Origin of the sequence: Actinoplanes sp. NPDC049265 (assembly GCF_043197135.1) — a bacterium.
Lineage (GTDB): Bacteria > Actinomycetota > Actinomycetes > Mycobacteriales > Micromonosporaceae > Actinoplanes.
The window spans coordinates 47,841-135,179 of the sequence record NZ_JBICSP010000008.1 but is presented as its reverse complement, the minus strand read 5'-3'; the positions used below and the strand labels follow the sequence as shown (position 1 = coordinate 135,179).

Sequence of the window (87,339 nt, the reverse complement as noted above, 5' to 3'; positions counted from 1 at the left end):
GGAGGTGCCCCTCCACCGCGGGGTTTGGTGGAGGGGCACCGATTCGCCGGGGCCAGCACCACCGGAGGGGGGTCGCGGCGCTTGCGTACGGCCCCGGCACGGCAACCGGCTGGAGCACCGGTGCCGCAGCGAGAAGCGTGCATCGGACTCCACAACGGACCGCCGAGGCGGTGGTTCACCCGGTTCCTTGTTTTTTCGCGGCGTGAATTGATCTGGTCGCCAGTCGGACACCCGCTGTCCGGGAAAGAAGTGTGATAGGCGTGAAAATGTCCGGAGGCGTCGAGTGGGCGCTCCACTGCTGCGTGGTGCTGACCGCCGCCGACCGCCCGGTGCCCGCCGCCCGTCTGGCCGAGTTGCTCGACGTGTCGGCCAGCTATCTGGCCAAGCAGATGCAGGCGCTGTCCCGGGCCGGCCTGATCGAGTCGGTGCAGGGCCACTCCGGCGGCTACGTGCTGACCCGATCGTCGGCCGAGATCACCGTGCTCGACGTGGTCGAGGCCGTGGACGGCGCGACCCCACCGTTCATCTGCACCGAAATCCGCCAGCGCGGTCCGATGGCCACCCCCGCCGCGGAATGCACCACACCCTGCTCGATCAACCGCGCGATGATGAGCGCCGACCGAGCCTGGCGAATGGCGCTGCGCGCGGTGTCGGTGGCCGACCTGGCCCGCTCGGCCACCGTCGAAACCGGACCGGGCAGCCTGACCGACATCCGCGGCTGGCTCGGCGTACCCGCCCGCCTGTAGCCCTGCTCCGGCTCGCGCGCCTTCGGTGGCTGGACCGGTGTCCCCACCCGGCACTGGGTGGGCTGTGGCGGGCTTGCTGGCTGTCCACAGGGTCATATGGCGGCGCGGCGGGACGGGTAGTCCTGGCGGCCTCGGGACGGGTACTGGATCAGGTTGTCGGGGCGGGGCTCCGGCTGCGGCGGCTCCCAGGAGCGGCGGGTGTCGAGCGGGTCGACGTCGTAGGCCGGCGGGCGACGGAACTGGCTGCCGTAGTCCATCATGCCGTCGATCAGGCGGTCGACGTCGCGGCCCGGCCGCACCACCAGCCGCATGAACTGGCTGGTCATGCCCAGTTTGTTGCCGCACTCGCGAGTGTAGACGCCGTGGTTGGCCACCAGGAAGTCGCGCAACGCCACCCCGGACCACTCGGTCGGCAGTTTGACCAGGATGAAGTTGCCCTGTGAGGGGAAGACCGTCAATCCGGGTACGCGGGACAGTTCCCCTGCCATCGCGCGGCGGTCGCGGCTGAGCAGGGCGAGGCTTTCCTCGTACTCGTCGTCGTGCTCCTGAATCATGTAGACGACCTTCTCGGCCAGTGAGTTCAGGTTCCACTTGGGCAGCGCCTTGCCGATCTTCGCGGCGATGGCCGGGTTGGCCAGCAGGTAGCCGAATCGGATCCCGTGCAGGCCGAAGTTCTTGCCCAGGCTCTTCAGGACCACCGTGTTGGGCCGGATGACCGCGTCGGGGCCGACCGACGGGTACTGCTCCTCGTCGGAGAAGTCGATGAACGACTCGTCGATGACGACCAGGTCGAGGTCGCCGAGCAGGTCCATGAACCGGATCACCTCGCGGCGGGGCAGGTAGCCGCCGTCGGGGTTGTTCACGTTGCATACCACGGCCACGCGGGTGCCGCGTTCGCGGATGAACCGTACGTACTCGTCGAGGTTGAGCCGGAAGCCGTCGCGTTCCTGCAGCGGGTACATGTCGACCCGCTTGCCGGTCTCCAGCGGCTGGTCGGTCCACCGCCCGAAGGTGGGGATCGGGATGGCCACGCTCTCTTTGATCAGCAGGTGGTCGATCCAGGTGATCAGCTCGGTCGAACCGTTGGCCATGGCCACGGTCTGCGGGTGCAGGCCGAGCACGCTCGCCAGTTTCTTGGTGATGGTGGCCGAGTCGCTCGGGTAGTACTTCAGGATGTTCTTCAGCTCGCGGGAGAGCTCGTCGAACATCTCCGGGGTCGGGAAGTACGGGTTGCACGGGATGCAGAAGTCGACGATCTCGACACCGTCACCGGCGTTCCGGGCCAGGTCGAAGTACGACGCGCTGTGCGCACCTTTGTGCAGGATCGACGTGTCGATTCCCGTCCCGGCCATCCCGGCTCCCGTCCTCAGCGACATTGGCGTCTTTCAGTACGCACCGGCCGCGACGATCGTTCACCGATTTGGAATCCATCAATTCAACCTTCAATCCTCGCCGCTCGCCCGCGCGGCCGAGCGTCTGACCGGAGTTCAGGCCAGGTCGGCGGTCTTGAAAGTGAAACGGAAACCTCCTGTGATCCGACAATCCGGAGGAAGCTGGCAAAACCGCCTGAAAGGATCCTGTTAACGGCGTGTGGCCTGGGCCGGGAGATATTTTCGCGATGCGAAAGAATGGCGCGTGGTCCCCTCTTGTGGACGCATAGCCGTCCCGTTCGGAGCGGGCGCCGCAGCGGCCGGCGGGCCGCCGAAAAGGGGCAATCGCGCGGAGTGCGTCCTGCTCAGCGCGGTTCCGGAACAGCGGGAGACCAGTTCGGGCAGCAGGATCGGGCCAATCGGGCGATGGTACGCATGTGATGGGGCAAACAGGACCTGTCGCCTCCGGGGCGTGACCAGAGCGTCATCGTGTGTGCACGATGTGCTGATCGAACCCCGCACCCCCGAGGAGAACTTCGGTGACCCGACGCCCGCGCATCGACGACCTGACCTCGTTCGCCGCGCCGGAGGAGCCCGCCCTGTCGCCGGATGGATCGCTTGTCGCATACGTCCTGCGCACCGCCGATGCCACCGCCGACCGCGCCGTGACCTGCCTGTGGCGGGTGAGCGCGACCGGCGGCGAACCGGAGCAGTTGACCCGCGGACCGGCCGACACCGCACCGGCCTGGTCGCCCGACGGTACCCGGCTGGCGTTCCTGCGCGACGACGGCGAGAGCGAGCAGATCTGGCTGCTGCCGGTCGGAGGCGGCGAGCCACAGCGATTGACATCGTTGCCACAGGGCGCGGGGGCCCCGATCTGGAGCCCGTCCGGCGACCGGATCGCCTTTACCGCGGCGGCCGAGGTCAAGCGGCCCAACCAGCCGCTGGTCGCGGACCGGCTCGGGATCCGCGAGGCCGGCCAGGTGCACGTGCTCGACCTGGCCACCGGCACCACCCGGCCGATCACCGACGGCGACTGGCCGACCGGGGACCCGGCCTGGTCGCCGGACGGCACCCGGCTGGCCTACCCGGAGTGCACCGGGCCCGACGGCGACCTGAGCCTGAGCGAACCGGTGTGGGTGATCGACGCCGACGGCAAGGGCGAGCCGCGCCGGTACGGCCCGGCCGGCGGCGTAGCGACCACCGTGATCTGGGACGACGACGTGCTCCTGTCCACCGAGCGGCCGGACGGCCCGGGCGGCCACCAGCACCTGATGCGCATCCCGCTCGACGGCGGCCCGGTCGTCGATCTGGCCGCCGCGCTGGACCGCAACGTCTGGCCCTACCGCGCGCAGGTCCAGGGCCACCGCGTCTACTTCCTGTCCGTCAACCGCGGCTGCTTCCATCTCTTCTCGGCCGACCGGGACCACGGCGAGGCGGCCGTGGTCGTCGGTGGGACCGGGCGGAACGTGATCGGCTTCTCGGTGCGGGACACCACGGTGGCCGTCGCGCTCGAGACGCCGACGTCGCTGCCCGAGATCTACGTGGTCGACCTGGCGACCGGCGAGGAACGGGTCCGCACCGCGCACAACGACCCGGAGATCGAGTTCTTCCCGCGACGGGAACGCGAGTTCACCATCTCGGACGGCGCCGTGGTGCACGGCTGGGTGATCCGCGACGACGACGCCACCGGTCCGCAGCCGATGCTGCTGGACGTGCACGGCGGCCCGCACAACGCGTGGAACGGCGCTGTCGACGGCATCCACATGTACCACCAGGAACTGGCCCGGCACGGCTGGACCGTGCTGCTGCTCAACCCGCGCGGCAGCGACGGGTACGGCGAGGCCTTCTACACCGCGGTCTCCGGCGCCTGGGGCGAGGCCGACGCCAAGGACCTGCTCGAGCCGATCGACCAGTTGGTGGCCGAGGGGATCGCCGACCCGGACCGGCTGACGGTGACCGGCTACAGCTACGGCGGCTTCATGACGTGTTACCTGACCAGCCGGGACAACCGGTTCGCGGCGGCCGTGGCGGGCGCGCCGATCAGCGACGTGACCAGCATGACCGGCACCGCGGACATCGCGCAGTATCTCGGCGTACACGAGATCAGGGTGCTGCCGTGGCAGGACCGTGAGCGCGCCGCCGAGCTCTCCCCGCTGTCCCGCGTCGAACAGGTCGCCGCGCCCACCCTGATCCTGGTCGGCGCGGACGACCGCCGCTGCCCGCCGGACCAGGCCCGGCAGTGGCACACCGCCCTGCGGCAGCGCGGTGTGCCGGCCCGGCTGGTGATGTACCCCGAGGCCGGTCACCTGTTCCTGTTCAACGGGCGGCCGTCGTACCGGATCGACTACTACCGCCGGACCGTTGCCTGGCTGCGCGAACACACCGCGGACAAGCCGGCCACACTGGACCGGGTGCGCTGGGAGCGGCGGCTGCGCGCGCTGGCCGAACGGTACGGCGTGCCCGGCGCGACCCTCGGCATCTCGCAGCTGGACGGCGACACGATCGAGGTGGCGCACGGAGTCCTGAGCACACGCACCCAGGTGCCGGTCACGCCCGACTCGGTCTTCCAGATCGGCTCGATCAGCAAGGTCTGGACCACGACGCTGGTCATGCAGCTGGTCGACGAGGGCAAGCTGAGCCTGGACGCGCCGCTCACCGACGTGCTGCCGGAACTCAAGCTGCCCGACGCCGGCGTGACCATGCGGCACCTCCTCACCCACACCAGCGGGATCGACGGCGACGTGTTCACCGACACCGGCCGCGGCGACGACTGCGTCGAGCGTTACGTCGACCTGCTCGCCGACGTGGCCCAGAACCACCCCCTGGGCGCCACCTGGTCGTACTGCAACGCCGGTTTCGTCCTGGCCGGCCGGGTGGTCGAGCGGCTCACCGGGCTGACCTGGGACGCCGCCGTCCACAAGCGCATCCGCGAACCGCTCGGCCTGACCCACACCGGCACGCTGCCCGAGGAGGCGCTGCTGCACCGGGCCGCGGTCGGCCACCTCAACACCGACGACGAACAGTTCCCGACGCCGGTGTGGATGCTGCCGCGCGGCATCGGCCCGGCCGGCCTGATCCACTCGTCGGCCGGTGACGTGCTGGCCTTCGCCCGGATGCACCTGTCCGGCGGCGTCGCACCGGACGGCACCAGTGTGCTCGGCGAGAAAGCGGTTTCCGCGATGACCGAGCATCAGGCCGACGTCCCCGACGGGAACCCGCTGCACGACTCGTGGGGGCTGGGCTGGATGCGTGCCACCTGGGGCGGGCGGCTGGTGGTGGGCCACGACGGCCGGACCCTGGGGCAGTGCGCGTACCTGCGGATGATCCCCGAGCTGGGTGTGGCCGCGGTGCTGCTGACCAACTCGGACGAGTCCGCCGACCTGGCCGACGAGCTTTTGCGGGAGGTGTTCGCCGAGGTCGCCGGGGTGGCGATGCCGCGGCCGCCGAGCCCGCCGGAGCAGCCGGTCGAGGTCGACATCACGCCGCACGTGGGCGTCTACCGGCGGTCCGGTGCCGAGATCGAGATCCTGGCCGACGGGCCGGTGCTGCGCTACACCGCCACCGGCGAGCTGGCCGCGCTCACCGCCCAGCCGGTCACCGAGTATCCGCTGGTGCCGGTGTCCGACGACGAGTTCCTGGTGCGGGCGCCCAACACAGGGGTCTGGACGCCGGTCCGGTTCTACGCCCTGCCCACCGGCGAGCGCTACGTGCACCTGTCCGTCCGGGCCACGCCGAAGGTGGATCTGCCGTGATCGCCGACGTGCTGCGGCTGATCGAATGCGAGTCACCCTCGCGCGACCTGGCCGCCCTGGCGGAGTGCGCCGAGCTGGTCGCCGGGCTGGGCGAGCGCCTGCTGGGTGCGGCCCCGGAGCGGATTCCGATCGATGGGCGTACGCATCTGCGCTGGCGTTTCCCCGGCGGCGGCCCCCGCGTCCTGCTCCTCGGCCACTACGACACCGTGTGGCCGATCGGCTCGCTGGCCACCCACCCGGCCACCGTCCGGGACGGCGTGCTGCGCGGCCCCGGCTGCGTCGACATGAAGGCCGGCCTGGTGATGGCCATGCACGCGGTCGCCCAGTTGCCCGACCGGGCCGGCGTCGAGCTGCTGATCACGGCCGACGAGGAGATCGGCTCGCCCACCTCCCGGGCGCTCATCGAGCAGGACGCCACCGGATGCGCGGCCGCCCTGGTCCTGGAGGCCGCGGCCGACGATCGGGGTGCGCTCAAGACCGCGCGCAAGGGCATAGCGGGTTACACCGTCGACGTGTACGGGCGGGCCGCGCACGCCGGTCTCGACCCGGAGCGCGGGGTGAACGCCACCGTCGAGGTCGCACACCAGATCCTGGCCATCGCCGGGCTCGGGAACCCGGCGCTGGGCACCACCGTCACACCGACCGTGCTCAGTGGTGGGACAGCGGCCAACACCGTGCCGGCGCGGGCGAAACTCCTGGTCGACGTCCGCGTCCCCGACGAGGCCGAGGCGGCGCGGGTCGACCGGGCGATGACCACCGGAAAGACCGTTCTTTCGGGCGTACGGCTGGAGGTCAGCGGTGGCGTCAACCGCCCGCCGATGTCGCCGTCGGCCTCCGAGTCCCTGCACCGGCGGGCGATCGCGGTGGCCGGGCGGCTCGGTCAACCGGCCCCGGCCGGCGTCGCGGTCGGCGGCGGCTCGGACGGCAACTTCACCGCCGCGCTGGGTGTGCCCACCCTGGACGGACTGGGCGCGATCGGCGGCGGGGCCCACGCCGACGACGAACATGTGCTGACCGCCACGATGCCCGGGCGCGTCTCGCTGGTCGCGGGACTGATCGCGGATCTACGGTCAGACGTGTGACGGAAACCGAAGCCGAGGCGGCCGCCCGGGCCGCCGGGGTGCGCATCCGCGCGCTGGAGAGCATCACCGACCTGCTAGCCGCCGACGCGCTGACCCGGGCCATCTGGCAGCCGGTCGAACCCGGGATGATGCTGCCGGTGGACACCATGCGGGCGTTCGCGCACACCGGCAACTACCTGTCCGGGGCGTACGCCGGCGACGAACTGGTCGGGTGCAGCGTCGGCTTCTTCGAGGCCCCGGCGGCCAACGCGCTGCACAGCCACATCACCGGTGTCTCCGACCGGGCCGCCGGGCGGGGTGTGGGCCGGGCGCTCAAGATGCACCAGCGGCAGTGGTGCCAGGAACGCGGCGTCGCGGCGATCACCTGGACCTACGACCCGCTGGTGGCCCGCAACGCGTACTTCAACCTGGTCCGGCTGGGTGCGACGCCGACCACCTACCTGACCAACTTCTACGGCACCCTGCTGGACGGGCGGAACGGCAAGGACGAGAGCGACCGGCTGATGGCCCGCTGGGACCTGAACCGCTACCCACCCCGGCCGGTCTCCACCGACGGCGCCGAGGTGGTGCTGGGGCGTACGCCGGACGGCGGTCCCGCGTACGAGCCCGGCGGCGGCCCACGGGTGCTGGTGGCGGTGCCGCACGACATCGAGACGCTGCGCGACGCCGACCCGGACACGGCCAACCGGTGGCGGCACGCGGTCCGCGAGGCGCTGACCGGGCTGCTCGCCGACGGCTACTATTTCACTGGCTTCGACCGGGCCGGGTTCTACATCCTCGAGCGGTGATCGTTACACGTTTCCCGGTCGACGACGCCGTCCTCAGTGCCCTGCACGCGCGTGCCTTCGGCGTACCCGTCGCCGTGAAGGCCTGGGCGGCGCAGCTGGAAAGACACGCGCTGACCTGGGTGGGGGCCTTCGACAAGGGCGCGCTCGTGGGCTTCGTGCAGGTGGCCTGGGACGGCGGGGAGCACGCCTTCATCCTCGACACGGCCGTCGACCCGGCCGCCCAGCGCCGCGGGATCGGCATCGCCCTGGTGCGGGCGGCCACCGCCGAGGCCAGGGCGGCCGGGTGCTCGTGGCTGCACGTCGACCACGAACCGCACCTCGACCACTTCTATCGGGCCGGGTGCGGGTTCCGGCCCACTCAGGCCGGGCTCATCAGCCTCGACTCCCACGACACCTGACGCTGGAACACCGTGAACCCGAGGCGCCGGTTGATGGCCAGCATCGGGGCGTTGTCGGAGGCGTTCTGGGTGATGACGTAGCGGATGTCCGGGTGCTCGCGGATCAGCACGCTGACCATCGCGTCCTTGAGCCGGGTGCCCAGGCCCCGGCCCCGCGCGGCCGGCAGTACGCCGGTGAACTCCTGCTCGGCCACGCCCGGCGCCCCCGGCGACAACGTGATCTGGGTGAACGCGGTGATCACCCCGGCCTGGTCGCGGGCGCACAGGGTCAGCCAGCGCTCGCCGGCGAAGGCCGCCCGCTCCTCGATCACGCCGAGCGAGGCGGTCACCGAGGAACTGCCCCGCGGCGGGACCTCGAGCATGCGGTGGGCCTGCGCGAACGACTCCCGCAGCGCCGTCGGGCACGGGCCGACCCAGCCGGCCAGACTGTCGTCGGCCGGGCCGGCGCCCCGGCCGCGCAGGTCGAGCAGGCTCCACTCCTCCGCGCCGCGGGGCCGGTCGAACCGCGCGGCCAGGAAACCGTGGCCGGCCGAGTGCTCGGCGGCCCACGCGTGGACGGTGGCCGGGCCGTCGGCGAGCGCGGCCGCGCGTACCCACTGCAACAGTTCCGAACCGAGTCCCCGTCGCCGCCAGTCCGCACGCACGACGATCCGGAGCTTGCCCGACGGCATGGTCAGAACCGCGTACCCGATGGCGGTGCCGTCCCCGGCCCGCGCGACCCATCGGCGCTGCATCTCGCCATGCCGGGACCGCAGCGACCGCGCGTCCGGTGGCCTGGGGTCATACACCTCCGCGTCGGCGGTCCGGCACAGGTCGGCGAGGTCGTTACCGGCCTCCTCGACGATCTTCCACATCGGCACGGCGGAGAACTTACCCGGTTGACCGTGTTCACCGTGGACCGCCACGATGCCGTTGTGGATGAGTTGCGGGGGAATCGTCAGGCGTGGGAGATCGCGTCGGAGAAGTACGAGCGGGAGTACGACTGGGTGTCCGGTCTGGCCGAGGGCACCTACCCGCTCTTCCCGGCCGAGGTGTCGCTGCTGCGGCCGCTGCTGGCCGACGGCCCCCGGGTGGTGCACCTGCAGAGCGGGTGGGGCCTGGACGACATCGCCCTGGTCCGGGCGGGCGCGTCGTCAGTGGTGTCGGTCGACTTCAGCACGAAGGCCGCCGAGACGTCCCACCGCCGGGCCGCGGCCCTGGGCGTGCCGTGCCGGTACGTGGCCGGCGCCCTGCCCGGAGCCCCGCTGCGCGACGGCTGCGCCGACCTGGTCTACACCGGCAAGGGTGGCCTGATCTGGATGCCCGACATTGACGCCTGGGCCCGCGACATCGCCCGGTTGCTCCGCCCCGGCGGGCATTTCTTCATCTTCGACGGCCACCCGGCCTTCGCCCTGTGGTCGTGGGACACCGACGAGGCCCGCATCCGCCCCGACCGCTCGTACTTCGCCCGCAGCTACGTCAACGACAGCTTCCCGGCCAACGGCGCGGTCGAGTTCCAGTGGACCCTGGGCCAGCTGGTGACCGCGGTGGTCGAGGCCGGGATGCGGATCGTGCACCTGAGCGAGCACCCCGAGCCGTTCTGGAAGATGGACAACGTGGAGTCGGCCGCCTTCGACGGCCGGCTGCCCAACACGTACGCGCTGCTGGCCCAGGCCTGACCCTTCGGCCGTCACCGTTCGTTGTGGCGGCGGCGCAGGGCCACGCAGAAGACGGCGACCACCGCAATCGAGCCTGCTGTGGCCGCCCGGACGACGCGGGCGTCGCGGCGGGCCCGGCCGTCCGGCTGGGCACCGCACTATGGGCCGTGCAGCCGACGCCACGCCACCGGGCCCGCACCGCAACCCGAGAATCGGGCGGCGATGCGAGCCCGGAGGCGAGACCGCTCGTGTGAGACCGGTCAGGCCGGGTTCGAGGGGCCGGGAGCGGCCGCGGTGAGCGGGACGACGTCCGGGGCGCCGAGGCGGGCCGCGTCGGCGGTCTCGTCGTCGGGGGCCTCCTGGGAGGCGCGTTCGGCCTCGACGCGCAGGCGGTAGTTCTCGACCTCCTTGGCGGTCTGCTCCTCGGTCCAGCCCAGAGCCTGGGCCATCAGATCCGCCGCGTGCGGGGCCGCCGCCACGCCCCGGTCGAACGTCTCGATCGAGATGCGGGTACGGCGGGTCAGGACGTCCTCCAGGTGGCGGGCACCCTCGTGGGTGGCGGCGTAGAGGAGCTCGGCCCGCAGGTAGTCCTCGGCGCCCTCGACCGGCTTGGCCAGCGAGGGGTCGTCCTCGATCAGGGCCAGAACCTCGTCGACCAGGGAGCCGTAGCGGCCGAGTAGGTGTTCCAGGCGGGCCACGTGCAGCCCCGACCGGGACGCCAGGACGCGGCGGCGGTTCCAGAGCGCCCGGTAGCCGTCGGCGCCGGCCAGCGGTACGTCGTCGGTGCACGAGGGCGGGACGGCGCGGCCCAGGTTGTGAACGCAGGCGTCGACGGCGTCCTTGGCCATCACCCGGTACGTCGTGTACTTGCCGCCGGCCACCACGACCAGGCCGGGCTGCGGGCTGCCGACGGCGTGCTCGCGGCTCAGCTGGGACGTCGACTCGGACTCGCCGGAGAGCAGGGGCCTCAGGCCGGCGTACACGCCCTGCACGTCGACCGGGGTCAGCGGGGTCGACAGGACCTTGTTGACCTCGTTGAGCAGGTAGTCGATGTCGGTGCTGGAGGCGGCCGGATGCGCCTTGTCGAGGGCCCAGTCGGTGTCCGTGGTGCCGATGATCCAGTGCCGGCCCCACGGGATGACGAACAGGACGCTCTTGTCGGTGCGCAGGATCAGGCCGGTCCGCGACTGGATGCGGTCGCGGGGGACGACCAGGTGGATGCCCTTGGAGGCGCGTACGTGGAACTGGCCCCGCTCCCCCACCAGCTTCTGGGTGTCGTCGGTCCACACGCCGGTCGCGTTGATCACCTGCTGCGCCCGTACCTCGAAGGTCCTGTCGGTCTCGAGGTCTTTGACCCGCACGCCGGTCACCCGCTCGCCCTCGCGCAGGAAGCCGACCACCTCGGCGCGGGAGGCCACATGGGCGCCGTAGGCCGCCGCCGTGCGGGCCAGGAACATCGTGTGCCGGGCGTCGTCGACCTGGGCGTCGTAGTACTGCAGGGCGCCGACCAGGGCGTCCTTCTTGAGCGCGGGGCATTCGCGCAGCGCGCCGCGCCGGGTCAGGTTGCGGTGCCGGGGCAGGCCGCCGCCGAGCGCCATCGTGTCGTAGAGCGTGACGCCGGTCCCGGCGTACGCCCGCTCCCACACGTGATGCTGCAGCGGGTAGAGGAACTTGACCGGGCGCACGAGGTGCGGCGCGAGCCGGGACAGCAGCAGTCCCCGCTCACGCAGCGCCTCCCGGACCAGGGCGAAGTCCAGCATCTCCAGGTATCGGAGGCCGCCGTGGATGAGCTTGCTGGACCGGCTCGACGTGCCCGAGGCGAAGTCCCGGGCCTCGACCAGGCCGGTGGACAGACCGCGGGTGGCGGCGTCGAGCGCTGCGCCCGACCCCACCACGCCGCCGCCGATCACCAGCACGTCCAACTCGGCACCGGCGAGCGACTCCAACGCCTCCTGCCGGTATTCCGGAGACAGTGCGACACTCATGTCAGTCCACATCCACCCAGTTCAGGGTGCGTTCGACCGCCTTCTTCCATTTGCCGTACCCCTCCTCGCGCTGTTCCTCCGACCAGTTCGGCTGCCAGCGCTGGGACTCGTTCCAGTTCTCCCGCAGCTCGTCGGTGTTCTTCCAGAACCCGACGGCCAGGCCCGCGGCGTACGCGGCCCCCAGCGCCGTGGTCTCGGCGACGACCGGCCGGCTGACCGGCACCCCGACCACGTCCGACTGGATCTGCATGCACAGGTTGTTGACCGTGATGCCGCCGTCGACCTTCAACACATCCAGGGTTACCCCGGAATCCTGGGCCATAGCGTCCACGACGTCGCGACTTTGGTAGCAGATCGCCTCGAGGGTGGCCCGGGCGATGTGCGCGTCGGTGTTGAAGCGGGACAACCCGACGATCGCGCCGCGGGCGTCGGAGCGCCAGTACGGTGCGAAGAGCCCGGAGAAAGCCGGTACGAAGTACACGCCGCCGTTGTCCGGAACCGACGCCGCCAGCCGTTCGCTCTGCGCCGCGTCGTTGATGATGTGCAGCTGGTCGCGCAGCCACTGCACGGCCGACCCGGTGACCGCGATCGACCCTTCCAGGGCGAACACCGGCGCCGCGTCGCCGAACTTGTAGCAGACCGTGCTGAGCAGCCCGTTGTTCGAGCGGACGAGCTCGGTGCCGGTGTTGAGCAGCATGAAGTTGCCGGTGCCGTAGGTGTTCTTGGCCTCGCCGGGTGCGAAGCACACCTGCCCGACCATGGCCGCCTGCTGGTCGCCGAGGTCGCCGGTGAGCGGCACGTTGCCGCCCAGCGGCCCGTTGTCCAGGGTGGGACCGTACGTGCTGGGGTCGGAGGAGGGCCGGATCTCGGGCAGCATCTGCCGCGGGATGTTGAAGAACGACAGCAGTTCGTCGTCCCAGTCCAGCGTCTCCAGGTTCATCAGCATGGTCCGGCTGGCGTTGGTCACGTCGGTGACGTGGTTGCCGCCGGTCAGGTTCCAGATCAGCCAGCTGTCGGTGTTGCCGAAGATGGCGTCGCCGCGCTCGGCCGCCTCGCGGACCCCGTCGACGTTCTCCAGGATCCACTGGATCTTGCCGCCGGAGAAGTAGGTCGCCGGTGGCAGCCCGGCCTTCTGCCGGATGGTGTCGCCGCGGCCGTCGCGGTCGAGGGCGGAGGCGATCCGGTCGGTACGGGTGTCCTGCCACACGATGGCGTTGTAGTAGGGCCGCCCGGTGTTCTTGTCCCACACCACGGCCGTCTCGCGCTGGTTGGTGATGCCCAGCGCGGCCAGGTCCTTGGCCCCGATCCCCTGGCGCTGCATCGCGGTCCGGATCACCGAGACCGTACGCTCCCAGATCTCGATCGGGTTGTGCTCGACCCAGCCCGCCTGCGGCAGGATCTGCTCGTGCTCCAGCTGGTGGCGGCCGACCTCGTTGCCGCCGTGGTCGAACAGCATGAACCGGGTGCTGGTGGTGCCCTGGTCGACGGCGCCGACGAAGTCAGCCACGGGTTGCCTCCTGAGTCTCGTTGCCCGGCAGCCGGCCCGGCTCCGGGAGGGTCGCGGCGGGCAGGAACCGCCCGATCAGAACCTGGTACAGCCCGGCCCCGACCAGGCCGCCGACGATCGGGCCGACGATCGGAATCCAGAAGTACAGATAACCAGTCTGATCTCGGAAGGCCCCTTCGTACCCGGTGAAGAAGCTGGCGAGCCGCGGCCCGAAGTCACGGGCGGGGTTGATCGCGTAGCCGGCGTCGGCGCCCCAGGCCATGCCGATGCCGACCACGAGCAGGCCGATGATGAACGGGGCGAGGTTGGCCGCGGGCGGGGTGCCGGCGGCGTCGGTGATGGCCAGGATCAGGAACAGCAGGATCGCCGTACCGATGATCTGGTCCCGGAACGCCCCCCACTCGCCGACCGGCAAAGTCCCGTTGCCGGGCAGCGTGGAGAAGACGCCCTGCGTCTTGATCGTGAGGCCGGGGTCGGCGGCGTGCAGGACCTCGGTGTAGTTCCAGCGCACCAGCAGCGCGGCGACGAAGGCGCCGAGGAACTGGGCGATCGAGTAGGGGGCCACCTTGCGCCACTCGAAGCCCTTGAAGACCGCGAGTGCGATGGTGACGGCGGGATTGAGGTGGGCGCCGCTGATCCGCCCGGCCACGTACACGCCCAGCATGACGCCGAGGCCCCAGGACCAGGCGATGCTGTCGTGATCTCCGATCTTGGCCCCGGCGACCTGCGCGACGACGCCGACACCGAAGAGGATGAGGATCATGGTCCCGGCGAACTCGGCGGCCAGCTCACCCCAGAGGCCCGGGATCTTGAGTCGTTCTGCCATGTGCCCTCCCTGTGACGCTGATCTCCAGACGCTAGGTAACGGCACCGGCACGAACAATGAATGCCGTTCGACATTGCCGAACACTCCAGACCCTTGTGCTTGTCACTCGATCGCATGAAGCTCGTAACATGCCTGGCACAGTGCAGTCCATCGAGCGTGCCGCCGCGGTGCTGCGACTGCTCGCCGGGGGCTCGGGCCGGCTCACCCTGGGTGACATCGCGCACTCGCTCGATCTGGCCAAGGGCACGACCCACGGCATTCTGCGTACGCTCAAAGCGGTCGGCTTCGTCGAGCAGGACCGCGTGTCCGGGCACTATCAGCTGGGCGCGGCCGTGCTCCGGCTCGGCACCAGCTACCTGGACATCAACGAGCTCCGGTCCCGCTCGATCATCTGGGCCGACCCGCTGGCCGCCCGCAGCGGCGAGGCGGTGCGCATCGGCACCGTGCTCGACGGGCAGGTGCTCGTCGTCCATCACGTGTTCCGCCCCGACGACACGCCGCAGACGCTGGAGGTCGGGGCGCTGCTCCCGCTGCACGCGACGGCATTGGGGAAGGTGCTCCTGGCGTACTCGGCGGCGGGAGCGCACCCCGAACCCGAGCTGGACCGGTTCACCCACCGCACGCAGGTCACGACCCGGATCCTGAACGCCGACCTGAACCACATCCGGGCCGTCGGCTACAGCATCGACATCGAGGAGTTCACCCCGGGCGAGGCGGCGGTGGCCGCACCCATCCGCGGTCACGGCGGCCTGGTGGTCGGCGCGATCGGCATCTCCGGGCCGGTCGAACGGGTCTGCGACACGCATTACACCCCCCACCCACGGCTGGTGTCCTACGTCCGGGAGACCGCCCGCGCGGTTTCCCAAGATCTCGCACCCGCGGGGAGGTAGACGATGACGGAGCGTTACGTGGTCGCGATCGATCAGGGCACCACGTCGACGCGCTGCATCGTGTTCGACCGGCGCGGCCAGCTGGTCTCGCTGGCCCAGCAGGAACACAAGCAATATTTCCCGAAACCGGGCTGGGTCGAGCACGACGCCCTGGAGATCTGGCGCAACGTGGAGCGGCTCGGCCCGGAATCGCTGCGCCGGGCCGGCATCACCGAGGACCAGGTGGCCGCGGTCGGGATCGCCAACCAGCGGGAGACCACGGTGGTCTGGGACCGGATCACCGGCCGGCCGGTCGGGCACGCCATCGTCTGGCAGGACACCCGCACCGACGCGCTGGTCCACCAGCTGGCCCGGGAGCCCGGGGCCGAGGCCGCGCAGGACCGGTCGGCGCTGCCGCTGGCCACCTACTTCTCCGGGCCGCGGGTCCGCTGGATGCTCGACCGCACGCCCGGGCTGCGGGAACGGGCCGAACGCGGCGAGGTGCTGTTCGGCACCATGGAGACCTGGCTGATCTGGAAGCTGACCGGCGGCCTGCACGTCACCGACGTCACCAACGCCAGCCGCACGATGCTGCTCGACGTGCACACCCTCGACTGGTCGGCCGAGTCGCTGGCGTTCTTCGGCATCCCCCGGGCCATGCTGCCGGAGGTGCGCCCCTCGGTCGGCGTGTTCGGCACGGCCAGAAGCGCGTTTCCGGGGGTACGCATCGGAGCGGCGCTCGGCGACCAGCAGGCGGCGCTGTTCGGGCAGACGTGCTTCACCCCCGGCGAGGCCAAGTGCACGTACGGGACGGGCAGTTTCCTGCTGCTGAACACCGGTTCGGAGCTGGTCCGGTCCACCCATGGGCTGCTCAGCACGATCGCCTATCAGGTGGCCGGTTCCCCGGCGGCGTACGCGCTGGAGGGCTCGATCGCGATCACCGGGTCGCTGGTGCAGTGGTTCCGCGACCAGTTGGAGCTGATCGCCAGCGCGCCGGAGATCGAGACCCTGGCCCGGACCGTGGCCGACAACGGCGGCTGCTACATCGTGCCGGCCTTCTCCGGGCTCTACGCCCCACACTGGCGGTCCGAGGCGCGGGGCGTGATAGTCGGCCTGACCTCGTACATCACCAAGGGGCACCTGGCCCGGGCGGTGCTGGAGGCGACCGCCTGGCAGACCCGCGAGGTGGTCGACGCGATGAACGCCGACTCCGGCCTGACCCTCAAGACGCTGAAGGTGGACGGCGGGATGACCGCCGACAATCTGCTCATGCAGTTCATCGCCGACGTGCTGGACGTGCCCGTGGTCCGCCCGCTCGCGTCCGAGACGGTGTCGCTGGGTGCGGCGTACGCGGCCGGGCTGGCCGTCGGCTACTGGCCCGACCTCGAGGGGCTGCGGCAGAACTGGCACCGTGCGGCGCAATGGCAGCCGACCATGGAGTCGGTGCTCCGCGACCGCGAGTATGGCAACTGGCAGCGGGCGGTCGAACGCACCCTCGACTGGATCCAGCCCTAGTGCTCCTATAGGATATGTCTGTGACATCGGTCCCATAGGAATGACTTCGGCCGATCCCCTCACTACTTTCGGGCGCGACATCTTCCGTCTCCCGTAGGAGCGCCCATGCGCCGAAGTCTGCCCGTCGTCGTTGTCAGCGCCCTGCTGCTCAGCGCCTGCCAGTCCGGTGGCGGCGGTGACACGACCGGCGCCTCGTCCTTCGACCCCAAGACCTGCCAGGGCGGCACGCTCTCGGTGCTCAACCAGGGCGGCATCACCCACCTGGACCCGGCCCGGCTCTACACCTCCGGCGGCGGGAACATCCCCTCGCTGCTGTTCCGCACGCTGACCACCCGCAACCGCCAGCAGGGCGACGCCGGCACCAAGCCCGCCCCCGACCTCGCCACCGACCTGGGCACCCCCTCGGACGGCGCCAAGACCTGGACCTACAAGCTGCGCGACGACGTCTTCTTCGAGGACGGCGCCCCGATCACCTCGGCCGACGTGAAGTACGGCATCGAGCGCTCGTTCTCCCCCGACCTGCCCGGCGGTGCGCCCTACCTGCGCGACTGGCTGGCCGGCGCGGCCACCTACCAGGGCCCCTACAAACAGCCCGAGGGCATCAAGTCCATCGAGACGCCCGACGACAAGACGATCGTCTTCAAGCTGAGCAAGCCCGAGGGCGACTTCCCGTTCCTGGCCACCGCCACCCAGTTCGCGCCCGTGCCTAAGGCCAAGGACAAAGGCGTGGGATACGAGGCCCACCCGGTCTCGTCCGGGCCGTACATGGTCGAGTCGTACGAGCCCAAGAAGTCCCTGAAGCTGGTCCGCAACCCGCACTGGAAGACCACCAGCGACACCCTGCGGTACGCCTGCCCGGACCGCATCGAGGTGACCGCCGGCCTGGACGCCGCCGTGATCAACCAGCGCCTGGCCAGCAGCGCCGGCGCCGACGCCAACGCGGTCACCACCGACGCGACAGTCGGCCCCGAACAGCTGGCCCAGCTCCAGCCCGGCTCCGAGCTGGACAAGCGGGTGGCCCGGGGCGAGTTCCCGGCCACCTACTACCTGGCCTTCGACACCAAGAAGGCGCCGTTCGACGACGAGAAGGTCCGCCAGGCCCTGTCCTACGCGGTCAACCGCACGTCGATCGTCAACGCCCTGGGCGGCACCGCGGTGGCCGGCCCGTCCACCACCTTCCTGCCACCGAACAAGGCGCTCGGCTACCAGGAGTACGACTACTTCCCGGCCGGCGCCTCCGGTGACCCGGCCAAGGCCAAGGAACTGCTCGCCGCCGCGGGCGAGAGCAACCTGACCATCGAACTGGCCCACCAGAACTCCGACGCCGAGGGCCTCGGCCCCAAGGCCGCCGCCGCCCTGCAGGAGGCGTTCAAGCAGGCCGGCGTGACAGTCAAGCTGACACCGATCGACGAGGCGACCTACCGCGACGTGACCGGCAAGCCGGCCACCCAGCCCGCCCTTTCACTGCAGTATTGGGGGGCCGACTGGCCGTCCGGCGGGCCGTTCCTGATCCCGGTCTTCGACGGGCGGCAGATCATCACCGCCGGCGGAAACTTCAACCTGGCCCAGTACAACGACCCGGCGGTCAACACCGAGATCGACGCGATCAACGCGCTGACCGACCAGAGCCAGGCGCAGCAGCGCTGGGGCGCCGTGGACGCGGAGATCGGCAAGCTCGCCCTGACCATCCCGCTGGCCCACGAGAAGGACGTCTACCTGTTCGGCAAGAACGTCAAGAACGCCGTCCCCGACGGCTGGCGCGGGACTTACGACCTGGCCCGGGTCTCGGTCAAGTGAGTCGCGCCGCGGTCGCGATGCGGGACCGCGGCTTCATGACCGGCGCGGCGATCGCGACCCTGATGGTCGTGGTCGCCGCGGCGGCGCCGCTGCTCACCGCCCTGGCCGGGCAGGACCCGACCACCTACCACGACGACCTGCTCGACTCGGCCCGCGGCGGCGTGCCGATCGGCGCGTTCGGCGGCGTCAGCGGCGCACACTGGCTCGGCGTCGAACCCGGCACCGGCCGTGACCTGTTCGCCCGGCTGGCGCACGGCGCGCAGGTCTCGCTCGGTGTCGCCGTCACCGCGACCGTCCTGCAGGTGCTCATCGGGCTGCTGACCGGCCTGGCCGCCGGGCTGGGCGGGCGGTGGGCCGACGCCGTCCTGGGCCGGGTGATCGACCTGGTGCTGTCCGTGCCCAGCCTGGTGCTGGCCATCTCGCTGCTGGCCATCGTGCCGCCTGACTGGCCGCGCCCGGTGCTACTGGCGGCGGTGATCGCGGTGCTCGGCTGGGGCGGCACGGCCCGGATCACCCGGGGCGAGACGTTGTCGCTCAAGACCCGGGACTACGTCGCCGCCGCGCAGGTGTCCGGGGCGGGCTGGTTCCGGGTGGCCCGGCGCGAGATCCTGCCTGGGCTGACCGCGCCGGTTCTCACGTACGCGGCCCTGGTCCTGCCGACCAACATGATCGTCGAGGCCGGCCTGTCCTTCCTCGGCGTCGGCGTGCGGCCGCCCACCCCGTCCTGGGGCCAAATGCTGTCCAGCGCGACCACCTGGTTCCGCGCCGACCCGATGTACGTGCTGCTCCCCGGCGGCCTGCTGTTCCTGACCCTGCTGGCGTTCGTGCTGGTCGCCAACGGCCTGCGCCGCATCCTCGACCCCCGGCAGAGCGAGTTCGTCCGATGATCGGTTATGTCCTGCGCCGGGTCGGCGGTGCCGTGCTCGTCCTGTTCGGGCTGACCACCCTGCTGTACGCGCTGTTCTACCTCGCCCCCTCCGACCCCGCCGTCCTGACCTGCGGCAAAGGCTGCACCCCGGAACGGCTGGCCGACGTACGCCACGCCATGGGCGTCGACGACCCGATACCGGTCCAGTACGCCCACTTCCTGCGGGGCCTGGTGGCCGGGCGCGACTACCCGTCCAGTCCCACCCCGCGCCACTGTCCCGCCCCCTGCCTCGGCTACTCCTTCGAAACCAACCAGCCGGTCGCGGCGCTGCTGGCCGACCGCCTCCCGGTGTCCGCGTCCCTGGCCCTGGGCGCCGAGGTCCTGTCCCTGCTGGCCGGCGTCGGTGCCGGACTGCTCTCCGGGTCGCGGCGCTTCCGCTGGATCGACGGGCTGGTCAACGGCCTGGTGCTGACCGGGTACGCGGTCCCGGTCTTCCTCGTCGGCCTGCTGCTGTTGTTGCTGTTCTGCGTCGTCCTGCAGTGGCTGCCCTTCCCGTCCTACGTCCCGTTGACGACGAATCCGTTGCTGTGGGCGCAAAATCTGCTGCTGCCCTGGGTGGCGCTGGCGGTCATCCAGACCGCGGCGTACGCGCGGCTGACTCGGGCCGGCATCCAGGAAACCCTGGCCGAGGACCACATCCGGACGGCTCGGGCGTACGGACTGCCGGAGCGGCGGATCATCCTGCGGCGGGCGTTGCGGGGGGCCTTGCTGCCGCTGGTCACGCTGACCGCCATCGACCTGGCCGGGATCATGACCAGTGCGGTGCTGACCGAGACGATGTTCGGGTTGCCGGGCGTCGGGCAGCTGCTCGTGGGGGCGGTCAACCAGATCGACCTGCCGGTGGTCGTGGGTGTCACGTTGCTCACCGGGCTGCTCATCGTTCTGGCCAACGCGGCCGCCGACCTGCTGTATGCCGCCATCGACCCCCGGGTGCAACTGCGATGACCGCTGATCCTGTGGACAACTCGCGTTTTCCGTCGTTGTCGGGTGCTATGTTTCCGCCCACCCAACAGGGCGGGGGCGGTGGCGGCGCGCGCACCCGTTCCGAAAAAGATCTTGTGATCGAAAATCTTCGGATCAGCTTCGGCGACACGCGAGCGGTCGACGACCTCTCGTTCGCGCTGCCGCCCGGCGGCTCCGTCGGCATCGTCGGCGAGTCCGGCTCCGGCAAGAGCGCCACCGCCCTGGCCCTGCTCGGCCTGCACCGCACGGCGACGGTCAGCGGGCAGATCAGGTTCGGCGACATCGACCTCACCACCCTGCGCAGCGAGCGCGACTGGCGCCGGATCCGCGGTGCCCGGATCGCGATGGTCTTCCAGGAGCCGCTGACCGCGCTCAGCCCGTTCCACCGCATCGGTGACCAGATCGCCGAGGTCTACCGCCTCCACACCGGTGCCACGCGCAGGGCCGCGCGGCACCGAGCCGTCGAGGTGCTGAAGCAGGTGCACATCGCGGACGCCGAACGGCGGGCCGAGTCCTACCCGCACCAGTTCTCCGGCGGGATGCGGCAGCGGGCGCTGATCGCCATGGCGCTCGCCTGCCGGCCCGAGGTGATCGTGGCCGACGAGCCGACCACCGCCCTCGACGTCACCGTGCAGGCCCAGATCCTCGACCTGCTCGACGAGGTACGCACCACCACGGGCACGGGGCTGCTGCTGATCAGCCACGATCTTGGGGTGGTGGCCGGGTCCACCGACACCGTCGTGGTGATGCGGAACGGCCGGGCGGTCGAGCAGGGGGCGACCGGTTCGGTTCTGGTGACGCCGCGGGAGGCGTACACCCGTGAACTGATCGAAGCCGCGCCCCACCCGAACCCGCCGCGGACCGTCCCGGACGACCCAATCCTCCGCGTCTCCGGTGTGCGTAAGCACTTCAAACTGCCGAAACGCGGCCTGATCAGGGCGGTCGACGGGATCACGCTGGACGTGCGGCGCGGCGAGACGATGGGCATCGTCGGCGAGTCGGGCACCGGCAAGACCACGCTCGCGCGGATGATGGTCGGCCTGGTCGAGCCGTCCGAGGGCACCATCACGCTGGACGGCGTGGACATCGCGCGGCGGCGCGGGCGGTCGGTGCAGATGGTGTTCCAGGACCCGTTGTCGTCTCTCAACCCGCGGCGCACGGTCGGCGAGAGCATCGCGGACCCATTACGGCTTCAGGGGGTACGCGACCCGCGCGCCCGCGTGTCCGAACTGCTCGAACGGGTCGGCCTGGCGGCGAAAGAGTACGACCGCTATCCGCATCAACTCTCCGGCGGCATGCGGCAGCGGGTCGGGATCGCCCGTGCGCTCGCACCGCAACCGAAGCTGATCGTCTGCGACGAGCCCGTGTCGTCCCTCGACGTCACCACGCAGGCGCAGATCCTGGCGTTGCTGGAGGACCTTCGCGAGTCGCTCGACCTGACGCTGGTCGTGGTGTCACACGACCTGGCCGTGCTGCGGCAGATCGCCGACCGGGTCGCGGTGCTGTCCGGCGGATCGGTGGTCGAGCTCGGTGACACGGCCGAGGTGTACGAGCGTCCGGTGCACCGGTACACGAAGGAGTTGATCGCTGCCGTCCGCCGATCACACATCATTTGACATCAATCTGTATCGATGTAACCGTCGAATGATGCTGACCATCCCCCCTGCAGCATTGGCCCTCCTGCTCCTACTGGCCCCCCAGCCCGCACCCGCCCAGGTCGACTTCGAGGTCTTCGCCCCCGACGGCACGATCAGCCGGACCACGGTCCCGGCCGGCGAACTGCCGCGCGTCTCCCCCAAGGCCGCGCCGGTCGCCGAGGTCGTCACCATCCAGCAGACCGGCGCCCCCGCCGACCGGTTCGACCTGGTCTTCGTCGGCGACGGCTACACCGCCTCGGAACAGGCCCTGTTCCACAGCCAGGCGGTCGCGCGGTGGGCCCAGATCACCGCGTACGAGCCGTTCAAGACACTGAAGGTCAAGTTCAACGTCTGGCAGGTCAACGCCGTGTCGAACCAGTCCGGCGCGGACAACGACCCGACGCCCGGGGTGCGGAAGGACACCGCGCTCGGCGGTCGCTTCTACTGCGACAACCTGGCCCGGCTGATCTGCGTCGACACGTCGGCCGCCCGGTCGTACGCGGCGCTGGCTCCCGGCCTCGACCAGGCGCTGGTCCTGGTCAACAGCACCACGTACGGCGGCTCCGGCGGCACGGTCACGGTGTCGAGCGGCGGCAACTCGCTGTCCGGCGACATCGTCGTGCACGAGCTCGGCCACTCGATCGGCGGCCTGGCCGACGAGTACGGCGGCCCCGGCGCCTATTCCGGCGGCGAGCCCCGCGAACCCAACACGTCCCTGCTGACCGCGGCCCAGATGCAGGCGCAGAACCGGAAGTGGGCGTCGTACCTGGGCCGCTCGACGCCCGACGGCGGCGTCATCGGCACCTTCGAGGGCGGCGCCTACTTCGACAAGGGCGTCTACCGCCCCAGCCAGAACTCGATGATGCGCAACCTCGGGCGCCAGTTCAACCTGATCGGCGTCGACAAGCTGACCGCCGCCATCAACGCGCGTACCCACTGATGTCTTGCGGGCCGGCCCCGGCCGGCCCGCAACAAACCGCCTAACCTCTGCGGTCGTGAATTTCGACCTCCACTTCTGGCCGGCCGGCACGGTCGCGGAAAAGCAGCAGCTCCGCGACCGCCTGGCCGAGCACGACGCCACCGGCTTCGGCGCGGACGAGCGGGTTCTTGCCTTCCGCGCCGAGCTGCTGCCGCTGGCCGGACCTCGCCCACCGGGTCGCACCGTCGGACCCGGGCCGGGCCGACCGGTTCGGGGTCCTGACCCTCCCCGACGCGCGGGAACCGACGAGCCTGCTGCCCGCGATCGCCCACATCTTCGGTCTCGAGTGCTATGACCCGGACGAAGCGGCGCGGCTGGCCCGCGCGGCCGGCCACGCGTGGATCCTGATCAATCTCGTCCGAAGTCGCCACAAAATAAATTAGCATTTGAAGTGCAGTTTTCTCGAACCGCCATTGCCGGCCGGCCGTAGTGGACCGTAAGAGTCCGATCGGCGGACTCGCAAAGGGGCGAGACAGTGGCGATGAGACGAGAACGGAAGGCCCTCGCGATCGGTGTCAGCCTGGCCGTCGTGGTGATCGGGGCGCTGGTGACACCGCAGGCGTTCGCGGGCACGCTGCCGGGGACAGGCAGCGGGCGCGGGTCCACCGGCGGTGCCGCGCCGGGCGGCTTCTTCGAACGGCTGCGGAACCGGGCCGCCCAAAGCGGCGGCGGGCAGAACGCCAACGGCTGCTCGGATGTCGAGCTGGTGTTCGCCCGCGGCACGGGAGAACCACAAGGGCTCGGCATCGTCGGACGGCCGCTGGCCCAGGCACTCGCGGGTGAGCTGCCGGGCCAGAACGTGGGGTCGTTCGCCGTGGTCTACGCGGCGGCGGCCGACCAGGCCAGTGCCGGGCCCGGCGCGACCAACATGACCCAGCACATCGAGCAGGTCGCGCAGAGCTGCCCCGACACCCAGTTCGTGATCGGCGGCTACTCGCAGGGCGCGAGCGTCACCGACATCGCGGCCGGCATCCGCGGTGCGGGCACCCGGGGTGACGCGATCCCGGCCGAGCTGCGGTCCAAGGTGGCCGCGGTGGTGGTCTTCGGGAACCCGCTGGGACTGCGGCGGCAGACGATCGAGCGGGCCAGCCCGGACTTCGCCGGGAAAGCGGTGGAGTTCTGCAACAACGGGGACCCGGTGTGCGGCGGCGGCAACAACTTCGCGGCGCATCTGGCGTACCCCAGAAATGGAACCGTCCAGCAGGGGGCGGAGTTCGCCGCCCAGCAGCTCGGCGGCTGACCGGAACGAACGTCCGCGCCGCCACGCGGACCCCGAGTCGCCTCCTGGTGAGCAGCCACAGCGAGTCAGGTCGACGCGCGCAGAGCGGTCACGACGGCGGCGACCGCTGGATGGTCTGCGGCGCCGCGACGGTAGCCGGCACGGGTGCGGCGGCGGGTCGGGGCGGGAAGGATGCGTACCCCTGGATCTGGGTTGAGCGCGAGCTGCGGCACCAGCGCGACCCCCTGCCCGGCCGCGACCAGGGCGAGCACCGCGTCGAAGTCGTCGATGTGGTGGCGGGCGCGCGGCTCGAAGCCGGCACCGCGGCAGACGCGCAGCGCGACCTCGTGGCAGAGAGTGCCCGGCCGGCCCAGGATCCACGGGACATCGCGGGTGGCGGCCAGATCCGGCACCGCGGTGGCCGAGGCCAGGTACACCGTCTCGTCCAGCAACTCGACCGACTCGAGGGCCGGGTCGGTGGCGGCCGGCACCACGTCGTAGTCGTGTAGCAGGCCCACGTCGAGGCGGCGGTCGCGCAGGGCGGCGGGCACGGCGGCGGGGTCGAGTTCGCTGACCGACAGCTCGAGCGCGGGATGGTCGCGGCCGAGGGCGACCAGGGCGGGCGGGAGCAGGGTACGCATCGCGGTCGGGAACGCGCCGATCCGCACCTCCCCGGCCGGGCCCGAGCGGGCCGCCGCCAGGGCCGCGGTCGTCTCCTCGAGCGCCGCCAGGACCGCCGCCGCGTGCCGGACCAGCACCTGGCCGGCCGCCGTGAAGGTCACCCGCCGGCCGCTGCGCCGGAGCAGGGCGACGCCGGCTTCGCGTTCGAGTGCGGCGAGCTGCTGGGAGACCGCCGACGGGGTGTACGAGTGCACGGCCGCAACCGCGGCGATGGTGCCGAGGCGATCCAGGTCGGACAGCAGCCTCAGCCGCCGGACGTCGAGCATCAGGTCAGCTTACGGATCAGCGTACGAATCGGAACTGGATCTTAAGGTCGGTCGGCCTGACAGTGGGCGGATGGACGTACACGTACCCCTCATCACGCCCTTCGACGAGGACGGCGGGATCGCCACGGCGGCGCTGACCCGGCTGGCCCACCAGGTCCTGGACGACGGTGCGGCCGGGATCGTCGCGCTCGGCACGACGGCCGAGCCGGGCAGCCTCAGCGCCGCCGAACGCGCGGAAGTCCTCGACCTGCTGGGCGCCATCGGCCGCGAGCGCCGGGTCCAGCTGACCGTCGGCACGGACGACCCGCGCGAACTGGCCGGGTACCCGGCGGTGACGGCCGCGCTGGTCCGGGTGCCGCCGTTCGTCCGCCCCGGTGAGGACGGGGTCGTCGCCTGGTTCGAGGCGCTGCCCAAGCCGGTGCCGGTGATCGCCTACCATGTGCCGCTGCGCACCGGCCAGGACCTGAGCGCGGCCGCGATCCGCCGCCTGGCCGCGATCGACGGCGTGATCGGCATGAAGTACGCGCCGACCACCCTCGACGCCGACGCGGTCGACCTGCTCACCGACCCACCGCCCGGCTTCACCATGCTGGCCGCGACCGACGTGCTGCTCACCCCGATGATCGCGCTCGGTGCCACCGGCGCGATCCTGGCCTCGGCCAACGTCGCCCACGAAACCTCGGACCGGCTCCGGTCGGCCCTGTTCGCCGAGCCCAACCCGACCGTGATCAAGGGCGTTCTCCACGCCCAGGGCAAGATCCCCACCCCGGGGGTACGCCTGCCGCTCCTGCCCGCCTCCCGCACCAGCGTTGACGCCGCCCTCCACCACCTCGCCCAAGCGTTCCGGCCGCGTTGAGTCCGCACTCGCCCGCCCCGCCGATGGGCGGCTCGGGCTTACCAGGCGGCGCGGCCGCCGCCGTGCCTCGGCAGTGCCGCCGCCGCGGCATACCACCGAACTCGACAGTGATAGCCCGCGGCGCACCCGGGCCTCGAATACCGCCCAGGCCCACCACCGAACTCGACAGTGGTAGGCCGCGGCGGCGTGTGGGGCTCGGATACCGCCCAGGGCTACCCCTGAAGTTGACTGTGGTGGGGGTCCGGGTGCGCGAAGGGCTCTTTGGGGTGCCCGTGTGGTCATTGTCGGGAGTGCGACGGTTCCGAGGGGAAACTTTAAACTTCTACTATCGACGAAAGTCAACGTTGGAGCCGGGGCCGACGACATCGGAACGCAGCGAAGGAGTTCAGAGAAGCATGCGGACACTCATGTCGACGATCGCGGCCTCCGCCGCGCTGGCTGGCAGCCTGGTCGGAGCGCACCCGGCCCAGGCGGCGGCGAGCGACGCCGGGCAACTGCGCAACAAGGACACGGGACTGTGTGTCGAGCGGCAGGATCCCGCCGACCGGCCGCTCGCGGTGTTCATGGCCGAGTGTGACGGTGGGGCGAAGCAGCAGTGGGTCTACTCGGCGGCGGCGGAGACGATCCGTACGCCCGGCACCGGGTTGTGCCTGTCCACCTCGAGCACGTCGACCATCGCGGCGGGGGCTTGTGACAGCGGGCTGCTGGTGCACTGGCGGTTCAGCGCGGACGGGCGCATCCACCAGGTCGACTGGGGGATCGGGTGTGTGGAGGACTACCGCACGCAGTACCTGACCTGGGGCGCCTGCACCAACGAGACGAATGAGGTGTGGTCGCTGGCCGCCGCCTGATCAAGCGGGTGCGGCGCCGCTCCGGAACGACCGGGGCGGCGCCGCCCCGACCAAGGCGCCGCCGAGGCGACCAAGCCGACGCGGACACGGACACGAGCAGGGCGCCGACACGAGCACGGCCGACGCCGGGACAAGCAGAGCGGCGCCGAGACAACAGGGGCGACGCCGGTCGCTACTTGCCGATGCCGGCGGTCAGGCCTCGGACGAACGAGCGCTGGGACAGGGCGTAGAACGCCGCCACCGGCAGGATCGACAGCGTCGCCACGGCCAGGACCAGCGGCTGGTCGGTGGCGTACCGGCCCTGCGACAGCGACAGCCCGCCCATCAGCGTGCGCTGGTCCTCGGCCTGCAGGAAGACCAGCGAGATGAGCAGCTCGTTCCAGACCCAGATGGCGTTCACCACGCAGACCGTCATCAGCGCGGGGCGGGTCAACGGCAGGATCACCGACCAGAGGGTACGGCCGGGGCCCGCGCCGTCGACCTGGGCGGCGTGGATGACGTCCTCGGGGACGGTCCGGAAGAAGCTGGTCAGGAAGAAGACGGCGAACGGAACCAGCAGGCCGGTGTAGAAGAGCATGACCGACGGCAAGGTGTTGATCAACCGCAGGTTGACCATGATGACGAAGACCGGCAGCAGCAGGACGACCGGCGGCACCATGATCAGGCCGATGTTCAGGCCGAGGAGCAGTTGCCGGCCCCGGAAGCGGCCGAACGAGATGGCGTACGAACCCAGCGCTGCGATCGCCGTCGACGCGGCCACCGCGACAGTGGTCACGAGGAGGCTGTTGAGCATCCAGCGCAGGGTCGGCAGGTCGGTCAGGGCCCGCCGATAGTTGTCGAAGGTCACCGAGGTCGGTGGGCCGGCCGGGTTGGTGGTGTAGTCGGCCGACGTCTTCAGGCTGGTCAGGACCATGAAGACGAGCGGGGCCAGGGCCGCGACGGTGGCCAGGCAGAGCAGCACCTGACGGGCGGTGGCGCCGAGCCGGGCCGGGCCGGGACCCGGTGCCGGGCCGGCCACGGCGGGACGGGTGCGGCCGGCGGTGATCGTGGACCGGGCGGTCACCGTACCCCCTGTTGGTCTTGCAGTGAGCGTCGACGAAGGACCAGATAGGCGGCGATCAGCACGGCGGCCAGCGCCAGCACGACCACCGCGGCGGCGTTGGCCAGGCCGACCGCGCCCTGGGCGAAGCCTTCCTTCCAGATGTAGAACTCCATCACCATCGACGAGTTGCCGGGGCCGCCGCCGGTCAGCACGTAGACATAGGTGAAGACCCAGGAGAGCACCGTGATCGCCTCGGTGACCACGAAGAACTCGATGGTGGAGCGGATCTGCGGCAGGCTGACCCGGGTCTGCAGCTGCCACCAGGAGGCGCCGTCGAGCCGGGCCGCCTCGGTCGTCTCCGGCGGCAGGGACAGCAGCGCGGCCAGGAAGACCACCACGCCGAAGCCGAGCTGCTGCCAGATCACCATGCCGCTGACCGACCAGATGGCCAGGTCGGGTGAGCCGAGCCAGTCCAGCGCCAGCCAGTTCAGGCCCAGCGCCCGCAAGCCGCCGTTGAGGCCGCCGTTGAGCTGCAGGAACACCGAGAACGCGAGGCCGGTGCCGACGGCCGGGAGGATGTACGGGAAGAAGATCGCCGACCGGTAGAACCGGCCGCCCCGCACACCCTCGTGGATCAGGACCGCGAGCAGCAGCGCCGCCACGGTCATCAGCGGCACGGTGAGGAGCAGCTTCAGGTTGTTGCCGAGCGCCGTACGGAACACGTCGTCGCCGAACAGCGTCCGGAAGTTGCCCAGTCCGACATACGTGAGCTCGTAGATCGAACCGGTGTAGAGGCTGTTGCGCAGCACGCTGACCAGGGGGTAGCCGAAGGCGAAGAGGATCGCGGCGACCATCGGCAGGATGTAGACATACGGCCAGCGGCCCTTGCTCACGAGGAGGCCACCCAGTCGGTGTACTTCTTCAGCTCGTCGGGGTGCTGGCTGCGCCACTTGTCGATGGCCTTGGTCCAGACCTGAACCGCGGCGGCGGGGGCGCCGCCCGAGGTGACCACCTGACCGGCCGGGCCGTTGCCGTCCGAGTCGACCGACGGCGGCAGGTAGTTCTGCGGCCACACGGCGCCCGGCTTGCTGTCGAACTCCCAGATCTGCTTGGCCAGGTCGGTCTTGATGCTCGCCTGGTCGAAGCGCTTGTCGGCCGGGAAGATGCTCGTCGCCTCGTACCAGCTGGCCAGGTTGGCCGGCTGGTGCAGCCAGGCCAGGAACTGCGCGGCGGCCTTCTTGTGCGGCGACCATGAGGTGATGAACGCGGTCGACGACTGGGTGGTGTTGTGGGTGTCGGCCAGTTTGCCCGTACCCCACTTGGGGGTCATCACGACGCCGACCTTGTCCGGACCCAGCGTCTTGGCCCAGCCCGACACCAGACCGTCGGTGCCCCAGGCCATCGCCGCCTGACCCGCGCCGAACTTCTGCATGCCCTGGTCGAGGGTGAGCGAGGCGATGTCGTCGTTGAGGCAGTTCTGCTTCTTCAGCTGGGCCAGGGCCTCGTAGAAGCCGCTGATCTTCGGGTCGGCGAAGTCGGTCTTGATCATCGACTGCTTGAGGTCGTCGATGCTGTCCCACCGCTGCTTGCCGACGATCGAGAAGAACCAGGCGCCGAAGAAGCCGTCCTTGTTGCCCATCCCGAACGGGGTGACGCCGGCCTTGCGCAACGCCGTGCACTGCGAGAGCAGCTCGTCCCAGGTGGCCGGCGGGTTGGTCAGACCGGCCTTGGCGTACAGCTCCTTGTTGTACGCCAGCGGGATGCCCATCAGGTAGATCGGCATACCCCAGAGCTTGCCCTGGTACGTGTTCTCCTGGGTGTTCAGCCAGTTGTCGGTCTCGGTCTTGGGCACCAGGTCGCTGATCGGGGCGACCGCGCCGGCCCAGGCCTGGCTGAGCACCGGCATGGTCGCCCACTGGGTGGCGATGTCCGGACCGGTCTTGGTCTGCGCGGCGGTGGTGAACGCGCCGATCAGGGTGTCGGTGGGCTGCGGCACCAGGTTGATGGTCACCTTCGGGTGCTGCTTGGTGTAGTCGGCGATGCGCGCCTTCATCCAGTCGTTGGCGCCCGGGGCGTCGCTCTCGGCCCAGTACCAGTACGTGAGCGAGGCGCTTTCCGGGTCGTCACCGCTGTCCGACGCGGTCGATGCGGGCTTCGCCGTGCAGGCCGACAGCACCAGCGCGGACACGACAGTAGCGGTAGTCAGAAACGTTCGCGCAGTGAACATTCGCGGCACCTCGCATTAGCGTTGTTGGCCGCAAATTATGCTCGGGATTGATCAAACTTCAATCACTCACTCAGAAATGAACATCCTAGAGTGAGCGAGTTGTGCGTGGGACGCCCGTCGCGATCCACTCGCGGACGATCGTCGCGGCCTGATCGGCGACCTCCTGGCCGGGCGCCCGGGTCATGAAGTCGCTGAGCGCGAAGAGGTCCAGCAGCCGCCCGAGATACTGCCAGTCCGGGTGGCGCGGCTCGTGCTCCTCGAAGCCGCTCACGAACCCGTCGAGGAAGCCGGGCGGGTAGCCGGCGCCGAAGCGGGCCATGTTGGCCACGTCGCCGTAGGGGCAGCCGGAGTACGCGAACTCCCAGTCCAGCACGGCCGTGACCCGTCCGCCGCCGACCAGGATGTTCTTCGGGTTGATGTCACCGTGCACCAGCCGCGCCTCGCCGTCGATCGCGGTCAGCGCGGGCGCGTGCTCGGCGCACAACGCCAACCACGCCGTTCGTTCCTGCCGGTCCAGCCGTTCCGTCTTGGCCATGCACTGCTCGGCGAACGGCACCAACTGCTCCGACCACGGCGGTTGCGGCCCGACCGTGAGGCCGTCCCCGGCGAAGAACCCGGCCGCGCCGAACCGCACGTCACCGATCCGCGCGACGACCCGTCCGACCTCGCGTCCGAGCCCCTCGACGGCGTCTGGCGGCGTCTCCAGCACCCGGCTGAGGACGGTGCCCTCGACGAACCCGATCGCCATCGCGTCGGCTTCGACAAGCAGGACCTCGGGCACGGGTACGGGTGCCAGCGCCATCACCGCGGCCTCGATCGCCGGGTCTCCGCCGCCGAACCGGGCCACCACCTTCCGGTCGTCCAGCTCGAGCAGCGTCGTCTCGTGCGAGTAGCCCCCGGCCAGTGTGGTCGCCTTCACCAGCCGTCCACCGAGCGCCTTGGCGATCCGTTCCCCGTCCTCGGTACGCATCGCGCCAGCTTAGGTCTTGCCGATCAGCCCCGCCGGGCCGCGGATGAGCGGGCCGCATCGGGACGGCGCGGCCCGCTCGTCGTTCGGTCAGGCCAGGGCGAACTTCTGGGCCCCGGAGGTGTTGCAGTCGTAGATCTGCAGGCGGGTTCCGTTGGCCGTGGCCCCGTTGGGTGAGTCGATGCAGCGGCCGGTGGTGGGGTTGGAGACGGTGCCGTTGGTGTTGACCACCCAGTTCTGGTAGCCGCCGCCGTTGCAGTTGGCCAGCTGCAGCTGGGTGTTGTTGGCGTTGACGCCGCCGGCGATGTCCAGGCAGCGGCCCAGGGTGCGCAGGGTCTGGCCGTTCCAGGTCCACTTCTGGTCCTGAGACGTGGTCTGCTGGCAGTCCCAGAGCTGCACCGCCGTACCGTCGCCGCCGTTGTCGTCACCGGCCACGTCGACGCACTTGCCGCCGGGGCCGTAGATCGGGGTGCCGACGGTGAACTTCTGCGCGCCGGAGGTGTTGCAGTCGTAGATCTGCAGCCGGGTTCCGTTGGCCGTGGCGCCGTTGGGCGAGTCGACGCAGCGGCCGGTCGTGGGGTTGCGGATCGTGCCGTTGGGCTGGGTCACCCAGTTCTGGTAGCCGCCGCCGTTGCAGTTGGCCAGCTGCAGCTGGGTGTTGTTGGCGTTGACGCCGCCGGCGATGTCCAGGCACCGGCCGAGCGTCTGCAGGGTCTGACCGGACCAGGTCCAGTGCTGGTCCTTGGCCCCGGACTGGCAGTCCCAGAGCTGCACCGCCGTACCGTCGCCGCCGTTGTCGTCACCGGAGACGTCCACGCACTTGCCGCCCGGACCGGCGATGGTCTGGCCGGTCACCGAGCCGCCGGGCGGCGGGGTGCCGCCGCCGCCCTTGTTGTAGACGGCCACCGAGTCGATGATCAGCTTGCCGCCGGAGACCGTCGACGCGAACGGGCCGCCGCCGAAGGCGTCCGGGAAGCCGCCGCCGATGGCCAGGTCGTAGATGATGAAGAACGGGTGGTCGACGGCGTTGGCCCAGGTCGTGGCGTCGACCGCGGTCGCCTGCAGGGTGAAGAAGTTGTTGCCGTCGAAATACCAGCGAATCTGCTCGGGCGACGTCGAGCGGTCGATCTCGACCGCGTAGTCGTGGAAGCCGGTCTGGCAGCCGCCGCAGGCCCGCTCGCCCGAGCCGAGGCCGGTGGACTCGTTGCACGGGCCGCCCGGGTTCACCCCGCAGTGCAGGGTGCTGAACAGCGAGCTGCGGCCGTTGATGTCCTCCATGATGTCGATCTCGCCGGAAGTCGGCCAGGTGACCCCGGAGCGCAGCGGCGCGCCGAGCATCCAGAAGGCCGGCCAGTAGCCGGCACCGTTGGAGGTGTTGACGTTGGGCTGTTGGAGGACGGACTCCATCCGGACCACGCCGCCCGGCTCGGCGCCGAACGTCGCCGCCTGGGTCTCGATCCGGCCCGAGGTCCAGCCGGCGCGCGGGTCGGAGCCGCTGTGCAGCGCCTGCAGCACCAGGTGGCTCTGGCCGTCGCGGTAGACGTTGGACGTACTGCTGGTCATGGTCTCGATCTCGCCGGTGCCGAAGTTGCTGCCCGGGCCGGTGTCGTACTTCCACTGGCTCTGGTCGATGCCGGTGCCGGCCGCGCCGTCGAAGTCGTCGCTCCAGGTCAGCGTGAAGCCGGGCGGCGCGGCGGGGATCGAGGCCTGCGCTTCGGGCGAGGTGATGACGACGGTGGTCAGGGACAGAGCGGTGAGGGCTAACAGAGAGAGCGCTCTCTTGCGCATGCGAGCCTCCGGGGGTCGGGCTTCGAGGTGGGGTCGCTCCGCTGGCCGGCGGGGATCCGGGGGTCATGCGGGGAACGATGTCCACATCGAAGACAGTCACTGCCGCTTTTGTCAATGACTAGGCTGGTGATCATGAGAATTCGCCGGGCCGGGGCGGCCGACGTGGAGGCGCTGCGCTCCCTCATCGCGACCATGGGCTATCGGGTCGGGCCGACCGAGCTGGAAGCCCGCCTGCGTTCGCTGCCCGAGAACCACGCCGTGTTCGTGGCCGAGTCCGGATCCGGCGTCGCCGGCTGGGTGCACGTGCTGATCGGCCACAGCCTGATCGACGGACCCCGGGCCGAGCTGGGCGGACTGTCCGTCGCGGACGAGGCGCAGGGGCTCGGCGCGGGGTCGGCGCTGCTCTCCGCGGCCGAGGAGTGGGCGGCGGAGCGCGGCGTGCGCACGATCCACCTGCGCTCGGGAACGGAACGGACCGGGGCCCACGCGTTCTACCGGTCCCGTGGCTACCAGGTGGTGAAGAGCCAGCTCGCCCTGCGCAAGACCACCGGCTGACCGCTCAGTCGAAGGTCACCGTCATCGGGCCGGCCACAGTCACCGCCCGGCCCGCCACCCGGATCCCGTTACGGGCGGCGGCAACCGGGTCGGCGCCGTCGAGTGATGCCGCGATGAAACCGGCCGCGAACGTGTCGCCGGCGCCGTCGGTGTCGATCGCGTCCACCGGCGGCGCCTCCACCCGGACGCCGTTCACCTCGGCCCCGGCCGCGCCGTAGGTGGTGCACACGACCGCGTTCAGGCCGGCCGGGTCGACGCCGAGCGCCTCGAGCTCGCCCTCGCTGGGCAGCACCACATCGGCGTCGTGCAGGACGGCGATCAGAGCGGACCGGCCGGCCTCGGTGAGGGCTTCCACCCGTACGTTGGGATCCACCGAGATCGTGGCCCCCGCGGCCTTGCCCCGCCGCACCGCCTCGAGCGCGGTCGCGGCCAGCGGCTCCCCGAAGATGAGAGCCGAACCGGAGAGATGCACCCAGCGGGCCCGCTCAGGCAGGTCGCCCAGCGCCGACGACGGCACCGCGGCCGCCGCCGACCCCACCACCCGGAAGTCGAACGAGCGGTCCTCGCCGTGGTAGGTGATGTACGCGGTGGCGGTCGGTCGGTCATCCGACACGACCAGGTGGGCGGCCGCGCCGAGCCCGTCGGCCATCACCTTCGCGTGCTCGTCGCGGCCGACGCCGCCGACGAAGGCCACCTCGACGCCGAGCTGCGACGCCACGTACGAGCTGATGGCGGGCGCTCCGCTCGGCCACGGCCCGGTGAACGGCCCGTCGTCGTGACGCTGGTAGACGACGATGGCCTCACCCACGATCAATAGCATTCGACCACCATCACATCCGGGTACGCCGCCGGTCGAACGAAACGCCGTGATGTGCTCTTGGTGACCGGTGCGGCACACTGTGTCGCATGCCGTTTCTCAATGTCGTCGATCCGGCGTTCACCCTGACGGCGCCGGACGTTCTGGCCGCCCAGGATTCCGACTGGTACGCCGACACTCCACTCGGCCCGTTCGTGCTCCGCTACGCCGAATCGCAGCACCTGCTCCGCGACCGGCGGCTGGACCACGGCGGCGAGGACTACATGCGCCGCAACGGCATCAGCGGCGGGCCGATCCACGACTGGTGGGTGCCGATGCTGGTCAACCGGGACGGCGCCGACCACCGGCGGCTGCGCGGGCTGGTCGGGCGCTCGTTCACCCCACGCACCATCGACGGGCTGCGACCGTACATCCGGGCCCGGGCCGAGGAACTGGCCGAGACGGTCGACCAGGCCGACTTCGTGGACGCGTTCGCCAACCGGCTGCCCCTGGCCGTGATGTGCGAACTGCTCGGGGTGCCGGCCGCCGACTACGACACGTTCAGCGTTTGGACCAGCGACATCGGCCTGGTCTTCGGGCTGGCCGCGGGCGGTGACACGGCAGCCCGGGTGGAACGGGCGGTCGCCGGGCTGGACGGCTACGTCGACGCGCTGATCGACGAGAAGGCCCGGCACCCGGGCGACGACCTGATCTCCGACATGGTCACCGCCTGGCGGTCCGAGCAGAACGTCACCCGCGACGAGCTGCGGAACCTGCTGGTGACCCTGGTCTTCGGGGCGCACGACAACACCCGCCACCAGTTCTCCAACACGATGGTCACCTTCGCCGAGCATCCGGAGCAGTGGCAGGTGCTGCGGGACCGGCCCGAGCTGACCGACCGGGCGGTGGCCGAGACCATGCGCTGGCGCCCGTCCGCGGCCACCCTGTTCCGGCGAGCGGCCGAGGACTTCGAGTTCAACGGGCTGACGATCGCCGAGGGCACGTTCGTGACCGTGGCCGTGCAGACCGCCCAACGGGACCCGCGCGCCTACCCGGGTGGCCGGACCTTCGACATCACCGCCGTCCGGGAGGCACCGCTGCTGCAGTTCGGGGCCGGGCCGCACTACTGCCTGGGCTCGGCCCTGGCCCAGGTCGAGATGGGCGAGGCGCTGCCGGTGCTGGCCCGCCGGTTCGGGGCGCCGGTCATCGACGGCGAGGTGACCTGGCGGCCGTCGCTGGGCATCCACGGGCCCAACGAGCTGCCGCTGACATTCTCAGAAGTCGGTTGAGGACGCCGCCGACCGCTGCGGTTCGATCTGGGCGAGGCGGGCGCGCAAGGACGCGGTGACCGCCTGGTACGAGTCGCTGCCCAGCACCAGGCGCAGCGGCGCCGGCGTGACCTCGACCGACTCGATGACCCGGGCCGCGACCTTGGCCGGGTCGCCGGGCAGCGGCGGGGCCGAGTCGCCACGGAACACGCGGACGAACGACGCGGGCGTTGCGTCGTACGCGGCCAAGGGGTCTCCCAACCGCAGCGACCCGGCGGCGAACGACGTGCGCGCCCCACCCGGCTCCACCAGCGTCACCCCGATCCCGAAGGGAGCGACCTCGCCGGCCAGCGCCTCCAGGAAGCCCTCGATGCCCCACTTGCTCGCGTGGTAGAGCGACGCCCCCGGATGGGCGGCCAGGCCGGCGACCGAGGACAGCTGGACGATCCGGCCCCCACCCTGGGCCCGCAGGTGCGGCAACGCGGCCCGGACGAGCTGGATCGGACCGGCCAGGTTGGTGGCGAGCTGATGCGCCACCTGCTCGTCGCTCACCTCCTCGGCCGCGCCGAACAGCCCGTAGCCGGCGTTGCTGACCACGACGTCGACGCGACCCAGGCCGGCGAACACGGCGTCCACGACGGTCCGGATCCGGCCGGTGTCGGTCAGGTCGAGCGAGTCGACCCGCAGCCGGTCGCCGTACGCCTCGCGCAGGTCGTCGACCGAGCCGTCCCGGCGGACCGTGCCGGCCACCCGGTCGCCCCGCTCCAGCAGCTGCGACGCCAGCTCACGGCCGAAACCACTGTTGACGCCGGTGATGAACCACGTACGAGATGTCATGAGCCGAGCATCGGCCGGTCCGCGTCGGCCCGGCAGTCCCCCGGCGTTCCTGGTAGTGCCGGGACTACCGTGGGAACGTGGACAACGCGCTCGGTGACTTCCTGCGGGCCCGCCGCGAGCTCGTCACCCCCGCCGAGGTGGGTCTGCCGCCCGGCCACGGCCTGCGGCGGGTGCCCGGGCTGCGCCGCGAAGAGGTGGCGATGCTCGCCGGCATCAGCGCCGAGTATTACCTGCGGCTCGAGCAGGGCCGCGACCGTAGCCCGTCGGCCCAGGTGATCGACGCGATCTCGGCCGTGCTCCAGCTCGATCCCGAGGGTACGGCGTACCTGATGGCCCTGGCCGCCCCGAAATCCCGCCGCCGCCCCGCCCAGCGCGAGCCCCGCCTCCCCGCCGGCCTCGACCTGCTCCTCGGCACGATCAACGTGCCCGCTTTCGTGATCGACCAGTACATGGACGTGGTGGCCTCGAACGCCCTGGCCCAGCGGCTCTTCCCCGACATGCTCCCCGGCGTCAACCGGCTCCGCAGCCTGTTCCTCGACCCGTCCTCCCGCACCTGGTATCCCGCCTGGGATCACCTCGCCGCCGCGGCCATCGCCCACCTGCGCGCCCGGGCCGGCGCCGACACCGGGGACGAACGGTTGCGCACCCTGATCGGCGAGATGTCCCTGAAGAGCGAGACGTTCCGCACGCTGTGGGCCCGCCACGACGTAGGCCTGGCGTCGGCCGGCCGCGTCCTGCTCCACCACCCGACGGCCGGCCCCCTGGAGCTGCTGACCGAGAAGTTCGCCGTGGTCGGCACCGACGGCCTGGAGGCGCTGCTGCTGCACGCCGAGCCGGGCACCCCCACCGCCGAGGCCCTCGACCAGCTGAGCTCCTCGCTGACTCAGAGCGGGGCGTCGAGCAGCACCGAGACGGCCTGAACGGTGGCGTAGCCGCGCCATTCCAGGGCGGCGGCCGGGCTGAAGGCCGCGAAGGTGATCGGCCAGCCGCCGTCGGGCTGCTGCAGACCGGCCAGCCGCTCCCGGTCGGCCGCGACCGCGTCCGCGTCGAACGACGACCGGGACCGCGTGCCCGGGTGCGGCGTGAAGTCGAGCAGGTGCAGCACCTCGCCCTCGGCGCCGCCGGCCACCCGGGTCGGGCCGTCGCTGTTGGCGTAGCCGGCCAGGCGGCCGGTCAGGGGGCTGTCGATCGCGTCCAGGAAGCGGAGCAGGAACATCAGCTCGATGGCGAACGGCGGCTCGTCGATGCGCTCGATGGCGGCCAGGCCGTAGCTGGTCGCGGCGGCCAGCCAGGGATGCCCGGCCACGCCCGGGTGGTGCGGGGCGAGGCGGTGGGCCTGCGCGGCGAGCTGGGCGGTCATCATCAGCGACGGCGCGGCGGGGTCGGCGCCGGCCCAGTGCGGGGCGCTGCCGGCGGTGTCGGGGTACGCCCGGGCGAACGGCACGCTGCCGTCGGCGAGGGCCTGGCCGGCCAGCCAGTCGAGCAGGCGCGGGGCGCGGTCGCCGGTGTCGCGGAGCTCGGCCAGGACCTCCAGGGCGTGCATGGCGGCGACGGGCTGGCTGGTCACCGACCGCAGATCGGGTTCCAGCGCCCAGCCGTACCCGCCGTCGGGGTTGTGGTAGCCGTCGAGGGCGAGCAGGACGTGCTCCGGGGCGCCGTCGCCCAGCAGGTGACGTAGCCGGCGCCAGTCGAGGAGGCGTCCGTGCGTACCCACGAAGTTGGTCGCAGCTTCAAGATCGAAGTCCATGCCGCTCATCCTGCCAACGGCCGGGCCGACGCCGCACGCCGGAATGAATCGTCTGGTCGTTACTTGTGGAGGCCGGCGCGGCACAGCAGAGTGACAGGGTGCTGACCGCGCCCACACGCCTAGTGATCTTGGACTGCTCGGCCCCACCCGTCGATGGCGAGTCGCTCGAGCGGTGGCGGCGTTGACCGACCGGTTACTGATCGATCTGACCGACGGCGGTCAGGTCACCGTATCGGTGCTGGGCGACGTCGCGGGCGGGCTCCCGGAACCCGGTGCGCCGTTTCCGCTGGCCTGGGCCTGGGACACCGCCGACGCGGAGGACTTGCGCTGGTATCTGGAGGACTACCTGCGTGCCCCGTACGGGGTCTATCAGGACCGTGGTGAACGGGTGGCGCAGCGGCTGACCCAGTGGGGTCAGGCCGCGTTCGGAGCCGTGTTCGACGCATCTCGCCAAGCCCGCGACTCCTACGTGAGGCTCCGCGCGCAAAGCGGGCCGGTCGAGATAGTGGTGCGCTCGGCGGCCGGCGGGCTCCTGGGCCTGCCGTGGGAACTGCTGACCGATCCGGCCCGGCCGACGCCCTTGGCACTGGACGGCGTGCGGGTCCGGCGGGCACTGCCGATCGCGAACCTGACGGGTACGTTCACCGTCAGTGGTGAGCGGCTGCGCGTGCTGATGGTGATCTCCCGACCGGCCGGAGACCGCGACGTCGGCTATCGCATGGTCGCCCGCCCCCTCCTGCACCGCCTGGAAGCGGTCCGCGGCGACGTCGACCTGGTCGTCTTGCGGCCGCCGACGCTGGACCGCCTGCGGGAGGTCCTGGCTGAGGCGCGAGCGGCCGGGCAGCCGTTTCAGGTGGTGCACTTCGATGGTCATGGCGCCTTCACCAACCGGCCCGCCCCGGTCGCCGCGGGCGTGCCGGTGACCTTGTCGGGGGCGGCACCGCGGGGCGTACTCGTGTTCGAGAAGCCCGGCGGCGGCGCGGACCGGGTCCCCGCCGACCGCATAGCCGCCGTGCTGGCACAGGCCCAGGTCCCCGTCGTGGTTCTCAATGCCTGCCAGTCCGGCGCGCTGGGGCACGACGTCGGGGCCGCGGTCGCGACCCGGCTGCTGCAACAGGGTGCCGCGGCGGTGGTGGCGATGGCGTTCAGCGTCTACGCGGTCGCCGCGGCCGAGTTCATGACCGCGTTCTACCAAGAACTGTTCGCCGGCGGCCAACTCGCCGACGCGGTCACCGCCGGTCGCACCCGGCTGGCCGAACGCAACACCAGACCCAGCCCCAAGGGACTGCTGCCGCTGCACGACTGGCTCGTCCCCGTCCTGTACGCCCGCCAGGATGTCAGCTTTCCCCACCTGCATCGGGCACCGGCCACCACCGCGTCGCTCGATCAGATCCCCGACGCCATCCGGCCGCGACCCGAGCCCGGAGAGCGGGGTGGCCCGCTGGCCGCCGTCCGGGGAGGGTTCGTCGGTCGCGACGGCCTGTTCTACGACCTGGAAGTCGCCACCCGCCTGCAGAAGATCGTGCTGCTGCACGGGCCGGGCGGCACGGGCAAGACCGAGCTGGCCAAGGCGTTCGGCCGGTGGTGGCGCGACACCGGCGGCGTCGACGACCCCGACTGGGTCATCTGGCACTCCTTCGAACCCGGCACAGCCTCCTTCGGCCTGCCCGGCATCCTCGCCACCATCGGACTACAGATCTTCGGAGCCCCGTTCACCCGACTCGACGACGACGAGCGAAGCAACGCGGTGCTGCGGGTGATGGCCACGCGTCGGTTGTTGCTGATCTGGGACAACTTCGAGTCGGTGTACTCCATGCCCGACCCGGCCGGCGCCACCCCACCCCTCGAAGACACCGGCCGCCGGCAGATCACCGACTTTCTCATCGCCGCCGCCACCGGCATCAGCGCCGTCGTGATCACCAGCCGCAACACCGAACCATGGCTCGGTGACATCCGCCGCATCCAGGTCAGCGGCCTCGGCCGAGAGGAAGCCGACGAATACACCGACGTCCTGCTCGAGCCCTACTCGAACGCCGCCGCGCGCAGACACGATCCGGCGTTCGCCGATCTCATGACCGCGCTGGCGGGCCATCCCCTGAGCATGCGTGTGGTCCTGCCCCACCTCGACACCACAGAACCCGCCACCATCGTGCACGAGCTGCGCGACGCCGGTGGACAGTTGCTCGGCGACGACAGTGCGGGCCGGACCACGTCGCTGGCCGGCAGCATCGCCTACTCCTACCGGCACCTCGCCACCGACCACCGACAGGCCCTACTGGTACTCAGCCTGTTCCACAGCGTCACCGACGCCAACGTCCTCGGCGTGCTCTCCACCGTCACGACCGCCCCGGAACAGTTCCGCAACCGCACCACCGCGGACTGGGTCGCGCTACTCGACCTGGCCACCGGCCTCGGACTCGTCACCGCCCTCGGCCACGGCCTGTACACCATCCACCCCGCCCTACCGGCCTACCTCACCGGCCAGTGGCAACGCCAGCCGGAATACCCGGGCCGGCGGGCCGCCACCGAAGCAGCTCTCCTCGAGGCCTACGCCACCCTGGCCCAATGGTTGATCCAACAGATCAAATGCGGCGCCGCCGAGCTCGCCCTGAACCTCGTCCACGCGCAGCGGCACACTCTGGGCGCGATACTCGGCTACGCCCTGCACATCGGACGCTATGAACCCGCCTCGGCCGTCGCCCACGTGTTGATCAGCTACTGGGACATGATCGGACTAGGCCACGAGGCTCGCGGGTGGACCGACCGCATCCAGCACGCCACCGAGACACCCGACGGCACCCCACCACCTTTGAACACCCCGGCCGGGCAGCTTTGGCTGCTCGTCGTCGGCGCACACGCCAGCCGCCAGGCCGAAGCGCTGCAACTCGACCCCGCTGAGCGCACCTACCGCGACATTCTCGACATGCTCACCGACCAACCCGGCACCGACAGCCGATCCAGCCACCTGGCCAGGACCCACCACCACCTCGGCGTGGTCGCCCAACAGCGCGGCGACCACGTGACCGCCGAACAGCGGTACCGGCAATCCCTCACCATCAGAGAACAGCTCGGCGACCAACCCGGATTGGCCATTTCCTATCACGACCTCGGCCGGGTCACCCAGGACCGCGGTGACCTCAACGCCGCCGGACGGTGGTACCGGCAATCGGTCACCATCAGCGAAAAACTCGGCGACCGGCCCGCCATGGCCAGCACCTACCACCAACTCGGCACCGTCGCCCAACAGCAGGGCGACCTCAGCACCGCCGAGCAGTGGTACCGGCAGGCCCTCACCATCGAGGAAGACCTCGGTGACCGGCCCGGAATGGCCAACAGCTACCACCAACTCGGCATGGTCGCCCAACAGCAGGGCGACCCCGACACCGCTGAGCAGTGGTACCGGCAGGCCCTCATCATCGACGAAACACTCGGAAACCGGCCCGGAATGGCTTCCAGCTACCACCAACTCGGCATGGTCGCCGAGGACCGAGGCGACCTCGACACCGCCGAGCAGTGGTACCGGCAAGCCCTCACCATCAAGGAACGACTCGGAAACCGGCCCGGAATGGTCAGCACCTACCTCCAACTCGGACTCCTCGCCGAACAGCGAGGCTCACCCGTGGAAACCCTGGAATGGCTCATCCGCTGCGTCACCCTGTTTCCCGAGTTCCCGCACCCGGCCACCCGCCTGGCACCGGCCCACCTCACCCGGCTGACCACCCAGCTCGGCCGGCCCACCCTCCACCAGGTGTGGCAAAAGGTCGCCGGACAGCAACCACCTCCAGCCGTCACCGAATACATCCGCATCCGGCAGAACGAAGGATCCACCACATGACCGAAGCCGTCGCCGCCATCGCCCGTGCCACCGCCGATCGACTCGCCGACCGGTACGGCCCCCACCTGTCCACCGCCGTCGAAGCCGCCGTCCATCAGACCGACGGTCGCCCTCAGCAGTACGTCGACCCGGTCGCGATCGGTGGCCTCATCGTCTCCGTCGCCACGCTCGCCTGGCAGATCCACAAGGATCTCAAGAAGACGACGCCCGAGCCGAAACCCCAGGTCGTCACCCGCACCGTCCGCCTGCGACTCCCCGGCACCACCGGGCTCGCGCCGGCCGACCGCGACCTCATCATCGACGCCGTCGTCACCGAGATCTTCCAACTCCCCAACACCCAGACGCGGCCAGCCCTGGACGCCGGCAACAGCGGCGAAGCAACCGGGCCGACGCCTTAAGCCCGGTCGGGGTTTGTCAGAGAGCGCGCCGGTCAGCGCCATGGTCAGGAAGCAATCCGGTAGAAGCGCGCCGCCGTGGCCGACCCGACCGCCTCACGTTCGGCCGGTGACGCCGCGTTCAGGCCGGTCAGCATGGCCTCGCGGACCTCCTGGTAGCCGCCGGCGAGCAGGCACACCGGCCAGTCGGAGCCGAGCATCAGCCGGTCGGCGCCGAACAGCTCTAGTGCCTCGAGGATGTAGGGCCGCAGGTCGGCGCTCGTCCACGAGGTCAGGTCGGCCTCGGTGACCAGGCCCGAGATCTTGGCGTACGCGTTGGGCAGCCCGGCGAGCGGCCCGATGGCCAGCCGCCACTCGGCGAACCCCTCGTCGCCGGCCCGAACGCGCGGCTTGCCCAGGTGGTCGAGCACGAACCGGACGGACGGCAGGTCGCGGGCGGCGCGGGCGGCCGACGGCAGCTGGTCGACCCGGACGACCAGGTCGAAGCTGAGGTCGAGCCGGCCGATCAGGGCGAGTCCCCGCCGCACGGCCGGGTCGTCGAGGTAGCCGGGCGGCGCGGCCCGCACCTGGCTGCGGAGGCCGCGCAGCTTGTGGCCGCCGGGCAGTGCGCGGTAACCGTCCAGCACCTGGGCCAGGCCGGGGTCGGCGGGGTCGGCCCAGGCGACCACCGCCCCGATCTCCTCGGTGTGCTCGGCCTGCCCGAGCAGGATCGCGGCCTCGCCGGTGTCCTCCCGGCCGCCCTCGACCAGCACCGAGCGGCGCACCCCGGCGGCGGCCAGTTCCCGGCGTAGATCGTCGACGCCGAAGGTGCGCCGGATCGGGGCCATCGCCGGGGCGAGGAGCCAGTCGTAGGTGCGGGACGAGAGGTCCCACAGGTGGTGATGCGCGTCGATCATGGGCTCCATACTGGACTGTCCGGATCCGCATTTGCGGACAGGGTGGACCGGCGCATGGCCGCGCCGACACCGGGGGCGGCCAGGGCGAGGCAGCGGCCGCCGGTCACGCGTACCGGGTCGATGAAGTGTTCGGGCAATCGGATGTCGGCCCGCTCAGGCGCGATGAGCGACAGTGCCGTCGACCACGGTCAGCGGGACCGGGGACTCGGCGAACTCGTCCGGACCGGCGGTCAGCGGGTTCAACCCGAACACCGAGATGTCGGCCTGGAAACCGGGCACGACCCGACCGGTCACCTCGGACAGGCCGGCCGACGCCGCCGCGGCCGTGGTGTAACCGGCCAGGGCCATCGCCGCGGTCAGCGCCTGGGCCGGCCCGATCGGTTCGACCTCCGGCTCGTTGGCCGGGCGGCGCAACCGGGCCGAGGCGATGACGCCGCGCGGATCGTACGGCGCGATCGGCCAGTCCGAGCCCAGCGCGATCCGGCCGCCACGATCGCGCACGTCCCGGACCCGGAAAGCCCGCCCGGCCCGCTCCGGACCGAGCCGCCGGGACCAGTTGTCGCCGCCGTCGGCGTGGGTGAAATGGGTGCAGTGGTTGGGCTGCATGCTCGCCGTCACGTCGAGCGCCGCGAACCGGGCCACCAGCGGCGACGGCATCGTCTCCAGATGCTCCATCCGATGCGGTACCGGCGACACCCGGCCGACCAGCTGATAGGTGTCGAGCACGTACCGGATGCCCGCGTCCCCGATGGCGTGCGTGACGATCGGGACACCGGCCCCGGCCAGAAACCGCACCGCGGCCCGGTAGTCCTCCGGCGACGGCCACAGCGACGACGTCGACTCCCCCAGCGTGTCCGGGGCCTCCAGCCACGCCGTACCCACGTCGATGACACCGTCGATCATGAACTTGGCGCCGTCGACCCGCCACCGACGCCCGCCCGCGCGCTGCAACTCGACCACCGCGGCCAGCCCGTCCGCGTCCACACCGGGATTGACGAACGGCGCGCACCGCCACCGGACCGGCAGCTCGCCCTCGTCCTCCCCGGCCGCGAACAGGTCGGCCGAGTCGTCCTCGAAGTCCATCGCGTTCGCACCGGTCAGCCCGCTCGCCGCCATCTCGCCCAGCAGCCGCCGGAACCGGGCCCGCCGCTCACCCGGCTCGTCGGCCGGCATCACCTCGTCGAGCAGCGCCGTGGCCTCCATCTCGAGCAGGTGCCCGGTCGGACGGCCGTCCGCGTCACACGCCACGCTCGCCCCCGACGCGAACTCGCGCGGCCCGTCGACGCCGGCCAGTTCCAGAGCGCGCGGACTGCCGATGGCCGAGTGCGCGTCGAACATCTGCACCGCGCACAGCACGTCCGGGCCGAGCGCCTCGACGATCGGCGCGTTGGTCACCGGCACGTCCCCGAACGCGTTCGGGTCCAGTCCCCACGCCTCCACCCACCCGCCCCGGCCCACCGACTCGCCGGCGCGCCGCAGGGCCGCGGTCAGGTCGGCGATCGAGCGGACCGCGGTGAGGTCGGCGCCACGGGTCATCCCGATGCCCATCACCGGGTGAAAATGGCCGTCGACCAGCCCCGGCGTGATCGTGGCGGCGCCCAGATCGATCACCTCGGTGTGCGGGCCACGCCAGTCGCGGATGTCGGACCGGTCGCCGACCGCGGCGATCAGGCCCCCGGCGACGGCGACGGCCCTGACCGGCGGGCCGTCGGAGGCTCCGGTGACGACGGTGTCGGCCAGCAGGATCAGGTCGGCGGCGGGCATGCGCCCAACCTATTCGATGATCTTCCCCGCGGCGGCCACCACGGCCCGGCCGATCCGGGTCTCGGTGAACTCCGACTCGACGTACACCACGGCCAGGGCCGCGCCGGCCCGCACGATCGGCGCCGCCACCGACCGCAACCCCGGAATGACCTCACCCAGCGACACCGCGAACCCGGCCTGACGAGCCGCGACCAGCGCGGGGCGGTCATCCGGGTGCGGCGCCTCGGGCATCAGCAACGCCAGGCCCGGCGCGCCGCGGTCGACCGGATGCCGGATACCCGGGCGGTACGCCACGTGCGCCGGCGTGTTCCGCGGTTCGACGCTGGTCACGGTGATCGCCTCGGCGCCGGCCCGGACCACCAGGAAAGCGGTCATCCCGAGCTCGGCCGCCAGCGCGGTCAGGTGCGGGGTGGCGGCGGTCGGCAGATCCGTGCGTACGCCACGAGCCAGCACCGCCAGCCCCAGACCGAGACCGAACCGCCCGGCCGCGTCCCGCTCGACCAGGCGGTGGTCCTCGAGGGTGCGCAGCAGCCGATAGGTGATCGACCGGTGCATGCCCAGCGCCTGACCGATCGCCGCGGCCGTCCGCGCGGCCCCCGCCCCGGCCAGATGTTCCAGGATCCGGATACCCCGGTCCAAGGTCTGGGACTGGGGCGCCACATCGGTCATGTCGCGGGCTCGACGCGCCCGGTCACCTCGCCGAAGCCGATCCGCTCGCCCCCCGGCCCCGGAGCACTCGCGGTGATCGTGACCACGTCACCGTCCTCCAGGAAGGCCCGGGTGCCGCCGTCGGCCAGCGCGATCGGGTCGGCGCCGTTCCACGACATCTCGATCAGCGAGCCGCGCTGGTTGCGCTCCGGGCCACTGACTGTGCCCGAGGCGAACAGGTCGCCCGTACGCAACGAAGCGCCGTTGATCGTCATGTGGGCCAGCTGCTGGGCGGCCGTCCAGTACATCGGCGCGAACGGCGGCGACGAGACACGTTCGCCGTTGAGCCACACCTCCAGCGTCAGGTCCAGCGCCCACGGCTCAGCCGAGTCGTCCAGATAGGGCAACACCGGCACGTCCCGCTCGGGCGGCGCGACCCGGGCCGCCTCCAGCGCGGCCAGCGGCACCACCCACGGCGACACCGAGGTGAGGAACGACTTGCCCAGGAACGGGCCCAGCGGCACGTACTCCCAGGCCTGAATGTCCCGGGCCGACCAGTCGTTGACCAGGCACACCCCGAACACGTGCTCCGCGAACGCGCCGACCGGCACCGGCTCACCCAGCCGCGACGGCACCCCCACCACGAACCCGACCTCGGCCTCGATGTCCAGCCGACGCGACGGCCCGAACGTGCCGCCCTTCTGCTGGCCGTGCGGGCGCCGGACCGGCGTACCGGAAACCTGGACCGTGCCCGACCGGCCGTGATAGCCGATCGGCAGGTGGGTCCAGTTGGGGGTCAGCGCCGGCTGGCCGGGCCGGAAGATCTGCCCGACGTTCTCGGCGTGGTGCCGCGAGCTGTAGAAGTCGACGTAGTCACCCACCTCGATCGGCCGGTGCATGGTCACCTCGCCGCGGAGATGAAGGTGCTCCTCCTTCGGATCCGCCAGCCCCGCGGTGATCTCCTCACGCAGGCGGGCCCAGGCTTGCGGGCCACGAGCCATGAAGGCGTTCAGAGAGCCCGTCGCGTGCACCTCGTCACCGGTGACCGCGGCCAGGTCGAGCACATGATCGCCGAACGCCACGCCGGTCCGTGGCCGGCCGCCCGGGGTCGAGAAGATGCCGTACGGCAGGTTGGCCAGACCGAATCCGTCACTCACGCCGACGGCCCCCGCCCCGACCAGGTCCACGCGTACCGGCCGTCGTCCGACGCCGTGCCGCCCTCTCCCAGGCTCAGCGGCCGGAACGTGTCGACCATGACCGCGGTCTCGTCGAAGAACTCGACGCCGAGCGAGTTCTGCACGGCGCCCGGCTGCGGCCCGTGCGAATGCCCGCCCGGATGCAGCGAGATCGACCCCTTGCCGATACCCGAACCCTTCCGCGCCTCGTAGTCACCGTCCACGTAGAACATGACCTCGTCCGAGTCGACGTTCGAGTGGTAGTACGGAACCGGGATGGCCAGCGGGTGATAGTCGACCTTGCGCGGCAGAAAGTTGCAGATCACGAAGTTGGCCCCCTCGAAGACCTGGTGCACCGGCGGCGGCTGGTGCACCCGCCCGGTGATCGGCTCGAAGTCGGCGAGGTTGAAGGTGTACGGGTAGAGGCAGCCGTCCCAGCCGACCACGTCGAACGGGTGCTCGGGCACCACATGGACGGTGCCGGCCAGCCCGCCCGGCCCGTCGCCCCGGTGCTTGACGTAGATCTCGACATCGGTGCCCTCGGCCAGCAGCGGCTCGTCCGGGGCGTGCAGGTCCCGCTCGCAGTACGGCGAGTGCTCCAGGAACTGGCCGAAGCGCGACAGGTAACGCTTGGGTGGGGCGATGTGTGAGTTCGCTTCGATCGCGTACGTACGCAGCGCCTCCTCGCCTGTCGGCAGCCACCGGTGCGTCGTGTTGCGCGGAATGACGATGTAGTCGTTCCTCTTGACGTCCAACGCCCCGAACACGGTCTCCACGGTGGCGGCGCCACGCTCGACGAACACGCATTCGTCCCCCGTCGCGTTCCGGTAGAACGGCGAAGGGCTCTCACTGACCGAGTACGAAATCCGGACGTCCGCGTTGCCCAGGACCAGCCGCCGCCCCGTGACCGCGTCCTGCTCCGCTTTCGGGAAGAGGTCGTGCAACTTGAGATGCCGTGGAATCAGCGGCTGATTGGGCGTCAGCGACTGATCCGGCAACGTCCACGGCCGGGCGTCGACCAGCGACGACGGGATGCCGCGGTGATAGAGCAGGGACGAGTCGGACGAGAACCCTTCCTCACCGACCAACTCCTCGGAGTAGAGGCCGCCATCCGGGCGGCGGTGCTGGGTGTGCCGCTTGGGCGGGACGCTGCCCACCTGCCGGTAGTACGCCATCCGATAATCGAACACCACGTGCGCATATCGGTCCACCCCTTCGCCACCGGTCTCCTCCCGACGAACGCCTTTGCCTCGCATCCTTCACACCAGAACAGTGGTGGGCGTGAGCGGTGGACGGGGGCCGGGCACCGCTCGGGCCCATAGTGTCTAGAGCATCCTAGGAACCTAGCGTTATTTCAAAGACCGGCGGTATCCGGATACCGTCAGTCTTTGGCTTTGGACGTAAGGGGGCGCGGTGGTACGGCTGAGCCGGGCAGAACAACAAGAGCGGACACGGGCCGCGGTCGTCGCGGCGGCGCGCGAAGAATTCGCCGTCCACGGGTTCGCCGACGCCCGGATCGACCGGATCACCGAGCGGTCGGGGTTCACGCGTGGGGCGCTCTACGCCAACTTCCCGAGCAAGCGGGCGCTCTACCTGGCGGTGCTTCTCGACCTGGAGCGCGGCGAGGACACCGCCCCGATGGAGACCGGGCTCGACCTGGCCGACCTGGTCGAGGGGTTCGCCCGGGTCTGGCTCGAACGCCTACCACTCACCAGCGACGACCCGCCCGCCGCGCACCTGAGGCTCCGCTCGCTGTCCGGCGTCTTCGACATCGCGACGCCACACACCACCGGCCGCCCCTCCCCTACGCCGCCGGTGAGAGGCGCTCCACCGGCGGCATACGCATCGGCGTCGCCTCAGCGTGGTGCCGCGGCCTCGATGTCTACGGATGCCGCCATGCCGGCAGGAGGGAACGCCGCGCCTTCGAAGACAGGAGGCGCCGAGCCTTCAGCTGCGGGAGGCGATGAATCTCTCGCCGGGGCGAGCGCCACGGGCCGGGCTGCGGGAGGCGTCGCGGCACCGGCGGAGGGCTCGGGATCTGGCGGCGGCGTTGACGGCCCCCGGGAGGCGGCCGCGGCCGAACGGGCGGCTCTGGCCGGTGTCGCTCGGCTGGAAGGGCTACTGCTCGGGCTGGCGCTGGAGACTCGGGCGCCGGGGCGGCGGCTGGTGCGGATGGCCGACGTTGTGCGCACGCTGCTCGACGGAGCCTGCCATCGGGCCGAGATCGCGCCGGGGGTGGGCGACGCGTTCGATGTGGTCCGTGCCTGTCGGCAGCTGGCTTCGCTCGACCTCGGGGAGGTGTGGGAGCCGCCGCATCAGGGGTTTGTGCGGCCGGCGACCGAGACCGGGGCGGTGTGGGATCCGCCTGGGCCGATCGTGGACCTGGCGGAGGGTGGAGAGGTGGACCTCCGGCGGTGGGACGGGCTGGTCGTCGTGCTCGGGACTGGGCGGCTCGGGGCGGCCGAGGAGGCGGTCCGGTCGGGTGAGGCGGTCGCGCTGGTGGTTGTCACGGAACGGCCGGCCGACTTGGGGGCGCTGGTCCGGCTGCGGGTGGCGGACATGGCCGGTTGTCTGCGGCGGCTCGCGGAACCGAGGCGGGGCGACCCCGGGCAAGGTGAGCCCGCATGGGGTGACCCGGCGCGGGGTGGCTGGGCGAAGGGTGAGGAAACGTGGGGTGACCCAGCGCGGGGTGAGGGGGCACGCGGCGAGGGAACGCGGGGCAACCCGGTGCGGGGTGAGGGGGCGACGGCAGCGCCGTTCCGGGTTGTGGTGGACGAGGACGGGTCGATTGCGCGGGCGCTGGGGGTGGCGGCTCGGGACCAGGTCGAGGTGGCGGTTCGGGTCAGGGGGCGGGAAGTGCTCGCTCGGGCGGACGGGCGGGGTGCGGCGTTGGCGGTTACCGACGGGCGGGGTGCGCGGTGAACGACGAAGAGGGACAGGTGCTGCATACGTTGCGGTGCATGGGGGTCAGCTCGGTGGAACGGGTCGCGGACGCGGCGGGGATGGGGGTGGATGACGCCGAAGGATCGCTGATTGGGTTGGGGGCGGCAGGGTTTGTCACGCGTCACGGGGGTGTCTTCGGTGGGTGGGGGGTCACCGGTGCGGGCAAGGCAGCGGATGCCCGGTGGGCCGAGCGGGAGATAGACGCGGCGGGTACGCGCGGAGTGCTCACGGAGGCGTACCGCGAGTTCGAAGGGTTGAATCTCGAGGTTCTCGACCTTTGCACGGCCTGGCAGATGCGTGCCGGCGGCGTGCTCAATGATCACCGCGACGCGGGGTACGACCGGCGGGTGCTGGCGGGGCTGGTCGAGGTCGACGGGCGGGCGGCCACCCTGATCGAGGCGATGGCAGGCGCGGCGGGGCGGTTCAGACGGTACCGGGAACGGCTCGGGGCGGCGCTGGGCCGGGTGCGGGCGGGTGAGACGGGCTACGTCACCGATGAGGTCGGCTCGTATCACGGCATCTGGTTCCAGCTGCACGAGGATCTGCTGGTGACGTTGGGGATCCCGCGGTGATCCGGCAGCTGGGCGCCGAGCTCGGTGACGACGCCTCGGTGCTCGGCGGTAAGGCGTACGGGCTGGTCCGGCTGTTGCGGCTCGGGCTGCCGGTGCCTCGGGGGGTCGTGATCGGCACCGCCGCCGGCCGGGACTATCTCGCCACCGGACGGCTGCCGCGGGGGCTGGACGCGGCCGCGGACCGGCTCGGCGGGGCGGTGTCGGTGCGGTCGGGCGCGGCGGTGTCGATGCCGGGGATGATGAGCACGCTGCTCGATGTGCGGCCGCCGCTCGGCCCGGCGGTGGCTGCCGTCTTCGACTCGTGGAACACGCCCCGGGCGCTCACCTACCGGCGGCTGCACGGCATCGCGGACGGGCTCGGCACGGCGGTCATCATTCAGAGCATGGTGTACGGGGACCGCGACGAACGCAGCGGCTCCGGTGTGGCGTTCAGCCGGAATCCGAACACGGGCGAGCCCGGCCCGTTCGGCGATTACCTGCGGGGGCGCCGGGGTGACGCCGTGGTGTCGGGCGAGGAACGGTCCGAACCGGTCGCCGTGCTGCGGGGCGGTGAGGTCTGGCCGGCGCTGAGTCAGGCGCTGGCCGTGGTCGAGCGGCACTACCGCGACCTCTGCCAACTGGAGTTCACGGTGGAGTCCGGGCGGCTGTGGCTGCTGCAGGTGCGGCCGGGCGGGGTCGCCGGGCACGCCGCCGCGCGGGTCGCGGTCGACCTGGCCGACGAGGGGATCATCACGCGGGGCGAGGCGGTCGCCCGGGTCGACCTCGAACGGCTCCCGCGCGTACCCCTTCTGCCCGGCGACGTGCCGCCGCTGACCCGCGGTCTGGGCGCCTCACCGGGGGTCGCCACCGGGCGGGTGGCCACCACGGCCGACGCCGCGGTCGGGATGACCGAGCCGGCCATCCTGGTGCGGCCGGCCACGTCCCCGCTCGACCTGCACGGGCTGGCGGCCGCCGCGGGCGTGGTGACGTTCCGGGGCGGCCCGGCCAGTCACGCCGCGGTGGTGGCCCGCTCGATGGGCAAGCCGGCCGTCGTCGGCGCGCCGATCGACGCCCTGCACGACGGCCTGCTCGTCACCATCGACGGGTCGACCGGCGTGGTCGCCGCCGGCGCGCACCGGCCGGGCCGGCCGGCCGTCTCACCGGCCGAGGCCCGGCTGCGCGCCTGGTCTTGAGACGTCCCGCACGAACCCGGCTCAGGGCTCCGGGGCGCCGCGGGCGGACTCGATGGTGCCCTGCTTCGCTGCGTCCGTCGGCACCGCGGCGTCCCGGCCGCCGCCCCACGCCGCGGTCACCATGGTGATCACGGCGAGCAGGAAACCGAGGAGGACGCAGCCGTAGCCGTAGGTGAGGCTGAGCGACCAGAACGGGGCGATCGGTGGGTCGAGGACGAGCGGCTCGGTGACCATGCCGATCAGGCCGATGACGGTCTGCGGCAGGGTGATCATCAGGGCCAGCGTCGCGGTGGTGTGGCCGGCCAGCCGGGCGCCGGGGGTGGCCCGCTCGGTCCGCCGGCTCACCCAGCCGGTCAGCAGCCAGCCCAGCAGGGCGCCGAGCAGCAGGCCGGCGATCGAGGCGGCGGTGACGTACCAGGGTGGGAGCCGGGTCAGGATCGCCGAGGCGTAGAAGCTGCCGGGCGGCATGCGGTCGCTGTTGCTGATCGTGTTGGCCCCGAACTCGATGCTCAGGCCGTCGCGGGTGGCCCAGAAGGCGCGACCGCTCTCGTCCAGGGCACCGGTCGCGATCCAGGTGTTGCCGGTGGGCCAGACGTCGCGCACGGTCCAGCCGTCGGCCTCCATCCGGGCGATCACGGCGTCGGTGTACGGGCGGTATCGGCCGGCCACGTAGTAGCCGCCGGCCGCGCCGAACTCGTAGGTGGCGTACTCGAAGTCCTCGTCCCGGCCGAAGATCAGCTGCTCGGCGAAGGACTTCTGGCTGATGTCCAGGAACAGGCCGTCCTGGCTGCGGGCGCCCTCGACCGGCAGGCCGGTGAACACGGTGCCGGTGATCTCGGCCAGGCCGGCGCCGGACGGGAGGTCGGGGACGGCGTTCCAGGTCGCCCGCGCGGCGAACGCGGCCCCGGCGTACCCGAGGGTGATGGCGACGAGCGCGGCCGCGACCACCACCCAGCGGCTGCCGGGCCGGCCCAGGTGGGCGCGTAGCCCGTACCGGAGAAGGTTGAGGGTTTCGGCCGGGGTGGGACGGGTGCGGCCGGGCGGGGCCGCGTCGAGCAGGGTGCCGAGCAGCTCTTCACGGCGAGGACCCGATGGGTACGCGCGGACGAGCCGCCGATAGCGCCGGGCCAGGCGGTCAGTGCTCACGCCGGACCCAGCTGAGGCCGGGCCCGCAGCTGGGCCGCCGCCGTCCGCGCGTTGCGTTGCAGCCGTTCGGATTCGGCGGCCAGCGCCGCCGCCCCGCGGTCGGTGAGCCGGTAGTACCGCCGGGTCCGTCCGTCGACGATCTCGTCGTGATCGACGGCGACCAGCCCTTCGGCGGTGAGCCGGTCGAGCGCCGCGTACAGGGTGCCGGCCAGCAGCGTGACCTGCCCATCGGACAGCCGGACGACCTCCTGGATCACCCCGTACCCATGCCTGGCCCGGTCGGCCAGCGCGGTGAGGATCCAGAAGGTCGGCTCACGCATCGCCTTACCCATGACCAGCAATGTATAGATCAGTTGAGTATGCGGCAAGTCGCCGTGTGATCAGCGACACCGGCGGATTTTGTTGAAGTTTCAGGATCTTGGGTCGACTGTTGTTGCTGAAAGTTCAAGGATCGGGGGCGCACGATGACCGACACACTGACCGTCCCCACGGCCGCGGTACGCACGCGCGTCGTGGTGCCGCTGGAATTTCCGGACGGGTACGCCACCACCGCCGAAGTGTTCACCTTCGACGGGCTCGTCGACGGCAAGGAGCACCTGGCCCTCGGGCTCGGCGACTGGCGCGCGGCCGCGGTGCCGCTGGTCCGGCCGCACAGCGAGTGCCTGACCGGCGACGTCTTCGGCAGCCTGCGCTGCGACTGCGGGCCACAGCTGCGCGAGGCGGCCGAGCGGATCGCCGGAACCGGCGGCATCCTGCTCTACCTGCGCCAGGAAGGGCGCGGCATCGGGCTCTACGCCAAACTCGACGCGTACGCGCTGCAGGACGCCGGCCTCGACACCTACGAGGCGAACGTGGCCCTGGGGCACGGCGAGGACGAGCGCGACTACACCGCCGCCGCCCAGATGCTCGCCGCGCTCGACGTCACCAGCATCCGGCTGCTCAGCAACAACCCGGACAAGGCAGCCCAGCTCGCCGCGCTCGGCGTCGCCGTCGACGAGCAGGTGCCGACCGGCGTACACGTGTCGCCGTCGAACGTGCGTTACCTGACCACCAAGCGCGACCACACCCACCACACCCTCGACCTGGCAGGCTGAGCATCGTGCAATCGGAGTACGACCGGCACTGGCTGACCGCCGCGATCGACCTGTCGCGCCTCTCACCGCCCTCCCCCGCGCGCTACGCCGTCGGGGCGGTCATCGTCGGCGCCGACGGCACCCTGCTCGCCTCCGGCTACACCGCCGAGGGCGACGACCACATCCACGCCGAAGAGGCCGCGCTGGCCAAACTGTCCGCCGTCGAAGAGGGCGCCACGATCTACAGCTCGCTCGAACCGTGCACGATGCGGCGCTCCCGCCCGTTCCCCTGCACCGATCTGATCCTGAACGCCGGCCTGCGGCGGGTGGTCTTCGCGCTGCGGGAGCCGGAGATCTTCGCCGACTGCACCGGCCTGGAGACCTTGCGGGCCAACGGCGTCGAGGTGGTCGAGCTGGCCACGCTGGGCGCCGGGGTCGTCGCGGTCAACGCGCACCTGCTCAACCGGAACTGTGATGACCGAGCCGCGCTGGTTGACTGACGCCGAGGCCGGCACCTGGCTCAACCTGGTGCAGGTGCTGATGACGCTGCCGACCTCGCTGGACCGGCAGCTGCGCGAGGAAGCCGGCATCCCGCACGCGTATTACCAGATTCTGGCCATGCTCAGCGACGAACCGGGCCGGGCCATGCGGATGACCGACCTGGCCCGCCGTACCGGCACGACCAGCAGCCGCCTCTCGCACGCGGTGGCGGCGCTGGAGCAGAAGGGCTGGGTGTGCCGGCAGGCCTGCCGGACCGACAAACGCGGCCAGGTCGCCGTGCTCACCGACCTGGGCATGTCCACCCTGGAGGCGGCCGCGCCGGGGCACGTGGCCGAGGTCCGCCGCCGGGTCTTCGACGCGCTCACCCCGGCCGAGGTCGAGCAGCTGGGCGCCATCGCCGGCAAGCTCAACCGGGCGGATAGCGCAACCGCGCGGCGTCCGGGCTGATCCCGGGCCGGCCCGGCGCGGCCGCCGCTCGCGCAGGCCCTCCACGGTGGGCAACCAGTCCCGTTCGCCGAAGGCCGGTAATCCGTCCACGTTGATCAGCCTACGGCCGGGGCGACCAGACGGACGCCAGAAACGAAGATGGTCGATGCCTTGACATCGACTGCAAACGTTTTCAAACTGGCCGTCATGGCCGTGGACACCCGCAAGCCAAGCCGCACCCTCGCTCTCGCCGCTCTTCTGGTCGTCGCCGGCTGCGGTGCCCCGGACAGTCCCGGCGCGAGTTCCGGGAACACCTCCGGGCCAGTGCCGGCCAAGCCGCCCAAGGCGATCACCCTGAACATCCTCGACGTGGCCGGGAACCTCCAGCTGACGCAGGGCATGATCGACGACTTCGCCAAGCGCAACAGCGACCAGATCACCCGGGTCACCTACTCCAAGGCGACCGCGCCCGAGCTGGTCGGCAAGGTGAAGGCCCAGCAGAACGCCGGCCGGGTCGACATCGACCTGGTCCTGACCGGCGTGGACGGGCTGGCCGCGGGCGTCGACCAGGGCCTGTGGCTGACCGTGCCCGACCGGGCGGCCCGGCTGCCCGGCATGAACAACTACCTGCCGGGCGCGGCCGCCATGCAGAAGCTGGCCGGCGACGCCGGCGTCACGGTCACCTACTACCCGTCGGGACCGCTGATCGAATATCTGCCGGCCAAGGTGCCCAACCCGCCGAAGACGGCCGAGGAACTGCTGGCGTACGCCAAGGCCAATCCCGGCGCCGTGCAGTACGCCCGGCCATCCAACTCCGGCCCGGGCCGCACCTTCCTGATGGGCCTGCCCTACCTGCTCTCCGACAGCGACCCCAAGGACCCGGTCAACGGCTGGTCGAAGACCTGGACCTACCTGTCCGAGCTGAACAAATACATCACGCTCTACCCGTCGGCCACCTCGGAGACGATGAAGAACCTGGCCAACGGCTCGGCGAAGATCATCGTCAGCACCACCGGCTGGGACATCAACCCCCGGGTGCTCGGCACCGTGCCCAAGGAGGCCGCCGTCGGGACGCTGCAGGGCTTCCACTGGGTCACCGACGCGCACTACGCGGTCATCCCCAAGGGCGTGCCGGTCGACAAGCAGGCCGCCATTCTCAACCTGCTGGCCGACATGCTCACCCCGCAACAGCAGGCCAAGGCCTACGACAAGGGCTACTTCTACCCCGGGCCGGCGGTCAAGGACGTGACGCTGCCGATGGCGCCGCCGGAAAGCCGGCAGGCGCTGACCGAATTCGGCCGGCCCGAGTACGAAAAGCTCATCGCCGGCAATCCGCTCGAGGTTCCGCTGGACGCCAAGGCGCTGGTCGCCGCGTTCGACCGCTGGGACCGGGAGATCGGCGGCGCCAAGGTGAAGAAGTGAGCTTCACCTCGCTCTCCCTGAAAGGCGTGACACGTCGGTTCGGTGGCAAGGACGCGCTCACCGACCTGTCCCTGACCATCGACCACGGCGAGTTCATCGCGCTGCTCGGGCCGTCCGGCTGCGGCAAGTCGACCGCGCTCAACTGCCTGGCCGGGCTGCTCCCGCTCTCCGGGGGCAGCATCTGGCAGGACGACCGGCGCCTCGACACGCTGCCGCCGGAACGCCGCGGCTTCGGCATGGTCTTCCAGAGCTACGCGCTCTTTCCGCACCTGACGGTGCGTAACAACATCGCCTTCGGGCTGCGGATGCGGCGGGTGCCGCGGGCTGAGGTCCGTCGCCGCACGGACGAGGCGATCCGGTTGGTACGCCTGGAAGAACACGCGGGAAAACTGCCGGGGCAGCTCTCCGGCGGCCAGCAGCAGCGGGTGGCGATCGCCCGGGCGGTGGTGCTCGAGCCGTCGCTGGTGCTGATGGACGAGCCGTTGTCCAATCTGGACGCGAAGTTGCGCCTGGAGATGCGGACCGAGATCCGGCGGCTGCACCAGTCGCTCGGGCTGACCACGGTCTACGTGACGCACGACCAGGAGGAGGCGCTGTCGCTGGCCGACCGGCTCGTCGTCCTGCGCGCGGGCCGGGTCGAGCAGATCGGCACCCCGGCCGAGCTGCACGACACGCCGGCCACCGCGCACGTCGCCGACTTCATGGGCTACCGCAACCTGCTCCCGATGAAGGTGTCCGCACCCGGGACGGTCGAAGGATCCGGACTCTCGTTACCCACGAAGTCCACGCTGCCGGCGGGATCGGACGTGATGGTGGCGGTCCGGCCGGAGGATCTCGTGGTCGCTCCGGGCGGGGTGCCGGTCACCGTCGAGGTCGTCGAGTACCAGGGCCGCGAGGTCGCGGTCGAGGCGCGGACGCTGGCCGGGGTGCCGGTGCATCTGCGCACGGCCGACCGCCCGGCGCCGGGCGACCAGGTGACGGTGGCCGCCGACCCCGACCGGGTACTGGTGTTCCCGGCATGACGGCGCTGCGGCACCGGCTGGCCGAACGCGGCATCGACCGGCAACTCGTGCTGCTGCTGCCGGCTCTGCTGTGTGTGCTGGTGCTGTTCGTCTACCCCTTCGCGTACGGCGTGGGGCTGTCGTTCCAGCCGTCGGCCGGGGGCGCGCTGGGGGCGTACAAAACCTTCTTCGAAGATCCTTACCAACGGGACACGATCGCGACCACCCTCGGGCTGGCGCTGCCGGCGGCGTTCCTCAACGTGGCGGCGTCGGTGCCGATCGCCTACCGGATGCGGGGCCGGTTCCGCGGCAAGCGGCTGATGACGACGTTGCTGGTCGTGCCCATCACGCTGGGCACCGTGCTGACCGCCGAGGGCCTGCTCAACTTCCTCGGGCCGACCGGCTGGTTCAACCGGATCCTGCCCGGCGACCCGATCCGGCTCACCAACAACTACTGGGGCGTGTTCTTCTCGCTGGTCATCACCGGTTTCCCGTTCGCCTTCCTGCTGATCCTGTCCTACCTGAGCGGCATCGACCCGACCCTGGAGAAGGCCGCCGCCACCCTCGGCGCCGGGTGGTGGCAACGCTTCTGGCGGATCACCCTGCCGCTACTCGCCCCCGGCCTGGCCACCACGTTCTGTCTGACCTTCGTGCTGGCGTTCAGTGTCTTCCCGTCCGCGGTGCTGGTCGGCGACCCGGCCGGCAGCACCCGGGTGATCTCCATCGCGGCCTACCACGCGGGCTACGAGGTGTACGACTATCCGCTGGCCAGCGCCATCGCCGTGGTGATGGGCGTGGTCGAGCTGGCCGTCGTGGCCGTGGTCCTCGGCCTGCGCGCGCTGTTCTACACCGGGTCCTACGGAGGCAAGGGATGAAACGCGCACTCACTCTCACCCCCGGCGCCTGGCTGGTCTGGGGCGTGGTGGCGTTCTTCTTCGTCTTCCTGGCCGGCGTGATCGGCTCGGTGGTGGTCAGCTCGTTCGGCGAGCGGTGGTTCGACAGCTGGCTGCCGGAAAGCTTCACGACCGACTGGTACGGAGCCGCCTGGCGCGAGTTCGGCCTGCTCGACGTCCTGGTCGTCACCCTCGAGGTGTCCCTGCTGGTGGTGGCCATCTCGGTGCTGGTCGGGCTGCCGGCGTCGTACGTGCTGGCCCGCCGTTCCTTCCCCGGCCGCCGCCTGCTCTACCTGCTGTTCCTGCTGCCGATCCTGATGCCGCCGATCACCTACGGCATCCCGCTGGCCACGGTGCTCTACAAGTACGGCTTCGCCGGCCACCTGTCCGGCGTGGTCCTGGCCAACCTGGTGCCGTCCATCCCGTTCGTGATCCTGACCATGACCCCGTTCATCGAGCAGGTCGACCCGGCCGTCGAGCGCGCGGCGCGCATGTGCGGCGCGCGGACCCATCAGGTCTTCACCCGCGTCCTGGCCCCGCTGCTGGTCCCCGGCATCCTGGCCGCGTCGGTGCTGGTCCTGGTCCGCACGGTCGGCATGTTCGAGCTGACCTTCCTGACCGCCGGTCCCGACTCACAGACCCTGGTCGTGGCCCTCTATTACACGATGTCGGCGGCCGGCATCCGGGCCCAGCAGTCGGTCGACGCGATGGCGGTCATGTACACGTCGATGATGCTGGTCCTGTTGGTCGTCGCCCTGCGCTTCGTCAACCCCACCCAACTGGTGGCCCGGGTCAAGGACGACACCGACTGACCCGTTTCGGCGGCGGACGCCCGATATGTCGGGTACCTTCGGCGTCGTGGGGGGAAACGTCAGCATGCGTACTGTGGCCGTCGCCGGTCGGGCCGAACCGTCCCGGCCCGTGCCCGGCCTCCACCGCTGACGGCCGGCCCGGTGGACGACCCCGAGTTCCTCGAAGCGCTGCTGCGCGGCGTCGGCTCCGCCCTGGTGGCCTGCGACAGCGACGGCCGGATCGTCTTCTACAACGACCGCATGCGCGAGCTCTTCGGGCACGACAACGCCACCGTGCCGCTCGGCCGCTGGGTCGAACGGGTCCCGCTGTGGCACCACGACGGCCGGCCGATCCAGACCGAGGAGCTGCCGCTGATCCGGGCGCTGGCCGGCGAGACGGTACGGCACGCCGAGATCCTCGCCAACGACCAACGGGACAGCCGGCGCTGGCTGACCGTCAACGCGCACCCGGTCCGCGACCACGACGGCACGATCATCGGTGCGGCCGCCGCCGTCGAGGACGTCACCGTCATCCACGAGGCGCGCGTCCACGAGACCTGCCAGAACGCCGTCCTCGCGGCCCTGGCCGGCGGGACCAGCGCCGACGCCGCCCGCGAGGCCGCCGTCCGGGCCGTCGGCGACCAGCTGCGGTGGCCGTACGTCCGCCTGTGGCTGCTCGACCCGGTGACCGAACGGCTGCGGCACGACGCGACCTACACCGCCGCCGGCGAGCAACCACTCCCCCTGCCCGACTCGTTCGCGTTCGGTGAGGGCCTGGCCGGGCGGTGCTGGCAGCACGGCGAACTGATCTGGGTGCCGGACATCCACGCCGCCGGCTCGCCGGTCGTGACCCAGGTCCGGGAAGGCACCCGCGTCCGTGCCGCCGGCGCCGTCCCGGTCCGGGCGGGCAAGCAGGTGACCGGCGTGATGACGTTCTACTCGTACGACCCGCAGGAGCCCGAACCCGGGCTGGCCGTCCTACTCACCGGCATCGCCGACAACCTCGGCGCCCACCTGCAGCAGCACCGCGCCGACGGGCTGGCCCGGCATCTGGCCGCGGTCACCGAGGAGTACGTCGCGCTGGCCGGCCACGAGCTGCGTACCCCCGTCACCTCCATCACCACCTACAGCGAGCTCCTGGCCGACACCCCCGGTCTGCCCCCGGCCGCCCACGAACTCGTCGGCGCCGTCCACCGCAACAGCGTCCAGCTGCGGCGGCTGATCGACCAGCTGCTCGACCTGACCGCGCTGGACACCGGCCATCGGGCCCTCGCCGACACCGACGTCGACCTGGCCACCGTGGCCGGGGAAGCGGTCGCGGACCTGCGCGGGGAAGCCGCCGCCGGGCGCATCACCATCGCCACCGAGGCCACCGGAGCGGCCGTCGTCCGCGGTGACGCCGACCGGCTCCGGCAGGTCGTGCTCAACCTGCTCGACAACGCGGTCAAGTTCAGCCCGCACGACGCCACGGTCACGGTCCGGGTCACCCGCGAGGACGGCGTCGTCCTGCTCGTCGTCACCGACACCGGCTGCGGACTGCCCGGCGACCGCACCGCCGACCTGTTCCGGCGGCTCTATCGCGGCGACAACGCCCGGCACACCGGCACGCCCGGCAACGGCCTCGGCCTGGCCCTGTGCCGGGCGATCGTCGAACGCCACCACGGCACCATCGACCTGCACCCGAACCGGCCGCTCGGCACCACCGCCGTCGTCCGGCTCCCTGCCCGCACCTGACCGCGGATCAGCTCCCGATCTGCCCGGCGGGCGGAGCAGTGGCCGGCTTGGCCGCGCCGTAGGCCGAGAACTCGAGGGTCCACGTCTGGGCCGGCGGGATGGGGTACATCGCCGGCATGTCCAGTTCCATGCGGGTCAGCCGGCCCGCCGCGTCCAGCGTCGCGCGGACGGGAGCCCGGACACCGTGCCGAGCGGCGGCGGTAAAGCGTCGAAGGGGCACGGCAGGCGATTGTGGCAGTGGCCGTTCCGCTTAGCGCAGCGGGATGTCGTCGCGGTCGGTGTCCGGGCGGGGGCCGTGGATACGACGGTCGGACTCGGCGATGGCCACGTCGTTGATCGAGGCCTCGCGGCGGCGCATCAGTCCGTTGTCGGCGAACTCCCAGTTCTCGTTGCCGTAACTGCGGAACCACTGGCCGGCGGCGTCGTGCCACTCGTACTGGAAGCGGACCGCGATCCGGTTGCCGTGAAAGGCCCACAGGCTCTTGCGCAGGGCGTAGTCGAGCTCGCGCTCCCACTTGGCGGTCAGGAACGCGACGATCTCGGACCGGCCGGTCAGGAACAGATCGCGGTTACGCCACACCGAATCCTCGGTGTAGGCCAGGGCCACACGCTGCGGATCCCGGGTGTTCCAGGCGTCCTCGGCGGCCTGCACCTTGCGCAGCGCGGTGGTCTCGTCGAACGGCGGAAACGGCGGACGGGCGTCGGACATGCCGCGAGCCTACCGCCGCCCGGCACGGACCCGCCGCGCATGCACGGGGGAGCATGCGCGGCGGGTACCACCCCAATCCCCAAGAAGGAGCTCGACGGTCTGGTACCCGCGATCCGGGTAGGCAAACCGAGGCCGCGCGGCCGGCCCGGATGCTGACAACCTAGATTTGACGGATGCGACTGCACGTCGGGTGCGCCCAGTGGACCCACAAGGCCTGGCAGGGGCGGATCATGCCGGACGGCGACAAGCTGCGGTCGTACGCGAGCTGGTGCAACGCCGTCGAGGGGAACACCACCTTCTACGCCACGCCGGCCCGGGCGACCGTGACGACCTGGGCCGAGCAGACCGAGGCGGATTTCCGGTTCGTGGTGAAGCTGCCGCGGACGATCACGCACGACCGGCGGCTGCAGCACGCCGAGGGTGAGCTGCGGGCGTTCCTGCACGCCATCGAGCCGCTCGGGTCCCGGCTGCACGCGCTGTGGATCCAGCTGCCGGGGTCGTTCGCGCCGGGCGACCTGCCGGCACTGGACCGGTTTCTGCGGGGGCTGCCGGCCGGCCAACGGTACGCGGTGGAGGTGCGTGACCCGGCGTTCTTCACCGACAGTGCGCCGCTGGAGGAAACGCTGGGCCGGGCGGGGGCCGAGTGGGTGCCGTTCGACACGACCGAGTTCTTCCGTACGCCGCCGACCAGCGCCGCCGAACGGGACGCGTGGGCCAAGAAGCCGCGTACTCCGCTGCGTACCCGAGCCCTGACCGCCGCCCCGATCGTCCGCTACCTGGGGCGCGACGACCAGGCCCGCACCGTCGAGGGGTGGCGGCGCTGGGTCGACGCGGCCGTGGCGTGGCTGCGCGAGGGCCGCTCCCCGACGATCTTCATCCATACGCCGGACAACGCCGACGCCCCGGCGCTGGCCCGCCGCTTCCACGCCGAGGTGCGGGCCCGGGTGCCCGAGCTGGCGGCGCTGCCCGACGCCGAGCCGATGGACCAGCCGCTGACCCTGTTCTGAACGTGACGCAGGTCGCGTCACAAGGCTCGATGCCCGCTCGTCCTCCTGGTGTTGAACCACACGGATGAGGAAGTGATGACAGTGGGACAGCATCGGGTTGTCATTGTCGGCGCGGGTTTCGGGGGACTGTTCGCGGCCAAGGCGCTGCGCCGGGCCGACGTCCAGGTGACGATCGTCAACGGCACCACCTACCACCTGTTCCAGCCCCTGCTCTATCAGGTCGCGACCGGCATCCTCAGCGAGGGCGAGGTCGCGCCGCCGATCCGTGAGGTGCTCAAGCGGCAGGAGAACGTCGACGTACGGCTGGGCTGGGTCGAGGACGTCGACGTGGACGCCAAGCTGGTCCTGGTCAACGGGCCCGGCGTCAGCTACACGGTCCCGTACGACACGCTGATCGTGGCGGCCGGCTCGTCGCAGTCGTACTTCGGGCGGGACGAGTTCGCCCTGCACGCCCCGGGCATGAAGAGTGTGGACGACGCCCTCGAGCTGCGGGCCCGGATCTTCAACGCGTTCGAGATCGCCGACGTGCAGACCGACGAGGCCGCCCGCGAGCGCTGGATGACCTTCGTCATCGTCGGCGCGGGCGCCACCGGCACCGAGATGGCCGGCCAGATCGCCGAGCTCGCCCACCGCACCCTGCCCGGCCAGTACCGGCACATCGACCCCCACCGGGCCCGGATCGTGCTGGTCGACGCGGTCGGGCACGTGCTCAACACCTTCGACGAGCGGCTGTCCACGGCCACCCTGCGCCGGCTGCACCTGCTCGGCGTCGAGGTCGAGCTGGACACCAAGGTGGTCGGGGTGGACGAGTCCGGCGTCGACGTCGAGACCGTCCGCGGGCACGAGCGGATCGAGGCCATGACCAAGGTCTGGGCGGCCGGCGTGGCCGCGTCGCCGCTGGTCAAGCGGCTGGCCGAGGCGACCGGCGCGACCACCGACCGGGCCGGCCGGGTGCACGTACGCCCGGACGCGACGCTGCCCGGACATCCGGAGATCTTCGTGGTCGGCGATCTGATGGCGCTGCCCGGCAAGGACGGGCGGCAACTCCCCGGCGTCGCCCAGGTGGCGATCCAGAGCGGCCGGCACGCGGCCCGGCAGATCCTGCGCCGTCTCGCCGGTAAGCCGGACGGGCAGCCGTTCCACTACTTCGACAAGGGCAACATGGCGGTGATCTCGCGTTTCAACGCGGTCGCCGACATCGGCGGGGTGCGGCTCTCCGGCTTCCCGGCCTGGGTCGTCTGGCTCGCCGTGCACCTGTTCTACCTGGTCGGGTTCAAGAACCGGGTGACCGCGGTGCTGCACTGGGCGGTCAGTTTCCTGGGCCGGGGCCGGTCCGAGCGGGTGAGCACGTTGCAGCAGGTGCACAGCCGGGCCGCACTGCGGGAGTACGGGGACCCGTACGCCCCTTTACGCTGAGCGCAGTTCGTTCGCTCCTCACATGCGACAGTCCTGTGTGTTCGGACGCGTTCACCACCGAGCTGGACCGTCTGCCCATGAGTGCCGGTCTCGCCCGGTTCCGCGTGTACCGCACGGCCGGGCGGTCGACCGGTTCCGGCCCGCGGCGCCGCGGGCGGTGGCCGGCCACCGGGGCGAGCGCACCCCGCACGACGTGAGTTAGGGCAAGCTGTGGCCCGGCACCCGTCCGTGGAAGATGCATCGGTTTAGCGTGGTGACATGGCGCCCGACGACCCGGCATCGATCCGCTTCGCGCTGCTCGGCCCGGTCCGCGTCACCCGGGTCGGCCCGGCCGGCGACGAGCAGGAGCTGAACCTCGGACCTCGGCAGCAGCGCCTGGTCCTGGCCCTGTTGCTGGCCCGGGCCGGCACCCTGGTCACGATGACCGAGCTGATCGCCATGCTGTGGCCGGCCGACGCGCCGGCCAGCGCCGCCAACGCGGTGCACCGCCAGATCGGCAGCCTGCGGCGGATCCTCGAACCCGGCCTGCCGCCCCGGTCCGGTGGCCGCTACCTGCACCGGGAGGGCGCCGGGTACCGGCTCCGGGTCAGCGCGGACACGCTCGACCTGCTCGCCTTCCGTGAGGCGGCGGCTCAGGCCCGGACGGCGCTGGAGGCCGGCGACGCCGACCAGGCGCTGCGCCGGTCGCTGGCGGCGCTGCGACAGTGGCGGGGGCGCTGCGCGGCCGGGCTCGAACCGGTCTCGCTCGAACATCCGGCGTTCACCGTGCTGGAGGCCGAGCATGTGCGGGCGGTCCGGGTCGCCGCCGACGCGGCCGCGGCTGGGGGAAACACCGCGGCGGCCGGTGGCGGCACCGGGGCGGTGCTGATCCCGCTGCGGCAGGCCGCCGACGAGCACCCGCTGGACGAGGGACTGCAGAGCCGGCTGCTGGTCGCGCTGGCCGCCAGCGGTCGGCAGGCCGAGGCGCTGGACCGGTACCGGGAGGTCCGGGCCCGGCTGGCCGAAGAGCTCGGCGTCGGCCCCGGGGCCGAGTTGCGCGAGGCGTACGACCGGCTCCTGCACCAGCGGTTCGAGCAGCGCGCTCCGGCCGTACCCCCCTCATCGCCCGCGCCCCGGCCCGACCCGACCACCCCGGCCCAGCTCCCCCCGGACCTGCCGTTCTTCACCGGCCGGGCCGAGCCGCTGGCCGAGGCGCGGCGCATGGCCGAGCGGGGCGGCGGCGTGCTCGCCATCGACGGGATGCCCGGCGTCGGCAAAACGGCACTGTCGGTGCACCTGGCCCACACGGTCGCCGGGCACTACCCGGACGGCCAGCTCTACGTCGACCTGCGCGGCTACGACGGCCACGGCCCGGCGATGACCCCGGCCGAGGCGTTGCGGGGCTTCCTCGGCTCGCTGGGCGTGCCGCAGGACCGGGTGCCGGCCGAGCTGCACGCCCAGGCCGGCATGTTCCGCAGCACGGTGGCCGGCCGGCGGCTGCTGATCGTGCTGGACAACTGCCGCGACGCCGACCAGGTCCGCAATCTTCTGCCCGGTACGCCCGGCTGCCTGGTCGTGGCCAACAGCCGCAGCCGGCTGACCGGGCTGGTCACCGGGTTCGGCGCGCACCCGATCAGGCTCACGCCACCCGACGTGGCCGAGGCGCGCGAAGGCCTCCGGCACCGGCTGGGCCGGCGGGCCACCCGGGAACCCGGCGCGGTCGGTGACATCCTCGCCGCCTGCGGGCGCCTGCCGCTGGCCCTGGCCGTCGTCTGCGCCCGGGCGGCCAACCGGCCGGACACCCCGCTGGCCGCGATCGCCGCCGAGCTGGCCGAGGCCCAGGGCAGCCTGGACGGATTCGGCGAGGAGGGTACGGACACCGACCTGCGCGCGGTGTTCTCCTGGTCGTACCGGTCGCTGACCGAACCGGCGGCGCGGCTGTTCCGGCTGCTGCCCGAGCATCCGGGACCGGACCTGTCCGCGACGGCCGCGGCGGCGCTGGCCGGGGTGCCGTTGCGCGAGGGGCGGGCCCTGCTCGGCGAGCTCGACCGGGCCGGCCTGGTGGCCGAGCACCGGCCCGGGCGCTTCCTGATGCACGATCTGCTGCGGGCGTACGCGAGTGAGCTCTCCGAAGCGGCCGACACCGAGACCGAACGCACCGCCGCGGCCGGCCGCATCGCCGCCTTCTACCGCGACACCATCCTGGCCGGTCACCGGGTGCTGGCCCGCTGGGACTTCCTGCTCGAGCCGCTCGACCTGCCCAAGGCGGGCGAGACGCCGCTCGACGGCGCCGATCGCGACACCGCCCGGGACTGGTTCGACACCGAACGGGAGGTGCTGCTCGCGCTGGTCGGGCGGGCCGCCGCGGACGACCGGCACGGGCCGGCCTGGCTGCTGGTGATCGGCCTGCAGCCCTACTTCGACCGCAGCGGCCGCGCCCTGGACTGGGCCGCCGCCGCGCGCCTGGCCCTGGCCGCCGCCATCCGGGCCGGCGACCGCTACGGCGAGGCCCGGATGCGCCGCAGCCTGGCCGGTGCGCTGTATTTTCTGCAGGAATCCGAGCAGGCGCTGGGTCAGCTGGCCCAGGCCCGGGAGCTGCTGGCCCAGCTCGATTCGCCCTCCGAGCTGTCCCGGGTCGGCATCAACCAGGGCATGGTGCTGCGCAACTGCGGCCGCCACGAGGAAGCTCTGGCCGTGCTGGAGGAGAGCACCCGCGAGGCGGAGGCGATCGGCGACCGGCTTCAGGTCGCCGACGCGCTGACCACCCGGGCCGACAGTCTGGTCGCGCTGGGCCGGCTGGACGAGGCGCTGGAGCTGGCCGAGCGGGCCCGCCACGACATGGACCGGCACGGCGACGCCTTCGGGCTGGGCGACGCGTGGATGGTGATCGGCCAGGTCCAGGAGGCCCGGCGCCGGCCCGCCGAGGCGGTACGCGCGTGGCGCAAGGCCGTCGCGTCGTTCCGGGCCGCGTCCGCGCCGACGGTGACCGCCGAGGTCCTGACCATGATCGGCGACACGCTGGCCGCCACCGGCGATCGTTCCGGCGCCGACCGGGCCTGGCGGGAAGCCCTCGACCTGACTTCTCAGGCACAGACGGCCGCCGTCCGGGCCCTGCGCGACCGCCTCCTGCGCGGCGCCGCCTAACCCGCCGTGTCCGACGAGGACAGCATGGCGACGACGAAGTCGGCCGACGGGGTGAACGGGCGTAGGTCCCAGGTGGCGAGCAGCATGTCCTCGGTCAGACCGGCCGCCGCGGCGTCGGTGCGGAAGTCGTCGAACTCGTAGCCGCGGCCGGCGCCGTAGCCGATCACCGCGCGGCCGCCGGGATTCAGGTGCGTACCGAAGCGCCGCAGGATCTCGCGCCGGGTCGACGGCGCGGCGAACGCCATCACGTTGCCCGCGCACACCACCACGTCGAACCGCTCGCGCAGGCCCAGATCGGCCAGGTCGCCGACCCGCCAGTCACCGCCCGGGAAGTCGGCCTGGGCCGCCTCGATCAGCGTCGGGTCCAGGTCGACGCCGACCACCCGGTGCCCGGCCGCGACCAGCCGCCCGCCGACTCGGCCGGTGCCGCAGCCGGCGTCCAGGATCGAGGCGCCGCGCGGGGCCATGGCGTCGATCAGCCGTGCCTCGCCGGCAAGGTCGGCACCCCGCTCGGCCATCGTGCGGAACCGGTCGACGTACCACCGCGAGTGACCCGGGTTCGCCGCTATCCGGCGCAGCCAGACGTTCTCGTCGTCGCTCATGATTTGAACCGTACGATTTCTGTTACGTAGTAAGCGAAGTGACACACACAAGACTTCGGGGACGGGCCGCGGAGCAGGCCGTGCTCCGCCGCGCCGGGCGCGGTGTCGTCGTGGTCGGCGGCGAGCCCGGGATCGGCCGGACCGCTCTGCTGCGGGCCGAGGTGGCGCACGCTTCCGGCGACGGGTACGCGTCCTACGCCGCCGCCCGGCCGGATGACGCGATCGCTCCTCTCGCCACGCTCGCACCGGCCCTGCGCCCGCTGATGTCGGCGGACGCCTTCCACAGCCTCGCCGATCTGCAGGACAAGCCACTGTGGCTGGCCGAGCGGCTGGCCTCGGTGCTGGCGGCCAAGGCGCCGGCGCTGATCGCCGTGGACGACGTGCGCTGGGCCGATCCGCTGAGCGCCTTCCTGCTGCGCACCTTGCCGGCCCGGCTGGCCGGTGCGCCGGTGCGCTGGCTGATCGGCGGCTCGGGCCCGGCTGTAACCCCAGCCGGCGGCGGAGGGGCGACCTCGGCCTCGCCCGGTGATGGGGCGGTTCGGCGGCTCGACCTCGGCCCACTGAGCCCGGACACGCTCATCGAGATCGCCGCCGACCGGCTCGGCCACCGGCCCGACGCCGCGCTGCGGACCCGGCTGGCCGGACTCGGCGGCCTGCCCTACCTGGCCGTGCGGGTGATCGGTGACGACGAGGCGGGTCTGCGCACTGACGTGCGGCGGCGGCTGGCCGGCTCCTCGGACCGGTGCCGGGCGCTCGTCTCGGCCGCGTCGGTGCTCCTCGCCGGCGAGCAACCGACCGGACTGGTCGCCCCGCTCGGCGCGGCGATCCGGCTCGACGACGTCGCGCTGCTGCTGGGCGAACAGCCGGTCGACCTGATCGGGCCGCTCGGCGAGGCGATCGCGCTGGGGCTGCTGGCCGACGGAGACGACGGCGTGTCCTTCCGGCACGAGATGCTGCGCCGGGCGGTGCACGACGACCTCACGCCGTCCGCCCGGCGCACCCTGCGCGACAGCGGGCTCGACCTCTGCGGCCCCGAGCTGTCCACGATGGACGAGGAGCTCAATCGCCTGCTCGACGCCGAGGCGCCGCGGCCGGACGACGCGTGGGCCGCACTGACCGCGATGGAGCAGCGGGTGGCCACCCTGATTTCCAACGGCCACACCAACCGGTCGGCCGCCACGGCCCTGCACCTGTCCCCGAGCACGGTCAGCACCCACCTGCGCGCGGTCTTCGCCAAGCTGGGCATCAACTCGCGGGTCCAGCTGACCCGCCTGGCCATGCGCCGACAGCCCACCTGAGCCCGGCCGGTGCGGCCGCGGCGACCACGCCGCGGCCGCCCGGACTGTCAGGCAGCCGCCCGGACTGTCAGGCAGCCGCCCGGACTGTCAGGCAGCCGCCCGGACCGTCAGGCAGCCACCCGCCGGTTCAGGTCGTCGACGTCGACGATCTCCTGGCCCAGCGGCCAGAAGGCGACCGGAACGAGCTTGAAGTTCGCGATGCCGAACGGGATTCCGATGATGGTGACGCACTGGGCGATGCCGGTGACGATGTGGGCCAGCGCCAGCCACCAGCCGGCCAGCACGACCCAGAGGATGTTGGCCAGGCCGGAGCCGACGCCCGCGCCCGGCTTGGGCACCACGGTCCGCCCGAACGGCCACAGCGAATAGATCGCGAGCCGGCCCGCCGCCACCCCGAACGGGATGGTGACGACCAGCAGGAAACAGATCAGCGCGGCCACCCCGTACCCGATGGCCAGCAGGAACCCACTCCCGAAGATGAACCACAACACGTTCAGAATGAATCGCACGACCTCAAGGATGACCGGCCCGCGCATCAGGGTCGCCTCAGGGTCGCGGAGGCTCATCGGCGGGTGGTGGCGCGGACCAGCGGGGCGGTCACGGTCGCGACGGCGGCGACGCTGCGGGGGTGGGAGATAACGGCGGCGCGGGTACGCAGTGCGCGAAGCACCACGTCGACCGCGCGGTCGACGGTGATCATCATCGGCTTGACCGGTGACTTGGCCATCTTGGTGTCGACGAAGCCGAAGCGGATCACGCTGACCGCCACCCCGTGCCGGCGGACGGCGGCGCGCAGGCCGAGCAGGTAGCTGGTCAGGCCGGCCTTCGAGGCGGCGTAACCGGGGGCGGCGGGGTTGGGCGCGGCGTCGGCCAGGCTGGACAGGCCGACGACGTGACCACGGCCGGCCGCGATCATGCCGGGGAGCACGACCTCGAGGGTGCGGGCGGCGCCGACCAGGTTCACCTCCAGGGCCCGGGTCTGTGCGGCCAGGCCGGTCAGGTCGAGCAGTTCACCGGTGCCGGCGGCGTAGACGCACAGGTCGACGCCGTCGCGGACCGCGTCGGCGAGCCGGGCGGGGTAGGCGGGATCAGTGACGTCGGCGACCACGTCGGTGAGCTCGCCGGGGCTGCGGGACACCCCGGTGACGGTCCAGCCGTCGTCGCGCAGGCGGCGGGTCAGGGCCAGCCCGATGCCGTCGCTGTTGCCGATGATCACCGCTCGCCGCTCGGTCACCGCGGCAATCTACCGCTCGGCCGGCGGGGTCCGGGAGCGGCCGAACCCCATGGTGGGGCGCGGTTCCTCGAACACCAGATGGGTACGCGTGTTGAGCACGCCGGGCATGCCCTGGATCTCGTCCAGCACCAGGCGGCGCAGGTCGGCGTTGTCCCGGGCCCGGACCAGCAGGATCACGTCGAACTCGCCGCCCAGCAGGCCGATGTGCGCGACCCCGTCGAGCCGCAGGAGCTGGGCCCGCACCTCTCGCCAGTCGTGCTGGCGCAGGTTGACCGTGACGTAGGCCGAGGTGCCGAGGCCGGCCGCGGCGGGGTCGATGTCGGCGGTGAAGCCGCGGATCACCCCGGACTGCTGGAGGCGCTCGACCCGGGCGTACGCGTTGGCCCGCGAGATGTGCAGGCGTTCGGCCAGCGTACGCATAGACATCCGCCCGTCGGCGGTCAGCTCGTCGAGGATCCGCCGGTCGGTGTCGTCGAGTTCGGCTGCCATCTGTCTCACCACACCTTTCCAAACCCTCGTTCAGGTGGACGATCGGACACGTGAACGCCCTGCTCCAGCGACATCTTCTCGCCTTTCTAGCAGGTCTGGTGTTCATATGGCACCGGGGAGACCATGAGGCATGACACGTGACGTGGACCACCTGCTGCCCGCCAGGGAGCCGGTGCAGCTGATCGACGCGGCGGGTGAGCCGACCGGGCTCGCGACCGTCACGATGCCGCCGGACGACGCGCTGGTGCGGGCGTACGCCGCGCTGGTGACCGGGCGCCGGCTCAACGACCAGGCGTACGCCCTGGTCCGCCAGGGCCGCCTCGCCGTCTACCCCTCCTCGCACGGCCAGGAGGCCTGCCAGGTGGCCGCCGCCCAGGTGCTCTCCGACGGCGACTGGCTCTTCCCGACCTACCGCGACACGGTGGCCGCGGCGACCCGCGGCGTCGACCCGGTCGAGGTGCTCACCCTGCTCAAGGGCGACTGGCACTCCGGCTACGACCCGTACGAGCACCACGTCGCACCCCAGTCCACGCCCCTGGCGACCCAGCTGCCACACGCGGTCGGTGTGGCCCACGCGGCCACCCTGCGCGGCGAGCCGACCGTGGTGATGGCGCTGTGCGGCGACGGTGGCACCAGCGAGGGCGACTTCCACGAGGCGCTCAACTTCGCCGCCGTGTTCAAGGCGCCGGTGGTGTTCTTCGTGCAGAACAACGAATACGCGATCTCGGTGCCACTGGCCCGGCAGAGTGCCGCGCCGTCGCTGGCTCACAAGGGCGTCGGGTACGGGATGCCGGGCATCCGGGTCGACGGCAACGACGTGGCGGCGCTGCTGGCCGTCCTCGGGGCGGCCGTGGCCCGGGCCCGGGCCGGCGAGGGGCCACAGCTGATCGAGGCGCACACCTACCGGATGCAGGCGCACACCAACGCCGACGACGCCGCACGGTACCGCACCGACGACGAGGTGGCCGCCTGGGTCGGCCGTGACCCGATCACGCGGCTCTCGGCGTACCTCAAGAATCGTGATCTTCTCACCGACGCCGCCGAGGCATCGTTCGCCGAGCGGGCCGAGCAGCTGGCCGCGCACACCCGGGACGGCATCAACCGGGACGTGACGCCGGAGCCCGAGGATCTCTTCGCGCACGTCTACGCCACGCCCACCCCGCAGCTGCGTGAACAGCAAGCGCTCCTGCTCGACGAACTGGCCCGGGAGACGTCATGACCCACGAGAAGCTGTCCATGGCGCAGGCGCTCAACCGGGCGCTGCACGACGCGATGGCCGACGACGGCGCGGTGCTGATGTTCGGCGAGGACGTTGGACCGCTCGGGGGCGTCTTCCGGATCACCGACGGGCTGACCGCCGCGTTCGGCGAGCAGCGCTGCTTCGACACGCCGCTGGCCGAGGCCGGGATCGTCGGAATGGCGGTCGGACTGGCCATGAACGGGATGCGGCCGGTCGTCGAGATGCAGTTCGACGCGTTCGCGTACCCGGCCTTCGAGCAGGTGATCTCGCACGTGGCCAAGATGCGCAACCGGACCCGCGGCCGGGTTGCGCTGCCGATGGTCATCCGGGTGCCGTACGCGGGCGGCATCGGCGGCGTCGAACACCACTGCGACTCGTCCGAGGCGTACTACGCGCACACCCCCGGCCTGCATGTGGTCGCGCCGTCGAACCCCTCCGACGCGTACGCCCTGCTGCGCGCGGCCATCGCCTCCCCCGACCCGGTCGTCTTCCTCGAGCCGAAGAAGCTGTACTTCGTCAAGGAGGAGGTGACGCTCGGGTCGGCCACCGCGGCGATCGGTCAGGCGACGGTACGGCGGGAAGGCACCGACGCCACCCTGATCGCGTACGGGCCCTCGGTCCCGGTGGCGCTGGAGGCGGCCGCGGTCGCCGCGCAGGAGGGCCGCAGCCTCGAGGTGGTGGACCTGCGCTCGATCGTCCCGTTCGACGACGAGACCGTGTGCGCGTCGGTGTCCAAGACCGGCCGGGCTGTCGTGGTGGCCGAGGCGACCGGGTTCGCCAGCGTCTCCTCCGAGATCGTGGCCCGGGTGACCGAGCGGTGCTTCCACTCGCTGGCCGCGCCGATCCGCCGGGTGACCGGCTTCGACATCCCGTTCCCGCCGCCGAAGCTGGAGCACCTGCAGCTGCCCGGGGTGGACCGGGTGCTGGACGCGGTCGACTCGCTGCAGTGGGAGTACGCGGCATGAACACGTTCCTGCTGCCCGACCTCGGCGAGGGCCTGACCGAGGCGGAGATCGTGCGCTGGCTGGTGTCCGAGGGCGATGTGGTGGCCGTGGACCAGGCGGTGGTCGAGGTGGAGACGGCCAAGTCGGTGATCGAGCTGCCCAGCCCGTACGCCGGCCGGGTCTGCACCCTGCACGGCTCCGAGGGGCAGACGCTGGATGTCGGCAAGCCGCTGTTCTCGGTCGAACCGGCATCGTCATCCCCGGCATCCCCGGCATCGGCATCCCCGGCATCGCCGTCGCCGGCATCGTCGTACCGGGAGGAGGAACAGGCCGGCTCCGGCAACGTCCTCGTCGGATACGGGACCACCGACTCCTCGGGCCGGGGGCGGCGCCGGAAGCCGCGTACCCGTGTCACCGTCACCGCACCCGGCCTCGCGCCCAAGGTCAGTTCTCCGCTGGTACGCAAGCTGGCCCGCGAGCGCGGCGTCGACGTGGCCACCATCGCCGGCTCCGGCCCCGACGGCCTGATCCTGCGGGCCGACGTCGTACAGGCCCTGACCGCGCCACCGACCGGCAACCGCATCCCGCTGACCGGCTTCCGCAAGGCCGTGAGCGCCGCCCTGACCCGCAGCCGGACCGAGATCCCCGAGGCGACCGTCTGGGTCGACGTGGACGCGACGGAGCTGTGGAACCTCCGCGAGCAGGTCCGCCCCGGCCCCGGGATCCTGGCCTACCTGGCCCGCTTCACCGTCGAGGCGCTGAAGCGATACCCGGTGCTGAACAGCAGCCTCGACACCGCACGCCAGGAGATCGTCCAGCACGACCACGTCAACCTGGGCCTGGCCGCGCAGACCCCGCGCGGCCTGCTCGTGCCGGCGGTGGCCCACGCCGAGACGATGAGCGTGACCGCCCTGGACGAGCAGATCCGCCGGGTGACCACGGACGCCCGGGAGGGCCGCCCGATCGACCAGTCCGGCACGTTCACGCTCAACAACTACGGCGGCTTCAACGTCGACGGCAGCGCCGCGATCATCAACCACCCGCAGGTGGCGATCCTTGGCTTCGGGCGCATCATCGACCGCCCCTGGGTGGTCGACGGCCAGATCGTCCCCCGCAAGATCACCCAGATGTCGTTCGTCTTCGACCACCGGGTGTGCGACGGCGGCATCGCGGCCGGCTTCATGCGCGCCGTGGCCGACGCCGTCGAGAACCCGCTGGCCGCGATGGTCCGATGGTGATCCTCAGCGACGCCCCGGCCAGCGGGTCGGGGCGCCCGGGGTAGCCGGCCACGACGGCTTGCGCGCGGACTGCTTCCGGGGGTTGGCGTCGGTGCCGTCGGAGCAGCCGCGCAGGTCGGGGTCGAGCGACTTGAGCAGCTTGGCGGCCGTGCGGGCAAGATCGAGCCAGCCGGGTTCACGTCTCATCGCGCCAGTATCCCACCAACCGCCGCCGCCGATCGACGACAGTATTGATCGGTACGAGGGTGCACAGTGGCTCCATGGAGTTGCTGGTGCTCGGTCCGCTGGCGATCCGGCGGCACGGGCAGGACATCCCGGTGAGCAGCCCGAAGCTGCGCGCGGCGCTCGCCTGCCTGGTCGTACACGCCGACGAGCTGGTCACCGCCGACGCGCTCATCGACGTGGTCTGGGAGGGGCAGCCGCCGGCCAGCGCGACGAACACGCTGCAGACGTACATCTCCCAGCTCCGGCACCTTCTCGAGCCGGATCACGCCCCCGGCACCGAGTGGCGGGCGCTACGTACCCTTCCCGGCGGCTACCAGCTGGGGGCGGAACCGGAACGGATCGACCACGTCCGGTTCGAGGAGAGCCTGCGCGACGGTCGGGGGGCGCTTCAGGCCGGTGACCCGGTCAAGGCGGCCGACCTGCTGCGCGATGGTCTCGCCCGGTGGCGGGGGCCGGCGTACGCCAACGTCGGCGGCGCGGCCGCCCGGTCCGAGGCCGCCCGGCTGGACGATCTGCGGCTGGTCGCGCTGCACCTGCGGCTGGAGGCCGACCTGGAGTGCGGCCGGCACGCCGAGGTCGTCGGTGAACTCGACCGCCTGGTGCACGACGAGCCGTGGCGGGAGCCGTTCATCGGCCAGTTGATGCTGGCCCTGTATAGGTGCGGCCGGCAGGCCGACGCGCTGGCCCGCTACCGGGAGGCCCGGCGCCGGCACGCCGACGAACTGGCCATCGAACCCGGCCCCGAACTTCAGGACCTGGAACGACGGATCCTGCGCCAGGACCCGGGCCTCGCGACCGCCGCGCCACCGGTCCCGCCGGCGTCCGCCACGCACCGTCGGCGGCGACGACGCTGGGCCGCCCTCGCCGGTGGCCTGGCCACGGCCGCGGCGCTGGCCGGCCTGTTCGCCTTCGGCCGGGCCGGCGACGACCCGCCCCTCGCCGCCCGGCCGCTCGGCGTCTTCAACGAGTTCGACCTGGCGGTGCACCCGGGCGTCGGCTACGACCTCGACATCCCGCCCGGCCGGCCGTCGGACTGGCACGCCACCAACAACCCGCGCTCCCCCGACTACGACTTCCTCGACCTGTACCGCACCAGTGTCAGGGCACCGGCGGCGGAGAACCAGATCTCCGGCGTCGACCTGCGCAACACGAACGACTTCAACGCGATCCACATGGTCGCCGACACCGATCGCGCGACCATCTGCACGCGCCTGCCCCAGCGCGGCGGCGGCAACGTCAAGATGCGTGCCCTGCACGCCGGAGCCCGGGTCTGCGTCCACACCCGCGAAAGCCGGTGGGCGATGCTCGCGGTCACCCGTCCACCGGCCGACCGGGAGGCCGTCCTGCTTCTCCATGTGACCGTCCTGACCTCGTGATTCCGGCCGCTCACGCGTTTCTCACGCGGACCTCCAGCCCCGGTCAAGGGCCTCGTCACATGCTGACGCGAGACCGAATCGAGGGAGGCAGATCGATGAGAGCAGGCAGAGCGGCGCTGGTGTTGCTGTCGGTGGCGATGACCGGGTTGAGCACGACGCCGGCCGCGGCGGTCACCGGCACGACCCCGTCGGAGCCCGGGACCGGGTACGTCCTGGACTTCGAGGACCCGAGCCACTGGACCATGCCCGAGCAGGTGCCTCCGGGCTGGGCCATGGAGTACTGGCCGGGCATCCGGCACACCAACGGCGAGCCGCAGGTCCGCGAGGCCTACGCCGCCAACGGTGAGCCCGTGCGGGCCGGCGGGCATTCGGTCCGGTTCGAGTTGGACAAGGCCGACCAGCCCAAGAACAACGGGTCACGGGCCGAGATCGGGGCCGAGGCACCGGCCGAACCACGCCGGGCCGAACGCTGGTACGGCTTCAGCACGTACCTGCCATCGACCTGGGCGTTGGACCGCGCGCCCGAGGTCATCGTGCAATGGCACCAGACCGGTGGCGACTGCACCGCCGGCTGTTCTCCGCCTCTGTCGCTGTTCACCCAGAACGGCAAGTACTACCTCAGCCAGAACTGGCAGAACCGCGCGGACGTCCCCGGTGACTGGACGTTCGCCGACACCGTCATCGGGGACTACCGGACCGGCCGGTGGACCGACTGGGTCTTCCACATCAAGTGGTCGACCGGGAGCGACGGCCTCCTGGAGGTGTGGCAGGACGGTCAGCCCCTTCCCGTGTTCGGACACAAGGCCGGCCGCAACGACGACTTCGGCGACGGCGTGCACGGCAACTACCTGGTGCTCGGCGTCTACAAGTGGGTCTGGTCCCAGGGCAAGCCGTCGGACACCACCAATCGGGTGCTCTACACCGACGAGCTCCGGGTGGCTGACGCCCGGGGCAGCTACGCCGCTGTCGCCCCGCCCAGCGCGGCCGACCTCAGGGTGACCACAGCGCTCCAGGTCACGCCCGGCTCGGCCGGAGCAGCGACGACAGCACGGTTCACGGTCACCAACAACGGCGGCGGCCCGGCGACCATCCCGTACTTCCTGGCCGGTGCCCGCAATGCGGCCGGCGGCAACGTCGACTTCCCGGCGTCGGCGCCGGTCACGCTGCAGCCGGGACAGAGCTACACCTACCAGGCCACCCGCTCACTGCCCGCCGGCACCTACACCGCCTGGCCGGCCGACTACGACGGGTCGGCCTGGCACGAACTCGGGCCCCACGTGAGCTTCACCGTGGGTTAGCGGACCGGGTCAGGTCGCCCAGCTGACGCGACCAGGCGACAGAGGCGAGTCAACGATTGGCGGTGCTCACGCCGGAAGTCCGTCCAGACGGGCAAGAACCTGGAGCATGACCTCGTCGGCGCCGGCCCCGATGGCGGTCAGGCGGGTGTCGCGCAGGAAGCGGGCGGTCCAGGTGTCCTCGAGGTAGCCCATGCCGCCGTGGAACTGCAGGCACCAGTCGGCGACCTCGCGGACCAGCCGCCCGGCCTTGAGCTTGGCCACCGTGGCCATCCGGGTGATGTCCTCGCCGGCCATCAGCGCCTCGCACGTCTGCAGGTTGTGGCTGCGCAGCAGGTCGACCTCGGCCTGGAGCTCGGTCAGGCGGAACGTGACGTACTGCCGCTCGGCCAGCCTGGTGCCGAAGACCGTGCGGTCGCGCACGAATTCGCGGGTGCGGTCGAGGGCGTACTGGCAGGCACCGACCGTGGTGTACGCGGCGAACATGCGCTCGGTGACGAACTGGCGCATCTGCTGCTGGAAGCCCCGCCCCTCGGCGCCGATCGTGTTGGTTACCGGCACCCGCACCTCGTCCAGGACCAGTTCGGCGGTGTCCGAGCAGCGGTTGCCGAGCTTGTCGAAGGTCCGGGCGACCGAGAAGCCGGGGGTGTCGGTCGGCACCACGATCTGTGACATGCCGCGGTAGCCGCCCTCGTCCGAGGTGCGGGCCAGCAGGCAGACCCAGTCGGCCTGGGTGCCGTTGGTGATGTACACCTTCCGCCCGGTGATCACCCAGTGGTCGCCGTCGCGGACCGCCCTGGTGCGCAGCCGGGACACGTCCGACCCGGTGTCCGGTTCGGTGACCGCGATGGAGACGACGGCGGTGCCGGCGATGGCGGGTGTTAGGTAGCGCTTCTTGAGCTCGGGCGTACCCAGATCGTGCAGGGAGGGGGTGGCCATCATCGCCTGCACGCCGATCGCCATGCCGACCCCGGAGGCGTGCACGCGGCCGTACTCCTCGGCCGCGACCAGCTGGAAGCTGTGGTCGGCGCCCTCACCGCCGTACGCCGGGTCGTACTCCAGCCCCAGCAGCCCCAGCTTGGCCGCTTTGGGCAGCAGGTCGTGCAGCGGCACGAGCCCGGCCGCCTCCCAGCCGTCGACGTGCGGGTTGATCTCTTCGTCGACGAACCGGCGGACGGTTTCCCGCAGTGCCCGGTGGTCCTCGTTCAGCCGCATACTCCGACGGTAGTCACCGAAACGCCCGGGAAACAAGCACGCTTGCTTGTTTTTCCCGGTTGTGCGACCGTCGTCGGGTGCTGCGCATCGGCAACTGCTCCGGCTTCTACGGGGACCGGCTCTCCGCGATGCGGGAGATGCTCGAGGGCGGCGGGCCCGGCGGCGTGCTCGACGTCCTGACCGGCGACTACCTCGCCGAGCTGACCATGCTGATCCTGAGCCGCGACCCCTCCTCCGGGTACGCCAAGACGTTCCTCGCCCAGCTCGAGGACTGCCTGCGCCTCGCCCTGGACCGGCGCGTGTGCATCGTCGCCAACGCCGGTGGCGTCGACCCGTCCGGGCTGCGGGAGGCGATCCGCGACCTGGGCGTCGACGCGCGGGTCGCCACCGTGCCCAACGTCGAGGTCGGCGGCGGTTACGCGTACCTCGGCGCCTTCGGCATCGCCCGGGCCGTCGAGCACGGCGCCGACCTCGTGATCACCGGCCGGGTGACCGACGCGTCACTGGTCGTCGGCCCGGCCATCGCCCGCTTCGGCTGGGACCGCACCGACCTGGATGCACTGGCCGGCGCCACCGTGGCCGGGCACGTCCTGGAGTGCGGCACACAGTCCACCGGCGGCAACTACGCGTTCTTCGACGAGATCCCCGACCTGGACCACCCCGGCTTCCCGATCGCCGAGATCCAGCCGGACGGCTCCAGCGTGATCACCAAGCATCCGGGCACGGGCGGCGCGGTCACCGTCGGCACGGTCACCGCCCAGCTCGTCTACGAGATCGGCGACGCCCGCTACCCCGGCCCCGACGTGACCACCCGCCTCGACACGGTGTCGCTCGCGCCGGCCGGCCCGGATCGGGTCGAGATCACGGGGGTACGCGGTGAGCCCCCACCGCCGGACCTCAAGGTCGCGCACACCAGCGTGGCCGGCTTCCGCAACGAGCTGACAGTGGTGCTGACCGGCCTGGACATCGAGGCCAAGGCCGCCCTGTTCCGGCGCCAGTTCGAGGCCGCCGCCCGCACCGAGCCGGCCGAGGTGACCTGGACCCTGACCCGGCTCGACGCCACCGACGCACCCACCCAGCAGCAGGCGTCGGCGCTGCTCACGGTGGTCGCCCGGGACCGCGACGAGAAGGTGGCCGGGCGAGCGTTCGCCGACGGCGCGGTCGAGCTGGCGCTGGCCTCGTACCCCGGCTTCTTCGCGACGTCGCCACCCGGCCGGGCCCACCCCTACGGCGTCTTCACCGCGTCCTACGTTCCGCAGGGCGAGCACGAGGTGGTGCTGGCCGACGGGACGGTCGAGACGATCGAAGCGCCGCGGGTGATGCGGCCGCTGGAACCGATGCCCGGCCCTGAGCCCGATGCACCGGCGCCGACCGGTGAGACGCGGCCGCTGGAACCGATGCCCGGCCCTGAGCCCGATGTACCGGCGGCGACCGGTGGGACGCGACGGCTGCCCCTCGGCACGGTGGCCGGGGCGCGGTCGGGGGACAAGGGCGGGGACGCCAACATCGGGCTGTGGGTTCGCGACGTCCGGGCGTACCCCTGGCTCAGTGCTCTTGCCACCGAGGAAACCGTGCGCGACCTGCTCCCCGAGACCACCGGTCACCCCATCCGGATCACCCGCCTGCCGCGCGTCCACGCCGTCAACATCGTGATCGAGGGCCTGCTGGGCCAGGGTGTCGCCTACAACGCCCGCTTCGACCCGCAGGCCAAGGGCCTGGGCGAGTGGCTGCGCTCGCGGCACGTCGACATCCCCGCCTGGCTGCTGGAGGACCAGTGACCCTCATCCGGTCCACCCTGGACACCACCTCGTCCGCCGCGACGGACGCTCGCGACTCGATGCTGTCGGCCCTCCGCGAGATCCAGACGGAGACGGTGAAGGCCGTGGCCGGCGGAGGCCCCAAGGCGGTCGAGCGGCATCACGGGCGGGGCAAGCTGACCGCCCGCGAGCGCGTCGAACTGCTGCTCGACCGGGACGCGCCGTTCCTGGAGCTGGCCGCGCTGGCCGGGTACGGCTCGGACTTCACCGTCGGCGGCAGCGTGATCGCCGGGATCGGGGTCGTCAGCGGCGTCGAGTGCCTGCTCATCGCCAACGATCCGACGGTCAAGGGCGGCGCCAGCAACCCGTGGTCGCTGCGCAAGACGCTGCGCATGCACGAGATCGCACTGGCCAACCGGCTACCGGTAATCTCGCTGGTCGAGTCGGGCGGGGCCGACCTGCCGACCCAGAAGGACGTGTTCATCCCGGGCGGGGCGGTGTTCCGCAACCTGACCCGGCTGTCCGCGGCCGGCATCCCGACGATCGCGCTGGTCTTCGGCAACTCGACCGCCGGTGGCGCGTACCTGCCGGGGATGAGCGACCACGTGGTGATGATCGAGCAGCGGTCGAAGGTCTTCCTGGCCGGTCCGCCGCTGGTCAAGGCGGCCACCGGCGAGGAGTCGGACGACGAGTCGCTCGGCGGCGCTTCGATGCACGCCACCGTTTCCGGGCTGGCCGACCATCTCGCGGTGGACGAGCCCGACGCGATCCGGATCGGCCGGCGCGTCGTGGCCCGGCTCAACTGGGTCAAATCGGGTCCCGCGCCCGCTTCGACGCGCCCGCCGCTCTACCCGGCCGAGGATCTGCTGTCGATCGTGCCGCCCGGGCTGAAGGCGCCGTTCGACCCGCGCGAGGTGATCGCCCGGTTCGTCGACGACAGCGACTTCGACGAGGTCAAGCCCCGGTACGGAAGCTCGTTGGTGACCGGCTGGGCGACGCTGCACGGCTACCCGGTCGGCATCCTGGCCAACGAGCGGGGTGTGCTGTTCAGTGCGGAGTCGCAGAAGGCGACCCAGTTCATCCAGCTGGCCAACCGGTCCCACACGCCGCTGCTGTTCCTGCACAACACCACCGGCTACATGGTCGGCAAGGAGTATGAGCAGGGCGGCATCATCAAGCACGGCGCCATGATGATCAACGCGGTGGCCAACTCGACGGTCCCGCACATCTCACTGCTGATCGGCAACTCGTACGGCGCCGGGCACTACGGCATGTGCGGCCGGGCGTACGACCCGCGGTTCGTGTTCGCCTGGCCCAGCGCCCGGTCGGCCGTGATGGGCGCCCAGCAGCTGGCCGACGTGCAGTACATGGTGTCCAAGGCGTCGGCGCTGGCCCGGGGCAAGCCGTTCGATGAGGACGGCGCGCAGGTCGTCCGGCGGATGATCGAGCAGCAGATCTCGGCCGAGGCGATGCCCATGGTCCTGTCCGGGCTGGTCTACGACGACGGCATCATCGATCCGCGGGACACCCGGGACGTGCTGGGGATGGCGCTCTCGGCGATCCACAGCGCGCCGGTCCGCGGCACGGACGCCTTCGGCGTCTTCCGGATGTGAAGGGTACGCAGTGATCACATCGGTTCTGGTCGCCAACCGGGGCGAGATCGCCCGCCGGATCTTCGAGACGTGCCGCCGCCGGGGGCTGGGCACGGTCGCCGTGTTCTCCGACCCCGACGCCGGCAGTCCGCACGTCAAGTTCGCCGATCTCGCGGTACGCCTGCCCGGCGCCACCCCGGCCGACACATACCTGCGGGGCGACCTGATCATCGAGGCGGCCCGTCGCACCGGGGCCGACGCGATCCACCCCGGGTACGGGTTCCTCTCCGAGAACGCCGCCTTCGCCCAGGCCGTGATCGACGCCGGACTCACCTGGATCGGCCCGCCCCCGCCGGCGATCGCCTCGATGGGCTCGAAGGTCGCCGCCAAGCAGCTGATGGCCGCGGCCGGCGTGCCCGTACTCCCCTCCCTCGATCCTTCTTCGGTCTCCGACTTCCCCGTTCTGGTCAAGGCCTCGGCCGGCGGCGGTGGCCGAGGCATGCGTGTGGTCTCCGACATTTCCGAATTGCCGGATGCGGTGGAGGCCGCCTCGCGTGAGGCCCTGGCGGCCTTCGGGGATTCCACGGTGTTCTGCGAGCGGTACCTGCCGTCCGGGCACCACGTCGAGGTGCAGGTCCTGGCCGACCGGCACGGCACGGTCTGGGCGCTCGGCGAACGCGAGTGCTCGGTGCAGCGCCGGCACCAGAAGGTGATCGAGGAAGCGCCCTCTCCCCTGGTCCAGCGGCTCGGCGGTGACCTGCGCAAACGACTGCTGGCGGCCGGGCGCGACGCGGCTGCCGCCGTGGGGTACGTCGGCGCCGGAACGGTCGAGTTCCTGGCCTCGGACGACGGCGAGTTCTGGTTCCTGGAGATGAACACCCGCCTGCAGGTCGAGCACCCGGTCACCGAGTGCGTCACCGGCGTCGACCTGGTCGGCCTCCAGCTCGACGTGGCGGCCGGGCAACCGCTGACCGGTCCCGAACCGGAGATGACCGGCTACGCCATCGAGGCCCGCCTGTACGCGGAGAGCCCCCTCGACGACTGGCGCCCCCAGACCGGCACCCTGCACACCTTCGACTTCGGCGCGACCCGACCCCCGCACAGTGGCGGCCCTGGGCGGTATCCGGGCCCCGGATACCGCCCGGGCCTACCACTGATCCGGGTCGACTCCGGGGTGGAGGCGGGCAGCGTCGTGGGACCGCACTACGACGCGATGCTGGCCAAGGTCATCGCCCACGCCGAGACCCGGGACGAGGCCGCCCGGACCCTCGCCGCCACCCTGCGGCGAGCGCGCATCCACGGCCTGGCCACCAACCGGGATCTGCTCGTGGGCAGCCTGCTGCACCCGGCCTTCCTGGCCGGCGCGGCCGACACCAGCTTCTACACCGCCCATCCCCCAGCCACGCTCGTCTCGCCGCCCGACGCCGCGCCGGCCGCGCTCGTGGCCGCGCTCTCCGACGCGGCCGCCGGGCGTGGGCCGCTGCTGCCCGGCGTGACCAGCGGCTTCCGCAACATCCCGGTCGGCCACCGCAGCCGCGTCTACGCCCTCGGCGAGCACGAGATCGAGGTTCTGTACCGGTTCACCCGCGACGGTCTCGACGTCGCCGGCATGCCCTCCGTCCGGTTCGTCGAAGCCGGCCCGGGCGAAGTCGTGCTCGAGATGGACGGGGTGCGGCGGCGGTGGACGGTCGGCCGGTTCGGCGACCGGGTCGTGGTCGACGGGGCCGACGGCTCGGTCGAACTGCGCGTGGTGCCCCGCTTCGCCGACCCGTCGGCCCAGGTGCCGGCCGGGGCACTGGTCGCGCCGATGCCCGGGACCGTCGTGCGGATCGGAGTGGCGGTGGGCGAGACCGTCACCGGCGGGCAGCCGCTGGTCTGGCTCGAGGCGATGAAGATGGAACACGCGGTCCGGGCGCCGAGCGCCGGGACCGTCAGCGAGCTTCCGGTGACCGTCGGTCAACAGGTGGGGCAGGGTACGCCGCTGGTCGTCCTGGCCGGCGAATGACCCGCACGGGGCCGGCACGGGACGAGCGGCGCCACGCCGGAGCCGGAGCGGAGCCCGGCCCGATGACCGACACGGCGCCCAAACAGGATCGGAGCCGCGCGACACGCCGACGGCTCCTGGAGACCACGATCCACTGTTTGGCGGCCCACGGATGGGAAGCTTCCACGGTGGGCTTCATCGCGGCGGAGGCCGGGATCAGCCGGGGCGCGGTGCAACACCATTTCCGTACCCGGGAAGCCCTGATCCTGGGGGCTCTGGAACACATGTTCGCGGAACGCGCGGCGCAACTCGACGCCCTGCCCGAACCGCGAGGGACCGGGCCGGAACGGATCCACGCCGTGGTCAGCGGGCTGGTCGACGTGATCGGGGGCGAATTGTTCCGGGCCGCGCTGCAGGTGTGGACCGTCGCGGCGGCCGACCCGGAGCTGCGGGCTGCGGTCGTACCTCTGGAAAAGCACTTTGCACGAGGGGTGCACCGTAGAGCCGTCCGGCTGCTCGGAGCCGACGACGCCGACCCGGCGCAGCGGACACTCGTCCAGGCCACCCTGGATCTGGCCCGTGGGCTGGCGTTGGCCGACGTCCTGACCGACGACTCACGGCGACGCGCCCGGATCGTGCGAGCCTGGTCGACGCAGCTCGCACACGCCCTGGCACCCTGAACAACGGCCGTACGTGACCATGGACACTACGAAGGAGCTCCGGATTGCCTAAGATGCCTGCCGCACCACTTTCCGCCGCATGAACGAGGACCCAACGATGCCGCTCACTCCCGCAGACATCCACAACATGGCCTTCAAGAAGCCGCCCATGGGTAAGCGTGGATACGACGAGGAAGAGGTCGACGCCTTCCTCGACGAGGTCGAGCAGGAGCTCATCCGGCTCCTCGAGGAGAACGGCGCACTCCGTGACCGGGCCCAGCGGGTCGGCCCCGGCGGTGGTGGCGGTGCCGCCTCGACGATGGTGCTCAACAGCGAATTCGGCGAGGTCGCCGCGCAGCTCGAACGGGCCCAGGAAGCCCGCGCCCGGGCCGAGGCATCCGCCCGGAACGTCCAGGACCAGCTGGAACGGGCCCGCCGCTCGACCCCGCCGACGCCGCCGCCGATCTCCAGCGGCGACGACGACCGCAACGCCCGGGTGCTCGCCATGGCCCAGCGCACCGCGGACGACCACATGCGCGACGCCGAGCGCGAAGCCGAGACCGTGATGACCGGTGCCCGGAGCAAGGCCGAACAGATCAGCAGCGAGGCCGAGATCAAGGCGGCGACGATCGAGAGCGACGCGCGCCGCAACCACAGCGAGGCGCTGAGCACGCTGACCGCCAAGAGGTCGGCCGCCCTGGACGAGATCGACCGGCTGGGCGTGCTCGCGCGCAGCTACCAGGCCGCGCTCAACGACCATGTCACCCAGCAGCTCCGCGAGCTCAACAGCGTGCCCACCGGCGAGGAGTGACCCGGAACCGGCGCGCGGGTGGCGACCCCGCGCGCCGCCGGGCCGGACCTCCTTCGGCCCCGTGCCCTGCGGCCCGGTGATCTGGTCGTCATCGCATCGCTGTCCGGGCCGCTGGACGCCAGACATGAGCCCGAGCTCGACCAAGCGGTGGGCGTGCTCGACCGGATGGGCTTCCGGGTGCGCCGGGCGCCGCTGCTCGAAGCCGGCCGGCGACACTGGTGGAACGCGGCCGAGCCGGCCACCGTCGAGGATCAGGCGCTGTCCGGCCAGGCGCAGATGCAGACGCGGTTGCCCGCCCGGTCAGCCAGGGTCCACGCCTCGGGCTCGGCCCAGTGGTGGACGACGCGCCCGCCCGCGGCGATCGCGGCGGCCACCCGCGCTTCGACGTGCTCGCGTGCGACCGACACGTCCAGGTGCATCGCGTGCCGCAGCGGCTTGGCCGGGTCGAGCTCCTGGACCCAGACCGTCGAGCCGTGGCCGAGCGGATCGATGGCGTTGTCCTCGGCCAGCGGGGCATAGCCGAGAGCCGCCCGCCAGAAACCGACGTCGGCCGCCTCCGGTCGCGCCGCCACGGCGACCTGCACCTCCTGCACCCGGGAACGGTCGCCGGTGACGCCGTGCCGCCGGGCGACCGCCGAGACGGCCCGGGCCCGCTCGACGTGCTCCGGTTCGATCCGTTCGAGCCCCCGCGTCAGCCGGACGGTGAGCTGGTCGTCCGCAATGGTGATGAGAACGTCCCCGACGCCCGGCACCTCGGCCACCGCACCGGCCAGCCGTGCCGCCTCGGCCAGCGACGACACCGGGAACACCGCGGTCGCCCCGCCGTGCAGCACCACCCAGTCGTCCAGGCCCTCGGTGGCGAGGAAGTCCCGCCGCCCCTGCTCGCTCACGCCATCAGCTCCACGATCCGCCGATGCCCACCGGCCTCGGCCCACTCTCCGGCGGTCCGCCCCCGGCCGCCGTCCTCACGCCGCCCCGGATCGGCCCCGGCGGCGAGCAGCTCGCGGACCGCGGACTCATGCCCCCAGCACGCGGCGGCGCACAGCGGCAGGCCCTCGTCGCCGGTGCCGCTCTCCCGGTTCGGGTCCGCCCCCGCCGCCGCGAGCACCCGGATGTTCGCGGCCATGTCCTGCACGCTGGCCCGGTAGAGCGGGGTGCTGCCGTCCCGGTCGGGGCGGTCGGGGTCGGCACCGGCCCGCAACAGCTCGGACACCCGCCGGGGGGTGCCCCAGCCGGACGCGTCCATCAGCCGGCTCTGCAACTTCTTGCGCTGACGCCTGTTCACATCGGCCATCATGCTGGATCCCAGCGATCACTACGACGCGCTTTTCACACTGGTCACCATGCGTGAACCACGCACTTCACCTCGGCGCCGTGCTCGATCAAACCGGTCGCTACGAGTGCTTCACACCGGGTCACCACGACGCGCGGACGCGGGCGGCGTCGAGGCGGTCGGCGTCGTCGAGCACGTGAGCGGCCCGGGACGCCACCTCGTCGGCCGTGGCGAGGAGGCGGCGGGCCGTCTCGGGGTCGCCGCGGTCGGCCGCTCGCCGGGCCAGCCCGTCCAGGGCAAGCGTCTCGACCTCGGCGTTGCCGCTCGCGCGGGCATCGTCGAGCACCCCCTTGAGCCCGGCCGCACCGCTCGCGCGGGCATCATCGAGCACCCCCTTGAGCCCGGCCGCACCGCTCGCGCGGGCATCATCGAGCATCCGGTCAAGCGCGGGAGCACCGCTCGCGCGGGCATCGTCGAGGGTCGTCAGGGCCAGCAGGCATCGGGTCAGGAGGGCGCCGTCGCCGCCGGCCTGCCGGTACCAGCGGTCGGCGTCCAGCAGCAGGTCGCGGGCGCCGGGCTCGTCGCCGGCGGCGCGCCGGAGCCGGGCCAGATGGACCCGCGCGGTCGCCGTGACACGCAAGTCGCCGCTTGTACGGGCGGCGGCGATGGCCCGGCCCAGGGTCGCCTCGGCCGCGGCACTGTCGCCGGCCCGCTGCTGGACGCGGCCCAGGGTCGCCAGGTGCAGGGCGGCCTGGCCGAGGAAGCCCAGTTCCTCGGCGGCCGCGGCGGCCCGGGCCAGCGAGCGCGTCGCGTCGTCGAAGCGCCGTTCGGCGTGGGCGATCGCCCCCAGCATCCCCTCGGCGTGGACCTGCCCCCACGCGTCGCCGATCGGAGTCAGCAGCCGGGACGCCTCCGCCGCCGCCACGGCCGCCGCCGAGGTGTCACCGAGCATGATCGCACCGTAGGCGGCCAGCAGCAGGCTCGCGGCCGTCTCCCAGCCGAGGCCGAGGCGCCGGTAGACCATCAGGCTCTCGGCCGCCAGCGCCGCGGCCTCCGCCGGTCGGCCCTGCTGGATGCGCAGGAAGGCCAGGTGCCGCTGGGCGTCGGCCCGCAGGCGGCGGTCCCCCAATCGCTCGGCCTGGGCCAGAGCCTCGTCCAGATCCGCCGCCGCGCGACCGACGTCGCCGGCCGACGCCTCCAGCCAACCGGCGAGCAGCAACCCGGCGACCCGGCTCGATGCCACGGCGGCAGGGTCAAGAGCCAAGGCAGGGTGAAAACTCTCGGCAGGACTCGGCGCCCCGGCAGGGCCAGGAGCCGAAGCGAGAATAGGCGGCACGGCGAGATCAGGCGGCACGGCGGAGCCAGGAGCCGCAGCGAGATCAGGCAGCGCGGCGAGATCAGGCGGCGCGGTGGGACTTGGCGGCGCGGTGGGACTTGGCCGCGCGGTGGGACTTGGCGGCACGGCGGGACTTGGCCGCGCGGTAGGACTTGGCGGCACGGCGGGACTTGGCCGCGCGGTAGGACTTGGCGGCACGGCGGGACTTGGCCGCGCGGTAGGACTTGGCGGCACGGCGGGACTACGC

Annotated in this window: 79 protein-coding genes; 47 read left to right on the top strand and 32 right to left on the bottom strand. The window is 71.7% G+C overall.

The annotated features are described in order from the left end of the window. Window positions 1-266 precede the first annotated feature (266 nt). Entirely contained in the window at window positions 267-746 is a 480-nt protein-coding gene (locus ACGFIO_RS20790) for an RrF2 family transcriptional regulator (RefSeq protein ID WP_392828123.1), read from the top strand. A 92-nt stretch (window positions 747-838) separates the two neighbouring features. On the opposite strand, the gene ACGFIO_RS20785 is transcribed toward ACGFIO_RS20790, so the two are convergent. Further along, window positions 839-2,098: a pyridoxal phosphate-dependent aminotransferase gene (locus ACGFIO_RS20785; protein WP_392827915.1), complete on the bottom strand. Its 1,260-nt coding sequence runs from the start codon at window positions 2,096-2,098 to the stop codon at window positions 839-841. A gap of 557 nt (window positions 2,099-2,655) precedes the next feature. On the opposite strand from ACGFIO_RS20785, the gene ACGFIO_RS20780 reads away from it, so the two are divergent. Genes ACGFIO_RS20780 through ACGFIO_RS20765 form a run of 4 tightly spaced genes read left to right on the top strand, consistent with a single transcriptional unit; the run spans window position 2,656 to window position 8,139 of the window. Then, a complete protein-coding gene (locus tag ACGFIO_RS20780) occupies window positions 2,656-5,871 on the top strand; it encodes a serine hydrolase (RefSeq protein ID WP_392827914.1) in 3,216 nt (1,071 codons plus the stop codon). Then, window positions 5,868-6,953: a M20 family metallopeptidase gene (locus tag ACGFIO_RS20775; RefSeq protein WP_392827913.1), complete on the top strand. Its 1,086-nt coding sequence runs from the start codon at window positions 5,868-5,870 to the stop codon at window positions 6,951-6,953. Before ACGFIO_RS20780 ends, ACGFIO_RS20775 begins: the two co-directional genes overlap by 4 nt. After that, window positions 6,950-7,741 carry a GNAT family N-acetyltransferase gene (locus ACGFIO_RS20770; protein ID WP_392827912.1) on the top strand — a complete coding sequence of 264 codons (792 nt, stop codon included), beginning with the start codon at window positions 6,950-6,952 and terminating at the stop codon, window positions 7,739-7,741. Before ACGFIO_RS20775 ends, ACGFIO_RS20770 begins: the two co-directional genes overlap by 4 nt. Next, entirely contained in the window at window positions 7,738-8,139 is a 402-nt protein-coding gene (locus ACGFIO_RS20765; RefSeq protein ID WP_392827911.1) for a GNAT family N-acetyltransferase, read from the top strand. Before ACGFIO_RS20770 ends, ACGFIO_RS20765 begins: the two co-directional genes overlap by 4 nt. Here the strand turns inward: ACGFIO_RS20765 and ACGFIO_RS20760 are convergent. After that, entirely contained in the window at window positions 8,100-8,993 is an 894-nt protein-coding gene (locus ACGFIO_RS20760) for a GNAT family N-acetyltransferase (protein ID WP_392828122.1), read from the bottom strand. The genes ACGFIO_RS20765 and ACGFIO_RS20760 overlap by 40 nt on opposite strands. A 60-nt stretch (window positions 8,994-9,053) precedes the next feature. Between ACGFIO_RS20760 and ACGFIO_RS20755 the strand changes: the two genes are divergently transcribed. Beyond that, window positions 9,054-9,797, top strand: coding sequence for a class I SAM-dependent methyltransferase (locus tag ACGFIO_RS20755; RefSeq protein ID WP_392827910.1), 744 nt, complete (start codon window positions 9,054-9,056; stop codon window positions 9,795-9,797). A 239-nt stretch (window positions 9,798-10,036) separates the two neighbouring features. On the opposite strand, the gene ACGFIO_RS20750 is transcribed toward ACGFIO_RS20755, so the two are convergent. From ACGFIO_RS20750 to ACGFIO_RS20740, 3 genes are read right to left on the bottom strand one after another with little or no spacing between them, the layout of a single operon-like run. After that, window positions 10,037-11,761, bottom strand: a complete 1,725-nt coding sequence (locus tag ACGFIO_RS20750) for a glycerol-3-phosphate dehydrogenase/oxidase (protein WP_392827909.1) — start codon at window positions 11,759-11,761, stop codon at window positions 10,037-10,039. A 1-nt stretch (window position 11,762) separates the two neighbouring features. Then, on the bottom strand, window positions 11,763-13,268 hold the full coding sequence (gene glpK / locus ACGFIO_RS20745; RefSeq protein WP_392827908.1) for a glycerol kinase GlpK: 1,506 nt from the start codon (window positions 13,266-13,268) through the stop codon (window positions 11,763-11,765). Further along, window positions 13,261-14,094, bottom strand: coding sequence for an MIP/aquaporin family protein (locus ACGFIO_RS20740; RefSeq protein ID WP_392827907.1), 834 nt, complete (start codon window positions 14,092-14,094; stop codon window positions 13,261-13,263). Before ACGFIO_RS20740 ends, glpK (ACGFIO_RS20745) begins: the two co-directional genes overlap by 8 nt. Window positions 14,095-14,222: 128 nt before the next feature. Between ACGFIO_RS20740 and ACGFIO_RS20735 the strand changes: the two genes are divergently transcribed. From ACGFIO_RS20735 to ACGFIO_RS20695, 9 genes are all read left to right on the top strand, one after another. Then, window positions 14,223-14,984, top strand: a complete 762-nt coding sequence (locus ACGFIO_RS20735) for an IclR family transcriptional regulator (RefSeq protein WP_392827906.1) — start codon at window positions 14,223-14,225, stop codon at window positions 14,982-14,984. Between the two features lie 3 nt (window positions 14,985-14,987). Beyond that, window positions 14,988-16,478, top strand: a complete 1,491-nt coding sequence (gene glpK / locus ACGFIO_RS20730) for a glycerol kinase GlpK (RefSeq protein ID WP_392827905.1) — start codon at window positions 14,988-14,990, stop codon at window positions 16,476-16,478. Between the two features lie 105 nt (window positions 16,479-16,583). After that, entirely contained in the window at window positions 16,584-18,275 is a 1,692-nt protein-coding gene (locus ACGFIO_RS20725) for an ABC transporter substrate-binding protein (protein ID WP_392827904.1), read from the top strand. Then, window positions 18,272-19,162, top strand: coding sequence for an ABC transporter permease (locus ACGFIO_RS20720; RefSeq protein WP_392827903.1), 891 nt, complete (start codon window positions 18,272-18,274; stop codon window positions 19,160-19,162). Before ACGFIO_RS20725 ends, ACGFIO_RS20720 begins: the two co-directional genes overlap by 4 nt. Beyond that, window positions 19,159-20,148, top strand: coding sequence for an ABC transporter permease (locus ACGFIO_RS20715; RefSeq protein ID WP_392827902.1), 990 nt, complete (start codon window positions 19,159-19,161; stop codon window positions 20,146-20,148). Before ACGFIO_RS20720 ends, ACGFIO_RS20715 begins: the two co-directional genes overlap by 4 nt. A gap of 113 nt (window positions 20,149-20,261) precedes the next feature. After that, window positions 20,262-21,782, top strand: a complete 1,521-nt coding sequence (locus ACGFIO_RS20710) for a dipeptide ABC transporter ATP-binding protein (RefSeq protein ID WP_392827901.1) — start codon at window positions 20,262-20,264, stop codon at window positions 21,780-21,782. A gap of 31 nt (window positions 21,783-21,813) precedes the next feature. Then, the gene (locus ACGFIO_RS20705; protein ID WP_392827900.1) at window positions 21,814-22,743 is read left to right on the top strand and encodes a M64 family metallopeptidase; all 930 of its coding nucleotides are present in this window, start codon (window positions 21,814-21,816) and stop codon (window positions 22,741-22,743) included. A 167-nt stretch (window positions 22,744-22,910) separates the two neighbouring features. Beyond that, the gene (locus tag ACGFIO_RS20700; protein ID WP_392827899.1) at window positions 22,911-23,165 is read left to right on the top strand and encodes a hypothetical protein; all 255 of its coding nucleotides are present in this window, start codon (window positions 22,911-22,913) and stop codon (window positions 23,163-23,165) included. Window positions 23,166-23,263: 98 nt separating this feature from the next. Beyond that, window positions 23,264-24,022, top strand: a complete 759-nt coding sequence (locus tag ACGFIO_RS20695; RefSeq protein ID WP_392827898.1) for a cutinase family protein — start codon at window positions 23,264-23,266, stop codon at window positions 24,020-24,022. A gap of 65 nt (window positions 24,023-24,087) precedes the next feature. Here ACGFIO_RS20695 and ACGFIO_RS20690 read toward each other — a convergent pair whose 3' ends face one another. Next, window positions 24,088-24,948 (bottom strand): LysR family transcriptional regulator, encoded by an 861-nt coding sequence (locus tag ACGFIO_RS20690; protein ID WP_392827897.1) that lies wholly within the window; start codon window positions 24,946-24,948, stop codon window positions 24,088-24,090. A 70-nt stretch (window positions 24,949-25,018) separates the two neighbouring features. On the opposite strand from ACGFIO_RS20690, the gene ACGFIO_RS20685 reads away from it, so the two are divergent. Next, the gene (locus ACGFIO_RS20685) at window positions 25,019-25,804 is read left to right on the top strand and encodes a dihydrodipicolinate synthase family protein (protein WP_392827896.1); all 786 of its coding nucleotides are present in this window, start codon (window positions 25,019-25,021) and stop codon (window positions 25,802-25,804) included. A gap of 395 nt (window positions 25,805-26,199) precedes the next feature. Then, window positions 26,200-26,655, top strand: a complete 456-nt coding sequence (locus ACGFIO_RS20680; protein ID WP_392827895.1) for a ricin-type beta-trefoil lectin domain protein — start codon at window positions 26,200-26,202, stop codon at window positions 26,653-26,655. A 172-nt stretch (window positions 26,656-26,827) separates the two neighbouring features. Here the strand turns inward: ACGFIO_RS20680 and ACGFIO_RS20675 are convergent, their stop codons facing one another. The 5 genes from ACGFIO_RS20675 to ACGFIO_RS20655 all read right to left on the bottom strand — a co-directional run bounded on the left by ACGFIO_RS20675 (window position 26,828) and on the right by ACGFIO_RS20655 (window position 32,679). Further along, window positions 26,828-27,718 carry a carbohydrate ABC transporter permease gene (locus ACGFIO_RS20675; protein ID WP_392827894.1) on the bottom strand — a complete coding sequence of 297 codons (891 nt, stop codon included), beginning with the start codon at window positions 27,716-27,718 and terminating at the stop codon, window positions 26,828-26,830. Next, window positions 27,715-28,590: a carbohydrate ABC transporter permease gene (locus tag ACGFIO_RS20670; RefSeq protein WP_392827893.1), complete on the bottom strand. Its 876-nt coding sequence runs from the start codon at window positions 28,588-28,590 to the stop codon at window positions 27,715-27,717. The genes ACGFIO_RS20675 and ACGFIO_RS20670 overlap by 4 nt, the downstream gene beginning before the upstream one ends. Next, window positions 28,587-29,885 carry an ABC transporter substrate-binding protein gene (locus ACGFIO_RS20665; protein ID WP_392827892.1) on the bottom strand — a complete coding sequence of 433 codons (1,299 nt, stop codon included), beginning with the start codon at window positions 29,883-29,885 and terminating at the stop codon, window positions 28,587-28,589. Before ACGFIO_RS20665 ends, ACGFIO_RS20670 begins: the two co-directional genes overlap by 4 nt. Window positions 29,886-30,009: 124 nt before the next feature. Continuing rightward, window positions 30,010-30,894 carry a phosphotransferase family protein gene (locus tag ACGFIO_RS20660; protein WP_392827891.1) on the bottom strand — a complete coding sequence of 295 codons (885 nt, stop codon included), beginning with the start codon at window positions 30,892-30,894 and terminating at the stop codon, window positions 30,010-30,012. Window positions 30,895-30,981: 87 nt separating this feature from the next. Continuing rightward, window positions 30,982-32,679, bottom strand: coding sequence for a ricin-type beta-trefoil lectin domain protein (locus ACGFIO_RS20655; RefSeq protein ID WP_392827890.1), 1,698 nt, complete (start codon window positions 32,677-32,679; stop codon window positions 30,982-30,984). Window positions 32,680-32,811: 132 nt separating this feature from the next. On the opposite strand from ACGFIO_RS20655, the gene ACGFIO_RS20650 reads away from it, so the two are divergent. Then, window positions 32,812-33,234, top strand: a complete 423-nt coding sequence (locus ACGFIO_RS20650; RefSeq protein ID WP_392827889.1) for a GNAT family N-acetyltransferase — start codon at window positions 32,812-32,814, stop codon at window positions 33,232-33,234. Between the two features lie 4 nt (window positions 33,235-33,238). Here the strand turns inward: ACGFIO_RS20650 and ACGFIO_RS20645 are convergent, their stop codons facing one another. Then, the gene (locus ACGFIO_RS20645) at window positions 33,239-34,042 is read right to left on the bottom strand and encodes a carbohydrate kinase family protein (RefSeq protein WP_392827888.1); all 804 of its coding nucleotides are present in this window, start codon (window positions 34,040-34,042) and stop codon (window positions 33,239-33,241) included. A gap of 98 nt (window positions 34,043-34,140) precedes the next feature. Here ACGFIO_RS20645 and ACGFIO_RS20640 point away from each other — a divergent pair, with 98 nt between their 5' ends. Further along, on the top strand, window positions 34,141-35,319 hold the full coding sequence (locus tag ACGFIO_RS20640; RefSeq protein ID WP_392827887.1) for a cytochrome P450: 1,179 nt from the start codon (window positions 34,141-34,143) through the stop codon (window positions 35,317-35,319). On the opposite strand, the gene ACGFIO_RS20635 is transcribed toward ACGFIO_RS20640, so the two are convergent. After that, a complete protein-coding gene (locus ACGFIO_RS20635; RefSeq protein WP_392827886.1) occupies window positions 35,305-36,135 on the bottom strand; it encodes an SDR family oxidoreductase in 831 nt (276 codons plus the stop codon). The genes ACGFIO_RS20640 and ACGFIO_RS20635 overlap by 15 nt on opposite strands. Before the next feature lie 77 nt (window positions 36,136-36,212). Between ACGFIO_RS20635 and ACGFIO_RS20630 the strand changes: the two genes are divergently transcribed. Next, complete coding sequence (locus ACGFIO_RS20630; protein WP_392827885.1) at window positions 36,213-37,055, top strand: helix-turn-helix domain-containing protein; 843 nt, start codon at window positions 36,213-36,215, stop codon at window positions 37,053-37,055. Here the strand turns inward: ACGFIO_RS20630 and ACGFIO_RS20625 are convergent. After that, on the bottom strand, window positions 37,019-37,882 hold the full coding sequence (locus ACGFIO_RS20625; RefSeq protein WP_392827884.1) for a hypothetical protein: 864 nt from the start codon (window positions 37,880-37,882) through the stop codon (window positions 37,019-37,021). The two genes, ACGFIO_RS20630 and ACGFIO_RS20625, sit on opposite strands and share 37 nt — an antisense overlap. 181 nt (window positions 37,883-38,063) lie before the next feature. On the opposite strand from ACGFIO_RS20625, the gene ACGFIO_RS20620 reads away from it, so the two are divergent. Together ACGFIO_RS20620 and ACGFIO_RS20615 are read left to right on the top strand one after the other, a co-directional pair. Then, window positions 38,064-41,717, top strand: coding sequence for a tetratricopeptide repeat protein (locus tag ACGFIO_RS20620; RefSeq protein WP_392827883.1), 3,654 nt, complete (start codon window positions 38,064-38,066; stop codon window positions 41,715-41,717). Continuing rightward, window positions 41,714-42,115, top strand: coding sequence for a hypothetical protein (locus ACGFIO_RS20615; protein WP_392827882.1), 402 nt, complete (start codon window positions 41,714-41,716; stop codon window positions 42,113-42,115). Before ACGFIO_RS20620 ends, ACGFIO_RS20615 begins: the two co-directional genes overlap by 4 nt. Window positions 42,116-42,159: 44 nt before the next feature. Here the strand turns inward: ACGFIO_RS20615 and ACGFIO_RS20610 are convergent, their stop codons facing one another. From ACGFIO_RS20610 to ACGFIO_RS20590, 5 genes are all read right to left on the bottom strand, one after another. Further along, window positions 42,160-43,008, bottom strand: a complete 849-nt coding sequence (locus tag ACGFIO_RS20610; protein WP_392827881.1) for an amidohydrolase family protein — start codon at window positions 43,006-43,008, stop codon at window positions 42,160-42,162. A 153-nt stretch (window positions 43,009-43,161) separates the two neighbouring features. Continuing rightward, on the bottom strand, window positions 43,162-44,772 hold the full coding sequence (locus tag ACGFIO_RS20605) for an amidohydrolase (protein ID WP_392827880.1): 1,611 nt from the start codon (window positions 44,770-44,772) through the stop codon (window positions 43,162-43,164). A 9-nt stretch (window positions 44,773-44,781) separates the two neighbouring features. Continuing rightward, the gene (locus ACGFIO_RS20600) at window positions 44,782-45,441 is read right to left on the bottom strand and encodes an IclR family transcriptional regulator (RefSeq protein ID WP_392827879.1); all 660 of its coding nucleotides are present in this window, start codon (window positions 45,439-45,441) and stop codon (window positions 44,782-44,784) included. Beyond that, a complete protein-coding gene (gene fahA, locus ACGFIO_RS20595; RefSeq protein ID WP_392827878.1) occupies window positions 45,438-46,577 on the bottom strand; it encodes a fumarylacetoacetase in 1,140 nt (379 codons plus the stop codon). The genes ACGFIO_RS20600 and fahA overlap by 4 nt, the downstream gene beginning before the upstream one ends. Then, window positions 46,574-47,770 (bottom strand): homogentisate 1,2-dioxygenase, encoded by a 1,197-nt coding sequence (locus tag ACGFIO_RS20590; RefSeq protein WP_392828121.1) that lies wholly within the window; start codon window positions 47,768-47,770, stop codon window positions 46,574-46,576. Before ACGFIO_RS20590 ends, fahA begins: the two co-directional genes overlap by 4 nt. Before the next feature lie 238 nt (window positions 47,771-48,008). Between ACGFIO_RS20590 and ACGFIO_RS20585 the strand changes: the two genes are divergently transcribed. Genes ACGFIO_RS20585 through ACGFIO_RS20575 form a run of 3 tightly spaced genes read left to right on the top strand, consistent with a single transcriptional unit; the run spans window position 48,009 to window position 51,282 of the window. Then, window positions 48,009-49,517: a TetR/AcrR family transcriptional regulator gene (locus ACGFIO_RS20585; RefSeq protein ID WP_392827877.1), complete on the top strand. Its 1,509-nt coding sequence runs from the start codon at window positions 48,009-48,011 to the stop codon at window positions 49,515-49,517. After that, a complete protein-coding gene (locus tag ACGFIO_RS20580) occupies window positions 49,514-50,110 on the top strand; it encodes a transcriptional regulator (protein ID WP_392827876.1) in 597 nt (198 codons plus the stop codon). Before ACGFIO_RS20585 ends, ACGFIO_RS20580 begins: the two co-directional genes overlap by 4 nt. Then, window positions 50,107-51,282, top strand: a complete 1,176-nt coding sequence (locus ACGFIO_RS20575) for a PEP/pyruvate-binding domain-containing protein (RefSeq protein ID WP_392827875.1) — start codon at window positions 50,107-50,109, stop codon at window positions 51,280-51,282. Before ACGFIO_RS20580 ends, ACGFIO_RS20575 begins: the two co-directional genes overlap by 4 nt. 21 nt (window positions 51,283-51,303) lie before the next feature. On the opposite strand, the gene ACGFIO_RS20570 is transcribed toward ACGFIO_RS20575, so the two are convergent. Together ACGFIO_RS20570 and ACGFIO_RS20565 are read right to left on the bottom strand one after the other, a co-directional pair. Further along, window positions 51,304-52,428 (bottom strand): hypothetical protein, encoded by a 1,125-nt coding sequence (locus ACGFIO_RS20570; RefSeq protein ID WP_392827874.1) that lies wholly within the window; start codon window positions 52,426-52,428, stop codon window positions 51,304-51,306. After that, window positions 52,425-52,760 carry a PadR family transcriptional regulator gene (locus ACGFIO_RS20565; RefSeq protein ID WP_392827873.1) on the bottom strand — a complete coding sequence of 112 codons (336 nt, stop codon included), beginning with the start codon at window positions 52,758-52,760 and terminating at the stop codon, window positions 52,425-52,427. The genes ACGFIO_RS20570 and ACGFIO_RS20565 overlap by 4 nt, the downstream gene beginning before the upstream one ends. Before the next feature lie 132 nt (window positions 52,761-52,892). On the opposite strand from ACGFIO_RS20565, the gene ribA reads away from it, so the two are divergent. The 8 genes from ribA to ACGFIO_RS20525 all read left to right on the top strand — a co-directional run bounded on the left by ribA (window position 52,893) and on the right by ACGFIO_RS20525 (window position 60,269). Beyond that, a complete protein-coding gene (ribA, locus tag ACGFIO_RS20560; protein ID WP_392827872.1) occupies window positions 52,893-53,522 on the top strand; it encodes a GTP cyclohydrolase II in 630 nt (209 codons plus the stop codon). A 2-nt stretch (window positions 53,523-53,524) separates the two neighbouring features. Then, a complete protein-coding gene (locus ACGFIO_RS20555) occupies window positions 53,525-54,001 on the top strand; it encodes a deaminase (RefSeq protein WP_392828120.1) in 477 nt (158 codons plus the stop codon). Continuing rightward, window positions 53,994-54,449, top strand: a complete 456-nt coding sequence (locus ACGFIO_RS20550; protein ID WP_392828119.1) for a MarR family winged helix-turn-helix transcriptional regulator — start codon at window positions 53,994-53,996, stop codon at window positions 54,447-54,449. The genes ACGFIO_RS20555 and ACGFIO_RS20550 overlap by 8 nt, the downstream gene beginning before the upstream one ends. A gap of 186 nt (window positions 54,450-54,635) precedes the next feature. Further along, entirely contained in the window at window positions 54,636-55,850 is a 1,215-nt protein-coding gene (locus ACGFIO_RS20545) for an extracellular solute-binding protein (RefSeq protein ID WP_392827871.1), read from the top strand. Beyond that, entirely contained in the window at window positions 55,847-56,872 is a 1,026-nt protein-coding gene (locus ACGFIO_RS20540) for an ABC transporter ATP-binding protein (RefSeq protein ID WP_392827870.1), read from the top strand. The genes ACGFIO_RS20545 and ACGFIO_RS20540 overlap by 4 nt, the downstream gene beginning before the upstream one ends. Continuing rightward, window positions 56,869-57,726, top strand: coding sequence for an ABC transporter permease (locus tag ACGFIO_RS20535; protein WP_392827869.1), 858 nt, complete (start codon window positions 56,869-56,871; stop codon window positions 57,724-57,726). The genes ACGFIO_RS20540 and ACGFIO_RS20535 overlap by 4 nt, the downstream gene beginning before the upstream one ends. Beyond that, complete coding sequence (locus tag ACGFIO_RS20530; RefSeq protein WP_392827868.1) at window positions 57,723-58,556, top strand: ABC transporter permease; 834 nt, start codon at window positions 57,723-57,725, stop codon at window positions 58,554-58,556. The genes ACGFIO_RS20535 and ACGFIO_RS20530 overlap by 4 nt, the downstream gene beginning before the upstream one ends. 141 nt (window positions 58,557-58,697) lie before the next feature. Continuing rightward, window positions 58,698-60,269 (top strand): ATP-binding protein, encoded by a 1,572-nt coding sequence (locus ACGFIO_RS20525; RefSeq protein WP_392827867.1) that lies wholly within the window; start codon window positions 58,698-58,700, stop codon window positions 60,267-60,269. 7 nt (window positions 60,270-60,276) lie between these two features. Here ACGFIO_RS20525 and ACGFIO_RS20520 read toward each other — a convergent pair whose 3' ends face one another. Both ACGFIO_RS20520 and ACGFIO_RS20515 read right to left on the bottom strand, forming a co-directional pair. Then, window positions 60,277-60,489 (bottom strand): hypothetical protein, encoded by a 213-nt coding sequence (locus tag ACGFIO_RS20520; protein WP_392827866.1) that lies wholly within the window; start codon window positions 60,487-60,489, stop codon window positions 60,277-60,279. A 30-nt stretch (window positions 60,490-60,519) separates the two neighbouring features. Then, window positions 60,520-60,978 (bottom strand): DUF1348 family protein, encoded by a 459-nt coding sequence (locus ACGFIO_RS20515; RefSeq protein WP_392827865.1) that lies wholly within the window; start codon window positions 60,976-60,978, stop codon window positions 60,520-60,522. Window positions 60,979-61,151: 173 nt separating this feature from the next. On the opposite strand from ACGFIO_RS20515, the gene ACGFIO_RS20510 reads away from it, so the two are divergent. The 3 genes from ACGFIO_RS20510 (at window position 61,152) to ACGFIO_RS20500 (ending at window position 66,524) form a co-directional block, all read left to right on the top strand. Next, a complete protein-coding gene (locus ACGFIO_RS20510; RefSeq protein ID WP_392827864.1) occupies window positions 61,152-61,985 on the top strand; it encodes a DUF72 domain-containing protein in 834 nt (277 codons plus the stop codon). A gap of 75 nt (window positions 61,986-62,060) precedes the next feature. Next, window positions 62,061-63,401: an NAD(P)/FAD-dependent oxidoreductase gene (locus tag ACGFIO_RS20505; RefSeq protein ID WP_392827863.1), complete on the top strand. Its 1,341-nt coding sequence runs from the start codon at window positions 62,061-62,063 to the stop codon at window positions 63,399-63,401. Window positions 63,402-63,659: 258 nt separating this feature from the next. Further along, window positions 63,660-66,524 (top strand): BTAD domain-containing putative transcriptional regulator, encoded by a 2,865-nt coding sequence (locus ACGFIO_RS20500; protein WP_392827862.1) that lies wholly within the window; start codon window positions 63,660-63,662, stop codon window positions 66,522-66,524. Here the strand turns inward: ACGFIO_RS20500 and ACGFIO_RS20495 are convergent. Beyond that, window positions 66,521-67,126, bottom strand: coding sequence for a class I SAM-dependent methyltransferase (locus ACGFIO_RS20495; RefSeq protein ID WP_392827861.1), 606 nt, complete (start codon window positions 67,124-67,126; stop codon window positions 66,521-66,523). The genes ACGFIO_RS20500 and ACGFIO_RS20495 overlap by 4 nt on opposite strands. Before the next feature lie 38 nt (window positions 67,127-67,164). Between ACGFIO_RS20495 and ACGFIO_RS20490 the strand changes: the two genes are divergently transcribed. Continuing rightward, window positions 67,165-68,424 carry a LuxR C-terminal-related transcriptional regulator gene (locus ACGFIO_RS20490; protein WP_392827860.1) on the top strand — a complete coding sequence of 420 codons (1,260 nt, stop codon included), beginning with the start codon at window positions 67,165-67,167 and terminating at the stop codon, window positions 68,422-68,424. A gap of 107 nt (window positions 68,425-68,531) precedes the next feature. On the opposite strand, the gene ACGFIO_RS20485 is transcribed toward ACGFIO_RS20490, so the two are convergent. From ACGFIO_RS20485 to ACGFIO_RS20475, 3 genes are read right to left on the bottom strand one after another with little or no spacing between them, the layout of a single operon-like run. Further along, on the bottom strand, window positions 68,532-68,960 hold the full coding sequence (locus ACGFIO_RS20485) for a YccF domain-containing protein (protein ID WP_392828118.1): 429 nt from the start codon (window positions 68,958-68,960) through the stop codon (window positions 68,532-68,534). Window positions 68,961-68,986: 26 nt separating this feature from the next. Beyond that, a complete protein-coding gene (locus tag ACGFIO_RS20480; RefSeq protein WP_392827859.1) occupies window positions 68,987-69,658 on the bottom strand; it encodes an SDR family NAD(P)-dependent oxidoreductase in 672 nt (223 codons plus the stop codon). A 9-nt stretch (window positions 69,659-69,667) separates the two neighbouring features. After that, the gene (locus ACGFIO_RS20475) at window positions 69,668-70,147 is read right to left on the bottom strand and encodes an Lrp/AsnC family transcriptional regulator (RefSeq protein WP_392827858.1); all 480 of its coding nucleotides are present in this window, start codon (window positions 70,145-70,147) and stop codon (window positions 69,668-69,670) included. A 130-nt stretch (window positions 70,148-70,277) separates the two neighbouring features. Between ACGFIO_RS20475 and pdhA the strand changes: the two genes are divergently transcribed. From pdhA to ACGFIO_RS20460, 3 genes are read left to right on the top strand one after another with little or no spacing between them, the layout of a single operon-like run. Beyond that, on the top strand, window positions 70,278-71,366 hold the full coding sequence (pdhA, locus tag ACGFIO_RS20470; protein ID WP_392827857.1) for a pyruvate dehydrogenase (acetyl-transferring) E1 component subunit alpha: 1,089 nt from the start codon (window positions 70,278-70,280) through the stop codon (window positions 71,364-71,366). Beyond that, window positions 71,363-72,352 carry an alpha-ketoacid dehydrogenase subunit beta gene (locus ACGFIO_RS20465; RefSeq protein WP_392827856.1) on the top strand — a complete coding sequence of 330 codons (990 nt, stop codon included), beginning with the start codon at window positions 71,363-71,365 and terminating at the stop codon, window positions 72,350-72,352. The genes pdhA and ACGFIO_RS20465 overlap by 4 nt, the downstream gene beginning before the upstream one ends. Then, window positions 72,349-73,569 (top strand): dihydrolipoamide acetyltransferase family protein, encoded by a 1,221-nt coding sequence (locus ACGFIO_RS20460; RefSeq protein WP_392827855.1) that lies wholly within the window; start codon window positions 72,349-72,351, stop codon window positions 73,567-73,569. The genes ACGFIO_RS20465 and ACGFIO_RS20460 overlap by 4 nt, the downstream gene beginning before the upstream one ends. 3 nt (window positions 73,570-73,572) lie before the next feature. On the opposite strand, the gene ACGFIO_RS20455 is transcribed toward ACGFIO_RS20460, so the two are convergent. Further along, entirely contained in the window at window positions 73,573-73,755 is a 183-nt protein-coding gene (locus tag ACGFIO_RS20455) for a hypothetical protein (RefSeq protein WP_392827854.1), read from the bottom strand. A 74-nt stretch (window positions 73,756-73,829) separates the two neighbouring features. Here ACGFIO_RS20455 and ACGFIO_RS20450 point away from each other — a divergent pair, with 74 nt between their 5' ends. Both ACGFIO_RS20450 and ACGFIO_RS20445 read left to right on the top strand, forming a co-directional pair. Beyond that, window positions 73,830-75,170 carry a BTAD domain-containing putative transcriptional regulator gene (locus tag ACGFIO_RS20450; protein ID WP_392827853.1) on the top strand — a complete coding sequence of 447 codons (1,341 nt, stop codon included), beginning with the start codon at window positions 73,830-73,832 and terminating at the stop codon, window positions 75,168-75,170. 95 nt (window positions 75,171-75,265) lie between these two features. Continuing rightward, window positions 75,266-76,468, top strand: a complete 1,203-nt coding sequence (locus ACGFIO_RS20445; protein WP_392827852.1) for a heparin lyase I family protein — start codon at window positions 75,266-75,268, stop codon at window positions 76,466-76,468. 66 nt (window positions 76,469-76,534) lie between these two features. Here ACGFIO_RS20445 and ACGFIO_RS20440 read toward each other — a convergent pair whose 3' ends face one another. After that, entirely contained in the window at window positions 76,535-77,680 is a 1,146-nt protein-coding gene (locus ACGFIO_RS20440; protein ID WP_392827851.1) for an acyl-CoA dehydrogenase family protein, read from the bottom strand. A gap of 128 nt (window positions 77,681-77,808) precedes the next feature. Between ACGFIO_RS20440 and ACGFIO_RS20435 the strand changes: the two genes are divergently transcribed. From ACGFIO_RS20435 to ACGFIO_RS20415, 5 genes are all read left to right on the top strand, one after another. Next, window positions 77,809-79,458, top strand: a complete 1,650-nt coding sequence (locus tag ACGFIO_RS20435) for an acyclic terpene utilization AtuA family protein (RefSeq protein WP_392828117.1) — start codon at window positions 77,809-77,811, stop codon at window positions 79,456-79,458. Between the two features lie 59 nt (window positions 79,459-79,517). Then, complete coding sequence (locus tag ACGFIO_RS20430) at window positions 79,518-81,050, top strand: acyl-CoA carboxylase subunit beta (protein WP_392828116.1); 1,533 nt, start codon at window positions 79,518-79,520, stop codon at window positions 81,048-81,050. 10 nt (window positions 81,051-81,060) lie between these two features. After that, window positions 81,061-83,034 (top strand): acetyl/propionyl/methylcrotonyl-CoA carboxylase subunit alpha, encoded by a 1,974-nt coding sequence (locus tag ACGFIO_RS20425; protein WP_392827850.1) that lies wholly within the window; start codon window positions 81,061-81,063, stop codon window positions 83,032-83,034. 62 nt (window positions 83,035-83,096) lie between these two features. Further along, entirely contained in the window at window positions 83,097-83,693 is a 597-nt protein-coding gene (locus ACGFIO_RS20420; RefSeq protein WP_392827849.1) for a TetR/AcrR family transcriptional regulator, read from the top strand. 79 nt (window positions 83,694-83,772) lie between these two features. Beyond that, window positions 83,773-84,483 carry a DivIVA domain-containing protein gene (locus tag ACGFIO_RS20415; protein ID WP_392827848.1) on the top strand — a complete coding sequence of 237 codons (711 nt, stop codon included), beginning with the start codon at window positions 83,773-83,775 and terminating at the stop codon, window positions 84,481-84,483. A gap of 251 nt (window positions 84,484-84,734) precedes the next feature. Here the strand turns inward: ACGFIO_RS20415 and ACGFIO_RS20410 are convergent, their stop codons facing one another. The 3 genes from ACGFIO_RS20410 to ACGFIO_RS20400 form a co-directional block, all read right to left on the bottom strand. Next, window positions 84,735-85,373 carry a VOC family protein gene (locus ACGFIO_RS20410; RefSeq protein ID WP_392827847.1) on the bottom strand — a complete coding sequence of 213 codons (639 nt, stop codon included), beginning with the start codon at window positions 85,371-85,373 and terminating at the stop codon, window positions 84,735-84,737. Then, window positions 85,370-85,768: an ankyrin repeat domain-containing protein gene (locus tag ACGFIO_RS20405; protein ID WP_392827846.1), complete on the bottom strand. Its 399-nt coding sequence runs from the start codon at window positions 85,766-85,768 to the stop codon at window positions 85,370-85,372. The genes ACGFIO_RS20410 and ACGFIO_RS20405 overlap by 4 nt, the downstream gene beginning before the upstream one ends. A gap of 130 nt (window positions 85,769-85,898) precedes the next feature. Beyond that, the gene (locus tag ACGFIO_RS20400; protein ID WP_392827845.1) at window positions 85,899-86,999 is read right to left on the bottom strand and encodes a hypothetical protein; all 1,101 of its coding nucleotides are present in this window, start codon (window positions 86,997-86,999) and stop codon (window positions 85,899-85,901) included. Window positions 87,000-87,339: the final 340 nt, after the last annotated feature.

Coding starts and splice junctions, on each gene's coding strand:
- ACGFIO_RS20790 (WP_392828123.1), top strand. CDS start 267: ATGTCCGGAGGCGTCGAGTGGGCGCTCCACTGCTGCGTGGTGCTGACC.
- ACGFIO_RS20785 (WP_392827915.1), bottom strand. CDS start 2,098: ATGGCCGGGACGGGAATCGACACGTCGATCCTGCACAAAGGTGCGCAC.
- ACGFIO_RS20760 (WP_392828122.1), bottom strand. CDS start 8,993: ATGTGGAAGATCGTCGAGGAGGCCGGTAACGACCTCGCCGACCTGTGC.
- ACGFIO_RS20750 (WP_392827909.1), bottom strand. CDS start 11,761: ATGAGTGTCGCACTGTCTCCGGAATACCGGCAGGAGGCGTTGGAGTCG.
- ACGFIO_RS20740 (WP_392827907.1), bottom strand. CDS start 14,094: ATGGCAGAACGACTCAAGATCCCGGGCCTCTGGGGTGAGCTGGCCGCC.
- ACGFIO_RS20735 (WP_392827906.1), top strand. CDS start 14,223: ATGCCTGGCACAGTGCAGTCCATCGAGCGTGCCGCCGCGGTGCTGCGA.
- glpK (WP_392827905.1), top strand. CDS start 14,988: ATGACGGAGCGTTACGTGGTCGCGATCGATCAGGGCACCACGTCGACG.
- ACGFIO_RS20725 (WP_392827904.1), top strand. CDS start 16,584: ATGCGCCGAAGTCTGCCCGTCGTCGTTGTCAGCGCCCTGCTGCTCAGC.
- ACGFIO_RS20715 (WP_392827902.1), top strand. CDS start 19,159: ATGATCGGTTATGTCCTGCGCCGGGTCGGCGGTGCCGTGCTCGTCCTG.
- ACGFIO_RS20705 (WP_392827900.1), top strand. CDS start 21,814: ATGCTGACCATCCCCCCTGCAGCATTGGCCCTCCTGCTCCTACTGGCC.
- ACGFIO_RS20695 (WP_392827898.1), top strand. CDS start 23,264: ATGAGACGAGAACGGAAGGCCCTCGCGATCGGTGTCAGCCTGGCCGTC.
- ACGFIO_RS20690 (WP_392827897.1), bottom strand. CDS start 24,948: ATGCTCGACGTCCGGCGGCTGAGGCTGCTGTCCGACCTGGATCGCCTC.
- ACGFIO_RS20685 (WP_392827896.1), top strand. CDS start 25,019: ATGGACGTACACGTACCCCTCATCACGCCCTTCGACGAGGACGGCGGG.
- ACGFIO_RS20680 (WP_392827895.1), top strand. CDS start 26,200: ATGCGGACACTCATGTCGACGATCGCGGCCTCCGCCGCGCTGGCTGGC.
- ACGFIO_RS20660 (WP_392827891.1), bottom strand. CDS start 30,894: ATGCGTACCGAGGACGGGGAACGGATCGCCAAGGCGCTCGGTGGACGG.
- ACGFIO_RS20655 (WP_392827890.1), bottom strand. CDS start 32,679: ATGCGCAAGAGAGCGCTCTCTCTGTTAGCCCTCACCGCTCTGTCCCTG.
- ACGFIO_RS20650 (WP_392827889.1), top strand. CDS start 32,812: ATGAGAATTCGCCGGGCCGGGGCGGCCGACGTGGAGGCGCTGCGCTCC.
- ACGFIO_RS20640 (WP_392827887.1), top strand. CDS start 34,141: ATGCCGTTTCTCAATGTCGTCGATCCGGCGTTCACCCTGACGGCGCCG.
- ACGFIO_RS20635 (WP_392827886.1), bottom strand. CDS start 36,135: ATGACATCTCGTACGTGGTTCATCACCGGCGTCAACAGTGGTTTCGGC.
- ACGFIO_RS20625 (WP_392827884.1), bottom strand. CDS start 37,882: ATGGACTTCGATCTTGAAGCTGCGACCAACTTCGTGGGTACGCACGGA.
- ACGFIO_RS20615 (WP_392827882.1), top strand. CDS start 41,714: ATGACCGAAGCCGTCGCCGCCATCGCCCGTGCCACCGCCGATCGACTC.
- ACGFIO_RS20610 (WP_392827881.1), bottom strand. CDS start 43,008: ATGATCGACGCGCATCACCACCTGTGGGACCTCTCGTCCCGCACCTAC.
- ACGFIO_RS20605 (WP_392827880.1), bottom strand. CDS start 44,772: ATGCCCGCCGCCGACCTGATCCTGCTGGCCGACACCGTCGTCACCGGA.
- ACGFIO_RS20600 (WP_392827879.1), bottom strand. CDS start 45,441: ATGACCGATGTGGCGCCCCAGTCCCAGACCTTGGACCGGGGTATCCGG.
- ACGFIO_RS20590 (WP_392828121.1), bottom strand. CDS start 47,770: ATGGCGTACTACCGGCAGGTGGGCAGCGTCCCGCCCAAGCGGCACACC.
- ACGFIO_RS20565 (WP_392827873.1), bottom strand. CDS start 52,760: ATGGGTAAGGCGATGCGTGAGCCGACCTTCTGGATCCTCACCGCGCTG.
- ribA (WP_392827872.1), top strand. CDS start 52,893: ATGACCGACACACTGACCGTCCCCACGGCCGCGGTACGCACGCGCGTC.
- ACGFIO_RS20545 (WP_392827871.1), top strand. CDS start 54,636: ATGGCCGTGGACACCCGCAAGCCAAGCCGCACCCTCGCTCTCGCCGCT.
- ACGFIO_RS20535 (WP_392827869.1), top strand. CDS start 56,869: ATGACGGCGCTGCGGCACCGGCTGGCCGAACGCGGCATCGACCGGCAA.
- ACGFIO_RS20530 (WP_392827868.1), top strand. CDS start 57,723: ATGAAACGCGCACTCACTCTCACCCCCGGCGCCTGGCTGGTCTGGGGC.
- ACGFIO_RS20515 (WP_392827865.1), bottom strand. CDS start 60,978: ATGTCCGACGCCCGTCCGCCGTTTCCGCCGTTCGACGAGACCACCGCG.
- ACGFIO_RS20510 (WP_392827864.1), top strand. CDS start 61,152: ATGCGACTGCACGTCGGGTGCGCCCAGTGGACCCACAAGGCCTGGCAG.
- ACGFIO_RS20505 (WP_392827863.1), top strand. CDS start 62,061: ATGACAGTGGGACAGCATCGGGTTGTCATTGTCGGCGCGGGTTTCGGG.
- ACGFIO_RS20500 (WP_392827862.1), top strand. CDS start 63,660: ATGGCGCCCGACGACCCGGCATCGATCCGCTTCGCGCTGCTCGGCCCG.
- ACGFIO_RS20495 (WP_392827861.1), bottom strand. CDS start 67,126: ATGAGCGACGACGAGAACGTCTGGCTGCGCCGGATAGCGGCGAACCCG.
- ACGFIO_RS20485 (WP_392828118.1), bottom strand. CDS start 68,960: ATGCGCGGGCCGGTCATCCTTGAGGTCGTGCGATTCATTCTGAACGTG.
- ACGFIO_RS20475 (WP_392827858.1), bottom strand. CDS start 70,147: ATGGCAGCCGAACTCGACGACACCGACCGGCGGATCCTCGACGAGCTG.
- pdhA (WP_392827857.1), top strand. CDS start 70,278: ATGACACGTGACGTGGACCACCTGCTGCCCGCCAGGGAGCCGGTGCAG.
- ACGFIO_RS20465 (WP_392827856.1), top strand. CDS start 71,363: ATGACCCACGAGAAGCTGTCCATGGCGCAGGCGCTCAACCGGGCGCTG.
- ACGFIO_RS20460 (WP_392827855.1), top strand. CDS start 72,349: ATGAACACGTTCCTGCTGCCCGACCTCGGCGAGGGCCTGACCGAGGCG.
- ACGFIO_RS20455 (WP_392827854.1), bottom strand. CDS start 73,755: ATGAGACGTGAACCCGGCTGGCTCGATCTTGCCCGCACGGCCGCCAAG.
- ACGFIO_RS20450 (WP_392827853.1), top strand. CDS start 73,830: ATGGAGTTGCTGGTGCTCGGTCCGCTGGCGATCCGGCGGCACGGGCAG.
- ACGFIO_RS20445 (WP_392827852.1), top strand. CDS start 75,266: ATGAGAGCAGGCAGAGCGGCGCTGGTGTTGCTGTCGGTGGCGATGACC.
- ACGFIO_RS20440 (WP_392827851.1), bottom strand. CDS start 77,680: ATGCGGCTGAACGAGGACCACCGGGCACTGCGGGAAACCGTCCGCCGG.
- ACGFIO_RS20435 (WP_392828117.1), top strand. CDS start 77,809: ATGCGGGAGATGCTCGAGGGCGGCGGGCCCGGCGGCGTGCTCGACGTC.
- ACGFIO_RS20430 (WP_392828116.1), top strand. CDS start 79,518: ATGCTGTCGGCCCTCCGCGAGATCCAGACGGAGACGGTGAAGGCCGTG.
- ACGFIO_RS20420 (WP_392827849.1), top strand. CDS start 83,097: ATGACCGACACGGCGCCCAAACAGGATCGGAGCCGCGCGACACGCCGA.
- ACGFIO_RS20415 (WP_392827848.1), top strand. CDS start 83,773: ATGAACGAGGACCCAACGATGCCGCTCACTCCCGCAGACATCCACAAC.